This is a genomic window from Aeromicrobium panaciterrae (assembly GCF_039537165.1).
GTDB lineage: Bacteria > Actinomycetota > Actinomycetes > Propionibacteriales > Nocardioidaceae > Aeromicrobium > Aeromicrobium panaciterrae.
Map to the genome: position 1 here is coordinate 534,533 of NZ_BAAAZZ010000002.1, position 93,198 is coordinate 627,730.

The following is a 93,198-nucleotide window of genomic DNA, read 5'->3' on the forward strand; positions in this document are numbered from 1 at the left end:
GACGACCTGCAGAGAAGTTACCACCGGGTTGACCTCAGGAGGCCGAGACCGTGCTCCTGCCCCGAGATTCCGTCGCGAGCTGCTTGGCCAGCACTTCCACGCGTGCCACGAACGGTGACGAGGGGGCGGCCAGCCGTGGCGTACGGCCCGACATCATCGCCGCGTCGAGGCTCAGCTGGTCGAACGGCAGGAATGACGTCGTGGCGAGACCGGTCAGGCGTCGCAGTGTCGAGTCGACCTCGCGCTCCTTCCACCCCAGCGTGGACCGCATCATGTTGATCACGACGGTCGGAGGCTGTGCCCCGCGACGCGCCTCGGCGAGATCGTGCACACCGCGTACGAGTCGCGCGAGCCCGACCGGATCGGCCTTGCCGACAGCAACCACCTGATCGGCGAGCTCGAGGGTCTGGAGCGTCGCCTGGTTGCGCGTCGACCCCGTACCCGCGCCCGGCTCGAGGGCGAAGCCGCAGTCGATCACGACAAGCTCAGCCGTGGACCTCAGCTGCCGAAGCACCAGCTCGAGCGCGCCCGGGCGGATCTGGGGCCACATGTCGGCTCGCGGCAGTCCGGTGAGGAGTCGCAGCTGGGGTTCGATCTCGAGCAGGTGGTCGTCGACCTGACCGGGATGTCCGTTGTTGGCCGCGCGACAGGCCGCCATCAGCCCGCTGACGTCGTCGAGCACGGCGAGCAGCTGGGCGAGGGCCCCGCCATAGGTGTCGGCGTCGACCAGGACCGTGTCGACGCCCTGCGCCGCGGCGGCCGCCGCCAGGGAGAGCGCCACGGTGCTGCGTCCCGGTGCACCCGCGGGCCCCCAGACCGCCACGATAGTGCCCCGATCGGGCGACGTGTCGGCAGCGACGGTGTCGCGGGTGAGTACCTCGAGAGCGCCGATCGAGAGGCGGCGAGAGATGCCGAGGCCAAGGCACCGGGCCTCGTCCGCCTCCACGGCCGCAACGCGTACGCCTGCCCGTTCCAGTCGATGCACGGCGTCGGCGTCGAGTCCTGACAGCTCGGTGTGGACGAGCGCGGCGCTGGCGACACCCGTGTGCGTGACGGCGAGCAGGTCGGCGACATCGACGCACCTCCGCGCCAGCCGGAGCTTGGACGACCCCTCGATCTCACCGATCGCGGCAGCCTCCCACGGGGCTCCGCCCGCGGCGAGGACGACGTCCATCAGGAGACCCGTACGAGGGTGACATGACCCGACGAGACCGTGCCGATGACTGATCCCTCGAGCTGCGTGTCGGCGACGTCGACCAGCACGGTCTGTGCCAGCGAGCCGCCGACCGAGACCGACTCGTCACCCGTCTCGACGATCCGCACGGACTGCAGGACACGAATGGCCTTGTCGTCGGACTGGTCACCCGGACCGGGGCCGACCCACACGTCGACGAGGTCGCCACGGGCGAGGTCTGCCGGGGAGGCCCCGCTCGCAACGCTGAGCGGCAGCTGGCTGCGTCCCACCGTGGCCTTGGGCAGCAGCGCCGACCGTTCCACCAGGGTGCCGCCCGCAGCGCGCTCGGCCCACTGGAGGGAGTCGAGCGGTGCGGCGAACTCCTCGTCGGTACGCAGGTAGTTGTCGGACACGTCAGCGGTGAGCTTCACGCGTACGGCGACGAGGTCGTCTGAGCTCACCGGATCACCGGCGGCCACGGTCCGGTCGAGCGCCCAGTACTGGGCCGTCTCGTCACCGGCGGCGACCAGACGCGCACCGAGGATCGTCGATCCGAGGACCAGCAGCACGCCGATCAGCAACCGCGGATCGCGCCATGGTCGGATGTGCAACCGTGACGCCGCTGCACGCTTCGTCTGCCCTGGATCATCAGGCCCCCGCCAGATCATAGGGAATGTTCTATCGAACTCGGCGGAGCGCGTCCATACCCCCAGCGGGTTGTCCACAGACCACGTGGCCGCCCTCCAGGCTGACCCCGCGACATGGGAAACTGGGCACATGCCGCCCCTCACTCCGAGGTTCCTCACGCTGGCTGATGTCGCCGAGGTTCTCAACGTCACGGTGCGCCAGGTCTACGCTCTGGTCCGCTCCGGCGACCTGCGCGGCATCCAGATCGGTGGCCGCGGGCAGTGGCGCATCGAGGCGGTCGAGCTCGAGGACTACATCTCCCGGCAGTACGCCCGCACCGACGCGCTCGAGCACGACACGTCGGACGACGACGTCACGTCCGACCGCTGACCACCGCCACGGCCGCAAACGGCACCACCTGATCACGGCCGGACTCCTCGCGCAGCCTCACGAAGTCGGCACCGACCACGTCCACCGTGCCGTCCATCGCCGAACCGCTCCGCGTGACGAGCCGAATCTGTTCACCGTCGGCGCGCAAGGCCCTGAAGACATGACCCCAGCCGAGGGCCGCCGTGACGACGGATGTCTCGTCTGCTCGACGCTCGGTGGAGCGCACCGCCGTGACGGCGCCGACGTCGACGACGTGCCCGCCGCGGGGTCCCGCCAGCTGGACGACACGGTCGTTGACGAGCTGCACGCGGCCCTCGACGCGGCCCAGCCCCATGACGTCGAGCACCACGTGGCCGCCGATCAGTGACCGCCACGAGGTCTCCGCCCACTCGCCGTCGCGGAGCTCCTCGACCAGGGCGTCTCGCTCCTGCATCTCCAGGTCGCCCGCCTGGGCCTCGAGCTCGCTGAACAGCCGGTCCCATCGCATACGCGGACGCTATCTCGGCCGGGGCGCACTTCACACCCCCAGTTCTCCCAGGTTGACAACCCACCTCAAACGGTCTTGTCTGTCTTCAAACGTCATCAAACGTGATCAAAGACATTCGGGGGAATGATGCTTTCACGCAGCGGGTGGGTCCTGGCCGGTCTGGCAGTGCTCAGCGTGGGCCTCCTCGGGCCCGACGCGTACGAGATGGCTTCCGAGGTTGCCGGGTCGGACTTCCCGCAGGCGCTCCTCGCCCTGGGCTCCCTCGTGCAGCTCACGCTCTCCCTGTGGGTGCTCGTGATCATCGGGCTCTCTCAGCTCCGCGTTTCCTCGCTCCTTCTGCGCATCGTGGCGCCGCGCATGCTTCGCCGCGCGCTGTTCGTGGGCGCGGTCGGTTCCCTCGCCGTGGCTCCGGCCCAGGCTGACCGGGGCTCGTCGACCACGACGCCGGCCGCGCTCCACTCCCTCGATGGCCTCCGCCTCCCCGACCGGCCGGTGACCTCTCCCAGCATCCACACGGTCGTCGTACGACCCGGCGACACCTTGTGGGCCATCGCCGCGCGGTCGCTCCCGCCGGGCGCGAGCAACGCCGAGATCGCGCACGCGTGTGATCGCTGGTACGCCGCCAATCGCGCCGTCATCGGCGACGACCCCGACCTGATCCACCCGTCACAACACCTCACACCGCCCACGAAGGACCGCTCATGAAGACAGCCACCGCCTTGTCAGTTCCCGTCGTCCGGCCGTCCTTCACCGGGATGGTCGAACCCTCACCTGGTCAGATCCCCCTGCCGTTCCCCGGCATGACGCCGGTGCTGCCGGTGCCGGTGGAGCGCGGCGACGCAACGCCGCTGCGCGAACGCTCGGCACGGTTCATGCAGGCCCTGGTCGAGGTGCTGTCGGGCGAGCGCCCCGTGCGCCAGATGGGTCCGTGGATGGCGCCCGACGTGTATGAGCAACTCAGCTCCCGGCTCACGGTGCACGCCCGCGCCCCGCGTCGACCGGTGTCAGCCCGCGGCGCCCGCATCGTCTCGGTGCACGTCGCGATGGTCAACGACGAGGCCGCCGAGATCGCCGGGCGCATGGTGCACCGAGGTCGCTCGCGCGCCCTCGCCGTACGCCTCGAGCTCCAGACGACCCACCGCGGCGACAAGATCTGGCGCTGCACGGCGCTGGTATGGGCCTAGGTCAGCGGTTCCTCTTGCGCGACTGGCGCTGCTGCTTGGCCTTCTGACGGGCCTTGGCCTTGGCGTTGGCCTGACGGCGTGCTTCGGCTTCGGGAGTCTCAGTTGACGCCGCGGCCGACTCGCCACGTACCTCGGCCTCGCCATCCTCGCTCGGTGACGAGTAGGACAGAGCCTGCTGCTTCTTCTCGCTGTCGAGGCCCTTGGCCTTCACCTGGGGCTCTGCCTCGTCCGCTGCCTCGACCTGGACGTCGAGGTTGAACAGGAAGCCGACCGACTCCTCGGCGATGCCCTCCATCATGGCGTTGAAGAGGTCGTAGCCCTCGCGCTGGTACTCCACGAGCGGGTCGCGCTGCGAGTAGGCCCGCAGACCGATGCCCTCACGGAGGTAGTCCATCTCGTAGAGGTGCTCACGCCACTTGCGGTCGAGCACGCTGAGCACGACGCGGCGCTCCAGCTCGCGTGTCACCTCGGTGCCGAGCTCGGCCTCGCGCTTCTCGTAGGCCGACAGCGCGTCCTCCAGGACGAGGTCCTTGAGCGACTCACGTGAGAGCGCCTCGCGACCGCCGGCCTCGCCCTCGACACCCTCGATCGTGAGGCTGATGGGATAGAGCGTGCCGAGTGCGGTCCACAGCTGGTCGAGCTCCCACTCCTCGGGGAACCCTTCCGTGGCGCCGTCGATGTAGGCACCCGTGACCTCGCCGATCATCGAGCGGACCCACTCGTTCATGTCCTGGCCCTCGAGGACCTCACGACGCTCGGTGTAGATGACCTCGCGCTGGCGGCTCATCACGTCGTCGTACTTGAGGATGTTCTTGCGGGTGTCGAAGTTCTGCGCCTCGACCTGGCCCTGCGCCGAGGCGATCGCGCCGGTGACGCGCTTGTCCTCGATCGGCTGGTCGTCGGGGATCTTCATCTTCTGCAGGACCCAGTTGACCCAGTCGGACTTGAACAGTCGCATCAGGTCGTCCTCGAGCGACAGGTAGAACCGGGTCTCGCCCGGGTCGCCCTGACGGCCCGAACGGCCTCGCAGCTGGTTGTCGATACGGCGCGACTCGTGGCGCTCGGTGCCGATCACGGCGAGTCCACCGGCTGCGGTGACCTCCTCGTGCTCGGAGGCGACCTGCGCCTCGACCCGCTTGAGCTCCTCGGGCCAGGCGGCTTCGTAGGCGTCGGAGTCCTCGAGCGGGTCGAGGCCCTTGGCACGCAGTGCGGCGTCGGCCAGGAACTCGACGCTACCGCCGAGCATGATGTCGGTACCGCGTCCGGCCATGTTGGTGGCGACCGTGACGGCGCCCTTGTGGCCGGCCATGGCGACGATGGCCGCCTCGCGATCGTGCTGCTTGGCGTTGAGCACCTCGTGCGGGACGCCGCGCTTCTTGAGCTGCTTGGAGAGGCGCTCGCTCTTGGCGACGCTGGTCGTGCCGACCAGGATCGGCTGGCCCTTGGCGTGCCGGTCGGCGATGTCTTCGACGACGGCGTCGAACTTCGCCTGCTCGGTGCGATAGACCAGGTCGGGCTGGTCGATTCGGGCGACCGGCTTGTTGGTCGGGATCGGTACGACGCCAAGCTTGTAGATCTTGTCGAACTCCGACGCCTCGGTGAGGGCCGTACCAGTCATGCCGCCGAGCTTGTCGTAGAGGCGGAAGTAGTTCTGCAGCGTGATCGTGGCGAGCGTCTGGTATTCCTCGCGGATGCGTACGCCCTCCTTGGCCTCGATCGCCTGGTGCAGGCCTTCGTTGTAGCGGCGTCCGTCCAGGATGCGTCCGGTGTGCTCGTCGACGATCAGGACCTCGCCCTCGATGACGACGTAGTCCTTGTCGTTCTTGAACAGCTCCTTGGCCTTGATCGCGTTGTTGAGGAAACCGATCAGCGGCGTGTTGACCGAGTCGTAGAGGTTGTCGATGCCGAGCTGGTCCTCGACCCGGTCGATGCCCTCCTCGGTGACGGCGATCGTGCGCTTCTTCTCGTCGACCTCGTAGTGCTCGTCGATCTTCATCGCACCGACGATGCGGGCGAACTCGGCGTACCACTTGACCTCGTCCTCGGTCGGACCCGAGATGATCAGCGGCGTACGGGCCTCGTCGATCAGGATCGAGTCGACCTCGTCGACGATCGCGAAGTTGTGACCACGCTGCACGCAGTCGGCGATGTTGTCGGCCATGTTGTCGCGGAGGTAGTCGAAGCCGAACTCGTTGTTGGTGCCATAGGTGATGTCGGCGGCGTAGGACTCGCGGCGATCGTTCGGAGTCATGCTCGGCAGGATCTGGCCGACCGTCAGGCCCAGGAAGTGGTGGACGCGGCCCATCCACTCCGCGTGGTACTTCGCGAGGTAGTCGTTGACCGTGACGACGTGGACGCCCTTGCCCTCGAGGGCGTTGAGGTAGGCCGGCAGCGTCGACACGAGGGTCTTGCCCTCGCCGGTCTTCATCTCGGCGATGTTGCCGAGATGAAGCGCGGCGCCGCCCATGATCTGCACGTCGAAGTGACGCTGGCCCAGCACGCGGGATGCGGCCTCGCGTACCGTCGCGAACGCCTCGGGCATGATGTCGTCGAGCGACTCACCGTCTGCCAGTCGGCCCTTGAACTCCTCGGTCATGCCGCGCAGCTCGTCATCGCTCATGGCCTTGAACTCGTCCTCGAGCGCGTTCACCTGCTTGGCAATCGCCTCGAGCTGCTTGAGGATCTTGCCCTCGCCCATGCGAAGGATCTTGTCGACAATTTTTGGCACGAAAGTGAACTTCCTGAGGCGGCGTTCTTCAAAGAGTGGGAACCCCACTATCTTAGGTGACGCCCCAGGCATGCCGTGAGTTCCCCGGCCAGATCGCCCTTGACGGGTGGCGCCACCTGCTCGAGCCCGAGCCAGTCGGCCATCTGCTGGAGCTCGGCAGCGAGCTCGGCGGCCGTCGAGTCGGGGGCGTGCTCCTCGGCCCACGCGCCGTGCACGACGAGCGTGCTTGCCTGCCGATCGGCCTTGAGGTCGACTCGAGCCACGAGCCGATCGCCGAGGAGGAACGGCAGGACGTAGTAGCCGTGCACGCGTTTTGCGGCCGGCACGTAGATCTCGATGCGGTAGTGGAAGTCGAACAGCAGCGACGTACGAGTGCGCTCGAACACCAGCGGGTCGAACGGACTGAGCAACGCCCGTGCTGACACCGTGCGGGGCTGCACGGCGTCGCGGTGGAGGTATGCGGGTCGCTTCCACCCGGTGATCGTCGTCGGGATCAGCTCTCCGGTGTCGACGAGCTCCTCGATCGCCGCCCTGGTCGGCTCCGGAGCCATGCGGAAGTAGTCACGGAAGCACTGGGCGGTCCCGACACCGAGAGCCCGTGCCGCATGGCTGACGAGCACCCCGTGCGCCTCGGCCTCGTCCAGCGGCGGCGCCTCCAGCTGGGCCTGCGGAATGACGCGTTCGGGAAGGTCATAGACACGCTCGAACGCCGAGTTGCGCCATGCGGCAGTGACCTTGCCCTTGTAGAAGAGGTATTCGAGCGCCATCTTGACCTCGGACCAGTTCCAGCCCCAGTTGTCCTTGTCGCGGGGTGCGTCGTGCTCGACCTCGCGCGCCGTCAACGGACCGTTGTCCCGCACCTCCTGCAGCACCCAGTCGACGAACTCGGGCTTCTCGTCGAAGATCCGCTTCATGCCGCCCCACATGCGTGCGCCCGACTCCATCCGGAACTGCATCGCCTGCCAGAGACCGACGTCGACCAGGGCCGCCTCGTGCGCCCAGTACTCGAACAGACGACGCGGTCTGCGCCCCGCAGCGCGGTGCAGGAGCTCGATGTCGTAGGCGCCGAGTCGCGAGAACAGCGGCATGTAGTGCGCGCGCTGGAGGACGTTGACCGAATCGATCTGGAAGAACCCGAGTCGGTCGATGACCTTCTGCACGTGACGCATCGCCACGTCGTCGGGCCTGGGCCGGGTGAATCCCTGCGCCGCCAGCGCGATGCGGCGAGCCTGCGTCGTGGTCAGGTTCATGGACCCGATCGTGGTCCATGCCGCAGACATTTAGGGCGAGTCACGCCCTAGAGGACGTCGTCGACGAGCTTGCTGCGCACCGCGAACATCGCGGCTTCCATGCGCGACTTCATCTGGAGCTTCTCGAGGATGTTGCGGATGTGGTTCTTGACCGTGTTTTCACTGATGAACAGCTCTTCGGCGATCTCGCGGTTGCTCAGACCGCGCGCGACATGGCGCAGCACGCCGAGCTCGCGCGGCGTGAGGTTGGTCGCCGGTGTCGGGCTCTTGGACATCTGGACGAACTCGTCGAGCAGCTTGGTCGCCATGCTGGGGCTGATCAGCGACTGGCCGGAGGCGACGAGGCGTACGGCCTCGGCGACCTGCTCGTAGGTCGATCCGTCCTTGAGGAGGTAGCCCGAGGCGCCACTGCGGATCGACTCGTAGAGGTCGGACTCGTCGTCACTGGCGGTCAGCATGATGATGCCGGTGGTCGGCGAGATCTCCTTGATCGCCGCGCACACCTCGACTCCGCTGCGACCGGGCATGCGGACGTCGAGCAGCACCACGTCGAACGGGTTGTCGGCTACCAGCTCGAGCGCCTTGTCGCCGTCGTCGACCTCGGCCAGCTCCAGCGTCTCGTCGGCGCCGAGGACCATCTTCACGCCACGACGAAAGAGCTCCTGGTCGTCGACCAGCAGCACGCGAATGCTGTTGTCACCCCGGATACTCACACGCCGATCATGCCACGAATGACGGCCAACGCATCAGGTCGTGACGTCGAGGTGGATGACGCCGTAGTCATAGGCCCGGCGAAGGTAGACGACGCTGGGGCGCATCGAGTCCTTCTCGAGGAACAGATAGAAGTCGTGACCCACGAGCTCCATCTCGTACATCGCCTGCTCGAGCGTCATCGCCTGCGCCTGGTGCGTCTTCTCGCGCACGACCAGCGGGCAGTCGCCCTGCACGTCGATCGGGCCGGCCTTCGTGGTCGGCGGGTCGTCGTCCCTGAGCTCGTCGGCGAGCTCCTCGAGTGGCAGGTCCGCCGTGGCTGACCCGAGCGAGGTCGGGCCGCGCTGCCCGTGGTGGATGCGATTGCGGTCAACCGCCCTGCGCAGGCGGGACTCGAGCTTGTCGATCGCGGCGTCGAGTGCGGAGTGCTGGTCCGTCGACGCGGCCTCGGCGCGTACGGCGGGTCCTCGTGAGCGGAGTGTCATCTCGACGCGAGCCGCGGTGTCGTGCTGGCGAGGGTTCTTTTCATGCGTCACCTCGACCTCGACGCGGTGGATCTTCTGGCGGGTGTCGTACTTGCCGATGCGGAGGAGCTTTTCCTCGACGTGCTCCCTGAATCGCTCGGAGATCTCGCTGTTGCGACCGTTGACGACAATTTCCATGGGAGCTCCTTCGTCTTGAGTGGTGCCCGACTCATGCCATATGGCGACGGTAGACCCGCGTCGCAAATATCTCCATAGCAAGCACGGAGTTCATTGCGAACTCCCAGACCTGAGAGGCGTCGCGGCCACCACGGCGACACCGATCGGGCGACGACCCGCCGCCGTGAGTGCCCGAGCCGCCTCGCCCACGGTCGATCCGGTGGTGAGGATGTCGTCGACCACGACCACCGATCCCGACGAACGCGGTCGCCCTCTCCGTACGCAGAAGGCGCCTTGCAGGTTGGCGGCACGAGCCGTCGAGCCGAGCTCGGACTGGTCGACGGTCGCCCGGGTGTAGGCCAACGCCTGCTCGACACGAACGTCGAGCCCGACCCGCCGCAGCAGTCGCGCCGCCGCCTGTGCCAGCTCGTCGACGAGGTCGGCGCCACGAGCTCGCCTGCTGCGCCGCGAGGTCGGCACCGGCACCATGAGGACGGGTTCCTCGGCAGCGAGCGCCACGACGGAGGAGGCCAGCAGGTGTGCCAAGGGGGCGGTGAGACCGAACTGACCGCGCTCCTTCCACGCGATCATCGTCGAACGGAGCACCCCCTCGTTGACCCCGGCCGAGACCGGGGGCACGGGGTGCGGCCCGCACAGATCCACCGGAGCCGGCTGTGGCCAGGACACGGTCGGCCCGGGGCGTATCGACAGGCCACATGGCCGGCACAGACCAAGAGCCGGCCGACCACAACCGGCGCAGCGCGCGCCCAGCACCAGGTCCGCTGCGGACACCGCGAGCTCGCCCATCGGTCGAGCATCCTTCAATCGCGCTCGACACCGGGCGGCAGCCGGCGAGCACTGTGGAATCAACGGCCGTACGTCAACCCTGTGACCGTCGGCGTCTTCACCAGGTGCCACGTGCCACCCGGCGGGAGGTACCAGAGCCGTTGCGTGATGTCGGTGGCGTAGCGGGCCGCCGGGTCACCGGACCCCAGCACCAGGAGATCGGCGCCGACGTCCGGCAGCAGCGCTTCGGCGGGACCAGAGTTGGGGACCGAGCCGTCGATGCTGACCAGCTGCACCTGGCGACTCACGTCGCTGCCCGCGAGGAACGCCAGCTGGGTGTCGGTGGTCCACACCGCAGACGACGGCTTCGCCGCGTCGATCGGGACTCGCACAGGCGGGGCGAGGCCGGTGATCTGGTTCTTGTCGTTGCGCTCGATCAACCCCACGTGGACACCCGTGCTCGTCGTGACGGCATAGCGCGATCCGCCGGGCGACAGGGTGAACGTGTTGATGTCGAGGTCCGCCAGCTTCCCGATCGGCGGCGTCGACAACGTCTCGTCACGTACGAGTCGCACCCGGGTGTCTCCGCCGAATCGGTCGACCAACCAGAGCACACCGTCGCGGTCCCAGCGCGGTGTCAGGATCTGGTTGCCGGCGAACGTACGAGCAGCGTTGCCGGCGCGATTGGTGACCCTGACCTCGGAGCGGCCCTTGAGCACGCCGGCGACACCGGAATCACTGACCGCGATGCGCTCGGCTCCATGGGCGTTCTTGCCCCAGAGTCCGGTGAGCGGCGCGACTTCTCCATCGTCGATCTGCACGACGGTGTCATGGCTGAGCGCGTAGGCGTGGGTGCCCGCCATGCTCGGCCCGAACGCTCCCCACGAGTCGATCGGCTGCACCGGCAGCCCGCTGCGGCCGATCACGTTCGCGCCACCGGACAGCCGGACCCCGCGGATCCCGGGCACCTGCCGCAGCGTCCAGACGATCTGCGCCGACAGCCGGTCCTGCACCGACTCGGCGCTGGTGCGCAGGTCGGCGTCAAACTCGACGTCGGCCACGCCGTCGGCCGATACCGGCACGGACGGCCGAAGCGTGTCCTGCGGCGGGACGTACGTACGGGTCAGGTCACCCAGGTCGTCGGCCGGGCCGCGGGCGAGGCTCGCCACCAGCGAGGTCGCCAGCTGGTCACCGACCGCGAGGTAGACCGGCACGGGCAGCAGCCGCCTTCCCGGACGGTCGAACATGAAGATGTCGAACGACCGGAAGTGGTCGGCGAAGTACTTCGAGCTCACCATCATCCCCGACTGGGGAGTCGCGATGCGCCACTCCCCCTTGACCTGCTGCAGTACATAGGTCAGCTCGGCGTCACCGCTCAACCGCGAGTAACGTCCCTGCTGGTCGAGGCGGGCCACCTGGTCGGAGGTCAGCTGTACGACGACGCGGTCACCCGCGTCATCGTCACCGTCCACGTCGGTCGACCGATCGGGCACCGCATCTGAGACCTTGGGCCGCGCGTAGACCCGCACGCCGTCGAGCGGGCGCCAGCTCTTGGCGGCCGCAGGGGTGAGGAACGCCGATGCCGTGCCGGTCGAGACCGGGAACGCGAGCATGGCGTCGACGTAGCCGAGCACGATCTCCTGCGGCGTCGCCCCCGCCTTGGGCAGCGCCGGCGCGTACTGCACCGTGCTCTCTCCCAGCCCGCCGTCGTCCTTGACGCGGGTGACGGGACCCGACGTCGGGATGCCGCCGCAGGCGCCGACGAGCACGACGGTGGCCAGTGCCACGAGCACCCTGCGCGTCATGCGTACACCGACACGAGCGCGGGGTTGGCCGAGGATCCGTCCGGCTTGGGGATCGTCAGGATGAACTCGCTGCCCTCGCCGGGTGCACCCCAGGCCGCGAGGGTGCCGCCGTGCAGCGTCGCGTCCTCGCGCGAGATCGGCAGTCCGAGGCCGGTGCCACCCTGCGTACGCGCGGGATCGGCGCGCCAGAAGCGGTCGAACACCCGAAGGCTCTCGTCGCCGCTGAGCCCGACGCCGAAGTCGCGTACGGCCAGCGACACGCACTCGTCGTTCTGCGCGACCTCGATCTCGAGCCGGTCCGAGCCGCTGTACTTCGCGGCATTCGTCATCAGGTTGCGCACGATGCGATCGATCCGGCGGATGTCGGCCTCGACGACGGCCGGCTCGTCGACACCGATGACCTTGACCGCGATGCCCTTGCGGGCGACCAGCCCGTCCTCGGCGGCCTCACGGGCGACCTGCGACATGTCGATCGTGTCGAGGGCGAGCTTGGCGGCGCCGGCGTCGAAACGGCTCAGGTCGAGCAGGTCCGACAGCAGCGACTCGAAGCGGTCGAGCTCGCCCTTGAGCAGCTCGGCGGAGCGGGCTGTCTGCGGATCGAAGCGTTCGCGCGAGTCGTACAACACCTCGCTCGCCATCTGCACGGTCGTCAGTGGCGTGCGGAGCTCGTGCGACACGTCGGAGACGAATCGTTGCTGGAGGCGTGAGAGGTTCTCGAGGCGCCGGATCTGGCTCTGCAGGCTCGCCGCCATCTGGTTGAACGACGTGCTGAGCCGGGCGATGTCGTCCTCGCCGCTGACATGCATGCGTTGCTCGAGATTGCCGCTGGCGTACCGCTCGGCGATGCGGCGAGCCATGCGTACCGGATCGAGCACCTGGCGCGAGACCAGCCAGGCGACCCCGCCGACCATGAGCACCATTGCGAGCCCGCCGAGGAGCAGCGCGCGGCGCACCAGGTCGAGCGTTGCCTGCTGGTCGGCCATCGAGAACAGGTAGAACAGCGCGTAGGTGTCGCCGGTGCCGGGCGCGCGGAGCTGGCTGCCCACGACGACCGACGCCTCGCGGTCCGTGCCGCCGAGAAGGCCCAGCTTGGAGTAGCGCCAATAGGTGCCATCCTGGCTCTTGACCTTGTTGGCCAGGTCGGCCGGCAGCGCGTCCGGCATGATCGGCGCAGACGATCTCACGGGCACCTGTCCATCCGCTGCGGCGAGCGGGCCCTGGAGGACCAGCTCGTACGTCCGCCTGCCACCTCGCGAGCTCGTCAGCGAGTCGACCATCTGGGTCAACGTCTGCGACTGCGTCCCGGGCTCGGTCTCCACGGCAGCGTCCAGCCGGTCCTGTGCCGACTCGAAGCCGGCGCGGGCCTCCGAGATCGCGGCGACCCGACGGCTCTCAGCGAGGCCCCCCGCCACGTCGCGCAGCAGCGCCCAGCCGGTCAGCGAGATGACGAGCGCGCTCAGCAGGATCGTGCTGGTGACGACTCGAGCCTGGATCGAACGGCGCCAGATGCCGGCGAGTCCGCGCATCAGGACGGGGTGATCGCCTGGTAGCCGACCCCGCGGACCGTGCGGATGATCTCGGGGTTCTCGGCGTCGTCCTCGATCTTGGACCGCAGGCGGGTCATGTGGACGTTGACCAGCTTGGTGTCGCCCGGGTGGTGGTAGCCCCAGACCTTCTGCAGCAACGTCTCACGGGTGAACACCTGCGAGGGATCGCTCAGCAAGCAGGCCAGCAGGTCGAACTCTAGCGGAGTCAGCTCCAGCGGAGCCCCCTTGCGGGTCACGGTGTGCCCGGCGGGGTCGAGCACGATCTCACCGAACACCAGCGGCTCGACGAGGGTGTCGGAGCGGCGCAACCGGGCGCGTACGCGGGCCACCAGCTCGGTGTTCTTGAACGGCTTGGTGATGTAGTCGTCCGCACCGGCCTCGAGCCCGGCGACGACGTCAGGCGTGTCGGCCTTGGCGGTCAGCATGATGATCGGCACGGCCGACTTCTCGCGGATCTGACGGCACACGCTCATGCCGTCGAGGCCGGGAAGCATCAGGTCGAGCAGGACGACGTCGGGCTTGAACTGCGTGAAGGCAGCCATGACCCGATCGCCCGACCGGCACACGCCCGTCGTGAGACCTTCGCCCTCGAGGACGATCGTGAGCATCTCGGCGAGCGATGCGTCGTCATCGACGACCAGCACCCGGTCCCGCTTCGTCCTTCGATAATTCATGGAAGCTCAATGATACGGAGCCACGTACAAGAACGAGCGCCAGATGAGTACATCGGGCGCTCGTCCATGTTGTGGCTGCGTGACTCAGTAGCGGTAGTGGTCCGACTTGTAGGGGCCGGCGACGTCGACGCCGAGGTAGGCGGCCTGCTCCTTGGTGAGCTCGGTGAGCTCGACACCCAGGGCGTCAAGGTGGAGACGGGCAACCTCTTCGTCGAGGTGCTTGGGCAGGACGTGCACGCCCAGCTCGTACTGGCTCGCCTTGCTGAACAGCTCGATCTGCGCCAGGACCTGGTTGGTGAACGAGTTGGACATCACGAACGACGGGTGGCCCGTCGCGTTGCCGAGGTTGAGCAGGCGGCCCTCCGACAGCACGATGAGCTTCTTGCCGTCGGGGAAGATCCACTGGTGGACCTGCGGCTTGATCTCGTCCTTGACGATGCCGGGGATCTTGGCCAGGCCGGCCATGTTGATCTCGTTGTCGAAGTGACCGATGTTGCCGACGATCGCCTGGTGCTTCATCTTCTCGAAGTGCTCGACCCGGATGATGTCGAAGTTGCCCGTCGTGGTGATGAAGATGTCAGCGGTCTCGACGACCGACTCGAGGCGCTTGACCTCGTAACCGTCCATCGCGGCCTGCAGGGCGCAGATCGGGTCGATCTCGGTGACGATGACGCGGGCACCCTGGCCACGGAGCGACTCGGCCGAGCCCTTGCCGACGTCGCCGTAACCGCAGACGACGGCGACCTTGCCGCCGATCATGACGTCGGTGGCGCGGTTGAGGCCGTCGATCAGCGAGTGGCGGCAGCCGTACTTGTTGTCGAACTTGCTCTTGGTGACCGAGTCGTTGACGTTGATCGCCGGGAAGAGCAGCGTGCCCTCGCGGAAGCGGTCATAGAGACGCAGGACGCCGGTGGTGGTCTCCTCGGAGACTCCCTTGATGTCCTTGGAGATCTTGGTCCAGTGGTCGGGCTTCGCGGCGACCGAGCGGGCCAGCACGCGCAGCACCTCCTTGAACTCCTCGTTGTCGGTGCTGTCCTGCGACGGCACGACACCCGTCTTCTCGTACTCGACGCCGAGGTGCAGCAGCATCGTGATGTCGCCGCCGTCGTCGAGGAGGACGTTGGGGCCACCCTCCGGGAAGTCGAAGACCTTCTCGGCCTCGTCCCAGTACTCAGCCAGCGTCTCGCCCTTCCAGGCGAAGACCGGGGTGCCCTGCGGGTTGTCGACGGTGCCGTCCTTGCCGACGACGACCGCGGCGGCGGCGTGGTCCTGCGTCGAGAAGATGTTGCACGTCGCCCAGCGCACGTCCGCGCCGAGAGCCACCAGGGTCTCGATCAGCACGGCGGTCTGGATCGTCATGTGAAGCGATCCGGCGATGCGGGCGCCGGCCAGCGGCTTGACCTTGCCATAGCGCTCGCGCATGGCCATCAGGCCCGGCATCTCGTGCTCGGCGAGCTCGATCTCCTTGCGGCCGAACTCGGCGAGGGACAGGTCTGCAACGTTGAAATCCATGGGCGCCATCGTACCGGCGGCCCTGCGATGTCACCGAATCGGCCGGGCCTGTCGGAACCGCCCTCAGAGGGCAGGTGCGACAAAACTGGCGGGTCCTGCGACTCGGCGTAACGTGACCGACGGGCCATGTGATGCGAATCACAGGCCGCGGAACTGCGTCAGGGGGCAGGACATGACTGATCGAACGACCACGCAACCACCCGGCAAGGTGCCGCTCGTCCTCGCCGGGATCGCGCTCATCATCGCGATCGTCGCACCGCTGCTGGTGTGGACGTACGCCAAGACCGATCCCACGCTGTGGGGCATCCCGTTCTTCTTCTGGTACCAGTTCCTGCTGGTGCTGGTCTCGGTCGCGCTGACGTCGGTGGCATACCGGCTCGTGCTGGGTCACGAGCGCCGGCGCCGTGCGGCCGCGGGGCTGCCGAGCGGAGGTGACGGCGCATGAACGACATCGACCCGGTGGCACTCACCGTCTTCCTGGTCCTGTTCGGCCTGGTCACCGTGCTGGGCTTCCTGGCGTCACGGTGGCGCAGCGTCGGCACGCTCGACAACCTCGACGAGTGGGGCCTCGGCGGTCGCGGCTTCGGCACGTTTGTCGCGTGGTTCCTGATCGGCGGCGACATCTACACCGCCTACACGTTCATCGCGGTACCCGCACTGCTGTATGCCGGCAACGCCACGGGATTCTTCGCCGTGCCCTACACGATCATCCTGTACCCGATCATCTTCATCTTCCTGCCGCGCCTGTGGTCGGTCTCGCACCGTCGCCGGTATGTCACGCCGGCCGACTTCGTGCAGGGGCGCTTCGACTCCAAGTCGTTGTCGCTGGCCATCGCGTTCACCGGCATCCTGGCGACGCTGCCCTACATCGCGCTGCAGCTCGTCGGCATCCAGGCCGTGCTCGACGTCATCGGCCTCGGAGGCGGCGACGACGCCGGCTGGTTCCGCAAGGACCTCCCGCTGTTCATCGCGTTCGCCCTGCTCGCGGCCTACACGTACTCGTCGGGCTTGCGCGCCCCGGCGCTCATCGCGTTCGTCAAGGACACGCTGATCTATCTCGTGATCATCGTCGCGGTGATCTACCTGCCGACCCAGCTCGGCGGCTGGAGCAACATCTTCGACGAGGCCGGCAAGGCCTTCACGTCCTTCAACGGCGACAACTCCGACGCGATCGCAGCGGGCGACGCAGCGCCCAAGGGACTGATCCCCGGCATGAGCACGTCCCAGTGGGCGTACGCGTCCCTGTCGCTCGGCTCTGCGCTGGCACTGTTCATGTACCCGCACTCGGTGACCGCGGTGCTGTCGACCAAGAACCGCAACATCATCCGACGCAACGCCGCACTGCTCCCGGCCTACTCGTTCCTGCTCGGCCTGCTGGCCCTGCTCGGACTCGTCGCCATCGCCGCGGGGGTCAAGGTCACCAACCCGCAGCTGGCGATCCCGCAGCTGTTCGAGCAGGAATTCTCGCCGTTCTTCGCCGGCGTGGCACTGGCGGCGATCGCGATCGGCGCGTTCGTGCCGGCGGCGATCATGTCGATCGCGGCGGCCAACTTGTGGACCCGCAACATCTACAAGGCGTTCATCAACCCACGGGCGACGGATGCGGACGAGACGAGGCAGAGCAAGATCGCCAGCCTGCTGGTCAAGTTCGGCGCCCTACTGTTCGTGCTCGCACTCCCCAAGGAGTTTGCGATCAACCTGCAGCTGCTCGGCGGCATCTGGATCCTGCAGACCCTGCCGGCCATCGTGATCGGCCTCTACACGCGGTGGCTGCACCGGTACGCGCTGCTGGCGGGCTGGGCCGTCGGGATGATCTGGGGCACCATCGCGGCCTACAACAAGCCGACGGTCGGCAAGCCGGACTCGCACTTCGGAGGTTCGGTCGGCCCGCTCGAGGTCTTCGGCTGGCAGATCAGCGACAACCTGATCTACTTCGGCGTCACGGCGCTCGTGCTCAACCTGATCGTCGCGGTCATCGTCACGGCGGTGCTGCGGACGACCCACATCTCGGCGGGCACCGACGAGACACAGCCCTCGGACTACCTGGCCGACGCCGGTGACCCCGAGGTCGCAGACGTGCTCGACCCGATCGCGACGCCCAGGACCTAGGGGACGATTCCCAGCAGCAGTCAGGAAACTGGCACTGAACCCCTGTTGCAACGAGGGTGCAGTGCCAGTTTCGAGGGACCTGCTGGGAATCCTGAGGCGTCAGTGGCGGCCTCGGTGCAGTCCGGTGTCGAAACGGTCTAGAGAGCCCGGGCCTCGTCGACCAGCATCACGGGGATGTCACGGCGCACGGGGTAGGCCAGCGAGCAGGCGTTGCACACGAGCTCGCTCGCCTCGTCGTCGACGAACAGGGTCGCGCGGCACTGCGGACAGACGAGGATCTCGAGAAGCGCCGGATCAAGGTTCATGGGGCTCATCCTAGAGGGGTGTGCGAGCCGTTCGTCTCACCACGCCTCGCAGGGAAGCGGCTCCGCTGCGGCGCTCCGACGTTCCCTCGCAGGGCTCGCTCAGTCCTCGCGGATGGCACTGAGCACCTCGTCGCGGACGCGGGCCATCTCGGCCTCGGTGTCGGCCTCGACGTTGAGGCGCAGCAACGGCTCGGTGTTGGACGCTCGTACGTTGAACCACCACGTGTCACCCGTGACCGTGAGTCCGTCGAGCCGGTCCTGCGGCAGGTCGGCATACGCCCGCGACAATCTCTCCATCACCGCGCCGCCGTCGTCGACCGTGCTGTTGATCTCGCCCGATGCGACGTAGCGCTCGTACTTCGCCATCAGCTCCGACACCGTGCCATCGGTCTCGGCCAGTGCCGCCATGACGTGCAGCGCGGCGATCATGCCGGAGTCGGCCAGGAAGAAGTCCTTGAAGTAGAAGTGTCCCGAGTGCTCGCCGCCGAACACGGCCCCCGTACGGGCCATCTCAGCCTTGATCAGCGAGTGGCCCACAGGCGTGCGTACGGCGGTGCCACCGTTCTCGACGATGATCTCGGGCACCGCCCTCGACGTGATGACGTTGTGCAGGATCGTTGCTCCGGGCGTCGTGATCAACGCGCGCGAGGCGATCAGCGCGGTGATCGCCGACGGCGACACGACATCGCCCTGCTCGTCGATGACGAAGCAGCGATCGGCGTCACCGTCGAACGCCAGGCCGATGTCGGCGCCGGTCTGGCGCACCATGGCCTGGAGGTCGACCAGCGTGCTGTGATCGAGCGGGTTGGCGTCGTGATGGGGAAACGTGCCATCGAGCTCGAAGTACATCGGCGTCAGGTCGACGTTGAGCGGCGCGAACACCGAGGGCACGGTGTGGCCAGCCATGCCGTTGCCGGCGTCGGCGACGACCGCGAGCCGGCGGGCCGGCGGGATCGGCACCAGCTCGTGGAGGTAGTCGGCATAGCGGCTCAGCGCGTCGCGCTCCTCGTACGTGCCGATCGCCTCGGGTGATCCCGGCTCGGCAAGATAGGTCGTCGCCTGCTCGGCGATCGCCGACAGGCCCGTGTCGTAGCCGATCGGCTTGGCACCCGCGCGGCACAGCTTGATGCCGTTGTACTCGGCAGGGTTGTGACTGGCGGTGATCATCGCGCCCGGGAGGTCGAGATCGCCCGAGGCGAAGTAGAGGAGGTCGGTGGAGGCCAGACCGATGCCGATGACGTTGCCACCCTGGGCGCGTACGCCGTCGCTGAACGCCTTCGCAAGGACCGGTGAGGTGTCACGCATGTCATGGCCAATCACCATCGTGCCACCGCCGTCGATGCCGTTCTCGAGGGCGAACGCCCTGCCCAGTGCGAACGTCATCTCGGGGTCGAGCTGCTCGGGCGAGAGCCCGCGGACGTCATAGGCCTTGACGACGGCCCGGAAACGAGGATCGATCACGCGGCTCTCATTCTGGGAGAGGTCTCACGAGTCGCAGCGCCGGCGGCCCGTCGGGGACCGGCTCGGCGGGGCGGCCGGCTTCACGTACGGCATCGGCGAGCGCCAGGAGGTCGTCGCGGCTCGGCGCCGCCGCCTCCGGATCGGGCGCGAGCCGCAGCACGTTCCAGCCCTGCGGCGCGGACATCCGCTGTGAGTGCTCGACGCAGAGGTCGTAGGTGTGCGGCTCGGCCGTCGTGGCGAGCGGACCGAGCACGGCGGTCTGGTCGGCATACACGTACGTCAGCGTCGCCACGGCTTGCTGGGAGCAAGCCGAACGGGTGCATCGTCTGACCATGTGGTGAGGCTAACCGGCGCGTCAACGCCACCGCGTTAGGCTCACCGCATGGATCACCTCGGAGGCATCGTGAGCGGCCCACGGCCCGGGCGGATGCGCGATCGCCGGGGCACCGGGCGGCGTGGACCGATGGCGATGCCCGGACCGCTCTCACCGCGCAGCGTGCCGATCCACCGATCGTCCCGCGAGTCGTTCGACCTGTTGGTCGGCGATGTCGTGGCCTCGCTCGAGCCCCACTTCGCCGCCGAGCCCGACCACGTCGACATCGTGGTCGAGGAAGCACCGATGCTGCCGCCGGAGTGGACCGACGAGGTCCCGCTGAGCATCGTGGTGTCACGTCCGCGCGACAGCCGGGTCGTGCTGTTCCGGCTGCCGATCTCGCACCGCTGCACGACCCGCACCGAGCTCGAGGACCTCGTCTGGGTTGTCGTGCTTGAGCGCCTTGCCGAGGTCTGGCACATGTCGCCCGACGACCTCGACCCCCGCTGACGCAGATCAGTCGATCGGCCGGACCTGCGGCGCCAGCACCGTCAACGGCGCTGACAGCAGGGCCAGCGAGCTGATGCGCCCCGCGTCCTCGTAGGTCGCGGCCGCCACGACCTCACCCTTGACCCGGAGCACGAGATAGGCGATGCCCTTCTGGGTGAACGCCTTCGCCGTGTCGAGGTGCTGGGTCGTCGCACCGTTGACCGCGACATCGACCTCGGCGATCTGCTTCATGTCCTTGCCGAGCGCGAGCACCTCGACCTTCGAGTCCTTGCCCGGCGCCGACAGGATGAGGTCGGGCAGCGAGACACCCTTGCCCATCTCGACCGGCACGAGCGCAGGGCCGACCAGGGCCGGGACCGCCTCGGCATACGCGAAGTCCTTGTCGCCGGGTGCCATGCGAACCGTGGCGGCGACCGGGACGTCCGAGGTGACCTTCAACCCCTGACGCCCGCTGCCCGCCGTGGTGGGCACGTCGATGAGCTGCACCGCTCCAGCCTTGACCTTGACGGCACCGAGGCCCTCGGGGTTGAACGTGTTCTTGGGTCCGATGACCTCCACCTCGACGCGGGCCGTGGTCGTACCCGGGTTGAGCAGCGCGAGAGTACGGCCGGTGGCTCCGGAGACGAGCCCCCCGATCACCTGGGAACGACGCGGGCTCGCCGTGGCCGACACGGGTTCGGTGCCGCCGAACACTGCCGTCGACAGGTCGTTGACGACCGCCGACACCGAGCCTCGGCGGCGCAGCACGTGCAGCGCCAGCTCCGGCTCACCGGCGGCCAGGTCATCGAGACGAACCCGTTTGGTCGTGAAGGGCTTGATCACGATGCCGCTGGCGTCGACGGCATCGATCTTGCCCTCGGGCCCCCAGAGCTCCATGTCGATCGCGGCCGGGGTGTCGCCGACGTTGGTGAGGATCACCGACGAGAAGTGCTTCGCGCCGGAGCCCAGGCCGAGGTACCACGCGTCGTCGACCAGGTCGGGGCACGATCCGACGACCAGCCCTCCCCCGCTCGACTTGCGGGCCGTCGCACCGAAGAAGCCCGTCGCACCCGAGGCCCGGCCGGACTGCTCGACGATCACTCCGCCGCCGTCGACCTCGGACGTACGCCACGTGGCAGGGTTGCCGAGCTGGGCATCGGCGGTCTTGCCCGGGAGCACCGTCGCTGTCGCCTTGTCTCCGGGAGACAGCTGGCCCGCGGCGACCGTGATGCCGGCGCCGGCAGGACACGCGTACGTGGTCTGGGTGATCCTGACTCCGTCGGGTCGACGCGGCGACTCCGACGGCTTGGGCACGACATGGGCACCGATCACGAGGCCGGCAGCCACGAGCGGGATGAGGAACGTCCGATAGCGGATCACGCCGTGACCTCCTCGAGGTCTGGCTCGACCTCGCGACGCCGCACCGGCGCTGTCAGCACGATCGCGACGAGCCAGGCGAGAACCTGCAGGCCACCGACGACCGGGTGCCACCACGGCGCCGAGGCGTGGGCCGATGCCGGATCGCCGGAGATCGTCCACACCCGCGAACCTGGTTCGTCACTGCCCGACGGCGACAGCAGCGGAGCGCCGTCGATGCGTCGCGCGACATCGGGATCGGCTCGCGGCGCATAGATCGCGTCGATGCCCGCGGCGCTGAGGGCGCGTACGTCCGCCGAGGTGCCCTGGGCCAGCAACCGTCGCACCGCGAGCGTGAGCTTGTCGGCTTCCGGGGAGGATGCCGCGACCGCCTCCTGACCCAGATAGGGGCCGTCGCCGTCCACCACCTTGTAGTCGACGCCGCGATCGATCGAGCCGGTCACGACCAAGGTGTTGCCCGGTCGCTCGGCGAGGAACAGGGGAACGACCGCCGACCGCCCCGTGTCGATCGGATCGGCCTCGCCGCGGCCGATCCACCACACGGCGGTGCCGACGGGAAGGACCAGCGCGACCGCGACGACGGCCGCGAGGGCCGGGCGTGGAAGACGGACGTCCGGCGCCGCGATCAGCACGGCCGCGATGAGCCCGCCGATCCAGACGACCGCCGGGACCGCAACCCACGGCTCGACGTCGGCCGGGCCGGTGTGGGTGGAATAGGTGACGACGAGACCCGAGAGCGCCACGGCAAGACCCAGGATTGCGACGAGCCACGCGGTCTCGACTGCCAGGCGCGTCCGGGCGGGAACCAGGGCCAGCACCGCGAGCACCACCAGGCCGACCGTCAGCCAGCCCGGCGCCGCGATGCCGCCTGCTCGTCCGAGGACGACGTCCAGCGCCGTCGCGGATCCGGGAACGGGGAAGCCCGCCTCCCACCACATCCGGAACGGTCGGAGCGCGCGCTGCCACAGCCACGGACCGAGGAGGACCAGCGGCACGATCGCCGACGCGACGAGGTAGCGGCTCACCCAGCGGCCCTCGGCGTACAACAGGATCACCAAGCCTCCGAGGCCCAGCAGCAGCGCAATGGGGGCGAACGCTGCCGCCACGGCGATCCAGATGCCGAGCCGCAGGCCCAGCTGCCACCCGGGAGTCTCGGCGAGCTGTATCGCGGTGTTGACCACGATCGGCAGCACGATCAGCGCGACCACCGTGCCGAGGCGTCCCTGGCTGACGGCACCGGTTGCCACGACGCACAGCGCATACGTGACCGCACAGGCGATGCGGATGCCGCGGTGCGGTGAGACGAGCCGGCCGAGTCGATGTGCCGTCAGGGCGGCGAGCGGCACGGCAAACAGCATCAGGACCCAGACCACCAGGCCCGGGTGGAACCACACCGGAGTCGCGAACGCCGCAAGTGGAATGGCGAAGGCAGGCGCCAGCATCGTGCCGGCCTGCAGCTCGCGGTCACGCCCGAGCAGCAGCGACCACCAGCCGTACGCCGACTCCGGCGATGCCGGCAACGCACCACCGTGCAGGCCGGCGCCGAGCAGTCCGCGTCCGGCGAGGAGCGAGAGCAGGACCAGCACGAGGACCGTGGCGAACCAGGGCCGGCGGGCCAGCAGCGACGGGCCGTCCTCGAGGTCGTCGGCCTCGTCGGGCGACTCGTCGGGACGTGTCGACCGGCGGCCGACGGTGGCCACCGCCTCGGGCTTGACCAGCGCCGTGATCGTGTCGCGGGTCATGTCGTAGCCGTGCTGGTAGGGCAGCCAGAACGGCGCCAGCAGGCCGCGGATCTCCCGGTGCGGGCGCTTCGCGGTCCTGGCGCGCTGGCGGCGTCCCGCGAACAGCCGGATGGGGTGGACGTACGCCGACCGCAGCGCGAGCAACTCGTCGCTCGCAGCCTCCGGGTCCTTGCCGATCAGCATCGCCAGCACCCGCAGCAGTGAGCCGACGAACAGGCGGACGTACTGGAACAGGAAGCGCGGCATCGGCGTGTTGACGAGCAACGTGTAGATCGCTGCGCGCCGGGGCTCCCAGTGCGGGACGTCGCTGCGCGAACGCTTGCGGGTGCCACGCCGCGACGCCTCGGCGTGGAACATCACGGCCGTCGGAGCGGTCCGCGTACGGTAGCCGGCCCGGGCGACCCGCCAGCCGAAGTCGATGTCGTCACCGTGCAGGGGCAGCCGGCGATCGAACCCACCGAGCTCGTCCCACACGTCGCGGCGAACCAGCATCCCGGCACTGTTGACGGCCAGCACGTCGCGCTCACGGTCGTGCTGACCGGCGTCGGGCTCCCCCGTCTCGAGCCCGGTCTCCCGGTTGCCCGTCGCGGTGATCGTCAGGCCGACCTCGAGGAGCCGGCGCAGCGACGGCCACTCGCGGATCTTGGGACCCACGACCGCGATGTCGGGGGATGAGGTCGCGGTGTCGAGCAGCCCGGAGAGGGTTCCCGGCAGCACCGAGGAGTCGTCGTGGAGCAGCCAGATCCAGTCGGTCTCGGGCAACGACTCGAGCGCGATCTTGACCGCGTCACCGAAGCCCGTCCCGGACGGCGCGGTGCTGACGCGGCCCTCGCCGAACGCCTCGCGCAGCAGGTCGGCACTGCCGTCGGTCGAGCCGACGTCAACGACCTGCCACACCGTCGGGGCATAGAACATCTCACCCAGCGAGGCGATGACCTTGGGGAGCCAGGTGGCTCCGTTGTGGGACACGAGCACAGCCGCCACGGTCGGCGGCGCATCCAGCCAATGGCGCGCGGTCGGAGTCTCGTCCACGAGGAACGACCTTAGTGGACGACGGGTGAGCCTCTTCAGGCTCGCTTCTTGAGCTTGCGCCTCTCACGCTCAGACAGGCCGCCCCAGATGCCGAAACGCTCATCGTGAGCAAGGGCGTACTCGAGGCATTCACCACGGACGTCGCAGGTCAGGCAGACCCGCTTGGCCTCACGCGTCGAACCACCCTTTTCAGGGAAGAACGCCTCGGGGTCCGTCTGCGCGCACAGGGCACGCTCTTGCCACATGAGTTCTTCATCGAGCTCCGGCGGCAGACCCACATCGAATGACATACTTGAAATTACAGACCTGTCACCTGTCACAAGTCAAGCGGAATGGCAAGATTCGGCGAATCCACGGCGTGTCGCCAGTGAAAAGTCACCGCGGGCGCGGGGCCCGACATCGGGCCCGTCACAATTGGCGGATGCGCATCACGATGGTTGCCGGAGCCGACGCCGCCCCGTTCGTCCACGATCTGGTGGCTCTCCTCGATCCGGCCGACGAGCTGACCGTCATCGCCCCGACCGTCCGGCGTCACGTGTCCGCCGGCCTCGAGGCCAGCCCTGACCTCGACGGGCTGCTGACGCCCGGCGGCGAGCCGACGTACGCCGTCGCCGACGCGCTCGCGGCCGTGGAGTACGTGCCCACGTGGCAGCGTGCCAGCGACCAGGTCGTCGCTGCCCGGCTCGTCCGTACGCAGCTCGTCACGACCGGCGCCTCGCTCACCGACGTGACGATCGCGGCCGCGATCCGCGGCTCGCTCCCCTATCGCCTGCTGCCGGTGTGCGACGAACGGGCAGAGCTCCGCGTCGTCGTGGGATCTGACGAGCCGAGGGCGATCCATGTCGGCGAATACCTCGCCGAGCCGACGTCGTACGAGGCGACCCAGCTGCTCCTGGTCGCCGACAAGATCGCCGTGTCGTCGGCTGTCACGCAGACGCTCACCGACACCGACGTCCTCGTGCTCGGGCCGTCGAGCCGGACGCTGGTGATCGACCCCGTGCTGCGTACGCCGGGCTTCCTGGAGCTCATCGCCGACGAGCTTCCCGTCCTGGTGGTCGACCACGAGGACACCGTCCCGGCCGAGCTCGTACGGGTGGCGGGTCTTCGCCAACCCGATCCCGGGCGTTCGCGCTCGGTCCCCAGAAATGCCGCGACGATGCTGCAGATCGCGCAGGTGTCCGCGTGAAGGGCCTCAGCCAGCTCCTCGCCGGCGTGCCGGACGCCTCGCTGCCCCTGCTGACCTACTACGACCAGTCGACGGGTGAACGCGTGGAGCTCAGTGCGACCACCACGGCCAACTGGGTCGCCAAGACCAGCAACTTCCTGGTCGACGACCTCGACGCCGACGGCTCGACCCGCATCCGCATCGGCTTGCCGACCCACTGGCTGCGATTCGTGTGGATCCTGTCGGCGTGGAACGTCGGTGCGGCCGTCGTCGACTCGTCGGCCGACATCGGCCTGAGCGGTCCTGAGCTCGAGGCGGACGAACGCCACAAGGTGGCGGCATCGCTGCGCCCGCTCGGAGGCCGCTTCATCACCGAGCCCAGCGGCTTCCTCGACATCGGTGCCGAGGTCCCGGGACACGGCGACCACTTCTTCGCCATGGACCCGCCCGGCCCTGACACGGTCGCGATCGAGCTTGGCGGCGTCGTACGTACGCACGCCGACCTGTTGTCGACCCCACCGGACGGTCGCCGGATCATCGTCGAGCCCGGCACGGTCGAGCGCGACGCCGGGCTCATCGTGGCGGCGCTGCTGGGCGGCGGCTCGCTGGTCATCGTGACGTCCGCCACGTCGGCCGATATCGCCCGCGTGGCAGAGCAGGAGTCCGCCCAGATCTCCTAGGCGGATCCACTACACTCGGTGTGCCGCGGTCGGGTCTGACCGTTCGGCGAGAACTCACAGTAGGGACCCTTTCCAGATGGACCTCGCCCATGACGCGGCGCCTGACGGTCTCACCCGAGTAGGTGCGCGGCCGCCGCTCGGCGACTACCTCCGACAGGTCTGGCTCCGGCGCCAGTTCATCGTCTCCCTGGCGCAGTTCCGCATCGAGGCCGAGAACCAGCGCAACAGGCTCGGCATGCTCTGGGTCGTCATCAAGCCCCTGCTCGAGGCCGCGGTCTACGGAACCGTCTTCGGCTTCCTCCTCGGCAGCAATGCCCGTCCCCCGCACTTCGTCGAGTTCCTCATCATCGGCATCTTCATGTTCCAGTTCTTCTCCTCGACCTTCTCGGCCGGCGCGAAGTCGATCACGTCCAACAGCGCCCTCGTGCAGAGCCTCAGCTTCCCCCGCATGACGTTGCCGCTGTCATTGGTCGTCCAACGCCTGCTGCTGTTCCTGCCGACCCTGGCGATCATGGTCGTGCTGGTCGTCGTCACAGGCACGGCGCCGCACCTCAACTGGCTGCTGATGATCCCGCTGATCGGCCTGTTCTTCGTCTTCAACTGCGGGGTCACCCTGATCACGGCCCGCCTCACGGTCCACTTCCGCGACCTCAGCCAGCTGCTGCCGTTCATCACGCGCCTGCTGTTCTACACGACGGGCCTGTTCTTCAGCATCGAGGAGCGCTTGCAGCACCACCCCACCCTGCTGCGCATCGCAGACTTCCAGCCGTTGCACGAGTTCCTGACACTGGCCCGCGGCATCCTCCTCCACGGTGAGGCGTACGAGGTCAAGTCGGTGTTCTGGCTCTACGCGTCGGTCTGGTCCTTCGGTGTGCTCGCCGTCGGCATCGTCTACTTCTGGGCTGCGGAGGAGCGCTATGGCCGCGTCGACTGATCGCAAGCCGGTCGTGGTCGTCGACGACGTCCACGTCGAGTACAGGGTGCTCGCCACCGGCAAGCGCGCCACTGCCGCCGACAGCGCCCGCAAGCTGCTCGAGCGCTCACGTCGTACGCGCTCGGTGCACGCGCTCAAGGGCGTGTCATTCTCGGCGTACGAGAACGACAGCATCGGCGTCATCGGGTCCAACGGCTCCGGCAAGTCGACGCTCATGCGCGCGATCTGCGGATCGACCCCCACCTCGAGCGGCTCGATCTACGCCGCGTCACGGCCCAGCCTGCTCGGCGTCGGCGCTGCGCAGCTCAAGGACCTCTCGGGCGAGCGCAACATCATCCTCGGCGGCCTGGCCCTCGGCCTCACCCGCGCCGAGATCGAGGGCAAGCTCGACGACATCATCGACTTCGCCGGCCTCCGGGAGTTCATCGAGCTGCCGATGCGTACCTACTCCTCGGGCATGACGGCGCGACTGAAGTTCGCCATCGCCACGGTGCAGGACCACGACATCCTCATCATCGACGAGGCCCTGGCCGTCGGAGACAAGAACTTCCGCGATCGCAGCGAGGCGCGCATCCGCGAGATCCGCGACAACGCCGGAACGATCTTCCTCGTCAGCCACTCGATGCAGTCGATCCGCGACACCTGCAACCGCGTCATCTGGCTCAACAAGGGCGAGCTCATGATGGACGGCGATCCCGAAGAGGTCATCGAGGCGTACGAAGCCTCGAGCTAGGCACGTCGCTCAGCAGGAGGCTGCGAGGTCGTCCGTGGTGTTGGCGGCCCGTTGCGTCGGGTCCTTCTTCTTGGGCCCAGAGGTCGTCGGCGCTGCCTCCGACTTGTCGATCGCGGTCTGGATCATGGTGTGGATCGCCGGGAAGTTGGGGTTGACGGTCGACACGACCGGCGGCACGAGGGACACGACGGCGATCTTGGACCCGCGCGACTTCAGCGCGAGATCTGCGAACTGACCCAGCTCGACGGCCGGGATGTTGGTGCTGAGTAGCTCCTTGCCCGACTCGGCGATCCGGGTCGCGTTGACGAGGACCTTCTGCGGGCTGAGCTGGTTGAGCATCGCCGCCATCAGGCACTTCTGCCGGCCCATGCGGGTGAAGTCGTCGGACGCGACGCGGCTTCGGGCGTACCAGAGCGCCTTCTGGCCGTCGAGCTTCTGCAGGCCGGGCTCGATGTAGGTCTGCTTGTAGGAGTCGTCGTGGCCGAACATCGCAATCCGCGTCTTGACGTCCATCTCGACCCCGCCGACCGCGTTGACCAGGCCCTTGAAGCCGTTGAGGTTGATCATCACGTAGTAGTTGATCTTGAGGTTGGTGGCGCCCTCGACGGCATCGATCGTGGCGTCGAGCCCCGGGTCGGCGCTGTCGGGGTAGAGGTCCTTGCGGTTCTGTGCGGCCGTGTGCACCGCGTTGAGCAGGCACGTGGGTCCGCAGTTGTAGCCGTAGGGGTAGACCCTGCGCATCGGCGAGTCCTTGGCGAACGGCACGTTCTGCAGGTTGCGAGGCAGCGACACGAGCACGGTACGACCCGTGGTGGCGTCGATGCTGGCGATCGTCATCGAGTCGGGGCGGATGCCGGTGCGGTCCTTGCGGGCGTCCGAGCCGATCATCAGGATGTTGTAGCGGCCCTTGAGCGGCGGGGTCGTCTCGGTCGCCTTGAACACCGTCTTGACCGTCTCGCGCGAGACCTTGATGAGCTGCGAGGCGTACGCGGTGGATCCGGCGACACCCGCGATGATCGCGACGTTGATGACCGTGATCGCCGCGGCACGCATGAACGACAGGCGGAACGTCGAGCCGAGTCGCCACGCGTCGATGAACAGGCACAGCCACAGGAAGCCGACCGAGATCAGCCCGAAGCGGGCCAGCGCCAGCTTGTCGCTGTTGGTGAAGTAGCCCAGGAACGTCGCCCGGTCGGTGGCGTACTTCCAAGCCAGGAAGCCGCCGAGGCACAGCAGGAGGAACCACACGAAGGTCGCGACCCGGCCCACCCATCGGTTGCCGACGGCGCGCTGGGCTGAGCCCGGCACCACGATCGTCATGAGGCACAGCGTCAGGGCGCGCCGGAACCGGACACGCGGCGAGTCCAGGTGGCGGTCCTGATAGCCGCGGCCCAGGAGACTCGCGCGGTGCGACATGGGTCCCTCACGAAACGTTGGCCGACGGAGCCACCATTATCACCGATGCACGTGCCATGTCTGAAATGAACGGGTGTGATCTCAGCGCCACCTCAGGTTCGACGTTCAGCAGGCGGCGTCGAGGTCGGCCGACTGGTTGGCCTTGCGGGGGTCGTTGCTCGTGTCGTCGGTCTTGGGGACCGAGAGCGTGGCCTGGGTGATGCCGACCTTCGTGGTCGACTTGCCCTCGGCCTTGGCGACCGCCTCGTCGATGACACGGCGCACCTTGTCGAAGTCGGGGCTCCCGGTGTAGATCAGCGGTGGCACCAGCGACACGGTCGAGACCTTCTCGTTCTTGGCCTTGAGCGCGAGGTTCATGAAGACGTCGAGGTCCTGCTGCGGGATGTTGGTCGTCAGCAGCGCCTTGCCGGAGTCGGCGATCTTCTCGACGTTGAGCAAGACCTTCTGCGGGCTGAGCTGCTTGAGCATCGCGTTCATGACGCACTTCTGCCGGCCCATGCGCGACCAGTCGTCGTTCTGCACGCGGCTGCGGGCGTACCAGAGCGTCTGGTCACCTGTGAGCTTGTGGGTGCCGGCCGGGATGTAGCCGCGGATCGGCGAGCCGATGCCGCCGATGGCCGTACGTTCCTTGACGTCGATCGTGACGCCGCCGACGGCGTCGACCAGCTTGGAGAAGCCATGCATGTTGACCAGGGCGTAGTAGTTGAGCTTGAGCCCGGTGATCTCCTCGACGGCACCCATCGTGGCGTCGAGCCCGGGGGCCTTCTCGCCGAACAGCTCGGCGTGGTCGTTGGCCCAGGTGTTGATCGCGTTGAGGTACTGGCCCTCGCCGTTGAAGCCGTGGGGGAACTGCTTGTCCATCACCGAGCCCTTGGGGAACGGCACGTTCTGCAGGTTGCGCGGCAGGCCGATCAGGACGGTGCGGCCGGTGTCCTTGTCGATGCTCGCGACCGTCAGCGAGTCCGGGCGCAGACCGCTGCGGTCGGGACCGGAGTCGCCGCCGAGCATCAGGATGTTGTAGCGGCCGTCCTCGGGGTGCGAAACCGTGTCGGACGCGAACACCGTGCCGATGAACGAGCTCTGCACCGCGACGAGGTGTGCCGCGAAGAACATCGTGCCCGCCGTGACGAAGCACAGGACGCCGTTGAGTCCCGTCATCCAGAGCCGGTGGTTACGTGCCATCTTCAAAGGCTGCCCGAGGCGCCAGGCGTCGATGATCAGGGCGACCCAGGCGATGGCACCCGCCATCAGGACGTACCGGCCGACCGTGAGGAGACGCGGGTTGGTCATCAGCGAGAACAGGCCCGTGCGTGACGTCATCGAGAGGAACAGCAGGAACGCGCCGAGCGCCAGGAACCCCAGCCAGATGCGGACCGCGATGCGTCCGACCTTGCGACTGCCCATGACGAGCTGGGCCGAGCCGGGCATGACGAGGGTCATCGCGGTGAGCGTCAGCGCACGACGGAACTGGATACGAGCAGAGGCATCGGCCGGACGGGCGTAGGAGCCACCCATCACACTCGAGCGAACGTCAGACATGGTGTCCTCACGTTGGGGAAGAAGCTGAGGCGTGTCCCAGTATTGCGGCAAACCTTCAAGTTGCGGTTGAGGGCGCGCCGAGATCGCGCAGCAATTTTCAGGTTCAGTTCACCGGCAATTTTCAGGCGCCGATCGACTCGGCCTCGGGCTGGTACGGCGGGTGGTCCGGTACGGTCATCTGCATGCCAGGTGAGTGGTCGGAGGGCGAGTACGGGTGGCTCTACGGCGACGGAAAGCCGGCCCCCAAGGCCGCTCCGGAGTCGTCCGACCTGCCGCCGCCCAACCTGCCGCCGCCCGGGTCGACGCGGTCCAGCTCATACGAGCCGCCACCACCCAGGACTCCGCGCAAGAAGCGCAACGGCCGCCGCATCTTCGGTTTCGTGCTCCTCGCGTGGATCGTGTTCCTCGTCGCCGTCCCGGTATGGGCCTGGGGCAAGATCGCCAAGGTCGACGCCGAGCCCGACGGAGCGCGCCCCGCCGACCAGCCCGGTACGACCTATCTGCTGGTCGGTTCCGACAGCCGCCGCGGCCTCACCCCGGAGGAGCAGAAGGAGTTCTCGACGGGCGGCGACGGTGGTGGGCGCGGTCGTACCGACACGATCATGCTGCTGCACACCGGAAGCGGTCCGACCCTCCTGATGTCGCTCCCGCGTGACTCGCTGGTGCAGATCGAGGGCTACGGGCGCACCAAGATCAACGCGGCGTACGCGTTCGGCGGGCCTCCCTTGCTGGTCCAGACCATCGAGAAGAACACCGGCATCCGCATCGACGACTACGTCGAGGTCGGCTTCGGCGGACTCGTCAAGGTCGTCGACTCGCTCGGCGGCGTCGAGATCTGCCCCAAGCAGGACCTCAAGGACAAGGACTCCGGTCTCGACGTCAAGAAGGGCTGCCAGAACGCCGACGGCAAGACGGCGCTGGCCTACTCCCGCAACCGCCACTCGTACGCGACCCAGGACATCCAGCGCGTGCAGAGCCAGCGAGAGGTGCTGGGCTCGATCGCGGCCGAGGCGAAGTCACCCTGGACCGTTCTCAACCCGTTCCGCTACATGAGCGTTGCCAGCGGGGCGTCCGGATCTCTGCAGATCGGTGAGAACGTCGGCCCGATCTCGCTGGCGAAGTTCGCGTTCGCGCTGTCGGCGGCCATGGGCGGCGAAGGGCTCAACTGCACCGTGCCGCTGCGCGACTTCGCGGTGACGTGGGATCCCGAGCGGGCACCCAAGATGTTCGACTACATCAAGACCGACCGCACGGCCGACATCGGAAGCCTCTGCACCAAGGACGGCCTGCCGAAGTCGAACTGACCGAAGGCGCCAGTCTGCGAAGCGCGACCAACGCCCCGATAGATTGGGGCACATGACTTCCTCGGATTCCGGCGCACATGCCCACGGCGTCGCAACGCTGACGCCCGACGGCACGGTGCTCGACGTCTGGTACCCCGCGCCCCGACTGGGTGCCGCACCCACGGGATCGAGCGAGCCGCCGGAGCTCGCGGCACTGGCCGGCAAGGACGACGTCCGCGACGTCGTCAAGGCGGTCGTGCTGACCGAGATCGCCGACCTCCAGGCTCCCCCCGCAGATGCCTACGACGCCTACCTTCGCCTCCACCTGCTGTCGCACCGCCTGGTGGCGCCGCACGGCCAGAACCTCGACGGCCTCTTCGGGGTGCTGACCAACGTCGTCTGGACGTCGCTCGGCCCCTGCGCCGTCGACGGCTTCGAGGCAACCCGAGCGCGCGCTCGCGCCGCCGGCCAGCACGTCCAGGTGACCAGCGTCGACAAGTTCCCTCGCATGACCGACTACGTGATCCCGAGCGGCGTGCGCATCGCCGACGCCGACCGCGTACGCCTCGGCGCCCACCTGGCCGAGGGCACCACCGTGATGCACGAGGGCTTCGTCAACTTCAACGCCGGCACCCTGGGCACCGCGATGGTCGAGGGCCGCATCTCCGCCGGCGTCACGGTGGGCAACGGCTCCGACGTCGGCGGCGGCGCGTCGATCATGGGCACGCTGTCCGGCGGGGGCAAGCAGATCATCAGCGTCGGCGACAACTCGTTGATCGGCGCCAATGCCGGAATCGGCATCTCGCTGGGCAACGACTGCGTCGTCGCGGCGGGCACCTATGTCACGGCGGGTTCCAAGGTCACGATGCCCGACGGCTCGACCGTCAAGGCCGCCGAGCTGTCGGGGCAGGACGGCATCCTGTTCCTCACCAACAGCCAGACCGGTGCGCTCGAGGCCAGGCCGCGCGGCGAGCGTACGGGCATCGAGCTCAACTCCGCCCTGCACGCCAACTAGCCGCCTTCTCTGATGAGGCTCAGGTGGTTCGTCGTCCTCGGACTCGTCGCGGCGGGCATCCTCGTCGCGACCGGGTTGCGCGATCGCGAGCCCCTGCGCAGCGAGTTCTGCGTCGCGAAGGTCGGTGACGTACGCGCCCAGGTCGACCTCGAACAGGGTCAGTGGGCGGCGCTGATGGCCGCCATCGCCCAGAACCGCGGGATGTCGCCGCGGGCCACGACGATCGCCATCGCGACAGCGTTCCAGGAGTCCAAGATCCACAACATCGACTACGGAGACCGCGACTCGATCGGCCTCTTCCAGCAGCGGCCGTCACAGGGCTGGGGCACGGTCGCGCAGATCATGGATCCGCACTACTCGATCACGAGGTTCTACAAGGCACTCGCCAAGGTCAAGGGCTACGAGACCATGGAGATCACCCAGGCAGCCCAGAAGGTGCAGCGCTCCGGCTTCCCCGGCGCGTACGCCCAGCACGAGGCGGACTCCCGTGCTCTCGCCTCGGCGCTGCGCGGCTACAGCCCGGCGGCCTTCACCTGCCAGATCAACCCCAAGGGCAGCGGCAGCGTCGCCGTCGTCATCGACGACGTCGAGAAGGCGTTCGGCAAGATCGAGTCAGCCCAGGACCGCGACCGTGCACGATTCCCGCTGACCGGAAAGCCCGCCGACATCGAGGCGCGGGGCTGGGCGATCGCGCACTACCTCGTCGGCAACGCGTCACAGCTCGGTATCGAGACGATCACGTTCCAGACCAAGCAGTGGAACGCCGAGGACTCCGACCAGGGCTGGACCACGACCGACACGGCCGATCCCGACATCGTCCGCGTCTCGACCAACTAGCTGGCGAGGCGCTTGACGGCGGCTGCGATGCGTTCGTCCTTCGCCATGAACGACAGCCGTACGTGGTTGGCGCCGGCAGCGCCGTAGAAGTCGCCCGGAGCCGCAAGGATGCCGCGATCAGCGAGCCAGTCGATCGTGGCACGTCCGTGCTCGCCACGGGTGACCCAGAGGAACAACGAACCCTCGGAGTGCTCCACCGTGAAGCCGGCAGCCTCGACTGCGGCACGCAGGTCGTGGCGACGAGTGGCATAGGCCTTGCGTTGCTCCTTGACGTGCTGGTCGTCACCCAGCGCCGCCGCCATCGCGGCCTGCACCGGTGCGGGCACCATCGAGCCGAGGTGCTTGCGCACCTCGAGCAGCTCGGTGACGATCGCCTGATCACCTGCCACGAACGCGTCACGATAGCCCGCGAGGTTGGAGCGCTTGGACAGCGAGTGCACCGCGAGGATGCCGTCGAACGAGCCGCCGCAGACGTCGGGATGCAGCACCGAGTAGGGCGTGTCCTCCCAGGCGAACTCGAGGTAGCACTCGTCGGAGACCACCAGGGTGCCGCGCTCGCGCGCCCACTCGACGACCTTGCGGAGGTGGTCGATCCCGAGGATCCTGCCGCTCGGATTGCCCGGAGAGTTGATGTAGATGATCGCGGGAGCCCTGGGCCCGACCGCGACGGTCGAGTCGGTGGCGATGACGTCGCACCCCGCGAACCGGGCACCCACCTCGTACGTCGGGTAGGCCAGCTCAGGGACGACGACGAGGTCGCCGGCACCGAGCCCGAGCTGCACCGGCAGCGTCGCGATGAGCTCCTTGGACCCCATGGTCGGCAGGACCTGCGAACGCTCCAGCCCGGTGACCTCGAAACGGCGCTCGAGCCAGTCGATCGCAGCCTGTCGCAACGACTCGGGGCCGAACACCGTGGGGTAGCCCGGTGAGTTGGCGGCTGCCTTCAGGGCGTCCTGCGCCACCGCGGGGGTGTCGTCGACCGGGGTGCCGATCGAGAGATCGACCAGGCCCTCGGGGTGGGACTCGGCGCGCGCCTTGGCGTCAGCGATCGTGTCCCACGGGAAGTCAGGGAATCGTGCGGAGACTTCCCTTCTCGGCGTCACTCGTCGTGTTCCTGCGGGGGCAGCGCGGCGATGATCGGGTGATCCGCGTCGATCTTGCCGAGCTTGGCGGCGCCTCCGGGCGAGCCGAGATCGTTGAAGAAGTCGACGTTGGCGGTGTAGTAGTCCTTCCACTCCGCCGGGGTGTCGTCCTCGTAGAAGATGGCTTCGACGGGGCAGACCGGCTCACACGCACCACAGTCGACGCACTCGTCGGGGTGGATGTAGAGCATGCGATTGCCCTCATAGATGCAGTCCACCGGACATTCGTCCACGCATGCGAGGTCCTTGAGGTCCACACACGGCTGGGCGATCACGTAGGTCACGAGGGGTTCTCCTTCGAAGGTTCGCTTCCATTATCCGTGGTCGCCAACCTAGCCGCGCAGCAGGTCCATTGGCTGACATGAAACGCTGAGTCTGTGACACCTGACGCTCCCACGGTCGGCGCGCGCGTCGTCGTACGCCACCTCGCCGGAGGCACCGGGCCGTCCGGTGGACCCGCGCTGAACGATGTCGTCGGCCGAGTCCTCGGAGTCGATGACAGCACCGTGACGGTGCAGCGACGTGATGGTCGTACGGCGATCGTCGCGCTCGCCGACATCGTCACGTGGAAGGTCGTCCCGGACCGTCCGCTGCGTCGTCGGCGCGCACGTGACGTCGACACAGAGGAGCTCACCCGCATCACGTCCCGGGGGTGGCCCCCGATCGAGTCGCAACGGCTGGGCGACTGGGAGCTGCGCGCCGCGGGACGGTTCACGGGCCGCGCCAACTCGGTGGCGGTGCACGGCTCTCCGGGCGTCGAGCTCACCGACGCCCTGGAACGAGTCGAGGCGTTCTATGCCGAACGGGACCAGCCGGCACTTGCCCAGGTCGTCACCGGATCGGCCCACGACACAGCGCTCGCGGCGGCGGGATGGACCCCGATGGACGACTACCACGGTGGCGCCGTCGTACAGGTCGCCGATCTCGACCCGGCGTACGCCGCCGATCCCGCGGCTCGCATCGCCGACTCGGTCGACGCCGAGTGGCTGAGCCACTACGGCCGGGTCAACGACCCGGTGTCGGCGCGAGCCGTGCTCGAGGGGCCGGCACAGGTCGCGTTCGTCTCGATCGGAGATCCCATCGTCGCGATCGGTCGGGTCGTCGTGACCGGCGAGTGGGCGGGTATCTCGTGCGTCGAGGTCGATCCCGAGGTACGCCGGCAGGGTCTGGCCAAGCGGGTCGTCGACACATCCTTGGCCTGGGCCGTCGAGCACGGAGCCGACAAGGCATACCTGCAGACCATGCGGGCCAACACGGCGGCGATCGCGTTGTACGCGCCGTACGGATTCGCCGACCACCACGACTACCGCTACCTGCGACCCTCCACAGCAACCTCACAGTGACTCCACTGGCGGCGCCCAGAGCGGCTTCGTACCGTGATGGACATGAGCCACCACCCGACCGACACCCCCGAGGAGCACGACCTCGGGCTGGGACATGACCTGCCGACCCTGCTGCATCACGATCGCCCTGAACGTCGCGGTCTGATCGCGTGGGGTGATCAACTCACCAGCGCCTCGCAGCGTGGGGCCTTCGGCCCGAGACGCTCACACTTCGTTAGCGCTGACTGACGCTCGGCCGCGGGCGGCCTCGGTCAGTCAGGCTTCTTGCCGCAGATCACGTGGTCGGCGGCCTGGTAGTGGGCCGTGTCGGTCTCGGACTTGACCTTCTTGCCGCCCTGGTAGAACGTCCGGTAGATGTCGATGTCGAACCCCTGGATCGGGTCCTGGGGGACACAGCGCTTGGTGTCGTCGTACTGCGTGCCGGGTGAGCGGAAGTTGCGGCGGGCCGACTGGCCGGCCTTCACGTCGTAGACCTTGGTGCTCCACAGCTCGACGTGCATCTGGCCCTGCGAACCTGGCGTGCTCTTGACCACCCACGCACGCACCAGCACGCCGTACTTGGTCGAGTTCTTCCAGCGCAGGTCGAGGTTGCCGAAGTAGACCGTCGCCTCGCGGCCAACCGGGTAACGGTTGATGTAGAACGCGTGCGGGTGGTGCTCGACGTCGTCCATCCCACCGAAGAACGCGGCGTTGTAGGTCGTCGTGGCGACCTGTGAGACGCCGCCGCCCAGCTCCTCGCGGAACACCCCGCCGTTGATCACGGTGCCGGTCACGAAGCCGTTCGCCACGGTGCGTTCGCCGACCGTCTTGTTGAAGCTGAACGTCTCACCGGGCTCGATGATCGTGCCGTTGATCAGCTCGGCGGCACGACCCTGGTTGATGTTGCGGTACTCGGCGTACGGGAACCGCGTCGTGAAGCTGCTGATCCGCTCGGTGATCTTGAGCGCCTTGGCGTCCTCGGTCGTGAACAGCGGGTCGACCACCTTCGCGGTGATCGCGATCTTGCGCTCGGCGCCGGTCTTGTCGAGCACCGGCAGGAGCTTCTGGGCCATCTCCTCGGGCTGCAGCCCGACACCCTCCTTGCCGGGGACCACGACCGGCTTGCCGTTCTCGATCTTCACGGTCGCGTCGACGGCCTTCTTGCCGATCCCGGTCACGGAGCTGGTCAGCGGTTCGGCGAGCTTCTTGGGGTCGATGTACGGCTTGAGCACGTTGTCCTGCACCTGCACGACCAGGGCCGGCGTGTAGGCCGTCACCGGGAGCGAGACGTTCTTGTCGCCGACCGCCAGCGTGACAGGCCCGGCCACGGCGGGCTCGGCGATCGTCTTCATGGCGTCGGCAAGACCGTCTGAGTCGACCGCTGGCTCGACCACGACGGTCGGCACCTTCACGGGCTTGTCGGTGACGAGGTAGGCGTCCTTGATCACGTCGGCGGCGTCGTCGCGCGCGACGACCAGGCCTGCCTTCGGCTCCCGCGGTGTCGGCTTGGCCTTGGGGAACGTGATCTGGGCCTCGACGACCTCGACGTTGATCGACTCACCGATCGTGCCGATCACGCTCTGCAGCTTGGCGTCGTCGACATCGAGCGCCGGTGCGGTCTCGTGATCGCCGAACAGCAGGCCGACCATGTCCTTCGGGTTCCAGCTGCGGTGTCCGCCCGCCTCATCGACCGAACGGTCGAGGTCGAACGAGAGCCCCGCATCGGCCGGCTTGACGCGGAACTCCACCTTCTCGTGGCTCAGCACGATCTCGTTGGCGATCCGCGGGGTCAATGCCTCGTCGACGGCCGCCCGGGCCGCCGACGGTGACATGCCGCTGACGTCGACGCCGCCGATCGTCGCGTTCGCCGGCATCCGAGCGCCGGTGAGGAAGTAGCCGGCGACGTAGAGCGCGGCGACGAGCCCCAGCACGCCCAGGAGCACGTTGCGGCCGATGTGCGATCCGCCCTCGTCGTCATCCTCGGTGGCAGGCTGCGTCGCGGGCTCGGCGGCGGCAGCCGCCAGGACGTCGGTGTCGGGTGAGATGTCGTCGCCATCGGGATCGAATGCTCCCGCCGGTACGGCGACGGGTTCTTCGACGATCGCCTCCTCGACGGCGGGCTCCTCGACCTCGTCAGCGACCTCGGGCTCGGCGGGCTCCTCGGCGACGGGCTCCTCGACCTCGTCAGCGACCTCGGGCTCGGCGGACTCCTCGGCGACGGGCTCCTCGACCTCGTCAGCGGCCTCCGTCTCGACAGCAGCCTCCTCGACGGCGGGCTCCTCGGCAACGGGTTCCTCGACCTCGTCAGTGACCTCGGGCCCGGCGACGTCCTGCTCAGGCGCAGCCTCGTCAGAGGACTCATCAACCTCAGGCTCGACAGCGTGCTCGACCTCGGGCTCGACGACGTCCTCGGCCTCGGAGGTCAGCGCCGCCTCGATGTCGGCGTCGGGTTGCGCCTCGTCGGGGGGCTGGGAAAGGTCGGGCTCGTCCGGGCGCTCGGTCATACCTCCCCCTTCACGGCCGTCATTGGCCACGCCTCGGTGTCCGAAGCGCGCCCCACACTATGAGCACGAGTGATCCGGCCGCAAACGTCAGGCCCATCCAGTCGGTGGCGACGAGGTAGCTGCCACCGGGCGAGAGCTGCAGCGCGGTGAGCATCGCGGCCCAGCCGAGCCCGAGCCAGGCGCCACCGACGCGTACGAGCTCACTCGCCGCCAGCACGACCGCGGCCGTGGCCACCAGGGCCAGGACCAGCCCCCACGGCACCCGGGTGCCACCGAGGCCGACGGTGTGCCGGTGCACGATGGCGGCAACGACACACAGATAGGCGCCGGCCAGGACCAGCCCACATCGCCTCACAAGATCAGAGTCCGGCAAACAGGTCGTGCTCGAGGCCGTCGGCACCGACCGGGCCGAGCGTGCCCTTGGCGAGGCGATAGAACTCCTTGCCCCACACCTGGTTGCCGAGGTTGTTGGACAGCGCGAAGAACGGTCCGTCCAGGGCGATCTGGGTGGCGTGTGCCTTCATCGCGTCCATCTTGGCGTCGACGAACTCGTTGGCGTCGATCGCGGCGTCCAGCTCCTCGTCGGAGGCCCCGAACGGCAGGTTGTCGGGATCCCAGTCGGCGAACGACGTCGTGTCGCCCGCCTCGCGTACCTGCTTGATGCCGTCGCTCATCTGTGACTTCGACATCGCAACCCAGTAGGCCTTGGACACGTCCCACGCCTCACCGAGGTCAGGCTTGTAGGACCGCACCGCGGCGAGCTCCATCGCATACGTGGCGACACGGTGGGCTTGTACGTGGTCGGGGTGGCCATAGCCGCCGAACTGGTCGTACGTCACGAGCACCTGCGGCCTGAGCTCGCGAATGATCCCGACGAGCAGGTCCGCGGCCTCCAGCAGGTCGGCGTGCCAGAAGGCGCCGTCGGGCGTCTCCTCCGCTGCCGTGGCGGATCCATCCTCCGCCCAGGACATGCCTGAGTCGTGGAAGCGCCCGAACCCGCCGAGGAAGCGATGGTCCGTGACCCCGAGAGCCTTCATCGCATCGGTCAGCTCGCCGCGGCGATGCTCACCGAGGCCGCCGTCCTTCTCGAACGCGAGGTGCTCCAGCTCCGGCACCAGCACCTCGCCCATCTCACCGGCCGTACACGTGACCAGGGTGACCTGCACGCCTTCGGACACGTACTTGGCCATCGTGGCGCCATTGTTAATGACCTCGTCATCGGGATGGGCGTGCACGAACAGGATGCGGCGATCACTCAGAGGCATGCCCCAAGGCTACTGACCACCACCGTGATTGGATCGGGGCATGAGCGAGCGCCAGCCAACCAACCAGAGCGATGCCACCTCGTACCCCCGGCTCGCGGCACGAACGCAGCGATTCACGCTCGGAATCCCCCGCAACCTCACCGTCTCGCCGGATGGTGCGACAGTGCGTTTCATTCGCACACCGGACGGCGTCACGGCGCAGGGCCAGCTGTGGGAGTACGACGTCGCGACCGGCACCGAGTCGCTGCTCGTCGACCCCGTCGCGCTGCTCGGCGAGGACGGTGAACAGCTGTCGCCGGAGGAGCGCTCACGCCGCGAACGCAGCCGCGAAGGCACAGGAGGCCTGGTCGGCTATGACGTCGACAAGACGGGACGGTGGGCATGCTTCACGTTGTCGGGCCAGCTCTGGGCCGTGCACCTCGGCGCCAGGGCCGTGCACTCCCTGGCCAGCGTCGGCGCCGTCATCGACCCGCGACTCGACCCGACCGGACGGCTGATCGCGTATGCGTCGGGTGGTGCCCTGCGCGTCATCGGCGTCAACGGCCAGGACGAGCGCGCACTGGTCACGCCCGAGTCCGACACCGAGGTGTGGGGCCAGGCGGAGTTCATCGCCGCCGAGGAGATGGAGCGGTTCCGCGGGTTCTGGTGGGCCCCGGACGGCCGGTCGCTGCTCGTCGAGCGCTTCGACGACGCCAACGTACAGACATGGCACATCGCCGACCCCGAGCATCCCGAGCGCACACCCGTCGCCCGGCGCTACCCCGCTGCCGGCACCCCCAACTCCGACGTCACGCTCTGGCACGTCGACCTCGAGGGCAACCGCACCGAGATCCGGTGGGACCGAGCAGCGTACGAGTACCTCGGCCGGGTCAGCTGGACCCCCGATGGCGAGCCGGTCATCCAGGTGCTGAGCCGCGACCAGAAGTCGTCGCAGATCCTGTCCGTCGACGTCGCATCGGGCCGTACGAACGTGCTCCGTGAGCCGACCGATCCCGCATGGGTCGAGCTCAACGCCGGACCGCGGCTCGCCCCCGGCGGCGTCCTGGTCAGCGTCGAGGACCACGAGGGCTGGCGCCGCGTGCTGGTCGACGGCTCCCCCATCACGCCCGACGGCTGGCAGGTGCGTGGCATCGTCGACGTCTTCGAGGACTGCGTCGTCGCGACCGCGTCACAGGAGCCGGTCGAGGTGCAGGTCGTACGGTTCGGCTTCGACGGCACCGTCACCCCGGTCACCGAGGGTGCTGCGGTGCACAACGCGGTGATCGGCGGGCCGACGACCGTCATCACCCGCTCCGCGCTGGAGGCCGTCGGCACGACGGTCATGGTGCACCGCGAAGGCGCCGAGCCCGCACCGATCGCGGTCGTGAGCGAGGCACCGCCGCACCAGCCCGAGGTGCGCATGCTCCTGGCCGGCAAGCACGAGCTGCGTACCGCCGTCCTCTTCCCGCGTGACCATCAGCTCGGCTCGGCGAAGCTGCCGGTGCTGATGGACCCGTACGGCGGCCCGCACGGCCAACGCGTCGTGGCCTCGGCCCGGGCATTCCTCGAGGCGCAGTGGCTCGCCGACCAGGGCTTCTGCGTCATCGTGTGCGACGGTCGTGGCACCCCGGGTCGCGGTCACGCCTTCGAGCGCTCGATCCTGGAGGACTTCGCCGGCGTCACGCTCGACGACCAGGTCGATGCCGTGGCGGCCGTGGCGCAGGCGTACCCCGACGACGTCGACACGTCGCGGGTCGGCATCACGGGGTGGTCGTACGGCGGCTACCTCGCCGCTCTCGCGGTACTGCGCCGCCCCGACGTGTTCCATGCGGCGGTCGCGGGTGCTCCCGTGACGGAGTGGCGCCTGTATGACACGTGCTACACCGAGCGCTACCTCGGCGACCCTCGCGCGGTGCCCGAGGTGTACGACCGCAACTCGCTGCTGCCCCTGGCGCCGGCGCTCGAGCGCCCGCTGATGATCATCCACGGCCTCGCTGACGACAACGTCGTCGCGGCTCACACGCTGCAGCTGTCATCGGCGCTGCTCGCCGCGGGCCGCCCGCACACCGTGCTGCCGCTGTCGGGAGTCACCCACATGACGCCGCAAGAAGTCGTGGCCGAGAACCTCAAGCTCCTGCAGGTCGCCTTCCTGAAGGACGCCCTCGGCGTCTGACCGCGATGTGTGACGTTGGAGGCGTTACGGGGCGCTTTTAGCGCCCATAAGGTCACAAATCGCGGGGGTTCTTGAGGCGCTGGGGCCCACCCGGGAGCTCGGTGGGCTCGGCGGGAAGGTGCTCGTCGCCCGGCATCCAGCCGCCGTACACGTCGACCATCTCGACGACCCGGTCGTCGAACGGCTCGACCAGCAGCACCCAGGCGCGGTCGTCCCAGTCCTCCTCGCCGGCGAACGCCTCCCGCGTCAACGTCGTCGTGTAGCCCTCGGCCTCCAGCGCGCCGATCAGCTCGACGGCATCGTCAGCGGAGTCGAAGTAGATCGCACTCATGCAGGGATCGTATGATGATCGTGTACACATCCCCGAGAACGAGGTCATCAGTCCGTTGAAGCTCTGAGGTCATCCCCGCGCAGCAGCCCCCAGTGGCCTGCGCCTCCACCGACCTCATGGAGCGCTCGATGCGTACATCTCTCTCTGTTCACGACCTCTCATTCACCTGGCCGGACGGCTCGACCGTCGTCACGGGCCTCGACCTCGCGATCGGCCCCGGCCGGCACGGACTCGTCGGACTGAACGGCAGCGGCAAGTCGACGCTGCTCAAGCTCGTCGCCGGCCAGCTCACGCCGACCACGGGGACCGTCACGACCGCGGGAACCCTGGCCTACCTTCCCCAGGATCCGGGCAGCGACCCCCGGCGCACGATTGCCGAGGTTCTCGCAATCGCCGACACCCTCGCGGCACTGTCTCGCATGGAAGCGGGTGACGTACGGGAATCCGACTACGACGTCATCGGCGACGACTGGGACATCGCCGAACGGACGGCGGCCGAGCTGGGCCGCCTCGGCCTCGGTCATCTGGAGCTGGATCGCACCGTCGCGACGCTCTCCGGCGGTGAGCTCGTGCTGCTCTCGCTCGCGGCACTGCTGCTGAGGCGTCCGGCAGTCCTGCTCCTCGACGAGCCGACCAACAACCTCGACGGCGAGGCTCGGGCGCGGCTGATCGAGGCCGTCGCGGGATGGAGGGGCACTCTGCTCGTCGTCAGCCACGACCGTGCCCTGCTCAACGCGATGGACGACATCGCCGAGCTGCGTGGTGGCGAGGTGCGGTGGTACGGCGGCGGCTTCGACGCGTACGAGGCGCAGGTCGCGGCCGAGCAGGAGGCGGCCGAGCGTGCCGTCCGTGCCGCGGAGACCGACGTCAAGGCCCAGAAACGCGACCTCGTGGAGTCGCAGGCCAAGCTCGCCAGCCATGCACGCCAGGGACGGGCGCGGGCGGCGAGGGGTGACCTGCCCAGGATCCTGGTCGGCGGCCGCAAGCGAGCAGCCCAGGTCACCGCGGGGCGGGTCACCGGCGTGCACCAGGAACGCCTTGCCGGAGCCGCCTCGCGCCTCGACGAGGCGGAGGCCGCCGTGCGGGACGATCGCGAGATCCGCGTCGATCTCCCCGACACCGCGGTACCGCCCCGACGCGAAGTGCTGCTGCTCGAAGGCGTACGCCCGGCGTTCGGCGACCTCGAGCTGGACCTCGACGTACGCGGTCCCGAGCGGATCGGCCTGACCGGGCGCAACGGCGCGGGCAAGACCTCGCTGCTCCGGACCATCACCGGCGAGCTGGCGCCGGCCGGAGGCAGGATCGAGATGAAGGTCCCGTGGCGTTATCTCCCGCAGGCGATGGACCTGCTGGTGCCGGAGCTCACCGTCGCGGAGAACATCGCCCGCATCGCACCCGATGCGTCAGAGACCGAGCGGCGATCCCGGCTGGCCCGGTTCCTGTTTCGAGGGCGGGACGCCGACCAGCCGGCCTCGACGCTGTCGGGCGGCGAACGACTGCGGGCGACGCTGGCATCGCTGCTGCTTGCCGAGCCTGCACCACAGCTGCTCCTGCTGGACGAGCCGACCAACAACCTCGACCTGCCGAGCATCCGGCACCTGGTCGAGGCGTTGCGGTCGTACGAAGGAGCGTTCATCGTGGTCAGCCACGACGAACGGTTCCTCGACGACCTCGAGCTCACGAGGCGCATCCAGGTGTAGGCCACACTGGGCGCGTGACGAACAACTGGGCAGGCAACCTCACGTACGGCGCTCTCATGGAGCTCCGGCCGACGTCGGTCGAGGAGCTGCAGGAGGTCGTCGCCGCGTCCACCCGCATCCGGCCGCTCGGCAGCCGGCACTCGTTCAACCGGATCGCCGACACCGACGCGGCCCAGGTGTCGGTCGAGAGGCTGCCCGACGGGTTCGACATCGACGGCGCGACGGTGACAGTCGGCGCCGGCGTCCGGTACGGCGAGCTGGTCGGGCGACTCGACGCCGCCGGCTGGGCGCTGCACAACCTCGCCTCGCTCCCCCACATCTCGATCGCCGGCGCGATCGCGACCGGCACCCACGGGTCCGGCGACCGCAACGGCAGCCTCGCGACCGCCGTGGCGGGACTGCAGTACGTCACGGCCGACGGCGACCTGGAGGAGATCCGGCGCGGCGACCCGGACTTCGACGCGTTCGTCGTGTCGCTCGGCCTGCTCGGTGTCGTCACGCAGGTGACGCTCGACATCGAGCCGACGTACGACGTGCACCAGCACGTCTTCGAGAACCTCTCCTGGGCCGCGATCCACGAGAACTTCGACGACATCACCTCGAGCGCCTACAGCGTCAGCATGTTCACCGACTGGGGTGACGGGGCCACCACGGTCTGGCTGAAGTCGCGCAGCGATGTCCGTACGGAGCTCTTCGACGCGACACCCGCGATCGCCAACATCAACCCGGTTCCCGGCGCTCCTGCCGCGTTCGCAACGCACCAGCTCGGCGAGGTTGGTCCGTGGTGGAATCGCATTCCGCACTTCCAGCTCGAGTTCACGCCGAGCAGCGGCGAGGAGCTGCAGACCGAGTACCTCCTGCCTCGGCAGCACGCGCTCGAGGCCATCGATGCCGTGCGCGAGCTGGCAGCCCAGGTGAGGCCCCTTCTGCTCATCTCGGAGATCCGGACCATCGCCGGCGACTCACTGTGGCTCAGCCCGAGCCACGACACCGATTGCGTCGCGCTGCACTTCACCTGGCGTCAGGACATCCCGGCGGTGACGGCGCTCGTGCCGGTGCTGGACGACGCGCTGGCACCGTTCGCGGCCCGGCCGCATTGGGGCAAGCTCTTCGAGACCACGCCGGAACGACTCCACGCGGCCTACCCGAAGCTGGCTCCGTTCCGCAAGCTCGTCGAACGACTGGACCCGACGGGGAAGTTCTCCAACCAGCTCACCAGGCAGTGGCTCGGGCAGACCTGACCCCTGGTCACTCTCCGGCGAGCTCGAAGTCGTCGAAGTCGAAGCCCGGCGAGACCAGACAGCTGACCAATGCGTCGACGTCGGACGGCCGCGTCCGTTGCCAGGCACCAGCCGGCACGAGCACCTGCGGCAGCTCGCCGGCATCGAGATCGAGGCCGACGACGCACGCCTCGGCCCGACCGGGCCGGTCGTCGTACCCGCCGAGCTCCAGCACAACGGCGCCTTCGTGCGCCAGCCAGAGCTCGTCGGACGAGACGCGGTGCCAGGCCGAGTGCTCTCCCGCGGGCAGGAGGAAATAGATCAACGTCGCCGTCGGCCGTACACGGCCGTCCGGGAGCGTGACCTCGGCAGACGATCTTCAGGTCTGCCGGTACCAACCACCCTCCGGATGCGGCTGGAGCCGGAGCTCTTCGGCGCGGGGGTGCATCAGCCGAGGGCCTCGTCGATGGCGGGGATGCGATCGCGGAACGCCGCGACCCGGTCGCGGGTGCGCTGCGGCTCACCGACCTTCGCGAGGTTGAGGAAGCCCTGGTCGCCGCGCGCCTGGCCGGCTTCGATGCGGTCGCTGGCAGTCGACATGCGCCGTACGACGGCATCGAGCACCGTCATCGGTCCCCACTCGCCGTACGCGTCGACCAGCAGGTCGAGCCGTCGGGCGACGTCGTCGACCGGGATCTCGCGGTAGAGAGGAATGCCGGTCCACGCCAGGAATGCGAGGTCGTCGATCGGTTGACCCGGTCCGGCCATGTCCCAGTCGATCATCGCGACGAAGTGCCCGCTCTGGATGATCCAGTTGTAGGCACCCGGGTCGTTGTGGCAGATGATCTCGTCGGCGGCGAGCTCGACCTCGCCGGTTGCTCGCCAATGGCGTGCGCCAGCGGGACGGAATCCGTCGACGAGGTCGTGAAAGTCCCGCAACCAGGTGACTGCTTCGACGAGCACGGTGTCGAGCACGACCTCCTGGTCGATCGGCACGCCACGACCCTCGACGTACTCGAGGATCTCGCGGCCTTCGTCGTCCGAGCCGTGCAGCTCGGGAATTCCGCGCAGTCCGTTGTCGTGGAGGTAGGTCAGCAGCTCGTGCACGGCAGGCGTCCACGCTCCGGTGGGACGACGCACCGTCCGGCCGATGCGGGTGGCGCCGCCGGTCGCTCCGGGAAGGTGCTCAGGTTGTTCGGTGTCGCGTGGCACTCTTTCATCGTGGCACATTCGCACTCGCACTCCTCAGCGCCCGATTACGGACCCCCGCGGCGCGGGCTGGCGGCGGTGCTGACGGTCGTGGTGCTGGCCATTGCCGCCGCCGCGATCGCGGCGATGGTGGTGCTCTGGCCTGACCCCGGCAAGGTGCCCAAGGACGCCAACCCGCTCAGCGGCGAGGGCGTGAGCACCGTGACCGCGACCGTCAAGAGCATCGACCCGTTCGACTGCAACAGCGGCGGCGAAGGCCCCGACAACACGCGGGAAGTCGTGGGATCGTGCGCGCACGTCGGTGTCGAGGTGAAGGGCAAGAACGCGACATTCGTCCTCGACGCCACCCGCTACCACGCCGGCATCGACAAGGGCGAGAAGGTCAAGCTCATCCGTTACGAGTCCGACGGCGAGCCCACGACGTACGAGTTCCTCGACTTCCAGCGCGGCTTCCCGCTCACGGCACTGGCGCTGATCTTCGCTGTGCTGGTTGTCGTCGTGGCCCGTTGGCGCGGCTTGTTCGCGCTCGTCGGCATCGCGGTCACGCTGCTGGCGTTGACCAAGTTCATGCTGCCTGCGTTCCTTGCCGGCGAGTCTCCTCTGGTCGTCGTGGTGGTCGGGTCGACGGCGATCATGATCGCGGTGCTCTATCTCGCTCATGGCGTCTCGATCCGTACGACGTCAGCGTTGTTCGGAACGCTGTTCGGCATTGCCATGACAGCCGGTATGGGCGTGCTCGCGACCGGTTGGGTCAACCTCACCGGCGTCGGTTCGGAGGACGACCAAGCCCTGATCGCGACGGTGCCCGACCTGCACCTGAGCGGCATCGTCGCCGCAGCAATGGTCATCGCCGGCCTGGGCGTACTGAATGACGTCACGGTCACACAGGCGAGCGCGGTGTGGGAGCTGCGGGCGCTGCAGCCCAAGGTCCGCGGCTCGTCGATCTTCGCGTCGGCGATGCGGATCGGCCGCGACCACATCGCCTCCAGCGTCTACACCCTGGTGTTCGCCTACGCCGGCTCCGCCATGACCGTGCTGCTCCTCATCACGGCCTACCAACGCGGCCTCGCCGAGATGGCCACCACGGAGCAGCTCGCACAGGAGATCGTGCGTACGCTCGTCGGCGCCATCGGGCTCGTCCTCGCCGTGCCGGTGACGACCGCGATCGCGGTGTGGCTCGCCCCGAAGGCGGAAGAGGATGACTTCGAGCCAGCCGGGGAGCGGCAGACGGAATCGAAGGGACGCCGTGTCGCTGTTCGACCGCGCGAGCCCGGCGACGGCGACTAACCCGTGACGGTCGTCGTGCTGATGCGTGGCGGCGAGGTGAGGGTCTGCAGCACGACGCAGTAGCGCTCGGTGAGTCGTTGGAGCGTCGCCAGCTCGTCGGGTGTCGCGTCGGAGTCGAGGTCGAACGTCAGGCGGATGTCGGTGAACCCGACCGCTGCCTCCTTGTCGACCGCCAGGGTGCCACGGAAGTCGAGGTCACCCTCGGCCGTGACGGAACCACCTCGTACGTCGATCTCCAGAGACGTCGCCACCGCCCGCAACGTGACGCCGGCACAGGCCACCAGCGCCTCGAGCAGCATGTCGCCCGAGCAGAGCTGGGTGCCGTCACCGCCGGTCGCGGGATGGAGTCCGGCCTCCGCCATGGCGCGTCCCGTGCTCAGCGAGCACGACACGCCCTCGCCGAGCTGACCGCTGGCGGAGAGCGTGACCTTGGCGGCCTCCGGCTCTTCGCGGTAGCGCGTCTTGAGTGGCGCCTGAATCTCGCTGAGCGTCGTCATGCCTCAGGGTAGGACCTCATGTCACGGGATGTTCGCCGATCCGGCACCCAATGTTCACACGCCGCGTGACACGCACAACTGTGCAGGTCAGGGCGGAGAACCTACGATTTGTCGTGTCCCGCAACAAATGGCCCGATCCCCTTGGCGGTACCCATGAGCAGCTCACCCAAGCCGGTCCGAACGTCGACTTATCGCGTCACGAACCAGGCACGTCAGCAGCGGATCCTGCGCGCCATCGAGCGCGTCGCCGATCCCGCGATCACGGCGCTCGGCGCGACCACGGGTGACGAGTTCTTCATCGTCGCCGAGTGCTCGTCCGCGACCGCCGACATGCACGTCCGCCGGATCGTGGTGTCGCTCGACCTCAGTGCGACCCGCATGCCAGCGTCGAAGCGCCTGTATGACGAGACGCCACCGTCGTCGACGTACGCCGCAGGCCTGGGCCTCCCCCGCTTCGTGCTGGGTGGCCTCCGCAAGCAGTCCTAGAAGACCTTGCCGGGGTTGAGTATCCCCGCCGGGTCGAGCGCCGCCTTGATGTCTCGGTGCAGGCGAAGGCTGAGGTCACCGATCTCGGCCTGCAGCAGCTCGGTCTTGAGCAATCCGATCCCGTGCTCGCCGGTGATGGTGCCACCGAGGTCGAGGCCGAGGTGCATGACCTCGTCGAACGCCCGGTGCGCGCGTTTGCACTCGTCCGCGTCCTGGCCGTCGAACACCACGGTCGGGTGGAAGTTGCCGTCTCCCGCGTGGCCCACGACGCCGATCATCACGGCGTTGTCGGCGGCGATCTGCTCGATGCCGGCGACCAGGTCGGCGAGCCGGTCACGTGGCACGCACACGTCGTCGATCATCGTGGTGCCCATCGTCTCCCACGCCGTGAGCACCTCGCGTCGCGCCGCCAGCAACGCGTCAGCTTCCTGGTCACTCTCCGCAACGACGACCTCGATCGCTCCGGCCGAGCTGAGGATCGCGCTGATCTCGGCGATCTCGGCCTCACCGGCGGTGCCGCCGGCATCGGACTGGGCCAGGATCACCGCCTCCACGTCGTCGTCGAAGCCGAGCTTGAACGTCTCGTTCACCGCGCGCACGCTGGTGCGGTCCATGAACTCCAACAGGCTCGGCACGATCGTCGACGTCACGACCGAGGTCACGGCCTGTGCCGCATCGCCGGCACTGGCGAACGTGGCCGCGAGGGTCTTGGGCCGCTGCGCCGCGGAACGCAGCCGCAGCGTCGCCTCGGTGATGATGCCGAGCGTCCCCTCGGACCCGACGAACAACCGCGCCAGGTCGTAGCCGGCGACGCCCTTCACGGTGGTGCGTCCGGTGCGCACCACCTCCCCGGACGCCAGGACGACCTCGAGGCCGAGCACGTAGTCGGTGGTGACGCCGTACTTGACGCAGCAGAGTCCTCCGGAGTTGGTGGCGAGGTTGCCGCCGATCGTGCAGAACTCCTTGCTGCTGGGATCTGGCGGATAGAACAGCCCCTCGGCGGCGACGGCGCGGGCGAGCACGGCGTTGAAGACGCCGGGCTGCGTGACGACGTAGCGGTTGGCGGTGTCGATGCGTACGACCTCGTCCATCGCCTCGAGGCTGATGACGATGCACCCGTCGATCGCGTTGGCGGCACCACTGAGTCCGCTGCGAGCGCCCTGCGGGACCACTGGCACGCCGTGCTTGCTCGCCACCTCCATCGTCGCGGAGACCTCGGCGGTGGACCGGGCCCGCACGACGACCAGCGGCACACCTGCCTCACAGAACATCGCGCGGTCCGTGCGGTAGCTCTCCATCAGCGCCGGGTCGGTGACGATGCTGCCCTCCGGCAGCCGGTCCTTCAGCTCGGCGAGTGCGGCGCTCATGCGTTCTTGATGGCGTCCTCGAGCGCGCCGAGGATCAGCGTGACCGACGCGGGGTGTGCGTTCGGGCCCATCAGGCCGATGCGCCAGACAGTGGCGGCGTACTGGCCGACTCCCCCGCCGATCTCGAGGTCGTAGTGGTCGAGCAGGTAGGAACGGACCTTGGCCGAGTCGGTGCCGTCCGGCACCTTGACCGTGGTCAGCTGGGCGAGCCGGTGACCTTCGGCGGCGAACAGCTCCAGGCCCATCGACTGCAGGCCGGCCTGGAGCGCGTCACCGGCCGCCTGGTGTCGTGCCCATGCGTTCTCGAGCCCTTCGGCGAGCACCCGCTCGAGCGCCGCCTCGAGGCTGGCGATCATCGCGACGGGTGCCGTGTGGTGATAGGTACGTCCGCCGCTCGCCTCGCCGACGTAGCCGCCGAGCAGGCCGAGGTCGACGTACCAGGACTGCGGCGTGGTGTTGCGACGCTCGAAGGCGCGGTCAGAGATCGTGAACGGCGCGAGCCCGGGCGCGACGCCGAGGCACTTCTGCGTGCCGGCATAGCCGACGTCGATGCCCCAGTCATCCGCCCGCAGCTCGCTGCCGGCGATCGAGGTGACCGCGTCGGTGATCAGCAACGCATCGCCCTTGATCTCGCCGAGCGCCCTGATGTCTGAGCGGACGCCCGTCGACGTCTCGGCGTGGACCGCGGCGATGATCGCGGGGCTGGGGTGCGCGTCGGCGACACGATCAGCATCGACGGGTGTGCCGTACTCGTGGTCGACGCGGACGACCTCCGCGCCGCAGCGGGCGGCAACATCGCACATGCGCTCACCGAAGAGACCGTTGACCGCGATGACGACGACGTCACCGGGCTTCACGGTGTTGACGAAGGCGGCCTCCATGCCGAGCGAGCCCGTACCGCTGAGCGGCAACGTACGCGCGTTGGTCGTGCCCCACACCTGGCGCAAACCTTCACACGTACGGTCCAGCCGGGCAATGAACTCGGGGTCGAGGTGGCCGAGCAACGGATGGCCGAGGGCAACCGTCGCCTCCGGATACGGATTGGTCGGTCCTGGCCCGAAAAGGCGGCGCGTCGGCAATATGCTGTTCATCGGCTCGATCTTAGGCCGATCAACGTTGGTCCAGCAGAAAGCAGGTCGTTCGAATGGGTCGATTCTCACTGCCGGACGAGAAGCCGCCGGGACTCGACAAGCCCGGGACGGTCACATTCATCAAGGCGATGTCGAAGGTCAACACCGCGGCGTTCAAGCTGACCAACGGACGCATCGGGGCCAAGTGGCGCATCGGTGAAGGCTTCAAGAAGCCGCCGCCGATCCTCCTTCTGGAGCACATCGGGCGCAAGTCCGGAAAGACGTTCACGGCACCGCTCGTCTATCTGGCGGACGGCCCCAACCTGATCGTCGTCGCCTCGCAGGGCGGACTGCCCAAGAACCCGCAGTGGTTCGCCAACCTCGTCACCAGTCCCGACACAGTGGTACATCTCCGCAAGGACAAGAACCGCAAGGTCCACGCCCGGGTCGCCGAGGGCCAGGAGCGCGAGCAGCTCTGGGCCAAGATGGTCGAGCTCTACGCGGACTACAACAAGTACGCGACGTGGACCGATCGCGAGATCCCGATCGTGGTCCTCGAACCCCGCTAGCTTTTGCCCTAGGCCAGCTCCATCGCAATGGAGTCTCGGTAGATCTCGATCACGATTGGCGGCGGTGGTTGGGGAGGCGGTCTGGTCGACCAGCGCAGGACACCGTGGCTCTTGAAGTTGTGATTTCTGCGACAGAACGGCCCAAGGTTGGCTGCGCTGGTCGGGCCTTCGGGGTAGGGAACTCGGTGGTCGATGTCGCACCGTTCGGCGGGGACCATGCATCCCGGCGCCTGGCAGACGCCGTCGCGGAATCTCAGCGCCACGGCGAGGATGTCGGGGCAGAAGCGTCCGAGATATTCGTGCGAGAGGACGTCGCCGCTGACCGGTTCGAGGACCATACGGTGCCAGAACACATTGCCCGTGCTGGTGACCTCGGTGATCCACGAGGCGGGCGCTCCCCACCTGCCGTCGGTCGACTGAGCGAATCCGTCGACAGCGCCAGCAAGGACATCGGCGTCGATCGTCACCGCGACGTGCACGTCCGCAGGCTTGGTGGCGGAGTCACCGTCAGCGCACCACGCGACCAGCAGGTCAGCCTCACGTTGGGAGACAGTGCGGTCGTCGTCGGTATCAACAGGTTTGCGGGCGTCGGTGTGCAATCGTCCTTCGATCGCGGCGAGCTCATGAGATGGGAGGTAGGCGTTGAGCCACCCCATCGCATCGTCGGCGTGCTTGATCGAGACGTGCCGCTGTGCGCGTTCAGCCTTGGCGCGTTCGACGGCGAGATCCTCTTCGACCCGCTGCACGAAGCGCCGCAACCAGACCCGCAGCTCAGCCGTCGTGTGGTCGACGGCGTAGTCGATGACTCGCGCATCGAGCCGCTCCACCGACTCGTTGCGTTGCAGCTGATCGATCGTGTGGGCGATATCGCGAACCCGAGCACGGTCGACCCGCCCGTCGCGGAAGGCCTGCCAGGTGCGAGGCGCCTGATCGCGCACTGTCGATGCAGCGGACAGCAGGTGATGGATCTGTCCTTCGCTGAAGCCGGTGGCCTCGCCGATGGACATGGGAATGGCGGCCCGCTCAACCTGGCGACGCATCGCAGGCTCAACTGTGGCGGTCCGAGCGATCTCGGCGTCTTGGAAGGCCAGCATGGCTTCGACCTCGCACGCCTCTGCACGCGCTCGCGCCTGGGCGAAGTCGGTCAACGACTCGACTGTCGGAGCGAACGCTGTGGCCATACTCCAAACTTACTAGAACAACTGTTCGATGACCAGTGGAAAACCCTGTGAATTCAACGAAAAACGAAGGTTCTTGTCCACAACGCGAGCCGCAGATCCGACTCTCAACAGATCGGCTCCGCGCCGTTGCATTTGCGCCCTTCAACCCAGCGAGGATCCGACGCAAGCCGCCGTCGAGACAGCCATGCTGATACTGCGCGCCATACGTTCTAGCGAGACATCGCTTCGAGCATCCCGCGCGTCGCGAGCTGGTCGGCGAGCTCGTTGTCGGGAACCCCGACATGGCCCTTGACCCAGAACCACTCGACCTCGTGCCGCGCACAGGCCTCGACGAGACGCTGCCAGAGGTCGACGTTCTTGACGGGCTGCTTGGCCGAGGTCTTCCAGCCGTTCTTCTGCCACGACAGCACCCATTTCGTGATGCCGTTGCGTACGTAGGTGCTGTCGGTGTGCAGGTGCACCGTCACCGGACGCGTCAGCGTCTCCAGCGCCATGATCGTCGCCATCAGCTCCATGCGGTTGTTGGTGGTCTCGCCGGACTCACCGCCGAACAGCTCCCGCGCATGGTCGCCCATGCGGAGCACCGCGCCCCAGCCGCCGGGACCGGGATTGGGCGTGCAGCCGCCATCGGTGTGGATGACCACGACCTCTTCGCTCACGCCATGCATCATGCCCTGCCGGGCTCCCCGGAATCGGGTCCGCCCCGCCGTACGATCGGCGTGTGCCCACACGCAGCCGCGCGGCGACGTACGCACGGCGCCGCAAGCGCCGGATGGCGAAGGTCGACCACGACCTGACCGACGAGCAGTGGGACAGCCTCAAGAACGCCTGGGGCGGGTGCGCCTACTGCGGCGCGAGCGACGCGGCGCTGCAGAAGGACTGCATGCTGCCGATCTCCCGCGGCGGCCGCTACACCGCGACCAATGTCGTGCCGGCGTGCGGATCGTGCAATGCCAGCAAGTGCAACATCGAGGTGACGACGTGGATGCGTCGCAAGAAGCTCGACGAGCGTACGTTCCTGGTCCGCCAGGCCCAGATCGCCGCCGAGTTGGACTGACATGACGAACGAGTGGAGCGGCGTGACGATCGACTGCGTCGACCCACACCGGTTGGCGGCGTTCTGGAGCGGCCTGCTCGACATACCGATCTCTGACGAGCACGGCGACGATCCGGGCTGGGCCACCGTCGGAACACGCAACGACGCTCTTCCCCGGCTGACGTTCCAGCGCGTGCCGGAGCCGAGGACCGAGAAGGTACGACTCCACCTCGACATCTCCACCGACGACATCACGACCGGCATCGCTCAGGTCGAGGAGCTGGGCGGCTCGTTCACCGGCGAACGCCACGACTACGACGAGGGCATCGTCTGCGTCATGAAGGACCCCGAGGGCCACGAGTTCTGCCTCGTCGAATACTTCTAGGCACGCCGACGACTGGCACCGACGACAAGCACGATGCCTGCCAGCGTTGCGAGCGCAGCCCACGAGAGGTTGGCGAGGTTCACGAGCGAACCCGTGTCTGGCAGTGCGGCCTCGCCCCCAGGTCCGTCACCGTCGGGCCTATCGCCAGGGTCGGCCGCTGCACTGACCATTAGCCTGACTGTTGCCGGCTCCGACTCGAAGGCGGCCGCGGCGACCAGCCCCGCCTCGCCCTTCAGGAAGTGGTTGCGAGGGGGCTCGTACGTCGCGATGTACGTGAACCCATCGACGCCGTCGTAGCCCTCGTCAGGAACATAGGAGAACGCCCCGTCCCCGCCGAAGTCGAGCCTCCCGTGCTCCACATCCGTGACGAGTCTGGCGCCCGTGGCGCCGACGTCGTTCCCAAGAACGCCGGGCGCCTCGACGGTCAGGGAGCCATCCTTGTCGAGCTCGTACGAGTCACCGTTCGCGAAGGGGTCATCCCCTACGTCACTGACCGCGATCGTGACGGTGGCTGGCGCTGTCGTGCCGCCGGGACCTGTGGCTGTGTAGGTGAACGAGTCCGTTCCCGAGAAGTCCTCTGCAGGCATGTAGTCGAACGCGCCGTCGTCCTCCAGGGAGAGGATGCCGTGACTCGTACTCGTCACCAGCGCAGCGGAATTGGCTGCGGTGTCATTGCTGAGCACGCCGCTGCTCGCATCGACGCTCAGCTGCACCCTCTCGGCGGTGCCGTAGGCGTCACCGTTCGCCACGGGTGGAGTCGGTTTGACCGTGATCGCGACGGTGACAGGTTCGCTCACGCCGTCCGAGTTCTTGGCGGAGTAGGTGAAGGAGTCCGAACCGACGAAGCCGGGTGCTGGGTCGTACGTGAACGCGCCGGTGATCGTGTTGAGGTCCAAGACCCCGTGGCTGACACCCGTGCCGAGGTTGAGCCCCGTGGCGTTCAGGTCGTTGTGCAGCACACCACCTGCGGCATTGACGCTCAGCTGGACGCCCTCCGTCGTCGTGTAGGAGTCCGGGGTCGCGCTTGGTGCCCCATGGACGTTGATCGTGATCGTTGCGGCGTTGGAGCGCGCCGGCGATGCTGGGTCAGCGATCCGATACGTAAACGTGTCGGTCCCAACGAATCCCGGAGCGGGCCGATAAACGGTCTCGCCATAACCTTGTATGAAGCTGCCGTGGGAGGGCGGGTTCTTCAGCACAAACGCGCACAGTCGTGCCTCGCAGGGAGTCCCGTTCACGGTGTCGTTGGCCATCGGCCCATCCACGAACCCGTTGAGGCGAGCACTGGTGTCTTGCGGGATGTTGTACGTGTCGTCGTTGGCGACGAATCCTGGCGTTGCTGGGCTCTCAGTGACAGCGATCGTGACCGTCGCACGATTCGAGTAGGCCGTCGGGGCCGAGGTCGCACGGTACGTAAAGCTGTCCGTCCCACTGAATGCAGGGTCCGGGACATACATGAAGCCGCCGAAACCGAAACCACTCGTGGACAGCGTTCCGTGGGTCGGGTAGTCCTCGACCGCGACACCGCAGGCGGCAAGGAGACACGGGCTTGCCCCCAACGAGTCGTTGTCCAACACTCCATGGACCGCGCTGAAGGCAATGAGGGTGGAACCCTTGTCCACCTGAAAGCTGTCGTCCCCCGCGACGAATCCTGGCGTTCCCGGCGGAGGCTCGTCAGCCATCGCTGGCGCGGGAAGGACGAACAGCATGGCGAGCACGGCACAGACAGCGCGCAACGGTGTGATCATGGGAGCCCCCGAGGCAAGTCATGGAGATGATGACCTCCTCATCGTGCACCCGCGACGGGCGATGCGTCACCGCTTTCGCTAGTAGCTGCGGCCCGTGATGACGGGGAGGTCCTTCAGCGTGACGATGCCCGGATCGGCGGCGACCACGTACGGGATCGCGTTGGTCGCGGGCATCGCGGTGTAGATCATGCCCGGGCCCATGTAGCTGTTCTCGTCCCAGTCCATCGGCGGGAGGCAGCTGATCACGGTGCGGAAGTTGGGCCGGCCGAACACCTGGATCACATGGCCGTGCGCGATCTTCTTGGGTGGCGTGACGGTGCCCATGACCCAGTTGAAACCGACGGAGACGACGTTCTTGTCGCCCACCCACGCGCGGTGGAAGCCGTAGACGCCGCCGATCGTGCCCTTGGCGATCTTCATGAAGCCGAGGTCGGAGTCCTCGTCGGCCGGCGTGAACACGACGTCGAAGCTCAGCCGGTCAGGCGTGAGGCCCATGGCCTCGGTCATCATCGCGGCGGACTCGGCGAACACCTCGGACTCGGAGCGTACGAAGTCCTCCAGCCCGGGTGTCATCAGCTCGCGGCCGAATCCCATGTGACTCATGGTGTCGCCGGACTCGTACGTGGAGCAGTCGACCGACTCGGTGATCCGGATCTCGTCGACTCGCTCGCAGGCGCCCGACAGGACCATGCCGATCATGTTGGTGATGCCGGGGTGTGCGCCGGAGCCGAAGATCGTCGATCCGCCAACCTCGCACGCCTTGTCGATGCGCGCCTTGTCGGCGTCGGACAGCTTGCCTCCCGTGATCCACGCCGCGGTCGCAGCGACGTTGATGCCGGCGGTGAGCAGACGTTCGAGCTCGTCGACGTTCTGCCACAGCGGGTTGTAGCAGCAGGCATCCGGGGCCAGCGCGATCAGCGCGTCGATGTCGTTGGTGGCGGTGATGCCGGTCGGCTCGGGCCAGCCGCAGAGGTCGGCGGCGTCGCGGCCGACCTTGTCGTCACCGTGGGCGTACACACCGACCAGCTCGTAGTCGGGTCGGGCGAGGATTGCGTGGAGCGAACGGCTGCCGATGTTGCCCGTCGTCCACTGGATCACGCGGAGCGGACGGTCGAAGGTAGGCGGAGTCATGCGCCCTAGTAGACCATCGCCGGAGCGTCCGGCGACGAATGCTCGCGCTCGATCCGCCGCGCTGCGAGGATGGCGGGGTGCGTCGCGCCGTCACTCCCCTGCTCGCCGTGACGGTTGCGATGGTGCTTGCAGACTCCGCCGTCGTGACGCTCGCCCTCCCCGACATCCTGTTCCACCTCGATGCCTCCGTCGGGCAGGTCGCCTGGGTGCTGATCGCCTACAACCTCGTGCTGGGTCTGGGAGCCATCCCGGCGGCGACGGGGTTCGCCCGTGTGCAGCCACGCATCCTCAGCGCGATCGGGATCGCGCTGTTCGCCGGAGCGTCGGCCTGGTGTGCGTTTGCCGGATCGATCGAGTCGCTGATCGCGGCTCGCTGCGTCCAGGCGGTCGGCGGCGCGCTTGCGCTGATCGGGTGCCTCGAGCTGCTGGTCGCCGACCGCGGCGAACGCCGAGGCGTGGCGACGTGGATCACGGCGGGAGTGGTGGGTACGGCGGTCGGCCCTGTTGCCGGCGGACTGCTCACGCAGGCGATCTCGTGGCAGTCGATCTTCATCGTGCAGGTGCCGATCGCCGCGTTGGCGGTTCCCGCCGCACTCGCCGTACGCGCCGCGCCGGAGACCGCGCCGGATCGTCATCGTCCCGCCATTCGCCCCAACGTCACCCTCGCCCTGATGTCGGCCGCCCTCACCGCGGCGCTGTTCCTCCTCGTGCTGCTGCTGGTGCAGGGCTGGGGTCGTTCCCCGGCAACCGCCGCCATGACGGTGTCCGTCGTACCTCTCGCCGCCGTGGCCGCGCAACCGTTCGCGCGGCTCTTCCGACCGTCGGCCGAGGTCGAGATCGCGGTCGGTTGCTTCCTCGTCGCGGGCGGCCTGGTCGGCCTCGCGATCCCGCCATCCTCCAACCTCGCCTGGAGCATCGCGCCACAGGTCCTGGTCGGCCTGGGTCTGGGCCTGACCGTCGACCGGCTGACGTCGAAGGCCATGGAGCTGCGCCTGCCTCGCGTGCGGCATGCCGGGTGGACCATCGGTGCCCGCCACATCGGCGTCGTCCTCGGGCTGGCGATCCTGACGCCGGTGTTCACGGCCGACCTGGTCGACGCCCAGGTGCCGGCGCAAGAGGCGATCACCTCCGTGGTCCTCGACTCTCAGTTGTCGCCGGAGGGCAAGATCGCGGTCGCGCAATCCCTCGGCGACGAGCTGACTGCGCAGAGCGGAGACGTCCCGGACCTGAGCCAGGCCTTCAAGGAGCTGGACCTCGACGCCGCCGACCGCCCGGCGGCCGTCACGCTCGAGCGTGACCTGAACGCGCAGGTCGAGCGGGCGGCGACGTTGGCGTTCCGCGACTCGTTCCTCATCGGCGCGGGCCTGGCGCTCCTCGCGATGATCACGGTGATGTTGCCCGTACGACGGAGGGCACCATGATCCCCCGCAGGGCAGCGATGCCGGTCGTCGCGCTGATCCTCGTCGCGGGTGTCGTCGGCACTCAGCTCGCCAACGGCGGCGGCACGTACGAGCCCCTCAAGTCGGCCGACCCCTGCGTCGAGCGGACCGTGACGTCACAGGCCGACGGCATCGACGGCCTCACCGAGCGGCTCGTGCTGATCGGCATCGACAAGGCCGCCTGCAGCCTCGGTGTCACGCGCGAGGCGCTGACGTTGGAGCTGGCGCAGCCCGGCACGCGCACCGACTCCGAGATCGACGCCCTGCGCGAGGGGCTGCTGTCTGCCGTCGATGACATGAAGGCCGACGGCACTCTTCCCCGTGCCTCCGAGCTGGTCGACGAGGCGCTCGACTCAGCCGACCTCAACGGACTGCTCAAGACCGCGATCCGCGCACTGCCGGGCCCGGTGGTCGACGCCGCCCTCAAGACCGACGAGGTCCTCGACCGCGCGATCCGCGATCTCGACCTCCGTACACTGCTCGGCAACCTGGACAACCAGAACCAGCTCGAGCAGCAGGTCGGCGTCGCCGTGACGACAGCCGTCAAGGATTCACTGTCAGCCAGGCTCCGCAACCTGATCTGAGCTGCACCGGGGCGGGGCGCCCTGTGACGGCACCCGCTGACTCATCTGCGGAGATACTCCACGACCGCGAGGACGCGGCGGTTGCTGTCGGAGTCAGCAGGCAGACCCAGCTTGGTGAAGATCGCGCTCACCACTGGCTCGACCGTCTTGATCGAGAGGTGCAGGCGAGCGCAGATCGCCGCGTTCGACAACCCCTGCGCCATGAGGTTCAGCACGTCGTTCTCGCGAGGAGTGAGCCCCTCGAGCCGGCCCGCCTGTGTCTGCTCCTCGATGACCCTCGCCAGACTCAGCCGGTGCATCGCCACACCGGCGGCGACGGGGATGAGTGTGGCAGTCAGGACGCCCGCGCGGGGCGAGCCGGCCACGACGAGCCCGACGATCAGTGCGACGGCCGACACCGCCACCGCCGTGAGCATCACGGTCAGCTGGCTGCGAGCCGAACCGCTCGACTGACGCCAGCGGACCACGATCGCCACGACCCAGAGGAGCTGGAACGCCGCGTACGTGGAGTGCGCCAGCCCCGACCAGATCGCGTCCGCCGTTTCCACGCCTCCCAGCGAGAACGGGTGCGGCGTACGGACGCCAGTCTCGGAGTACTCAACCGGCCAGAGCGCGGACAGCAGCGAGCAGACCATCGCGAGCACGGCGACGCCGGCACCGAGCCACGTCCACCCGCGTGACAGGAACCGGCCTTCCGGGAAGCACAGGATGCACCAGGTGACTGCGCCGAGCGTGACGGCGAGCGGCCACACGCCGAGCCAGCCCCACCACCGGTCAGCGTGCGCCGATGACTCGTGACCGATCTGACGGCCGACGAACATCACCGCCTCCAGGGTGCCCGTCGCAAGGAACAGCAGCCCCTCCCGCTGGCTGGGTCGGCTGAACAACACGATGGCTCCGACAAAGCTGAACGCGAAGGCGAGCAGACCGTTGTGCAGGTTCGCCAGCCACAGGCCACGAGAGAAGCCGACCGCGACGAAGGCCACCACCGCACAGAGCACCAGCAGGGGCAGCAGTGCCCAGCTCTCCCGTGGGCGCGGTTCGTTCATGCTCGGAATGATGGCACGCGCGTACGAGGAGGGAGCCCGGGGTTTTCCCTGCAATCGCCGGTCCAGGGTTGACCCCGTACCGGACAGGCTGATGCGCGGCGAGAGTCGAGGCATCCGTCAACCGAAAGGCTCTTGCCATGACTGCCACCACGACCACCAACCCCACGGACCAGCTGCTCACCGCTTCGCTCCTCGTCGCGCCACTTCTCTACCTCGCCGCGGATTCGACGTACGCCGCGCGCGGATGGGACAGCGGAGGAGCCGGCGTCCTGCACGTACTGGGCGCCATCGCATACGGCTTCGTGGTGCTTCGCATCGCGACGTGGCTTCCCGCGGCATCACGGCTCAAGGCCGCCATCGTCCTGACAGGAGTCATCGGCCTGGTCGGCAACGCGGCGTACGGCTTCGAGGCGATCCACATGTCGCTCGGCGACGTCCAGCTCGTCGATCAACCCGGCGCCGCCAACCTCATCAAGCCACTCGGACTCTTCTTTCCGCTGTCGTTCGCGCTGGTCGCCCTCGCACTCCGCAAGCTCGACCACGCCCTCCAGGCGGGGCTCGTCCTGATCGCCATCATCGGCTGGCCGGTAGCCCACATCGGCAACATCGCGGCGGTCGCCATCGCGGTCAACGTGATCCTCGTGGTGGCGTTCGGCAGCCTGTTTCGTGCGACGCGAGCGTAGGGTTCACCCGTCCTCTGCCAGCGAGGCAGCCACGGCTTGCCGGTCGATCTTGCCCGAGTGGGTCAACGGCATCGCGTCGACGCGGCGGATGGTCTTGGGCCGTTTGTAGGGCGCCAGGTGCTCCTTCGCGTAGGCCTCCAGCTGCGCCGTCGTGACGTCACCCGTGATCACGGCGCACACGCGCTGACCCCACTGGACGTCGTCCAGGCCGACGATGCAGATGTCGGTCACCCCGTCGAGCTCACGCAGGATCCGTTCGACCTCAGCGGGATAGACGTTGACCCCGCCGGTGATGATGATGAGGTCGCTGCGCCGTCCCTCGAGATAGACATACCCCTCGTGGTCGATCCGGCCCAGGTCGCCGACGGTGAACCACGACCCGTCCCACACGGCGGCGGTCTTGGCGGGGTCACCCCAGTACTCGAAGCGCGCAAAATCCGGCGGCTCGCACCAGAGCTGGCCGTCGACCACCTTCATCCGCCGGCCGGGCCGCGCACGTCCGACCGTGCCGGGTCGAGCCAGCCACTCACTCGCCGGGCACACCGTGAACTGCCCCTCGGTCGAGCCGTAGAACTCCACGACCACGGAGGCGCCGAAAGCGTCGATGGCGGAACGCTTCAGCTGCTCGGGACACTCCGAGCCCGCGTGGGCCAGCAGCCGGAGCCGCTCCGCCACCACAGGCCCACCATCGAGCACGCGCTGCAGCTGGGTGGGAGCCATGAACGTCGTCGAGACCCCGCCCTCGAGTCCCTTCCTCACCTCGGCCGCATCGAAATCGACCGGAATGCGCACGGCACCGCCCGCAAGCAGGGTGAACACGGCAAAACGCAGAGGCGCTGAGTGGCTCAGCGGCGAGCAGACCCAGTGCTCGTCAGCAGCCGAAAACCCCCAGGCGCCGAGTTCGTCCTGCCACACGCCTTCCGATGCGGTCTCGTCGTGCCACCCGCTCCACACCGCCTTGGGACGTCCGGTCGTGCCCGAGGTGAAGTGCAACGGGCGACAGTGGAAGCGGGCGTCGAGCGCAGGCGTGTCGAGGGCGTCGAGCTCGGACGCGGTCAGGCTGCGACACGTCTCGTCGTCGACCACGAGCGCTGGCGTCACGTCCGCGAGCATCGAGTCGCGCTCGTACGCCGTGAGCTTCGAGCTCAGCACGATCGGGGCGATTCCTGCCCGCAAGCACCCGAAGACCGCCGCGAGCAGCTCCGGCGAGTTGGACGCGCTGAAGGCCACCCGCTCACCGGCACCCACTCCCCGCGCGTGCAGCCCGGCAACGAAGCGCGCTGCCAGGACGTCCGCCTCAGCGCGGTCGAGGCGCGGGGTCGCGTCGGTGCTGTTCACGCGAGTCATGGCACACAGGCTACGAGTCCCCAGATGTGCGTAACGCAACAGCCGGAGCCTCGTTACTGATGGTGTAGATGGCAAACTCCCTCCCGCCTCTGCGTATGCAGGCCCGGCCCGTGGACTCCCTCCCGGCCGGGCCTTACGCATTCCTCCGCTCAATGTGACCGGCGGGCGGATCAGGCGTCGTAGTCGACGTGAACCTGCTCGCTCGTGGGGTGGGACTGGCAGGTGAGAACATAGCCCTCCTCGACGGCTGCGGGAGACAGCGCGAAGTTCTGCTCCATCGACACCGACCCGAGCAGCAGCTTCGCCTTGCACGTGCCGCAGGCTCCGCCGAGGCAGGCGTAGGGCGCATCCATCCCAGCCCTCAGCACAGACTCCAGAACCGTGTCACCAGGTCTCAGCGACACCTCGCCATCGTGACCGCGAAGCCTGACCGCCACTGTTGCCGGCGAGTAGTCGTCGATGACCCCTTCCTTCTTGTACCCGTGGAAGAGCTCCACGTGGACGCGCTCGGGCTCGGCACCTCGCTCGAGGAGCAGGCCGTGCAGCTCCGTCACCATCTCGACCGGGCCGCACAGGAACCAGTCGTCCACCGCCGCCGTGGTCAAGTCGGTGTCGAGCCACTGGTTGAGCCTCGAACGATCGACGCGACCGCGAAGGTGCGTCGGGTGTCGTGGATCGCGGGAGCGTACGTGAATGACCCGGAGGCGGTCGGCGTAGCGCGCCTCGAGGTCGTCCAGGTCGTCGCGGAACATCGTGCTGTCGGCGTCCCTGTTGCCGTAGATCAGCGTGAATCGGCTCTCCGCCTCGACCTCCAGGGCGGTCTGCACGATCGAGAGCACGGGGGTGATGCCACTGCCCGCGACGATCGCAACGTAGTTCTTCGCGGCCAGCGGATCGAGCTGGGTGCCGAAGTCCCCCGTGGGCGTCATCAGGTCGAGGGTGTCGCCGACCTCAAGGTGCTCCAGCGCGAACGTCGAGAACGCGCCGCCGGGAAGGTGCTTGACCGCGATCTCCAATGCATCGGACGTGGCCGCGGAGCATATCGAGTAGTTGCGCCGTACGCCTTCGCCACCGAGGTCGCTGCGTACCGTGACGTGCTGACCGGGCTCGAACGAGAACTGGTCGAGCAGGTCGTCCGGCACGTCGAAGCGGATCAGCACGCTGTCGTCGGTCAACCTGTCGACGCCGGCGACTGCGATCGGGTGAAACACCGCGGCGTGTGCGGAGGATCGCTTCGGCATCCGCACCGGCAGAAGCCGGGCGAGCTTGCCGTTCAGCCTCTTCCACTCGCGATACTCCTCGGCGTCAAGCTGATGGCCCAGCACGGTGCCGATGGCCGCGTCACGCTCGAGATACGCCTCCTCGTTGCGTCGCCACGTCGCGACGTACCGATAGAAGGGGATCGAAGGGTGCAGGTGGTGGACGAGGTGATAGTTCTGCGAGAGAAGCAGCGGAGTCAGGACCCACTCGGAACCGACCCGGTTGCGCGTCGCGCGGTAGCGGTTCTCCTGCTGGGTGTCCTCGAGGTCGTGGTGCGGCAACCAGTCGAACCACCAGGCCAGGACGAACATCGCGATCCGCCCGGGGATCAGGTAGATCACCGCCAGTGTCCACAGGTGTCCAGTGAATGCCGAAACCACGATCACTGCGACGCTGGTCGCCATCAGCAATGAGGTCTCCAGCACCTCCGCGCGGGGGCGGCGCTTCACGTTGCGGATGAGGAAGCCCAGGTACGGAACGTCCATCAGCGGGAACCGAACGGGAAGCTGCCACCACGGGGCGCCGCTCACGAAGTGGTCCGGATCGTTCTCGTCGTCGTTGGTGTTGCGGTGGTGCTCGATGTGGATGAACGCGAACGACTTGAACGAGATCAGCGGCGAGACGAAGAACATCGCCACCCGGCCAAACGTCACGTTGACCCAACGACGAGTGCTGATCGAATAGTGGGCGGCGTCGTGCAGCACGGTGAACAGCACGAAGATCGCTGCCGCACTGAGAAAGACCGTCGCCGGGACAGGGAGTCTGTCCGCCAGCGCCGCCCACGTGGACGACGCGAAGACGCCGATGGCACCGAGGAAGATGCCGACGATGGGCCACGAGATCAGGGGGACGTGCTCGCCCGGGTCAGGAAGTGCGTGACGCGAGGTCGCGGCGGGCTGCTCTGCGATGGCTGACATGTCCCGAACCGTACGGGCGCGGAGCTGTGCACTGCCAGAGGTGCCGAGCCCACCCGGATGTGCGGCCCGCACATTCCAGGTCAGGGCCTGTCGGGTTCTGCAGTCAGCAGCACGGGTCCGAGAACATCGACCAGTCTCAGCGCCGCATGCAGCTCGGCGACCCGCTCGGTGGCGGGAGAGCCTCGACGTCCCTCGGCACGGCGTACGCGCTGCAGCACCGTGTTGCGATGTACGCCCAGCTCCACGGCCGCCGCCGCCAGGCCGCCCTGTGCATCTAGTACTGCCAGCAACGCGCGGCGCTCCTCATCCTGCTGACGGCCTGCGACGGCCAGTGCGCCGAGCTCGGTCCTGACAAAGGCTCGCGCGAGGTCCAGGTCGCCGCTCATGGTGTCGACGAGCGCCACCTCGGCATACGGTGTCACTCTGCTGGCCCTGCCGGAGAGCTCGACGATCCGACAGCCGCGAAGGGCTTGTGAATGGGAGTCGCGGAAGCCCGCAGGCCCCTGCGCAGGCGTTCCGATCGAGACCCTGACCGTGTCCGGGACCTGCGTGGCCCAGGACGCGATGAGCCCGCGCTCCACACCTGGTGCGTGAGCTGTGGCGACCCAGCCCCACAACGTCTGGGCACCATCCGGGACGAGCAACGGGTGAGGTGCCCCCAGATGAGCACCCACCTCCAGGCCAATGCTCGCGAGATCGACATCGTGCCGGTCGGTCCAGCAGACGAACGCGGTCTGCCACCCCGTGAGCCGGTGGGACAGGACACGTTCGGCACGGGCGAGATCGAGCTGGTCGCCGGCTATCAACCCTCGAACCGCGTCGGTTCGAGCTGCGCGCTCCCTGTTCTGAATCCGGTCCAGCTCGGCAACGTACTCGGCCGCGACGTGGCTGGAGACGCGGTCGGCGTACGCGAAGGAAAAGCGTTGCAGGTTTGCCACGACCACCAGGGCCAGGGCGGGGTCGGAGACCACCGCGGCGATCTCGTCGAGGATGCGCAGGCTGAAGTAGGCATGGCCGACGCGATAGAAGCGCAACATCACATCGACGCTGTAGCCGCGCGCGGCCATGGCACGCGCATGCTCGAGCGCCGTGACGGGTGCCGTCGCCGCGTTCACGTCGATGCCGTGCCGCACCATCGAGAGTGCTGCCTCGAGGTTGGACGAGCACGACCCGAGCGTCAGACCGCGCAGCTCGTCATCGGCACCGGCCTCGGGGATGCTTTCGAGGATGTGGGCGAACATGTCATCGGCGTACGACGACACGTTGCCCAACAGCTCGCTGGCGGTGCGGCGCATCTCGATCGCAACAGCGTGGGGAAGGCCTGCCGACTCATCCGCGTTCGCACCCATGTCGGAAGACTATCGACGGCTACAGATATTCAGGGCGCTCGACTGCTGGCGCGCACTGGATGCCGAAACTGGTCCTCAGACATTGAAGCGGAACTCGACCACGTCGCCTTGGGTCAACGTCAGCGACGGTAGGCGTCACGCCGATGTCGGATGTTGATCACTTCGACTCGTATCCGCTCCTCGATAATTCGATAGATGACCCGGAATTCGCCCCGCCGAGCCGAGTAGCGGCCTTCCAGCTCACCGCGCAGCGGCTTTCCGACACGCTGCGGGTTCTCGGCCAGTGAGCCAATCAGGAATTCCCAGCACGCAGCCGCTACGACCTCGGGAAGGTCGTCGGTGAGCGCACGCCGAGCCTGGCTCGAGAGGATGACCTCGTACGTCACCGAGCGAGTCGTCCGGCGTTCCGAAGGTCGTCTGCCACTTGGTCGAGAGTCGCGAACTCGCCGGCCTCCAGCTCAGCCTCGGCATCACGTACTTCACGCATCAGGTCCGGATCGCTCAGGATGTCGAGCGTCTCAATGATGGAGTCGTAGTCATCGGCACTCAGGATGACGGCCGCCCGCCGCCCTTTGCGAGTCACCTCAATGCGCTCGTGGGTGCGCACGGCTTCATCGACCAAGCGCGACAGCTGCGCCCTGGCCTCCGCGAGCGGGATCGTCGTCATGTACATAACTCTAGCGCACTGCTCACACGTTGAATCTAAATTCAACGACGTCGCCGTCGGCCATGACGTAGTCCTTGCCCTCCATGCGCACCTTGCCGGCCGACTTGGCGGCGTTCATCGAGCCGGCGGCGAGCAGGTCGTCGAACGAGACGACCTCAGCCTTGATGAAGCCGCGCTCGAAGTCGGTGTGGATGACGCCGGCAGCCTGCGGCGCGGTCGCACCCTTGGGGATGGTCCACGCGCGCGACTCCTTGGGACCCGCCGTGAGGTAGGTCTGCAGCCCCAACGTGTCGAAGCCGACCCGGGCGAGCGCATCGAGCCCCGGCTCGTCGACGCCCATGTCGGCGAGCATCTCGGCACGCATCGCCTCGGCCTCTTCGTCGTCGCCCAGCTCGACGAGCTCCGCCTCGGACTTGGCGTCGAGGAAGATCGCCTCTGACGGGGCGACCAGGGCGCTCATCTTCTGCTTCAGCGCGTCGTCGTTGAGCTCCTCGGCGTCGCAGTTGAAGACGTAGATGAACCGCTTCGACGTCATGAGGTGCAGGTCACGCAGCAGCCCCAGGTCGAGCCCCGCCTTGAGCACCCCGGTGCCGCCTTCGAGGGCGTCCTTGGCCTTCGTCGCCTCTTCGTACGCGGGGACGAGCGACTTGTCCTTGCGCGACTCCTTGTCGAGTCGCGGCAACGCGTTCTCGAGGGTCTGCAGGTCGGCGAGCGCGAGCTCGATCGAGATCGTCTCGATGTCGTTGGCGGGGTTGACGTCGCCGTCGACGTGCGTGACGTCCTCGTCGCGGAACACCCGCGTCACCTGGCAGATCGCGTCGGATTCGCGGATGTGCGACAGGAACTTGTTGCCCATGCCCTCACCCTCCGAGGCCCCGCGGACGATGCCGGCGATGTCGACGAACTGCACCGTCGCAGGCAGGATCTTCTCCGAGCCGAAGATCTCGGCGAGCTTGCCGAGACGCGAGTCGGGTACGCCGACGACTCCGACATTGGGCTCGATCGTCGCGAACGGGTAGTTGGCCGCCAGGACGTTGTTCTTGGTGAGGGCATTGAAAAGGGTCGACTTGCCCGCATTGGGGAGTCCGACGATGCCGATGGAGAGAGCCACAAGGGGCTACTTTACGGGCTCACCCGGAGCCTTCAGACAGAAGGCGCGGAGCTCCCGGTCGTACCAGTCCGTACGCAGGCCGAGGTCCTCCATGCCGAGCCGCCGGCACACGGCCTGCGACGGCGCATTGTCCGGGTTGGTCACGGCGTACAGCTCGGGTATGCCGGCCGCGAACGCTCGCTCGACCAGCGCCGACGCGCCCTCAGTGGCATAGCCGTTGCCCCACGCGTCGGGGTGGAAGTGCCAGCCGATCTCCATGTCGGCGCGGTCGACACCGTCGCTCGACGGAAGGGGTACGAGCATGCACATCCCGGCGACGACTCCGGTGCTCTTGAGCTCGGCGGCAAAGATGCCGGCAGCGGGATGCGACCCACGACGCACCACATAGCGGTCGATGCGTTCATGAGCCTCGTCGATCGTCGACATCGGCGTGCCGTTGCCGCTCCAGCGGGCGACCTCGGGGCGCCGGAAGATGTCGTACAACCGCGAAGCGTCGTCGTGCCTGAAGAACCGCAGCAGCAGGCGCTCGGTCTCGATCATCGGTTGGCCCACTCCTCCGCCGTGGCACTGAACAGGTGCGAGTCGCCGTCGTACCAGGGATCCGGGACGATGCCACGGTCGATCAGCCCGAGCCGCTTCGCGACGGCGGCCGATGCGTGGTTGTCGGGATACATGCCACACCAGATCTCGTCGAGGCCCGCCGCGAACGCCTCGTCGATCAGTGGAGCAGCCGCCTCGGTGGCGTAGCCGTGCCCCACCGAGTCAGGGTGCAGGTGCCAGCCGGCCTGCCGCTCGTCGTGCTCGGCGTTCGGCACCTTCGTGATCATCACGGTGCCGGCGACCACGCCGGTTCGGCGCACCTCGATCGCCAGCCCGCAATTGGTCGGTCCGACGTCGCCCTCGCCCCAGTTGTCGATCCACGCGCGTGCCTCGTCGAGATCGGCCATCGGCACGAACGGCGGATCGCTCAGCCAGCGGATGACCTCGAGCCGGCTGTGGATGTCGAGCACGCGCTCCGCGTCGTCGTACGTGTAGGGCCGCAGGACCAGTCGCTCCGTCTCGATCAGGGTCATGAGTCGTTCCTATCAGTTCGCCTCCACGAATTTGTCGCCGTTGCAGCGCATGATGGACGTATGTCCCAGCCGGCCAAGTCGACGTCACACCCGACGTGGACCCGCCGCGACCTGAATGCTCGCCAGGCGATCCTCGTCGCGTGCTTCGCCATGGCCGTGGTGGTCGGGCTCGACCTGGCAGACAACAACCGGCTCGGCTTCACGTTCTCGCTCGGCTTCGTGCTGATCGTGGTCACGGTTGCGATGGGTGTCGACCTGCAATCACTGTTCCAGGCCGGCGTGTTCCCACCGATGCTGCTGATCGGCACGCTCGCGGTCGTCGCGATGTTCTGGCCCGACGCCATCAGGGTCAACGGCCTGGCCCAGGACGCCGGCTTCATCGCCCGGCTGATCGCCGCGACGATCGACCACGGCAAGACGCTGGTCGTTGGTCACGGCCTGGCACTGGGCATCATCGCCCTGCGCATCGCCACAGCGCCGGATCGTCAGCCGAGCACTTCGTCGACGTAGCACCAGCGCCACGCCTCACCCGGCTCGAAGCTGCGGATCACCGGGTGCCCGGTCGCATGGGCGTGCTTGGTGGCGTGCGTACCGACCGATGAGTCGCAGCAGCCCACGTGACCACAGGTCATGCAGAGCCGCAGGTGCACCCAGTCGGCGCCCTCCGCGAGGCACTCCTCGCAGCCGGTCGGTGTCACCGGCGTCGGCACGACACACGCGTCGGCGAGGTGCTCGCACGGGCCACCTTGCTCGTATGTCGGCCGCAGCTCGGTCTCACGGTTGGCTGTCGTCTCGTCCTCGTACACACGATCAAGGATGCTCTCCTCGACGTCGAGGGAGTTCATCACCCTGGCGAGGACGGTCTGGTCGACGCTGCCGAGCGCCCGGATGCGCAACAGCTCCTCACGCTCGCGCTCCAGCATCGCCGCGCGCAGACGCGAGTACTGCGCGCTCGGCGTCACGCTGCCGCCGAGCCGCTCCCACACGGCATTCGTACGATCGGTCGCGCGTTCGCGCAGCCGGTGCATCACGGCGTCGGAGACCGTGCCCTCGACCTCCTCATCGAGGTACTTGATGCCCTCGTCGGCCACCGCCTGGTAGACCGTCGCCTCCTGCAGGTGGTCCTCGTGCCGGTCGGGGCCAGCCACCTTGAGCCAGCGCACCAGCGTCGGGATCGTCAGGCCCTGGATGAGCAGCGTCCCGATCGTGACGACGAACGCCATCAGCACGAGCACCTCGCGCTTCGGGGTGTCGGCCGGGAGCAGGAACACCGCGGCCAGGGTCACGACGCCGCGCATTCCCGTCCACGCGACGAGGAACACGGTCTGTGGCGTCGGCCGCGGCTCGGCGTCGCGGATCCTGGGGATCAGGCGCGGCCCGTACGTCGCCGGGAACACCCACAGGATCCGCAGCACGATCACCGCCACCAGCACCACGGCACACGACACCGCGATGCGCATGCCCGAGACGCTGCTGTTGTCGAGGTCCTGGACGATGGCGCGGATCTGGAGACCAATCAGCAGGAACACGGCGTTCTCGAGGACGTACGAGATGGTCGCCCAGTTCGTCCGCTCGAACAGCCTCGACGACGCCGACTGGATGAGCGGTGACTTGTGCCCGAGGATCAGGCCCGCAACGACCACCGAGAGCACTCCCGACGGATGCCCATCGAGCCCGGGAAGGTGGATCTCCTCGGCCGGCAGGTAGGCGATCCACGGCGTCAGCAGCGACACCGCCACGTCCGTGACGTCGTCGTTGATCAGCTTGCGGATCTTGCCGACCACGATTGCCACGACGAGGCCGATCAGTGCGCCGCCGATCGCCGAGACGATGAACTCGGCACCGACCTGCCACACGCTGATCGACCCGGAGATGGCGGCGATGGCCGTGCGCAGCGTGACGATCGCGGTCGCATCGTTGACCAGGCTCTCACCCTCGAGGATCGTGACGACGCGGCGCGGCAGGCCGACGCGACGGGCGATGGACGTGGCGGCGACGGCATCGGGCGGAGCCACGACGGCACCGAGAGCGAAGCCGACGGCAAGCGAGACGTCCAGCAGCCACCACACCAGCAGCCCCACACCGATCGTCGTGAAGAGCACGAGACCGACGCTGAGCAGCGCGATGGGCCGCCGGTTGACGCGGAAGTCGACGAGCGACGTCTGGATCGACGCCGCATACAGCAGGGGCGGCAGCAGGCCGACCAGCACGATCTCCGGCGTCAGCTCGAAGTCGGGCACGAACGGGAGGTAGGAGCCGACGATGCCGACAACGATCAGCACCAGGGGCGCCGACATGCCGAGGCGACCGGCTGCGGCGCTCACCGCGACGGCGATGGCCAGCAAGGTCACGAGGGTCAGCGCGATGTCCACGGAGAGAGTCTGTCATCCGATGCCTCGCGTCTGACACGATCAGTCTCATGAGCACCGCGACCGAATCGCCCACGTTCGTACGTTCCGACTACATCGTCCTCGGCGGAGGCGCCCTGATGGTGGTCGTGGCGGGACTCGCGCACTACACCGACTGGGGCCCCGTCTCGGCGTTCGTGGTGTCCGCCGTTGCCGTCACCTTGCTGGCGACACTGGTCGGCCGGAGCGTCGAGCAGCTCGGCGATCGCTTCGGGCCCGGCGCCACCGGCGTGCTGCAGTCGGCGCTCGGCAACCTGCCCGAGCTGTTCATCTGCATCTTCGCTCTCAAGGCCGGCCTGGTCGACGTCGTCAAAGCCGCGTTGATCGGCTCGGTCCTCGCCAACCTGCTGCTCGTCCTCGGCCTGGCGTTCCTCGTGGGCGGCCTCAAGCACGGTACCCAGCGGCTCGACTCCGAGCGCGCTCGGACGATCGCCGTGCTCATGCTCCTCTCGGTCGCGGCACTGGCGATCCCATCGCTGGCCCATGGCCTGCACACTCCGGCGCAGGAGCACGAGAAGGCGTTCTCGATCATCGTCTCGGTGGTGCTGCTGGTGCTGTTCGCCCTGTCGCTGCCGGCATCGCTGCGACGCGGCTCAGCGGCCGCCGACCCCCACGTCGAGGCGCCGCGCTGGCCCGTGGCGCTGGCGATCGGCCTGTTGGCCCTCGCCTCGGCGCTCGCCGCATTCGTTTCCGACTGGTTCGTCGACGCGCTCGAGCCCGCGATGGACTCGCTCAACGTGTCGTCGGTGTTCGCAGGTCTTGTCGTCGTCGCGATCGCCGGCAACGCCATCGAGAACATCGTCGGCGTGCAGCTCGCATACAAGGGCCAGTCCGAGTACGCGTTCGCGGTGATCCTCAACAGCCCGATCCAGATCTCGCTGGTGCTGGCCCCAGCCCTGATGCTGATCAGCGTCATCTTCGGCCTTGCGACCTTGACACTCGTGTTCAGCCCGTTGCTGGTCGCCTGCCTGCTGCTGGCGGTCATCCTCGTCACGATCATCACGGTCGACGGTGAGAGCAACTGGCTCGAAGGCGCAGCCCTCATCGCCCTCTACGCGGTGATCGCGACAGCCTTCTGGTGGGGGTGACGTGCGCTCCGCGCCCGTGCTCGCTTCGCGAGCGTCTGCTCGCAAGCTCGCAGACCACCCTTGCCTCGCTTCGCTCGGCCGTCATGTCGCCGTGAATTCGGCGAGCGTTACTTGTAGCTGACTCCGGCGGTCTTCATGTCTTTGCGGAGCTCGGGGGGCAGGGCGAAGATCAGGCTCTCGTCGGCCGTGCGTACGGCTTCGGCTCCCGGGTGGCCGCGCTCCGCCAGATAGCCGAGCACCTCCTGCACCAGGTCGTCGGGCACCGACGCTCCTGACGTGACGCCGACGTTCTCGACGCCGTCGAGCCAGCGCTCGTCGATCTCGGAGATGTCGTCGATGCGGTAGGACGCCTTGGCCCCGGCCTCCAGGGCGACCTCGACGAGGCGCACGGAGTTGGAGGAGTTGGCCGAGCCGACCACGATCACGAGATCGGCGTTCTTGGCGATCTCCTTGACCGCGACCTGACGGTTCTGGGTGGCGTAACAGATGTCGTCGCTGGGCGGGTCCTCAAGCTGCGGGAACTTCTCACGAAGCCGGCGTACTGTCTCCATCGTCTCGTCGACGCTCAGCGTCGTCTGGGACAGCCACGACAGGCGTGTGCCCTCGGGGAACTCCAGCGAGTCGACGTCGTCGGGAGTCTGGACCAGCGTGATGTGGTCGGGCGCCTCACCGGCCGTGCCCTCGACCTCTTCGTGACCCTCGTGCCCGATCAGCAGGATGCTGTAGCCCTCGTGGGCGAAGCGACGCGCCTCGTGGTGGACCTTGGTCACCAGCGGGCAGGTCGCGTCGATCGTCTTGAGGCTGCGCTCGGCGGCCTCGGCGTGGACCATCGGCGAGACACCGTGGGCCGAGAACACGACCGTGGCACCCTCGGGCACCTCGTCGAGCTCCTCGACGAAGATCGCGCCACGCTCCGAGAGGTTGTTGACGACGTGCTTGTTGTGCACGATCTGCTTGCGTACGTAGACCGGCGCACCGTAGAGGTCGAGAGCCTTCTCGACCGTGATCACGGCGCGGTCGACGCCCGCGCAGTAGCCACGTGGGTCGGCGAGCAGCACGCTGCCGCCGACGGACGGCATACCGAGCGAGACTTCAGTCATGACTCCATCCTAGGTGACACCTCACAGGCGGATTTGTGCGACGCAAGTCACGCCCCCAGAGGCCGGCTCGATGCCGAAAATCTGCCGTCATGCCGGTAAAGTCGAGCAGATGTTGACCCCCACCGGGGTCAGCCTGCGGCCACGCTGAGGCCCATCAGGACCGCAGAAATCCAACCCGTGATGGGCGCGGAAGACCCGGCAGTGCGGCTCCATCCGGAGCCTTGGGGTGAATCGGACACCGACAGGCAAACCTCGCGCCTGAACCCGACAGGTCATCTTTCGCAAGCGTGCTTGAGGAAATCACATGCGCAACATGACACGTACCCTTGCCTGCGCTCTGCTGGCATCGTCCATCGCCTTCGTCGGTCTGGCCGCACCGGTCTCCGCCGACGAGGCAGCCCCGTCGAACCTCTTGACGGCGATCCTCACCCCGGCGCCGAGCCCGGCGCCCGCCCCGACCCCGGCGCCGAGCCCGACGCCGACGGTCACGCCCGCCCCGAAGCCCGCACCCAAGCCGGCTCCGAAGCAGACACGTGCTCAGAAGGTCATCTCGTGGGCCGCCAAGCAGAAGGGCGATCCCTACCGCTACGGCGCCAACGGCCCGAACTCCTTCGACTGCTCTGGACTCGTCCAGTACGTCTACAAGAAGTCGGGCAAGAAGATCGGCCGTACGTCCGGGGCCCAGCTCAAGGGCAAGCACATCGCCAAGGGCAAGAAGAAGCCCGGCGACATCCTGATCTTCATGAAGAACGGTCGCGCCTACCACTCGGCGATCTACGCCGGCGGCGGCAAGATGTGGGAGGCCCAGAAGTCGGGCACCCGCGTCGGCAAGCACAAGATCTGGAGCTCGGGCTACGTCGTACGCCGCCCGTGATCCACGCATCATCCACAGCGCGGCCCCTCATCCCTCGATGAGGGGCCGCGCTGTCGTTCGTCACCCCTAGGGTGTCCCGTATGGCACTCGAGACGTCGGCGGACAAACCCGCACCGCTACGGCAGATCTCGCAGCTGATCGAGGGCTACATCGGCAGGCTCGGCGCCGTGTGGGTCGAGGCCGAGATCGCCCAGCTGACCCGTCGCCAGGGCGTGTGCTTCCTGACGCTGCGCGACCTCACGGCCAAGCTCTCGATCGACGCGACCTGCAGCTCGCTGATCCTCGACGCGTCACCGACCCCCATCACGGAGGGCGCTCGCGTCATCGTCAACGCCAAACCAGCGTTCTACTCCCCGCGCGGCTCGCTGTCGCTGGAGCTGCGCGAGATCCGCCCGCAGGGCGAGGGTGAGCTGCTGGCCCAGCTCGAGCGGCGCAAGCAGCTGCTCGCCGCCGAAGGCCTGTTCGACCCGCGCTTCAAGAAGCCGCTCCCGCTGCTCCCCAGGGGCATCGGGCTGATCACCGGCAAGGCATCCGCGGCCGAGCGCGACATCCTCGAGAACGCCCGGCTGCGCTGGCCAGACGTACGCTTCGTGGTCCGCCACGCGCTCATGCAGGGCAGCAGCTCGGCAGCAGACGTCATCGGGTCGCTGCAACGGCTGGCTCAGGACGACTCGGTCGACGTCATCGTCATCGCCCGCGGCGGCGGCTCGATCGAGGACCTCCTGCCGTTCTCCGACGAGGGGCTCATCCGCGCCGTGCATGCCGTCGCCACGCCGGTGATGAGCGCGATCGGCCACGAGCCCGACACCCCGCTGCTCGACCTGGTCGCCGACGTACGTGCCTCGACGCCGACCGACGCCGCCAAGCGCCTCGTGCCCGACGTCCGCGAGGAGCTCGCAGGAGTCGCCTCGATGCGCGAGCGCGCCAACCACGCGATCCGCGCGATGCTCGAACGCGAGAGCCGCGGCCTCGCCGCGATCCGCACCCGTCCCGTGATGGCCAACCCGGTCACGCTGGTCGACATGCAGCAAAACATCATCCACGACGTGCGCGACCGCGCTCGGCGCTCGATCTCGCACAGACTCGACCGCTCGAGCGACGAGATCGGCCACCACCTGGCCCGCGTACGCGCACTGTCACCGCTGGCGACGCTCGAGCGTGGCTATGCCGTGGCGCAGCTGTCCGACGGCACGGTGGTGCGCTCGGTCGACCAGGTCTCCCCCGACGTCGAGCTCACGGTGCGACTCGCTGACGGCAACATCGGCGTACGCGCCACCGACACCACACGCAAGGAAGACGCCCATGGCTGAGACACCCGAGATCCCCTACGAGCAGGCGCGTGACGAGCTCATCTCCGTCGTGCAGAGGCTCGAGGTCGGTGGCACCAGCCTCGACGAGTCGCTGGCGCTGTGGGAGCGCGGCGAGGAGCTCGCCGCGATCTGCCAGCAGTGGCTCGACGGTGCGCGGTCACGCCTCGCGGCTGCCGCAGGCGCACCTGATCAGGACGCCGAGAGCGACGAGACGTAGGCCTCGACCTCGGCACGTGACGCCTCACCGGTCACGAGCGTCGTCAGCCCGGCCTCGCTGCGTACGAACGTGACGTCGCCGTCGGGGCCCGTGCGGACGTCCCACGACGTGCCGCCGATCGACGCAGTCCCAGCAGTTTTGCTCCCCTTGGCATAGGCCGCGACGAGCACCTTGGCGTCGACCTTCTGCTGCTCGAGGCCGATGTACTCCTCGTCGTCGGTCACCACGCCGAGGTGCCACGTCTCAGGGGTGAAGCGAGCGGAGGTGGCGACCCATCCCTTCGGCAGTGTCGTCGGGGCGAGCAGCTCGAACTGGGCTGCCGGTCGGGCGCTCTTGACCGTCGACGCGTAGTCGATCGGCTTGATCGTCGTCTCCGGCGTGTTCGTGAACAGCTGGCCGAACCCCCAGAGCCCGAGGACCAGGGCGCCGAGCACGACGACGGAGCGCAGCACGTCGCCCATCGAGGGATTGCCTCGCGACGATCCGGTCGAGCTCATCGCTGCCTCCCATCCGATCGACACAGTGTTTCAGCGCTGTCACCCTACGTTCTGGCGGCCCGGGGCCCGACGGCGTACCGGTAAGATGCGGCCGTGGACCGCCTCCAGCCCAGCTCCCAAGCTCCCGACCGCAACCTGGCCCTTGACCTCGTACGCGTGACCGAGGCCGGCGCGATGGCCGCCGGCCGCTGGGTCGGACGCGGCGACAAGAACGGTGCCGACGGTGTCGCGGTCAACGCGATGCGCAAGCTCATCAACACCGTGCCGATGAACGGCATCGTCGTGATCGGCGAGGGCGAGAAGGACGAGGCCCCGATGCTGTTCAACGGCGAGCACGTCGGCGACGGCACCGGCGCCGAGACCGATGTGGCAGTCGACCCGATCGACGGCACCACGCTGACCGCCAAGAGCCTGCCGAACGCCGTGTCCGTCATGGCAGTGGCACCCCGTGGCTCGATGTACGACCCGTCGGCCGTGTTCTACATGGAGAAGCTCATCGCGGGTCCCGAGGCGGCCGACGTCGTCGACATCCGCCTCCCCGTGGCCGAGAACATCGCGCTCGTCGCCAAGGCCAAGGGCATCTCCAACAGCGACGTCACGGTCTGCGTCCTCGACCGCCCCCGCCACCAGGGCATCGTCGACGAGATCCGCGCGGCCGGAGCCCGGATCAAGTTCATCATCGACGGCGACGTCGCCGGCGGCATCACGGCCGCGCGTCCCGACACGGGGGTAGACCTGCTGATCGGTGTCGGCGGCACCCCCGAGGGCATCATCACGGCGTGTGCCATCAAGGCGCTCGGCGGCACGATCCAGGGCAAGCTGTGGCCGATCGACGACGACGAGCGTCAGCGCGCGATCGACGCCGGTCACGACCTCGACCGCGTCCTGCACACCAACGACCTCGTCACCGCTGACGACTGCTTCTTCGTCGCCACCGGCATCACGGACGGCGAGCTGATGCACGGCGTGCGCTACGGCGCCGGCAAGGCCTACACCGAGTCGATCGTGATGCGCTCCCGCAGTGGCACGATCCGCAAGATCACCAGCGAGCACAGCCTGGAGAAGCTCCAGGCCTACTCGTCGATCGACTACGAGCACTGAGCACGTGGCAAGCATGACGTCATCGGGGGAGCTCTTCGCGTCGCTGCCCTCGGGCATCGACATCTGCTACGAGACGTTCGGCGAAGCCGGCGACCCGCCGATACTGCTGATCATGGGCATGGGCGGTCCGATGAACTGGTGGTCGGTCGAGTTCTGCTCGCAGCTGGCCGAGCGGGGCTTCTTCGTCATCCGCTACGACAACCGCGACACCGGACGCTCCACCACGATGGACAACCACCCGGTGACGAAGTCGTCGGTCTACAAGGCCTACCTCGGCCGAAGCGCCCCGCCGTACGGGCTGGACGACTTCGCCGAGGACGCGCTCGGCCTGCTCGACCACCTCGAGCTCGACGCGGTCAACATCGTCGGCGTATCGATGGGCGGCATGATCGCCCAGACGATCTGCATCTCCCATCCCGAGCGCGTGCTCTCGATGACCTCGATCATGTCGACGACGGGCAGGCGTACGGTCGGCTGGCAGAACCCCAAGGTCATACCGGCGCTGATGGCGTCGGCCGGCAACACCCGCGACTCCTACATCGAACGCTCCCTGAAGGCTGCGGCCGTGATCGGCTCGCCCGACTACCCCGCCGCCGAGGAGGCCACCCGCGCCCGGGCTGGTGAGACCTACGACCGCGGCTGGTCGGCGAGTGGCACCGTACGCCACATGCTGGCCGTGCTCGGCGCCGCCGACCGTACCAAGGACCTGCGCAGCCTCACCCTCCCGGTCACGGTGATCCACGGCCTCAAGGACCCACTGGTGCACCGTTCGGGCGGCAAGGCGACCGCCGCGGCGATCCCCGGCGCCGAGCACATCGAGATCCCCGGCATGGGTCACGACCTGCCGCCGGAGCTCTACTCCACGTTCATCGACGCCATCGAGCACACCACTCAGCGCGCCGTCCCGCGCTGATTTCCCTCCGCAGCGCCTGAGATACTCCTCTAGAGTCATCAGGGTGCCGCAAATACGGATAGCCGACGCCGCCAGGCTCCTGGGCGTCAGCGACGACACCGTTCGTCGCTGGGTCAGCGCCAAAGCCCTGCGATCGACGGCTGACACCTCCGGGCGGATGGCGATCGATGGGCGCGATCTCGCGGAGTTCGCGCGCAACCAGGCCAAGGCGATGCCGGACTCAGGAGCGTCGACCTCGGCGCGCAATCGGCTGATCGGTCTCGTCACCGCGGTGAAAACCGATACCGTCATGGCCCAGGTGGAGTTGCAGTGCGGTCCGTTCCGGGTTGTCTCCCTGATGAGCAGTGAGGCAGTGGAGGAGCTCGGGCTGGAGCCCGGCTCGGTGGCCGTGGCCATCGTCAAGTCGACCAACGTGATCGTGGAGAGCCTGGAAGGTTGACTCGAGATGCGAATTCTCAGAGCCGCAGCGGCGGCCCTCGGTCTGACCGTCCTGGCCTCCTGCGGCGCCCCGGCCGGCAGCAAGGACGTCCCGGGGCACGTCACGATCACGGTGTTCGCCGATGACTCTCTCAAGGAACCGTTCACCGCGATCGGCAAGAAGTACGAGAAGGAGAACGCCGGCGTCACCGTGAAGTTCACGTTCGCGGGCTCGACCGAGCTCGTCTCCCAGATCAAGCGCGATGCGCCCGGTGACGTGCTGGCGTCGGGCGACCTCCAGACCATGGCCAAGGTCGCCGAGGACGGGCTCATCACGGGCAACCCGGCCGCGATCGCCAAGACGGCTCTCGAGATCGTGACGCCGCGCGACAACCCCGCGGGCATCTCTTCGCTCGCCGACCTCACCAACCCGGGTCTCAACGTGGTCATCTGCGCCGCCGAGGTGCCGTGCGGCGTCGCAGCCCACGATGTCGCCCGCGCCGAACGCATCACGATCAACCCGTCCAGCGAGGAGAAGTCCGTCACCGACGTCCTGCGCAAGGTCATGTCCGGGGACGCCGATGCCGGGCTCGTGTTCGTGCCCGACGTCCGTGCCGCGGGCTCCAAGGTCGAGGGAGTCGAGTTCCCCGAGTCGTCCAAGGCCGTCATCACGTTCCCCATTGCCGCACTCGGCCGCAGCAGGAACATCGAGGACGCCAAGGCATTCATCGAGTACGTGACGAGCCCCGAGGGACGCGACATCCTTGCCGACGCCGGCTTCGAAAAGCCCTGACGTGCCGCCGATGCCGTCAGGGCTGCCGCGTTGGGTCCTCGTGCCGGCAGCCGTCGGAGCGGCGTTCATCGTGCTCCCGCTCGTGGCGATGGCGACCCGGGTCGACTGGGCGGACTTCTTCTCGCTCATCAGCTCGGACTCGTCGCAGGCGGCCCTCTGGCTGAGCCTGCGTACGTCCGCCGTCAGTACGTTGCTCTGCGTGCTGCTCGGTGTGCCGATGGCGCTGGTGCTGGCCCGTACGTCGTTTCGCGGGCAGACGTTGTTGCGCTCTCTCGTCCTGCTGCCGCTGGTCCTGCCTCCCGTGGTGGGTGGCATCGCCCTGCTCTACACGTTCGGCCGACGCGGCCTGCTCGGCGAGACGATCGACGTGCTGGGCCTGCAGATCGCCTTCTCGACGACCGCCGTCGTGATCGCGCAGACGTTCGTCGCGCTGCCGTTCATGGTGGTCAGCCTCGAGGGCACGCTGCGCACGACCGGTGAACGGTACGAGGTCGTCGCCGCGACGCTCGGCGCCAGGCCGACCACGATCCTGCGCCGTGTCACGCTGCCGCTGGTGCTGCCGGGCCTGGCCGCCGGTGCCGTGCTGTCGTTCGCGCGTGCGCTCGGCGAGTTCGGCGCAACGATCACGTTCGCCGGAAGCCTCGAGGGCGTGACGCGCACGCTGCCGCTCGAGATCTACCTCCAGCGCGAGGTCGACCCCGACGCCGCAGTGGCACTGTCGCTGGTGCTCGTCGTCGTCGCCGTGCTGGTCATCGGACTCGTCCGCGGCACGAGGAGCAACGCCCTGTGAGCCTGCACCTCGAAGCCACCATCACCGGCCGCGACACCGTCGTCGAGCTCGACGTCGCCGACGGGGAGACCGTCGCGATCATCGGGCCCAACGGTGCCGGCAAGTCGAGCGTCCTCGCGGCGATCGCCGGGATCCTGCGGCCCGACCGCGGACGGGCGACACTCGACGGTGAGGTGCTGTTCGACGACCGGGTCTGGACGCCTGCTCACTCGCGTGGCACCGCGCTGCTGGCCCAGGACGCCCTGCTCTTCCCCCATCTCACGGTGCTCGACAACGTCGCGTTCGGACCCCGCAGCGCGGGCCGCGGCCGCACGCAGTCGCGCGCCGCCGCAGCACGCTGGCTCGACGAGGTCGGCGCCACGGATCTCGCGAGTCGCAAGCCGTCCCAGCTCTCGGGCGGCCAGGCGCAGCGCGTCGGCGTCGCCCGCGCGCTCGCCGCCGAGCCGCACCTTCTGCTGCTCGACGAGCCGATGGCAGCGCTCGACATCACGGTCGTCCCCGCCATGCGACACGTGCTCAAGCGGGTGCTGGCCGACCGCACGGCGCTCATCGTGACGCACGACGTGCTGGACGCCGCGCTCCTGGCCGACCGGGTGATCGTGATGGATCGCGGCCGCATCGTCGAGCACGGACCCACGCGCGAGGTGCTCGCGAGACCACGCAGCCAGTTCGGTGCCAGCATCGCGGGTCTCAACCTGCTGAGCGGTGTGGCCGAGCACGGTGCCGTACGTACGCCGTCGGGTTCGGTCGTCGAGGGCATGTCGTCCGACCCGGTCCCCGACGGGCAAGCCGCCGTCGCGGTGTTCAGCCCGAGCGCCGTCGGCGTCTACCTCGAACGCCCCGCCGGCAGCCCCCGCAACGTCTTCGAGACCACCGTCACCGAGCTCGAGCCGATCGGCGCGCAGGTGCGGGTCCGCACCACCGAGCTGAGCGCCGATGTCACGGTCAGCGCCGTCGCCGAGCTCGGCCTGATGCCCGGCACCGCGGTGTTCCTGTCGGTCAAGGCGAGCGAGGTCGCGTTGTACGTCACCTGACACGTAATACCCTGCAGGTCATGGAACCGTTGGATCGCAGTGCTTTCGTCGCTGCCTGCCACGCCGCGTTCTCCCTTGCCAGCAGCAGCGAGGTCGCGAGGGCCTGGGACAAGGAGAGCACCTGCGTCGGCATGACGGTCGGTGGGCTGACTCACCATCTCCTGGCTCAGGCGGGTCGCGTCGTGAGCGCCCTCGACACCCCGCCGACCACCGAGCCGCCCATCCTGCTGCTCGACCACTACGCGCGCGCCGACTGGGTGACCGCCGGCCCGGACGACGAGGCCAACAGGTCGATCCGCGTCGAAGCAGACGAGTCCGCCGCAGACGGTCACGCGACCGTGCTGGCCCAGGCCGCGCGTGCACTCGCGCACCTTCCCGAAGTGCTGGCCGCGCCGCGTACGCCCGACTCCGTCTACATCCCGTGGCAGCGGTGGGCGCTGACCACCAACGACTTCCTCGTGACCCGGTCGATGGAGGTCGTCGTGCACTCCGACGACCTCGCGGCGAGCGTGGGACTCGCCCCGCCGGAGTTCCCCGATGCCGTGGTCGAGCAGGTCATCAGGCTGCTCACCGGTGTGGCCCGCCGGCGACACGGCACACCCGCGATCATTCGCGCGCTCAGCCGGCCGCAGCGGGCACCGGTCTCGGTCTCGGCGTTCTAGGCAGCATCTGGTGGGACCCGGCCACCTGAAGCCGCACCGCACCGCAGCGATATCGTCGGAGACATGACCGACACGAACACCGAATGGCGCATCGAGCACGACACCATGGGCGAGGTCAAGGTGCCCAAGGACGCCTTGTGGAGCGCCCAGACCCAGCGCGCCATCGAGAACTTCCCGATCTCCGGCACCCCCATCGAGTCGGCGCAGATCCGCGCTCTCGCCCAGATCAAGGCCGCCTGCGCCAAGGCCAACGCCGAGCTCGGGATCCTCGAGCAGGACATGGCCGACGCGATCGTGTCCGCCGCCGACGAAGTCGCCACGGGTCAGCACGACGCCCAGTTCCCCATCGACGTCTTCCAGACCGGTTCGGGCACGTCGAGCAACATGAACACCAACGAGGTGCTCGCCAACCTCGCCACGGCCAAGCTCGGCAAGCCGGTGCACCCCAACGACCACGTCAACGCCTCGCAGTCGTCCAACGACGTGTTCCCGACCTCGATCCACGTCGCCGCCACGGCGTCGGCGTCGAACGAGCTGATCCCGGCACTCGACCACCTGGCGCAGTCGCTGGAGCGCAAGGCCAAGGAGTTCTCGCAGGTCGTGAAGTCCGGTCGCACCCACCTGATGGATGCCACCCCGGTCACGCTGGGCCAGGAGTTCGCCGGCTATGCGATGCAGATCCGTCGCGGCATCGAGCGCATCGAGGCATCGCTCCCCCGTACGGCCGAGGTCCCCCTCGGCGGCACCGCGGTCGGCACCGGCATCAACACCCCGGTCGGCTTCCCGCAGCGGGTGATCCAGCTGCTGGCCGAGGGCAGCGGCCTCCCCGTCACCGAGGCGGTCGACCACTTCGAGGCGCAGGGCGCCCGCGACGGGCTCGTCGAGATGTCGGGCCAGCTCCGGACGATCGCCGTCAGCCTGACCAAGATCTGCAACGACCTCCGCTGGATGGGCTCCGGCCCGCGCACCGGCCTCGGCGAGATCAACCTCCCCGACCTGCAGCCCGGGTCGAGCATCATGCCCGGCAAGGTCAACCCGGTGCTGCCCGAGGCCACCCTCATGGTGTGCGCCCAGGTCATCGGCAATGACGCCACGATCGCCACCGCCGGCGCCTCGGGTGCGTTCGAGCTCAACGTCATGCTCCCGGTCATTGGCCGCAACCTGCTCGAGTCGATGCGCCTGCTCGGCAACGCCTCCACGGTGCTCGCCGACCGCTGCATCGACGGCATCACGGCCAACGAGGAGCGCTGCCTCGAGCTCGCCGAGTCGTCGCCGTCCGTCGTCACCCCGCTCAACCGCTTCATCGGCTACGAGAACGCCGCCAAGGTTGCCAAGCAGTCGGTCAAGGACAAGAAGACGATCCGCCAGGTCGTCATCGAGATGGGCTTCGTGGAGCGCGGCGACATCAGTGAGGCCGACCTGGACAAGGCGCTCGACGTCATGTCCATGACGCACCCCTGATCCTGCCGTGATCGTCCGTGCTGCGACCGACGCCGACTGGCCGCAGATCTGGCCGTTCTTCGACGCCATCGTCAAGGACGGCCAGACGTATGCGTACCCCGACGACCTGACGATCGACACCGCCAGGTCGCTCTGGCTGGAGCCGGCTCCGGGTCACGCGGTCGTCGCGACCGAGGGCGACCGGGTGCTGGGGTCGGCCAAGATGGGCCCCAATCGCCCGGCCCGCGGGTCACACGTCGCGACGGCCAGCTTCATGGTCGATCCCGCTGCGCGGGGCAAGGGCGTGGGGCGCCGTCTCGGCGAGCACGTCATCGAGTGGGCGCGCGAGGAGGGCTACCGGGCGATCCAGTTCAACGCCGTCGTGGAGACCAACGGCTCGGCGGTGAAGCTGTGGCAGGACCTCGGCTTCCGGATCATCGGCACGGTGCCCGAGGCGTTCGACCACCGCCTGCACGGCCTCGTGGGACTCCACGTCATGCACCTGCAGCTCTAGAGTCAGTGCACGAAACGAGAACACGTTCTAGTGTCGAGGCATGCGCTTCTCCATCTCGACCGCCTTCCTGCCCGTCGGAGAGCTCCTGGCCATCGCCAGGGTCGCCGACGAGTGCGGATATGACGCCCTGACGATCCCCGACCACGTGGTCAACCTGGAGACGCTCGCGACGCCCTACCCGTACACGCCGGACGGAGCGAGACGCTGGGACCACACGGCCGACTGGCCGGACCCGTGGGTGCTGGCCGGGGCGATGGCAGCGGTCACCACCAGGATCCACTTCTACACCTCGGTGTACGTCGCGGCGCTGCGCAGCCCCTACCAGGTCGCGAAGGCGGTCGGCACGGCCGCGGCACTGTCCGGCAACCGGGTGGCACTCGGCGTGGGGGTCGGCTGGTGCCGCGAGGAGTTCGAGCTGATGGGCCAGGACTTCGGCACCCGGGGCAAGCGCACCGACGAAGCCCTCGACCTGCTCGCCGAGCTGTGGTCGCCGGGATGGACCTCGTTCGACGGCACGTTCTACCCGACGCCGCGACTGGTGATGGAGCCGACGCCGACTGCACGGATCCCCATCTACGTCGGCGGGCTCTCCGAGGTCGGGATGCGTCGCGCTGCCCGCCACGACGGCTGGGTCGGCGACCTCTACACGACCGAGGAAGCCGGCAGGCACGCCCGCCGCCTGGCCGAGATCCGCGACGAGCTGGGACGCGACGGCGAGTTCCGGATCATCACGGCACTCACGGATGCGATCCTCCCCGAGCAGTTCGCGGCCGCCGAGGAGGCCGGCGTCACCGACGTGTGGACCATGCCGTGGGCCTACTACCACGGCCTCGACCGCAGCCTCGAGCACAAGATCGACGGCATGAGGCGCTTCGCCGACGACGTCCTCACACCCCTCGCGACTCCGGTCTAGAGCCGATGAGCGAGCAGGTAGCCACCTGCACCGAAGAGGAGCTTGTACGTCCCGCCGTAGCGGTCCTCGGCGTACGTCACCGCGTCGGCGGGTGAGCCGACGCCGGACTCCACGTCGAGCAGCACGTACTCAGGCGGCGGGTTGCCCGGCGTGCCGAGCCAGTAGACCGTGTTGTCGGTCGTCAGGTGCGTCATCAGTCCGATGTCGGTCTCGACGGTCGAGCCCTTCGGGATCAACGACAGCACCTCGCGGGCATCCTCCGCGCGGGGCGACTCGGCGTACGTGTCGGGGTCGAACAGGGCGACCAGGGGCGAGCTGACCAGCATGAATCCCGTGACGACGAGCGCCGGGATCGTCGCCCAGCGCAGCTGCGGACGCCGGTTCATGGCGTCGATCATCGCGACGAACACGATCGGCATGAGCGCCAGCGAGTAGTGCCACTCGGTGCCCCAGTAGAACTGGTTGTCACCGGCGAACCGCCAGGCGAAGGTCGGCAGCACCAGCAGGATCCACGGCGAGAGCAGCGCAGCGAGACCCGTGATGCCGACCGTGAGCGCCACCGTCGCCGTCTTGCGGTCGAGCTGGTCGACCAAGGTCGGGCCGACACCGCGTTCGCCGCCCAGCGAGCTGGCGTGAGTGTAGGAGCCGTCGGGCGCGATCGCGGGCATCAGCACGAAGATGATGAACGCCGCCGACACCAGCCCGGCGGCGCCGAGCAGCAGGCCGCGACGGTGCTCCCCCGCGAGCCACAGCACGCCGCCGATCACCGCGACGGTCAGGCCGAACTCCTCCTTGACGAGCATCAACGGCAGCGCCCAGAGGACGACGGCGTCGAAGCGGCGTTCGACGTACGCGGCACCGGCGAGAACCAGCAGTGGCGCGGCGAAGGCGACCTCGTGGAAGTCGACCTCGACCGCCGAGAGGAGCCCGAACGAGGCCCCGTATGCGAGGCCGATCGCGATGCCGATGGCCGAGCCGAGGTGCCGGATCGCCAACGCCGTGATGATCACGACGGACATCGCCAGCAGCACCGCCTGTGCCACGAGAATCGTCTGCGCGGAGGGGACGACGCGGTAGAACGGCGCGATCAGGACCAGGATCGGCGAAAAGTGATCACCGAGCTGGTTGAAGCCGGCACCGCGCACGTCGATCGTCGGCGCGCCGAGATGGGCGTACCCGCGTACGGCCTGCTCGAAGATCGCGTTGTCCCACGACGACAGGGCGAACCGCTCGAACCGCACGAGGGAGATCACGACGTACGCCGCGCCGAACAGGATGCCCAGCAGACCCGCGGGACCCCAGCTGCGGCGACCCATGCTCAGGCTTGGGGCAGTGTCAGGTTCTCGCCCGTCTCCGGATCGAAGACGTGCACCTTGGACCGCGGGATGACCACCCGGATCGACATACCGGGTCGCAGCGTGCTGGCCGAGGCGAGCTGCGCGACGAGGAACGACTGGAACAGGTCGAAGTCGAGCAGGTCCTCCACCTCCCCGAGCCGCGCCTCGACGGACGGGTCGATGTCGTAGCCGAGGTAGGCGAGCTGCGTGGCTCCCTGCCACTCGACGTCGTCGATGCGGGTCGTGAACTCGACCTTGTCGGTGACGGTCGTGGCGAGCGGGCTCGTCGACTCCTGGCAGTCCTCGGGGCGGATACCGACGACGACCAGGTCGCGGTCACCGATGCGCCGCTCGAGCGTGTCGTCCATGTACATCGTGGCCAGCGGCATGACGAGCTGCTGCCCGCGGGGGTGCGCGGGCACGAGGTTCATGGGCGGTGAGCCGAGGAACCCGGCGACGAACATGTCCTTGGGCGACTCGTACAGCTCCCGCGGCGTGCCGACCTGGTGCACGAACCCCTGGTGCAGCACCGCGACGCGGTCAGCAAGTGTCAGCGCCTCGGCGATGTCGGAGGTCGTGAAGATCGACGTACGCCCCTCCTCGGTCTGCCACTGCGACGTCACGGACCGGACGTGCGGGCGTACACGCGGGGCCTGCTCCGAGAACGGGTCGTCGAACAGGTAGGCCGCGGCGTCACGCACGAGGGCGCGACCGAGGGCGACGCGCTGGCGTTGTGCGTCGTCGAGCTCGGCCGGCTTGAGCTCGAGCAGGTCCGTGAGCGCGAGGAACTCGCTGACGGAGTTGACCCGTTCGGTGAGGGCGATCTTGTCGAGCGAGCCGCGCCGGAACCGCTTGAACCGCTTGGTCGACTTGGCGCGACGCAGCGTCGAGGAGAACGCCACGTTGTCGAACGCGTCGAGCTGCGGGTGAAGTGCATAGTCCTGGAACGTCATGGAGAGATCGCGGGCGCGCGGGTTGGCCTTCGTGACGTCGACGTCGTCGATGAGGATCTCGCCGGCAGTCTGCTCGTCGAGGCCGATCAGCACCCGCAGCAGCAGGCTCTTGCCAGCACCCGACGGGCCGACGACCGCGAGGGTCGAGCCCGACGGAACCGTGAGGCTGATGTCGTCGAGCAGCGGACGGTCACCGGGGCCGGCGACGGTCAGGTTGCGGAGCTCGATCGACGTCATCGGTATGACCTTCCCAGAAGTTGATGGATCCTGCGCGGCGCCACGAGGAGCAGCATCGCCGGGACGATCGCCCACAGCAGTCCCACGGCGGCGATCGTCGCGGACGACGACTCGAGATCGCCGCGAGCCATCAGCAACGATGCCGGCAGCGGCGCATCCGTCGTCGACAGCGCAGCACCGAGCACGTAGTCCTGGCAGCCGACGACGAACACGAGGAGCGTGACGACCAGGATGCCCGGGGCGAACGCCGGGACGACGAACCGTACGAGCCACTGGCGTCGCGTCGCACCGTCGGCGCGCACCGCGTCTCCCAGCGACCACGGTGCCCGCTTGAACACCGTGACGAGCAGCCAGATAGACAACGGCAACGTGATCAGCAGGGCCGCCGGGACCAGCGCCCACCGGGAGCCGTACCGGTCGAACGCGATGACCTGGTCGGCGATCGGCCCGGTGAGCGCGACGAGTGGCATCAGCAGCGCCGCGATCACGAGGGCGTACACGACCCTGCGACCGCGCGTCTTGACGCGGACCAGTGCGTACGAGGCGCCGATCGCGAGCGGGACCGACACCAATGTCGCCACACCGGAGACCAGAGCCGACGTCAGTGCGGCCCGGCGCAGCTCGTCGGAACCGAGCACGTCGCTGAACGCCGACCAGGTGACCTCGTCGGGCCACAACGACGTCGCCGTGAGCTCGGACGGGGTCGTGGCGACCGTGAACGTCCACAGCAGCGGCAGCAGCGTGAACACCAGGAAGACCTCGATACCCAGCACCGCCCAGAACGACACCGACTTGTTGGTGTCGGCGAACAGGATGCCGGCAGCTCCCGTCAGCATCAGGAGGATCGCCACGCCGAGCCACACCCACTGGTCGGGCTTCGAGATCATCAGGATGCCGTAGTTGGCCACCGCGAATCCCAGCACGAAGGAGATACCGGAGGCCCAGAGCCGGGACCGTACGGACGGCACCAGCGCAACGTTGCTCATCGTTCGCTCACTCATACGACCCTCCTCACCCGGAACAGCTGGACGAGGAGGACACCGAGCAGGCCGGCGACCACGAGGAGGACGATCGACATGGCGGCGCCGAGGCCCAGCTCGAATGACGAGAACGTGGTGTCCCAGACGAGCTGAGGTGCCGTACGCACGCGGGCACCGGGCTGGTCGACGAGCAGCGGGCCCTCGACGGCGCGGAACGCCTCGAGCGCGCGAAAGGTCGCCGCGATCGCCAGGGCCGGACCCATGACCGGCAGGATGACCCGGCGCAGGCGCTGCCACCCGGTGGCACCGTCGGCGATCGCCGCGGCATACAGGCGACTCGACACCTGGGTGAGCCCGGCGAGCAGGATGACGGCGACGATGCCGGTGCCCCGCCAGACCTCACCGACGCTGACCGCGGCGAGCTGGTCGAGCTGTCCCACGTCGTCGAGCCTGAACCAGTCGGCGATGAACCCCGTCGTCGCCGCGTCCCGCCACATCACGGCTGACACGACCGCCATCAGGGCGAGCGGCAGCAGCACGATGATGCGGGTGACCGGCCACAGCAGGGTCATCCGGCGCAGCGCGAGGGCGAACGCGAAGCCCAGCACCAGCTGCACCGACACGAGCGCGACCACGATCACCAAGCTCGTGGCGATCGCCAGCCACCAGGTGCGGTTGGTCAGCACGTCGGCATAGTTGTCGAGGCCGATGAACGTACGCGACTCCGGAGTCGTCAGGGAGTAGGACGACAGCGACAGCCATATCGCACGGCCGATGGGCCAGCCGGTGATCGCCAGCAGCACGATGACGGCCGGCGCCAGCCACATCCACCCCTTCAGGCGTCGCTTCACGGCAGCTCACCCCGCAGACGGGCGGTGACGATGCGCTGGGAGTCCTTCGGGGTGTCGTCGACCGTGACCGTGGCCAACGGCTGCCACGACTCGTCGATCGCGGTACGCACGAGGTTCCAGTAGGGCGTCCTCGGCACTGCCTCGCCGGTCGTCACGGCGGCCTTGGCCACGGCCGCCATCGGATAGGTCGTGCCGAGGGTCGGGTCGTCGTACGTCGTCAGGCGGCTCGAGCTGTGACCCGCACTGCTCATGAGAGCCAGCATGACCGGCTCGGCCGTCAGGCAGGTGATCGCCTGGTAGGACAGGTCGGAGTGCGGCGCGTACAACGGCACCGCGAGACCGACCCCGGAGAGCGGGGCGACGCTGGACGAGCCGACCGTGGGGTAGGGCGCCCACCCGAGATCGGCGGCGACCGACGCGAGTGCGGGGTCGGAGATCACCGAGCTGGGCCCCAGGAGGAAGCCGCCGGTGGGTCCGGCGAAGTTCTTGAGCGCGTCACGCGACGGTCCGGGACCGACCTTGGCCTCGTTGTAGTACTCGACGACACCTGCGGCCGCACGCCCCGCGTCGGTGTCCAGCCCGACCTTCGCACCACGTCCTGGACCGGCGACGAGCTGACCGTCGCTCCCGGCCACCAGGGCGTTGACCCATTCCGAGAGACCCGAGCCGTCGGGGTCGTCGATCTGAACCGTGACCTCGAGTCGCTGGGCGCCGGCGATCAGGTCATCCCAGCTCGGCGCCTTGGTCGTGTCGATACCGGCGCGCTCGGCGGTCTTGCCCCGGAACCAGAGCAGCTGCGGGTCAAACCACCACGGGGCCACGACGAGCGAGCCCTCGTAGGTCGCGGCGTCGAGTGCCGCGGGGACGATGTCCTTGCTGTAGGCCGGTGCGAGGTCATCGGGCACGGGCGCCAGGAACTGGGCCTCGGCGAACTCGGCGGTGAAGGCCGAGTCGAGGCTCAGCAGGTCGATCGAGGAGTCCTTGGCAGCCAGCCGGCGTACGAGCTCCTGGTGTCGGTCGTCGACGTCGGTGGGCAGCTGGTTGACCGCGATCCGGTAGTCGGCCGTGCCGCAGGACTTCGCGAGCGCGTCGGCGTCGACCCGGTCGGGGCCGACGTACCAGTTGAGCGTCACCGTCGACGCAGGAGGCGGCTCGCTCCCGCACGCCGCGAGCGTGGCGAGGGCGAGGCCCATGGCCGCGATTCGTCTCCCTCGAACGCTCACGCGGTCACTCTGCCACAGGAAAGGGCAGCGTTCCCGAGCTTCTCGACGAACGCCCGGATGAGCCACGGGAGAGGAAGGTCTCCCAACCCGTGGACCGCGAGTCCGACCGTGTCGCTACAGGGTGACATCCTCGAGCATCTCGGTGACCAGCGCGGCGACCGGCGAACGCTCCGAACGTGTCAACGTGACGTGGGCGAAGAGTGGGTGCCCCTTGAGCTTCTCGACCACCGCGACAACTCCGTCATGGCGGCCGACCCGCAGGTTGTCGCGCTGGGCGACGTCATGCGTGAGGACCACCTTGGAGTTGGCGCCGATGCGCGAGAGCACCGTCAGCAGGACGTTGCGCTCGAGCGACTGGGCCTCGTCGACGATGACGAAGGAGTCGTGCAGCGAGCGTCCACGGATATGGGTCAGCGGCAGGACCTCGAGCATGCCGCGGTCGAGGATCTCCTCGATGACGGCCGGCGACGCGACGGCTCCGAGGGTGTCGAACACGGCCTGTCCCCAGGGGCCCATCTTCTCGGACTCGCTGCCCGGGAGGTAGCCGAGCTCCTGGCCACCCACGGCGTACAGCGGACGGAAGATCACGACCTTCTTGTGCTGGCCGCGCTCCATCGTCGCCTCGAGCCCGGCGCACAGCGCCATCGCCGACTTGCCGGTGCCGGCGCGTCCGCCGAGGGACACGATCCCGATCTCCGGGTCGAGCAGGAGGTCGAGGGCGACCCGCTGCTCGGCAGAGCGGCCGTGGATGCCGAAGGCGTCGCGGTCACCTCGTACGAGCTGGACCTGCTTGTCGGCGGTCATGCGTCCCAGCCCGCTGCCCTTGTCGGAAACCAGCACGAGACCCGTGTGGCAGGGCAGCTCGCGTGCCTCGGGGAGGTCGAGGAAGCCTGCTTCGTACAGCTCGTCAAGGTCGGCGCTATCGACCTCGATCTCGTGCATCCCGGTCCAGCCGGACTCCAGCGCCAGCTCGGCGCGGTATTCCTCGGCGACCAGGCCGACCGCCGATGCCTTGACGCGCATCGGCAGGTCCTTGGAGACGATCGTGACGATGCTGCCCTCGTCGGCGAGGTTCTTGGCGACCGAGAGGATGCGGGTGTCGTTGTCGCCGAGGCGGAAGCCGGACGGGAGCGACGACGGGTCGGTGTGGTTGAGCTCGACGCGGATCGTGCCGCCCTCGTCGCCGATCGGCAGCGGCTTGTCGAGCGTGCCGTGCTGCACCCGGAGGTCGTCGAGGAATCGCAGTGCGCTGCGCGCGAAGTAGCCGAGCTCCGGATCGTGCCGCTTGCCCTCGAGCTCAGTGATCACCACGACGGGTATGACCACCTCGTGCTCATGGAAGCGGTTGACCGCATTGGGATCCGCAAGCAGGACACTGGTGTCCAGCACGTACGTGCGGCGCTCCGGGCTCGTGCTCTTCTTGGCAGCCACAACTGACTCCTCAACGAACCCGCGCGCACCCTGCGCCGGCTCTACTCGGCGGGAAGGACGTGCTCAGGGGCGAGCGTCAACACTCTTTGAACGTAATCCCGTCGGCAGTCGATTCAGGGAAAGACACGCCCGACCTCGTGTGTCTCTCGCGTTAACTCTCGTGGCTCGCCAACCAAACTGCACAGTTCGCCCATGAGGCTGCCCGCGGCCGAATGTGAGGGCGGAGCCCTGGCGACGTAGCGCGAAAGGTTCGCCTGCCCTCTCGTCGCGCGCCCGTCGCGCCGGCGCCTTTCGTTGCGTGGTCGGCTGGGTTGAAAGGCGCACATACAAGGGCGCGGGCTTGGTTTGTGGACAGGCTGGTCCGGCGGCTTGCCTTGTGGACAAGAATACTTGTTTTTCGTTGAATTCACAGGGTTTTCCACTGGTCATCGAACACCCGTTCTAGTAGATTTGAGGCATGGATTCGGCGATGACGATCGACGCGATGCGCACCGCCGCGCAGGCAATGGTGTCGGGTGACGTTCGGGCACAACTCCTCGCCTTACAAGCCGCCCAAGACGCCATCGATGCTCGGAAAGCTGTGTTGTTGGCCAAGCTCGATGAGTCCAAGGATTTTGAGCTTGATGGCGTATCCACCCTGAACGGGTGGGTGCGCACCCAGCTGCGGATGAACGCCGGACAGGCCACCACCCTGGTCAAGAACGTCCACGCACTGCGTGACCTGCCACTGCTGGCAGACGCTGCGTTGAATGGCGAGATCAGTGCCGCGCACGTGCGGGTGTTCGCCTACGGGCTCACCCACGTGGGTCTGGAACCGATGCGCCAGTTCGAGGACGTCTTCGTCCAGGTCGCCAAGGATCACGAACCGAGCGAACTGTTCGAAGCGGTCAAGCATTTGAAGGACAAGATCCACCCCGAAGACCTCGACGCCGCGTGGGAACGCGGCATGGATCGCGAAGACTTCTGTGTCGACGCCGTCCCCGACGGTTGGCACGTGAGCGGGTTCCTCAACACGGTCACCGGTGCCAAGCTCAAGAAAGTCCTCGATTCGGTGTCCGCGCCCCGCGACAAAGACGACACCCGCACCG

General features: G+C 68.1%; 93 protein-coding genes, 1 pseudogene and 1 riboswitch. Of the genes and pseudogenes, 41 read left to right on the forward strand and 53 right to left on the reverse strand.

Features of this window, described 5'->3' with window-relative positions; all coding sequences use genetic code 11:
* Positions 1-34: 34 nt before the first annotated feature.
* Entirely contained in the window at positions 35-1,174 is a 1,140-nt protein-coding gene (locus tag ABD683_RS03100; RefSeq protein ID WP_344767202.1) for a CpaE/TadZ family protein, read from the reverse strand.
* The gene (locus ABD683_RS03105; RefSeq protein ID WP_344767203.1) at positions 1,174-1,785 is read right to left on the reverse strand and encodes a hypothetical protein; all 612 of its coding nucleotides are present in this window, start codon (positions 1,783-1,785) and stop codon (positions 1,174-1,176) included. Before ABD683_RS03105 ends, ABD683_RS03100 begins: the two co-directional genes overlap by 1 nt.
* 166 nt (positions 1,786-1,951) lie before the next feature.
* On the opposite strand from ABD683_RS03105, the gene ABD683_RS03110 reads away from it, so the two are divergent.
* The gene (locus ABD683_RS03110) at positions 1,952-2,191 is read left to right on the forward strand and encodes a helix-turn-helix domain-containing protein (RefSeq protein WP_344767205.1); all 240 of its coding nucleotides are present in this window, start codon (positions 1,952-1,954) and stop codon (positions 2,189-2,191) included.
* On the opposite strand, the gene ABD683_RS03115 is transcribed toward ABD683_RS03110, so the two are convergent.
* On the reverse strand, positions 2,175-2,678 hold the full coding sequence (locus ABD683_RS03115; RefSeq protein WP_344767207.1) for a hypothetical protein: 504 nt from the start codon (positions 2,676-2,678) through the stop codon (positions 2,175-2,177). The two genes, ABD683_RS03110 and ABD683_RS03115, sit on opposite strands and share 17 nt — an antisense overlap.
* A 123-nt stretch (positions 2,679-2,801) precedes the next feature.
* Here ABD683_RS03115 and ABD683_RS03120 point away from each other — a divergent pair, with 123 nt between their 5' ends.
* Both ABD683_RS03120 and ABD683_RS03125 read left to right on the forward strand, forming a co-directional pair.
* Complete coding sequence (locus ABD683_RS03120; protein ID WP_344767208.1) at positions 2,802-3,383, forward strand: LysM peptidoglycan-binding domain-containing protein; 582 nt, start codon at positions 2,802-2,804, stop codon at positions 3,381-3,383.
* Positions 3,380-3,862 (forward strand): Rv3235 family protein, encoded by a 483-nt coding sequence (locus ABD683_RS03125; RefSeq protein WP_344767210.1) that lies wholly within the window; start codon positions 3,380-3,382, stop codon positions 3,860-3,862. Before ABD683_RS03120 ends, ABD683_RS03125 begins: the two co-directional genes overlap by 4 nt.
* A 1-nt stretch (position 3,863) precedes the next feature.
* Here the strand turns inward: ABD683_RS03125 and secA are convergent, their stop codons facing one another.
* The 9 genes from secA to ahcY form a co-directional block, all read right to left on the reverse strand.
* Positions 3,864-6,560 carry a preprotein translocase subunit SecA gene (gene secA / locus ABD683_RS03130; RefSeq protein WP_425548527.1) on the reverse strand — a complete coding sequence of 899 codons (2,697 nt, stop codon included), beginning with the start codon at positions 6,558-6,560 and terminating at the stop codon, positions 3,864-3,866.
* A 77-nt stretch (positions 6,561-6,637) separates the two neighbouring features.
* The gene (locus tag ABD683_RS03135; protein WP_344767214.1) at positions 6,638-7,840 is read right to left on the reverse strand and encodes a winged helix-turn-helix domain-containing protein; all 1,203 of its coding nucleotides are present in this window, start codon (positions 7,838-7,840) and stop codon (positions 6,638-6,640) included.
* 47 nt (positions 7,841-7,887) lie between these two features.
* Positions 7,888-8,553, reverse strand: coding sequence for a response regulator (locus ABD683_RS03140; RefSeq protein WP_344767216.1), 666 nt, complete (start codon positions 8,551-8,553; stop codon positions 7,888-7,890).
* 33 nt (positions 8,554-8,586) lie between these two features.
* The gene (gene hpf, locus ABD683_RS03145; RefSeq protein ID WP_344767218.1) at positions 8,587-9,213 is read right to left on the reverse strand and encodes a ribosome hibernation-promoting factor, HPF/YfiA family; all 627 of its coding nucleotides are present in this window, start codon (positions 9,211-9,213) and stop codon (positions 8,587-8,589) included.
* A 90-nt stretch (positions 9,214-9,303) separates the two neighbouring features.
* Positions 9,304-9,999: a ComF family protein gene (locus ABD683_RS03150; protein WP_344767220.1), complete on the reverse strand. Its 696-nt coding sequence runs from the start codon at positions 9,997-9,999 to the stop codon at positions 9,304-9,306.
* 59 nt (positions 10,000-10,058) lie between these two features.
* Positions 10,059-11,783, reverse strand: coding sequence for an LpqB family beta-propeller domain-containing protein (locus ABD683_RS03155; protein WP_344767223.1), 1,725 nt, complete (start codon positions 11,781-11,783; stop codon positions 10,059-10,061).
* Positions 11,780-13,309 carry an MtrAB system histidine kinase MtrB gene (gene mtrB, locus ABD683_RS03160; RefSeq protein WP_344767225.1) on the reverse strand — a complete coding sequence of 510 codons (1,530 nt, stop codon included), beginning with the start codon at positions 13,307-13,309 and terminating at the stop codon, positions 11,780-11,782. The genes ABD683_RS03155 and mtrB overlap by 4 nt, the downstream gene beginning before the upstream one ends.
* Positions 13,309-14,004: an MtrAB system response regulator MtrA gene (gene mtrA / locus ABD683_RS03165; RefSeq protein WP_344767231.1), complete on the reverse strand. Its 696-nt coding sequence runs from the start codon at positions 14,002-14,004 to the stop codon at positions 13,309-13,311. The genes mtrB and mtrA overlap by 1 nt, the downstream gene beginning before the upstream one ends.
* 84 nt (positions 14,005-14,088) lie before the next feature.
* Positions 14,089-15,516 carry an adenosylhomocysteinase gene (gene ahcY / locus ABD683_RS03170; RefSeq protein ID WP_344767233.1) on the reverse strand — a complete coding sequence of 476 codons (1,428 nt, stop codon included), beginning with the start codon at positions 15,514-15,516 and terminating at the stop codon, positions 14,089-14,091.
* 172 nt (positions 15,517-15,688) lie between these two features.
* Here ahcY and ABD683_RS03175 point away from each other — a divergent pair, with 172 nt between their 5' ends.
* Positions 15,689-15,961: a DUF3311 domain-containing protein gene (locus ABD683_RS03175; RefSeq protein ID WP_344767235.1), complete on the forward strand. Its 273-nt coding sequence runs from the start codon at positions 15,689-15,691 to the stop codon at positions 15,959-15,961.
* Positions 15,958-17,625: a monocarboxylate uptake permease MctP gene (gene mctP / locus ABD683_RS03180; RefSeq protein ID WP_344767237.1), complete on the forward strand. Its 1,668-nt coding sequence runs from the start codon at positions 15,958-15,960 to the stop codon at positions 17,623-17,625. Before ABD683_RS03175 ends, mctP begins: the two co-directional genes overlap by 4 nt.
* Before the next feature lie 137 nt (positions 17,626-17,762).
* Here the strand turns inward: mctP and ABD683_RS03185 are convergent, their stop codons facing one another.
* The 3 genes from ABD683_RS03185 to ABD683_RS03195 form a co-directional block, all read right to left on the reverse strand.
* Complete coding sequence (locus ABD683_RS03185; RefSeq protein WP_332643215.1) at positions 17,763-17,930, reverse strand: Trm112 family protein; 168 nt, start codon at positions 17,928-17,930, stop codon at positions 17,763-17,765.
* A 99-nt stretch (positions 17,931-18,029) separates the two neighbouring features.
* The gene (locus tag ABD683_RS03190) at positions 18,030-19,391 is read right to left on the reverse strand and encodes a phosphomannomutase/phosphoglucomutase (protein ID WP_344767240.1); all 1,362 of its coding nucleotides are present in this window, start codon (positions 19,389-19,391) and stop codon (positions 18,030-18,032) included.
* 7 nt (positions 19,392-19,398) lie between these two features.
* A complete protein-coding gene (locus tag ABD683_RS03195) occupies positions 19,399-19,725 on the reverse strand; it encodes a DUF3499 domain-containing protein (RefSeq protein ID WP_344767242.1) in 327 nt (108 codons plus the stop codon).
* A gap of 48 nt (positions 19,726-19,773) precedes the next feature.
* Here ABD683_RS03195 and ABD683_RS03200 point away from each other — a divergent pair, with 48 nt between their 5' ends.
* Positions 19,774-20,214, forward strand: coding sequence for a metallopeptidase family protein (locus ABD683_RS03200; RefSeq protein ID WP_344767244.1), 441 nt, complete (start codon positions 19,774-19,776; stop codon positions 20,212-20,214).
* A gap of 6 nt (positions 20,215-20,220) precedes the next feature.
* Here ABD683_RS03200 and ABD683_RS03205 read toward each other — a convergent pair whose 3' ends face one another.
* The 3 genes from ABD683_RS03205 to ABD683_RS03215 are packed head-to-tail and all read right to left on the reverse strand — an operon-like array spanning position 20,221 to position 24,634.
* The gene (locus ABD683_RS03205) at positions 20,221-21,573 is read right to left on the reverse strand and encodes a DUF5719 family protein (RefSeq protein WP_344767246.1); all 1,353 of its coding nucleotides are present in this window, start codon (positions 21,571-21,573) and stop codon (positions 20,221-20,223) included.
* Positions 21,570-24,344, reverse strand: coding sequence for a glycosyltransferase family 2 protein (locus ABD683_RS03210; protein WP_344767248.1), 2,775 nt, complete (start codon positions 24,342-24,344; stop codon positions 21,570-21,572). Before ABD683_RS03210 ends, ABD683_RS03205 begins: the two co-directional genes overlap by 4 nt.
* A 35-nt stretch (positions 24,345-24,379) precedes the next feature.
* Positions 24,380-24,634 carry a WhiB family transcriptional regulator gene (locus tag ABD683_RS03215; RefSeq protein ID WP_344767249.1) on the reverse strand — a complete coding sequence of 85 codons (255 nt, stop codon included), beginning with the start codon at positions 24,632-24,634 and terminating at the stop codon, positions 24,380-24,382.
* Between the two features lie 131 nt (positions 24,635-24,765).
* Between ABD683_RS03215 and ABD683_RS03220 the strand changes: the two genes are divergently transcribed.
* The 4 genes from ABD683_RS03220 to ABD683_RS03235 all read left to right on the forward strand — a co-directional run bounded on the left by ABD683_RS03220 (position 24,766) and on the right by ABD683_RS03235 (position 27,856).
* Entirely contained in the window at positions 24,766-25,530 is a 765-nt protein-coding gene (locus ABD683_RS03220; RefSeq protein ID WP_344767250.1) for a 2-phospho-L-lactate transferase CofD family protein, read from the forward strand.
* Entirely contained in the window at positions 25,527-26,189 is a 663-nt protein-coding gene (locus ABD683_RS03225) for a TIGR03089 family protein (protein WP_344767252.1), read from the forward strand. The genes ABD683_RS03220 and ABD683_RS03225 overlap by 4 nt, the downstream gene beginning before the upstream one ends.
* Before the next feature lie 76 nt (positions 26,190-26,265).
* Positions 26,266-27,123 (forward strand): ABC transporter permease, encoded by an 858-nt coding sequence (locus tag ABD683_RS03230; RefSeq protein ID WP_344767254.1) that lies wholly within the window; start codon positions 26,266-26,268, stop codon positions 27,121-27,123.
* Positions 27,107-27,856 carry an ABC transporter ATP-binding protein gene (locus tag ABD683_RS03235; protein ID WP_344767256.1) on the forward strand — a complete coding sequence of 250 codons (750 nt, stop codon included), beginning with the start codon at positions 27,107-27,109 and terminating at the stop codon, positions 27,854-27,856. Before ABD683_RS03230 ends, ABD683_RS03235 begins: the two co-directional genes overlap by 17 nt.
* Positions 27,857-27,865: 9 nt before the next feature.
* Here the strand turns inward: ABD683_RS03235 and ABD683_RS03240 are convergent, their stop codons facing one another.
* Together ABD683_RS03240 and ABD683_RS03245 are read right to left on the reverse strand one after the other, a co-directional pair.
* Positions 27,866-29,176 carry an LCP family protein gene (locus ABD683_RS03240; protein WP_344767257.1) on the reverse strand — a complete coding sequence of 437 codons (1,311 nt, stop codon included), beginning with the start codon at positions 29,174-29,176 and terminating at the stop codon, positions 27,866-27,868.
* 201 nt (positions 29,177-29,377) lie between these two features.
* Entirely contained in the window at positions 29,378-30,811 is a 1,434-nt protein-coding gene (locus tag ABD683_RS03245) for an LCP family protein (protein ID WP_344767258.1), read from the reverse strand.
* A gap of 182 nt (positions 30,812-30,993) precedes the next feature.
* Here ABD683_RS03245 and ABD683_RS03250 point away from each other — a divergent pair, with 182 nt between their 5' ends.
* From ABD683_RS03250 to ABD683_RS03260, 3 genes are read left to right on the forward strand one after another with little or no spacing between them, the layout of a single operon-like run.
* Positions 30,994-32,115 (forward strand): LCP family protein, encoded by a 1,122-nt coding sequence (locus ABD683_RS03250; RefSeq protein WP_344767260.1) that lies wholly within the window; start codon positions 30,994-30,996, stop codon positions 32,113-32,115.
* A 52-nt stretch (positions 32,116-32,167) separates the two neighbouring features.
* Entirely contained in the window at positions 32,168-33,109 is a 942-nt protein-coding gene (dapD, locus tag ABD683_RS03255) for a 2,3,4,5-tetrahydropyridine-2,6-dicarboxylate N-succinyltransferase (protein ID WP_344767262.1), read from the forward strand.
* 12 nt (positions 33,110-33,121) lie between these two features.
* Positions 33,122-33,946, forward strand: coding sequence for a VldE C-terminal domain-containing protein (locus tag ABD683_RS03260; RefSeq protein ID WP_344767264.1), 825 nt, complete (start codon positions 33,122-33,124; stop codon positions 33,944-33,946).
* Here the strand turns inward: ABD683_RS03260 and dapC are convergent.
* Together dapC and fdxA are read right to left on the reverse strand one after the other, a co-directional pair.
* On the reverse strand, positions 33,943-35,049 hold the full coding sequence (gene dapC / locus ABD683_RS03265; RefSeq protein ID WP_344767266.1) for a succinyldiaminopimelate transaminase: 1,107 nt from the start codon (positions 35,047-35,049) through the stop codon (positions 33,943-33,945). The two genes, ABD683_RS03260 and dapC, sit on opposite strands and share 4 nt — an antisense overlap.
* Entirely contained in the window at positions 35,046-35,372 is a 327-nt protein-coding gene (gene fdxA, locus ABD683_RS03270) for a ferredoxin (protein WP_344767267.1), read from the reverse strand. The genes dapC and fdxA overlap by 4 nt, the downstream gene beginning before the upstream one ends.
* 93 nt (positions 35,373-35,465) lie before the next feature.
* Here fdxA and ABD683_RS03275 point away from each other — a divergent pair, with 93 nt between their 5' ends.
* The gene (locus ABD683_RS03275) at positions 35,466-36,431 is read left to right on the forward strand and encodes a GNAT family N-acetyltransferase (RefSeq protein WP_344767269.1); all 966 of its coding nucleotides are present in this window, start codon (positions 35,466-35,468) and stop codon (positions 36,429-36,431) included.
* Positions 36,432-36,682: 251 nt separating this feature from the next.
* Here ABD683_RS03275 and ABD683_RS03280 read toward each other — a convergent pair whose 3' ends face one another.
* The 3 genes from ABD683_RS03280 to mshB are packed head-to-tail and all read right to left on the reverse strand — an operon-like array spanning position 36,683 to position 40,179.
* The gene (locus ABD683_RS03280) at positions 36,683-38,914 is read right to left on the reverse strand and encodes a VanW family protein (RefSeq protein WP_344767270.1); all 2,232 of its coding nucleotides are present in this window, start codon (positions 38,912-38,914) and stop codon (positions 36,683-36,685) included.
* A 19-nt stretch (positions 38,915-38,933) separates the two neighbouring features.
* Positions 38,934-39,269: a hypothetical protein gene (locus ABD683_RS03285; RefSeq protein WP_344767271.1), complete on the reverse strand. Its 336-nt coding sequence runs from the start codon at positions 39,267-39,269 to the stop codon at positions 38,934-38,936.
* A 4-nt stretch (positions 39,270-39,273) separates the two neighbouring features.
* Positions 39,274-40,179, reverse strand: coding sequence for an N-acetyl-1-D-myo-inositol-2-amino-2-deoxy-alpha-D-glucopyranoside deacetylase (gene mshB, locus ABD683_RS03290; protein ID WP_344767272.1), 906 nt, complete (start codon positions 40,177-40,179; stop codon positions 39,274-39,276).
* A gap of 40 nt (positions 40,180-40,219) precedes the next feature.
* Between mshB and ABD683_RS03295 the strand changes: the two genes are divergently transcribed.
* Positions 40,220-42,331, forward strand: a complete 2,112-nt coding sequence (locus ABD683_RS03295) for a S9 family peptidase (RefSeq protein WP_344767274.1) — start codon at positions 40,220-40,222, stop codon at positions 42,329-42,331.
* 52 nt (positions 42,332-42,383) lie between these two features.
* Here ABD683_RS03295 and ABD683_RS03300 read toward each other — a convergent pair whose 3' ends face one another.
* On the reverse strand, positions 42,384-42,662 hold the full coding sequence (locus ABD683_RS03300) for a hypothetical protein (protein ID WP_344767275.1): 279 nt from the start codon (positions 42,660-42,662) through the stop codon (positions 42,384-42,386).
* Between the two features lie 128 nt (positions 42,663-42,790).
* Between ABD683_RS03300 and ABD683_RS03305 the strand changes: the two genes are divergently transcribed.
* Together ABD683_RS03305 and ABD683_RS03310 are read left to right on the forward strand one after the other, a co-directional pair.
* Complete coding sequence (locus ABD683_RS03305) at positions 42,791-44,362, forward strand: ABC-F family ATP-binding cassette domain-containing protein (RefSeq protein WP_344767277.1); 1,572 nt, start codon at positions 42,791-42,793, stop codon at positions 44,360-44,362.
* A gap of 14 nt (positions 44,363-44,376) precedes the next feature.
* Positions 44,377-45,603: an FAD-binding protein gene (locus ABD683_RS03310; RefSeq protein ID WP_344767279.1), complete on the forward strand. Its 1,227-nt coding sequence runs from the start codon at positions 44,377-44,379 to the stop codon at positions 45,601-45,603.
* A gap of 7 nt (positions 45,604-45,610) precedes the next feature.
* On the opposite strand, the pseudogene ABD683_RS03315 reads toward ABD683_RS03310, so the two are convergent.
* Together ABD683_RS03315 and ABD683_RS03320 are read right to left on the reverse strand one after the other, a co-directional pair.
* Positions 45,611-45,934, reverse strand: a pseudogene (locus ABD683_RS03315) (cupin domain-containing protein); the annotation flags it as partial.
* 95 nt (positions 45,935-46,029) lie between these two features.
* Positions 46,030-46,794: a phosphotransferase gene (locus ABD683_RS03320; RefSeq protein WP_344767281.1), complete on the reverse strand. Its 765-nt coding sequence runs from the start codon at positions 46,792-46,794 to the stop codon at positions 46,030-46,032.
* Positions 46,795-46,803: 9 nt separating this feature from the next.
* Between ABD683_RS03320 and ABD683_RS03325 the strand changes: the two genes are divergently transcribed.
* The gene (locus ABD683_RS03325; RefSeq protein ID WP_344767283.1) at positions 46,804-48,078 is read left to right on the forward strand and encodes a YibE/F family protein; all 1,275 of its coding nucleotides are present in this window, start codon (positions 46,804-46,806) and stop codon (positions 48,076-48,078) included.
* Here ABD683_RS03325 and ABD683_RS03330 read toward each other — a convergent pair.
* Complete coding sequence (locus ABD683_RS03330) at positions 48,075-48,575, reverse strand: OsmC family protein (RefSeq protein WP_344767284.1); 501 nt, start codon at positions 48,573-48,575, stop codon at positions 48,075-48,077. The two genes, ABD683_RS03325 and ABD683_RS03330, sit on opposite strands and share 4 nt — an antisense overlap.
* Before the next feature lie 153 nt (positions 48,576-48,728).
* Here ABD683_RS03330 and ABD683_RS03335 point away from each other — a divergent pair, with 153 nt between their 5' ends.
* A complete protein-coding gene (locus ABD683_RS03335) occupies positions 48,729-49,061 on the forward strand; it encodes a hypothetical protein (RefSeq protein WP_344767285.1) in 333 nt (110 codons plus the stop codon).
* Here the strand turns inward: ABD683_RS03335 and ABD683_RS03340 are convergent.
* Positions 49,058-50,428: an FAD-binding oxidoreductase gene (locus ABD683_RS03340; protein WP_344767287.1), complete on the reverse strand. Its 1,371-nt coding sequence runs from the start codon at positions 50,426-50,428 to the stop codon at positions 49,058-49,060. The genes ABD683_RS03335 and ABD683_RS03340 overlap by 4 nt on opposite strands.
* Positions 50,425-51,519, reverse strand: coding sequence for a pyridoxal-phosphate-dependent aminotransferase family protein (locus ABD683_RS03345; RefSeq protein WP_344767289.1), 1,095 nt, complete (start codon positions 51,517-51,519; stop codon positions 50,425-50,427). The genes ABD683_RS03340 and ABD683_RS03345 overlap by 4 nt, the downstream gene beginning before the upstream one ends.
* Positions 51,520-51,572: 53 nt before the next feature.
* Between ABD683_RS03345 and ABD683_RS03350 the strand changes: the two genes are divergently transcribed.
* Positions 51,573-52,067: a nitroreductase family deazaflavin-dependent oxidoreductase gene (locus ABD683_RS03350; RefSeq protein ID WP_344767291.1), complete on the forward strand. Its 495-nt coding sequence runs from the start codon at positions 51,573-51,575 to the stop codon at positions 52,065-52,067.
* Positions 52,068-52,075: 8 nt separating this feature from the next.
* Here ABD683_RS03350 and ABD683_RS03355 read toward each other — a convergent pair whose 3' ends face one another.
* The gene (locus ABD683_RS03355) at positions 52,076-53,248 is read right to left on the reverse strand and encodes an HNH endonuclease signature motif containing protein (RefSeq protein WP_344767293.1); all 1,173 of its coding nucleotides are present in this window, start codon (positions 53,246-53,248) and stop codon (positions 52,076-52,078) included.
* A gap of 209 nt (positions 53,249-53,457) precedes the next feature.
* Positions 53,458-53,907 (reverse strand): ribonuclease HI, encoded by a 450-nt coding sequence (gene rnhA, locus ABD683_RS03360; RefSeq protein WP_425548478.1) that lies wholly within the window; start codon positions 53,905-53,907, stop codon positions 53,458-53,460.
* A gap of 62 nt (positions 53,908-53,969) precedes the next feature.
* Here rnhA and ABD683_RS03365 point away from each other — a divergent pair, with 62 nt between their 5' ends.
* Positions 53,970-54,305, forward strand: coding sequence for an HNH endonuclease (locus tag ABD683_RS03365; RefSeq protein WP_344767295.1), 336 nt, complete (start codon positions 53,970-53,972; stop codon positions 54,303-54,305).
* A 1-nt stretch (position 54,306) separates the two neighbouring features.
* Entirely contained in the window at positions 54,307-54,669 is a 363-nt protein-coding gene (locus ABD683_RS03370) for a VOC family protein (RefSeq protein ID WP_344767296.1), read from the forward strand.
* Here ABD683_RS03370 and ABD683_RS03375 read toward each other — a convergent pair.
* Positions 54,666-56,417, reverse strand: a complete 1,752-nt coding sequence (locus ABD683_RS03375) for an Ig-like domain-containing protein (RefSeq protein ID WP_344767297.1) — start codon at positions 56,415-56,417, stop codon at positions 54,666-54,668. The two genes, ABD683_RS03370 and ABD683_RS03375, sit on opposite strands and share 4 nt — an antisense overlap.
* Positions 56,418-56,495: 78 nt before the next feature.
* A complete protein-coding gene (locus tag ABD683_RS03380) occupies positions 56,496-57,548 on the reverse strand; it encodes an NAD(P)H-dependent amine dehydrogenase family protein (protein WP_344767298.1) in 1,053 nt (350 codons plus the stop codon).
* Positions 57,549-57,625: 77 nt separating this feature from the next.
* Here ABD683_RS03380 and ABD683_RS03385 point away from each other — a divergent pair, with 77 nt between their 5' ends.
* Both ABD683_RS03385 and ABD683_RS03390 read left to right on the forward strand, forming a co-directional pair.
* Positions 57,626-58,969, forward strand: a complete 1,344-nt coding sequence (locus ABD683_RS03385; RefSeq protein ID WP_344767299.1) for an MFS transporter — start codon at positions 57,626-57,628, stop codon at positions 58,967-58,969.
* Entirely contained in the window at positions 58,966-59,571 is a 606-nt protein-coding gene (locus ABD683_RS03390; protein ID WP_344767300.1) for a hypothetical protein, read from the forward strand. Before ABD683_RS03385 ends, ABD683_RS03390 begins: the two co-directional genes overlap by 4 nt.
* A 41-nt stretch (positions 59,572-59,612) precedes the next feature.
* Here ABD683_RS03390 and ABD683_RS03395 read toward each other — a convergent pair whose 3' ends face one another.
* Positions 59,613-60,620 carry a helix-turn-helix transcriptional regulator gene (locus ABD683_RS03395; protein WP_344767302.1) on the reverse strand — a complete coding sequence of 336 codons (1,008 nt, stop codon included), beginning with the start codon at positions 60,618-60,620 and terminating at the stop codon, positions 59,613-59,615.
* Positions 60,621-60,757: 137 nt separating this feature from the next.
* Between ABD683_RS03395 and ABD683_RS03400 the strand changes: the two genes are divergently transcribed.
* Entirely contained in the window at positions 60,758-61,303 is a 546-nt protein-coding gene (locus ABD683_RS03400; protein ID WP_344767304.1) for a hypothetical protein, read from the forward strand.
* A gap of 3 nt (positions 61,304-61,306) precedes the next feature.
* Here the strand turns inward: ABD683_RS03400 and ABD683_RS03405 are convergent, their stop codons facing one another.
* From ABD683_RS03405 to ABD683_RS03440, 8 genes are all read right to left on the reverse strand, one after another.
* Positions 61,307-62,650, reverse strand: a complete 1,344-nt coding sequence (locus tag ABD683_RS03405) for a class I adenylate-forming enzyme family protein (RefSeq protein WP_344767305.1) — start codon at positions 62,648-62,650, stop codon at positions 61,307-61,309.
* Positions 62,651-62,820: 170 nt separating this feature from the next.
* Positions 62,821-64,827 (reverse strand): fatty acid desaturase, encoded by a 2,007-nt coding sequence (locus ABD683_RS03410; RefSeq protein ID WP_344767307.1) that lies wholly within the window; start codon positions 64,825-64,827, stop codon positions 62,821-62,823.
* 80 nt (positions 64,828-64,907) lie between these two features.
* Positions 64,908-66,176 (reverse strand): PucR family transcriptional regulator, encoded by a 1,269-nt coding sequence (locus ABD683_RS03415; RefSeq protein WP_344767308.1) that lies wholly within the window; start codon positions 66,174-66,176, stop codon positions 64,908-64,910.
* 119 nt (positions 66,177-66,295) lie between these two features.
* Complete coding sequence (locus ABD683_RS03420) at positions 66,296-66,562, reverse strand: type II toxin-antitoxin system RelE family toxin (protein WP_344767310.1); 267 nt, start codon at positions 66,560-66,562, stop codon at positions 66,296-66,298.
* On the reverse strand, positions 66,559-66,843 hold the full coding sequence (locus ABD683_RS03425) for a type II toxin-antitoxin system Phd/YefM family antitoxin (protein WP_344767312.1): 285 nt from the start codon (positions 66,841-66,843) through the stop codon (positions 66,559-66,561). Before ABD683_RS03425 ends, ABD683_RS03420 begins: the two co-directional genes overlap by 4 nt.
* A gap of 22 nt (positions 66,844-66,865) precedes the next feature.
* The gene (gene ychF / locus ABD683_RS03430; RefSeq protein ID WP_344767314.1) at positions 66,866-67,954 is read right to left on the reverse strand and encodes a redox-regulated ATPase YchF; all 1,089 of its coding nucleotides are present in this window, start codon (positions 67,952-67,954) and stop codon (positions 66,866-66,868) included.
* Between the two features lie 6 nt (positions 67,955-67,960).
* The gene (locus ABD683_RS03435; protein WP_344767316.1) at positions 67,961-68,494 is read right to left on the reverse strand and encodes a GNAT family N-acetyltransferase; all 534 of its coding nucleotides are present in this window, start codon (positions 68,492-68,494) and stop codon (positions 67,961-67,963) included.
* The gene (locus ABD683_RS03440; protein WP_344767318.1) at positions 68,491-69,027 is read right to left on the reverse strand and encodes a GNAT family N-acetyltransferase; all 537 of its coding nucleotides are present in this window, start codon (positions 69,025-69,027) and stop codon (positions 68,491-68,493) included. The genes ABD683_RS03435 and ABD683_RS03440 overlap by 4 nt, the downstream gene beginning before the upstream one ends.
* Positions 69,028-69,087: 60 nt before the next feature.
* Here ABD683_RS03440 and ABD683_RS03445 point away from each other — a divergent pair, with 60 nt between their 5' ends.
* On the forward strand, positions 69,088-69,537 hold the full coding sequence (locus tag ABD683_RS03445) for a DUF6542 domain-containing protein (protein ID WP_344767320.1): 450 nt from the start codon (positions 69,088-69,090) through the stop codon (positions 69,535-69,537).
* On the opposite strand, the gene ABD683_RS03450 is transcribed toward ABD683_RS03445, so the two are convergent.
* Positions 69,513-71,399: a Na+/H+ antiporter gene (locus tag ABD683_RS03450; protein ID WP_344767322.1), complete on the reverse strand. Its 1,887-nt coding sequence runs from the start codon at positions 71,397-71,399 to the stop codon at positions 69,513-69,515. The genes ABD683_RS03445 and ABD683_RS03450 overlap by 25 nt on opposite strands.
* Before the next feature lie 47 nt (positions 71,400-71,446).
* Between ABD683_RS03450 and cax the strand changes: the two genes are divergently transcribed.
* Entirely contained in the window at positions 71,447-72,523 is a 1,077-nt protein-coding gene (gene cax, locus ABD683_RS03455; RefSeq protein ID WP_344767324.1) for a calcium/proton exchanger, read from the forward strand.
* Positions 72,524-72,630: 107 nt separating this feature from the next.
* Here cax and ABD683_RS03460 read toward each other — a convergent pair whose 3' ends face one another.
* Entirely contained in the window at positions 72,631-73,623 is a 993-nt protein-coding gene (locus ABD683_RS03460) for a 4-hydroxy-3-methylbut-2-enyl diphosphate reductase (protein ID WP_344767326.1), read from the reverse strand.
* Between the two features lie 151 nt (positions 73,624-73,774).
* Positions 73,775-73,926: riboswitch (cyclic di-AMP (ydaO/yuaA leader) on the forward strand.
* Position 73,927: 1 nt separating this feature from the next.
* Between ABD683_RS03460 and ABD683_RS03465 the strand changes: the two genes are divergently transcribed.
* The 3 genes from ABD683_RS03465 to ABD683_RS03475 all read left to right on the forward strand — a co-directional run bounded on the left by ABD683_RS03465 (position 73,928) and on the right by ABD683_RS03475 (position 76,024).
* Positions 73,928-74,497 carry a C40 family peptidase gene (locus tag ABD683_RS03465; RefSeq protein WP_344767328.1) on the forward strand — a complete coding sequence of 190 codons (570 nt, stop codon included), beginning with the start codon at positions 73,928-73,930 and terminating at the stop codon, positions 74,495-74,497.
* An 80-nt stretch (positions 74,498-74,577) separates the two neighbouring features.
* Complete coding sequence (gene xseA / locus ABD683_RS03470) at positions 74,578-75,807, forward strand: exodeoxyribonuclease VII large subunit (RefSeq protein WP_344767330.1); 1,230 nt, start codon at positions 74,578-74,580, stop codon at positions 75,805-75,807.
* Positions 75,800-76,024, forward strand: a complete 225-nt coding sequence (locus ABD683_RS03475) for an exodeoxyribonuclease VII small subunit (RefSeq protein ID WP_344767331.1) — start codon at positions 75,800-75,802, stop codon at positions 76,022-76,024. Before xseA ends, ABD683_RS03475 begins: the two co-directional genes overlap by 8 nt.
* Here ABD683_RS03475 and ABD683_RS03480 read toward each other — a convergent pair.
* A complete protein-coding gene (locus ABD683_RS03480) occupies positions 75,997-76,521 on the reverse strand; it encodes a DUF4245 domain-containing protein (protein WP_344767333.1) in 525 nt (174 codons plus the stop codon). The two genes, ABD683_RS03475 and ABD683_RS03480, sit on opposite strands and share 28 nt — an antisense overlap.
* Before the next feature lie 93 nt (positions 76,522-76,614).
* On the opposite strand from ABD683_RS03480, the gene glpX reads away from it, so the two are divergent.
* The 10 genes from glpX to ABD683_RS03530 all read left to right on the forward strand — a co-directional run bounded on the left by glpX (position 76,615) and on the right by ABD683_RS03530 (position 85,098).
* On the forward strand, positions 76,615-77,622 hold the full coding sequence (gene glpX / locus ABD683_RS03485) for a class II fructose-bisphosphatase (RefSeq protein ID WP_344767335.1): 1,008 nt from the start codon (positions 76,615-76,617) through the stop codon (positions 77,620-77,622).
* Between the two features lie 13 nt (positions 77,623-77,635).
* Positions 77,636-78,535 (forward strand): alpha/beta fold hydrolase, encoded by a 900-nt coding sequence (locus tag ABD683_RS03490; RefSeq protein WP_344767337.1) that lies wholly within the window; start codon positions 77,636-77,638, stop codon positions 78,533-78,535.
* 43 nt (positions 78,536-78,578) lie between these two features.
* Positions 78,579-78,974, forward strand: coding sequence for a TOBE domain-containing protein (locus ABD683_RS03495; RefSeq protein WP_344767339.1), 396 nt, complete (start codon positions 78,579-78,581; stop codon positions 78,972-78,974).
* Positions 78,975-78,980: 6 nt separating this feature from the next.
* The gene (gene modA, locus ABD683_RS03500; RefSeq protein WP_344767341.1) at positions 78,981-79,745 is read left to right on the forward strand and encodes a molybdate ABC transporter substrate-binding protein; all 765 of its coding nucleotides are present in this window, start codon (positions 78,981-78,983) and stop codon (positions 79,743-79,745) included.
* Between the two features lie 10 nt (positions 79,746-79,755).
* The gene (locus ABD683_RS03505; RefSeq protein ID WP_344767343.1) at positions 79,756-80,535 is read left to right on the forward strand and encodes an ABC transporter permease; all 780 of its coding nucleotides are present in this window, start codon (positions 79,756-79,758) and stop codon (positions 80,533-80,535) included.
* A complete protein-coding gene (locus ABD683_RS03510) occupies positions 80,532-81,569 on the forward strand; it encodes a sulfate/molybdate ABC transporter ATP-binding protein (RefSeq protein ID WP_344767345.1) in 1,038 nt (345 codons plus the stop codon). The genes ABD683_RS03505 and ABD683_RS03510 overlap by 4 nt, the downstream gene beginning before the upstream one ends.
* Before the next feature lie 20 nt (positions 81,570-81,589).
* Positions 81,590-82,231, forward strand: a complete 642-nt coding sequence (locus ABD683_RS03515; RefSeq protein WP_344767347.1) for a maleylpyruvate isomerase N-terminal domain-containing protein — start codon at positions 81,590-81,592, stop codon at positions 82,229-82,231.
* A 63-nt stretch (positions 82,232-82,294) separates the two neighbouring features.
* The gene (locus ABD683_RS03520; RefSeq protein ID WP_344767349.1) at positions 82,295-83,692 is read left to right on the forward strand and encodes a class II fumarate hydratase; all 1,398 of its coding nucleotides are present in this window, start codon (positions 82,295-82,297) and stop codon (positions 83,690-83,692) included.
* Positions 83,693-83,699: 7 nt separating this feature from the next.
* On the forward strand, positions 83,700-84,185 hold the full coding sequence (locus ABD683_RS03525) for a GNAT family N-acetyltransferase (RefSeq protein ID WP_344767351.1): 486 nt from the start codon (positions 83,700-83,702) through the stop codon (positions 84,183-84,185).
* A 40-nt stretch (positions 84,186-84,225) separates the two neighbouring features.
* Positions 84,226-85,098 carry a TIGR03619 family F420-dependent LLM class oxidoreductase gene (locus ABD683_RS03530; protein ID WP_344767353.1) on the forward strand — a complete coding sequence of 291 codons (873 nt, stop codon included), beginning with the start codon at positions 84,226-84,228 and terminating at the stop codon, positions 85,096-85,098.
* Here ABD683_RS03530 and ABD683_RS03535 read toward each other — a convergent pair.
* From ABD683_RS03535 to phoH2, 6 genes are all read right to left on the reverse strand, one after another.
* A complete protein-coding gene (locus tag ABD683_RS03535; protein WP_344767354.1) occupies positions 85,095-86,414 on the reverse strand; it encodes a DUF2079 domain-containing protein in 1,320 nt (439 codons plus the stop codon). The genes ABD683_RS03530 and ABD683_RS03535 overlap by 4 nt on opposite strands.
* Before the next feature lie 2 nt (positions 86,415-86,416).
* Positions 86,417-87,625, reverse strand: a complete 1,209-nt coding sequence (locus ABD683_RS03540) for an ABC transporter ATP-binding protein (protein ID WP_344767355.1) — start codon at positions 87,623-87,625, stop codon at positions 86,417-86,419.
* On the reverse strand, positions 87,622-88,626 hold the full coding sequence (locus tag ABD683_RS03545) for a carbohydrate ABC transporter permease (RefSeq protein WP_344767356.1): 1,005 nt from the start codon (positions 88,624-88,626) through the stop codon (positions 87,622-87,624). Before ABD683_RS03545 ends, ABD683_RS03540 begins: the two co-directional genes overlap by 4 nt.
* A complete protein-coding gene (locus ABD683_RS03550; protein ID WP_344767358.1) occupies positions 88,623-89,456 on the reverse strand; it encodes a carbohydrate ABC transporter permease in 834 nt (277 codons plus the stop codon). Before ABD683_RS03550 ends, ABD683_RS03545 begins: the two co-directional genes overlap by 4 nt.
* A complete protein-coding gene (locus tag ABD683_RS03555) occupies positions 89,453-90,679 on the reverse strand; it encodes an extracellular solute-binding protein (RefSeq protein WP_344767360.1) in 1,227 nt (408 codons plus the stop codon). Before ABD683_RS03555 ends, ABD683_RS03550 begins: the two co-directional genes overlap by 4 nt.
* 114 nt (positions 90,680-90,793) lie before the next feature.
* Complete coding sequence (gene phoH2, locus ABD683_RS03560; RefSeq protein WP_344767362.1) at positions 90,794-92,110, reverse strand: RNA 5'-3' helicase PhoH2; 1,317 nt, start codon at positions 92,108-92,110, stop codon at positions 90,794-90,796.
* Between the two features lie 457 nt (positions 92,111-92,567).
* On the opposite strand from phoH2, the gene ABD683_RS03565 reads away from it, so the two are divergent.
* A partial coding sequence (locus ABD683_RS03565) for a DUF222 domain-containing protein (RefSeq protein ID WP_344767364.1) occupies positions 92,568-93,198 on the forward strand: 631 nt, incomplete at its 3' end.

Bases quoted from the DNA above. Each gene is read 5' to 3' on its own strand.
- ABD683_RS03100 (WP_344767202.1), bottom strand. From the start codon at position 1,174: ATGGACGTCGTCCTCGCCGCGGGCGGAGCCCCGTGGGAGGCTGCCGCG.
- ABD683_RS03110 (WP_344767205.1), top strand. From the start codon at position 1,952: ATGCCGCCCCTCACTCCGAGGTTCCTCACGCTGGCTGATGTCGCCGAG.
- ABD683_RS03115 (WP_344767207.1), bottom strand. From the start codon at position 2,678: ATGCGATGGGACCGGCTGTTCAGCGAGCTCGAGGCCCAGGCGGGCGAC.
- ABD683_RS03120 (WP_344767208.1), top strand. From the start codon at position 2,802: ATGATGCTTTCACGCAGCGGGTGGGTCCTGGCCGGTCTGGCAGTGCTC.
- ABD683_RS03125 (WP_344767210.1), top strand. From the start codon at position 3,380: ATGAAGACAGCCACCGCCTTGTCAGTTCCCGTCGTCCGGCCGTCCTTC.
- secA (WP_425548527.1), bottom strand. From the start codon at position 6,560: ATGGGCGAGGGCAAGATCCTCAAGCAGCTCGAGGCGATTGCCAAGCAG.
- ABD683_RS03135 (WP_344767214.1), bottom strand. From the start codon at position 7,840: ATGAACCTGACCACGACGCAGGCTCGCCGCATCGCGCTGGCGGCGCAG.
- hpf (WP_344767218.1), bottom strand. From the start codon at position 9,213: ATGGAAATTGTCGTCAACGGTCGCAACAGCGAGATCTCCGAGCGATTC.
- ABD683_RS03150 (WP_344767220.1), bottom strand. From the start codon at position 9,999: ATGGGCGAGCTCGCGGTGTCCGCAGCGGACCTGGTGCTGGGCGCGCGC.
- ABD683_RS03155 (WP_344767223.1), bottom strand. From the start codon at position 11,783: ATGACGCGCAGGGTGCTCGTGGCACTGGCCACCGTCGTGCTCGTCGGC.
- mtrB (WP_344767225.1), bottom strand. From the start codon at position 13,309: ATGCGCGGACTCGCCGGCATCTGGCGCCGTTCGATCCAGGCTCGAGTC.
- mtrA (WP_344767231.1), bottom strand. From the start codon at position 14,004: ATGAATTATCGAAGGACGAAGCGGGACCGGGTGCTGGTCGTCGATGAC.
- ahcY (WP_344767233.1), bottom strand. From the start codon at position 15,516: ATGGATTTCAACGTTGCAGACCTGTCCCTCGCCGAGTTCGGCCGCAAG.
- ABD683_RS03175 (WP_344767235.1), top strand. From the start codon at position 15,689: ATGACTGATCGAACGACCACGCAACCACCCGGCAAGGTGCCGCTCGTC.
- mctP (WP_344767237.1), top strand. From the start codon at position 15,958: ATGAACGACATCGACCCGGTGGCACTCACCGTCTTCCTGGTCCTGTTC.
- ABD683_RS03185 (WP_332643215.1), bottom strand. From the start codon at position 17,930: ATGAACCTTGATCCGGCGCTTCTCGAGATCCTCGTCTGTCCGCAGTGC.
- ABD683_RS03195 (WP_344767242.1), bottom strand. From the start codon at position 19,725: ATGGTCAGACGATGCACCCGTTCGGCTTGCTCCCAGCAAGCCGTGGCG.
- ABD683_RS03200 (WP_344767244.1), top strand. From the start codon at position 19,774: ATGGATCACCTCGGAGGCATCGTGAGCGGCCCACGGCCCGGGCGGATG.
- ABD683_RS03215 (WP_344767249.1), bottom strand. From the start codon at position 24,634: ATGTCATTCGATGTGGGTCTGCCGCCGGAGCTCGATGAAGAACTCATG.
- ABD683_RS03220 (WP_344767250.1), top strand. From the start codon at position 24,766: ATGCGCATCACGATGGTTGCCGGAGCCGACGCCGCCCCGTTCGTCCAC.
- ABD683_RS03230 (WP_344767254.1), top strand. From the start codon at position 26,266: ATGGACCTCGCCCATGACGCGGCGCCTGACGGTCTCACCCGAGTAGGT.
- ABD683_RS03235 (WP_344767256.1), top strand. From the start codon at position 27,107: ATGGCCGCGTCGACTGATCGCAAGCCGGTCGTGGTCGTCGACGACGTC.
- ABD683_RS03240 (WP_344767257.1), bottom strand. From the start codon at position 29,176: ATGACGATCGTGGTGCCGGGCTCAGCCCAGCGCGCCGTCGGCAACCGA.
- ABD683_RS03245 (WP_344767258.1), bottom strand. From the start codon at position 30,811: ATGTCTGACGTTCGCTCGAGTGTGATGGGTGGCTCCTACGCCCGTCCG.
- ABD683_RS03250 (WP_344767260.1), top strand. From the start codon at position 30,994: ATGCCAGGTGAGTGGTCGGAGGGCGAGTACGGGTGGCTCTACGGCGAC.
- dapD (WP_344767262.1), top strand. From the start codon at position 32,168: ATGACTTCCTCGGATTCCGGCGCACATGCCCACGGCGTCGCAACGCTG.
- ABD683_RS03260 (WP_344767264.1), top strand. From the start codon at position 33,122: ATGAGGCTCAGGTGGTTCGTCGTCCTCGGACTCGTCGCGGCGGGCATC.
- ABD683_RS03280 (WP_344767270.1), bottom strand. From the start codon at position 38,914: ATGACCGAGCGCCCGGACGAGCCCGACCTTTCCCAGCCCCCCGACGAG.
- mshB (WP_344767272.1), bottom strand. From the start codon at position 40,179: ATGCCTCTGAGTGATCGCCGCATCCTGTTCGTGCACGCCCATCCCGAT.
- ABD683_RS03295 (WP_344767274.1), top strand. From the start codon at position 40,220: ATGAGCGAGCGCCAGCCAACCAACCAGAGCGATGCCACCTCGTACCCC.
- ABD683_RS03300 (WP_344767275.1), bottom strand. From the start codon at position 42,662: ATGAGTGCGATCTACTTCGACTCCGCTGACGATGCCGTCGAGCTGATC.
- ABD683_RS03305 (WP_344767277.1), top strand. From the start codon at position 42,791: ATGCGTACATCTCTCTCTGTTCACGACCTCTCATTCACCTGGCCGGAC.
- ABD683_RS03330 (WP_344767284.1), bottom strand. From the start codon at position 48,575: ATGACGACGCTCAGCGAGATTCAGGCGCCACTCAAGACGCGCTACCGC.
- ABD683_RS03335 (WP_344767285.1), top strand. From the start codon at position 48,729: ATGAGCAGCTCACCCAAGCCGGTCCGAACGTCGACTTATCGCGTCACG.
- ABD683_RS03340 (WP_344767287.1), bottom strand. From the start codon at position 50,428: ATGAGCGCCGCACTCGCCGAGCTGAAGGACCGGCTGCCGGAGGGCAGC.
- ABD683_RS03345 (WP_344767289.1), bottom strand. From the start codon at position 51,519: ATGAACAGCATATTGCCGACGCGCCGCCTTTTCGGGCCAGGACCGACC.
- ABD683_RS03350 (WP_344767291.1), top strand. From the start codon at position 51,573: ATGGGTCGATTCTCACTGCCGGACGAGAAGCCGCCGGGACTCGACAAG.
- ABD683_RS03355 (WP_344767293.1), bottom strand. From the start codon at position 53,248: ATGGCCACAGCGTTCGCTCCGACAGTCGAGTCGTTGACCGACTTCGCC.
- ABD683_RS03370 (WP_344767296.1), top strand. From the start codon at position 54,307: ATGACGAACGAGTGGAGCGGCGTGACGATCGACTGCGTCGACCCACAC.
- ABD683_RS03375 (WP_344767297.1), bottom strand. From the start codon at position 56,417: ATGATCACACCGTTGCGCGCTGTCTGTGCCGTGCTCGCCATGCTGTTC.
- ABD683_RS03380 (WP_344767298.1), bottom strand. From the start codon at position 57,548: ATGACTCCGCCTACCTTCGACCGTCCGCTCCGCGTGATCCAGTGGACG.
- ABD683_RS03390 (WP_344767300.1), top strand. From the start codon at position 58,966: ATGATCCCCCGCAGGGCAGCGATGCCGGTCGTCGCGCTGATCCTCGTC.
- ABD683_RS03395 (WP_344767302.1), bottom strand. From the start codon at position 60,620: ATGAACGAACCGCGCCCACGGGAGAGCTGGGCACTGCTGCCCCTGCTG.
- ABD683_RS03400 (WP_344767304.1), top strand. From the start codon at position 60,758: ATGACTGCCACCACGACCACCAACCCCACGGACCAGCTGCTCACCGCT.
- ABD683_RS03405 (WP_344767305.1), bottom strand. From the start codon at position 62,650: ATGACTCGCGTGAACAGCACCGACGCGACCCCGCGCCTCGACCGCGCT.
- ABD683_RS03410 (WP_344767307.1), bottom strand. From the start codon at position 64,827: ATGTCAGCCATCGCAGAGCAGCCCGCCGCGACCTCGCGTCACGCACTT.
- ABD683_RS03415 (WP_344767308.1), bottom strand. From the start codon at position 66,176: ATGGGTGCGAACGCGGATGAGTCGGCAGGCCTTCCCCACGCTGTTGCG.
- ABD683_RS03425 (WP_344767312.1), bottom strand. From the start codon at position 66,843: ATGACGACGATCCCGCTCGCGGAGGCCAGGGCGCAGCTGTCGCGCTTG.
- ABD683_RS03435 (WP_344767316.1), bottom strand. From the start codon at position 68,494: ATGATCGAGACCGAGCGCCTGCTGCTGCGGTTCTTCAGGCACGACGAC.
- ABD683_RS03440 (WP_344767318.1), bottom strand. From the start codon at position 69,027: ATGACCCTGATCGAGACGGAGCGACTGGTCCTGCGGCCCTACACGTAC.
- ABD683_RS03445 (WP_344767320.1), top strand. From the start codon at position 69,088: ATGTCCCAGCCGGCCAAGTCGACGTCACACCCGACGTGGACCCGCCGC.
- cax (WP_344767324.1), top strand. From the start codon at position 71,447: ATGAGCACCGCGACCGAATCGCCCACGTTCGTACGTTCCGACTACATC.
- ABD683_RS03460 (WP_344767326.1), bottom strand. From the start codon at position 73,623: ATGACTGAAGTCTCGCTCGGTATGCCGTCCGTCGGCGGCAGCGTGCTG.
- ABD683_RS03465 (WP_344767328.1), top strand. From the start codon at position 73,928: ATGCGCAACATGACACGTACCCTTGCCTGCGCTCTGCTGGCATCGTCC.
- xseA (WP_344767330.1), top strand. From the start codon at position 74,578: ATGGCACTCGAGACGTCGGCGGACAAACCCGCACCGCTACGGCAGATC.
- ABD683_RS03475 (WP_344767331.1), top strand. From the start codon at position 75,800: ATGGCTGAGACACCCGAGATCCCCTACGAGCAGGCGCGTGACGAGCTC.
- ABD683_RS03480 (WP_344767333.1), bottom strand. From the start codon at position 76,521: ATGAGCTCGACCGGATCGTCGCGAGGCAATCCCTCGATGGGCGACGTG.
- ABD683_RS03490 (WP_344767337.1), top strand. From the start codon at position 77,636: ATGACGTCATCGGGGGAGCTCTTCGCGTCGCTGCCCTCGGGCATCGAC.
- modA (WP_344767341.1), top strand. From the start codon at position 78,981: ATGCGAATTCTCAGAGCCGCAGCGGCGGCCCTCGGTCTGACCGTCCTG.
- ABD683_RS03505 (WP_344767343.1), top strand. From the start codon at position 79,756: ATGCCGTCAGGGCTGCCGCGTTGGGTCCTCGTGCCGGCAGCCGTCGGA.
- ABD683_RS03515 (WP_344767347.1), top strand. From the start codon at position 81,590: ATGGAACCGTTGGATCGCAGTGCTTTCGTCGCTGCCTGCCACGCCGCG.
- ABD683_RS03520 (WP_344767349.1), top strand. From the start codon at position 82,295: ATGACCGACACGAACACCGAATGGCGCATCGAGCACGACACCATGGGC.
- ABD683_RS03530 (WP_344767353.1), top strand. From the start codon at position 84,226: ATGCGCTTCTCCATCTCGACCGCCTTCCTGCCCGTCGGAGAGCTCCTG.
- ABD683_RS03535 (WP_344767354.1), bottom strand. From the start codon at position 86,414: ATGGGTCGCCGCAGCTGGGGTCCCGCGGGTCTGCTGGGCATCCTGTTC.
- ABD683_RS03540 (WP_344767355.1), bottom strand. From the start codon at position 87,625: ATGACGTCGATCGAGCTCCGCAACCTGACCGTCGCCGGCCCCGGTGAC.
- ABD683_RS03545 (WP_344767356.1), bottom strand. From the start codon at position 88,626: ATGAGTGAGCGAACGATGAGCAACGTTGCGCTGGTGCCGTCCGTACGG.